Source organism: Pseudomonas sp. LAIL14HWK12:I10 (assembly GCF_900184205.1).
Classification (GTDB): Bacteria; Pseudomonadota; Gammaproteobacteria; order Pseudomonadales; family Pseudomonadaceae; genus Aquipseudomonas; species Aquipseudomonas kermanshahensis.
Map to the genome: position 1 here is coordinate 432618 of NZ_FXWU01000003.1, position 109565 is coordinate 542182.

118 protein-coding genes and 5 tRNA genes (2 of these 123 cut by a window edge) are annotated in these 109565 nt (G+C 61.8%); 64 read left to right on the forward strand and 59 right to left on the reverse strand.

Annotated elements, in window-relative coordinates; translation table 11 throughout:
• Positions 1 to 2050: the 5' portion of an AAA domain-containing protein gene (locus tag QOS90_RS09005; protein ID WP_218190601.1), read on the reverse strand. 653 nt of this gene lie to the left of the window's left edge; only the first 2050 of its 2703 coding nucleotides appear in the window; it begins with the start codon at positions 2048 to 2050; its stop codon lies off the left edge, out of view.
• Here QOS90_RS09005 and QOS90_RS09010 point away from each other — a divergent pair.
• A complete protein-coding gene (locus QOS90_RS09010) occupies positions 2042 to 2845 on the forward strand; it encodes a hypothetical protein (RefSeq protein WP_218190600.1) in 804 nt (267 codons plus the stop codon). The two genes, QOS90_RS09005 and QOS90_RS09010, sit on opposite strands and share 9 nt — an antisense overlap.
• A gap of 437 nt (positions 2846 to 3282) precedes the next feature.
• Here QOS90_RS09010 and QOS90_RS09015 read toward each other — a convergent pair whose 3' ends face one another.
• Complete coding sequence (locus QOS90_RS09015) at positions 3283 to 3969, reverse strand: hypothetical protein (RefSeq protein ID WP_371918136.1); 687 nt, start codon at positions 3967 to 3969, stop codon at positions 3283 to 3285.
• A gap of 175 nt (positions 3970 to 4144) precedes the next feature.
• Between QOS90_RS09015 and QOS90_RS09020 the strand changes: the two genes are divergently transcribed.
• The 4 genes from QOS90_RS09020 (at position 4145) to QOS90_RS09035 (ending at position 9055) form a co-directional block, all read left to right on the forward strand.
• Entirely contained in the window at positions 4145 to 4969 is an 825-nt protein-coding gene (locus QOS90_RS09020) for an AraC family transcriptional regulator (protein WP_085273110.1), read from the forward strand.
• A gap of 72 nt (positions 4970 to 5041) precedes the next feature.
• Entirely contained in the window at positions 5042 to 5416 is a 375-nt protein-coding gene (locus QOS90_RS09025) for a cupin domain-containing protein (protein WP_027596163.1), read from the forward strand.
• Positions 5417 to 5607: 191 nt separating this feature from the next.
• Complete coding sequence (locus QOS90_RS09030) at positions 5608 to 6771, forward strand: AAA family ATPase (protein WP_027596162.1); 1164 nt, start codon at positions 5608 to 5610, stop codon at positions 6769 to 6771.
• A 238-nt stretch (positions 6772 to 7009) separates the two neighbouring features.
• Complete coding sequence (locus QOS90_RS09035; protein ID WP_027596161.1) at positions 7010 to 9055, forward strand: TonB-dependent receptor domain-containing protein; 2046 nt, start codon at positions 7010 to 7012, stop codon at positions 9053 to 9055.
• Positions 9056 to 9127: 72 nt separating this feature from the next.
• On the opposite strand, the gene QOS90_RS09040 is transcribed toward QOS90_RS09035, so the two are convergent.
• Positions 9128 to 11293, reverse strand: coding sequence for a methyl-accepting chemotaxis protein (locus tag QOS90_RS09040; RefSeq protein ID WP_027596160.1), 2166 nt, complete (start codon positions 11291 to 11293; stop codon positions 9128 to 9130).
• Between the two features lie 1250 nt (positions 11294 to 12543).
• Here QOS90_RS09040 and QOS90_RS09045 point away from each other — a divergent pair.
• The 3 genes from QOS90_RS09045 to QOS90_RS09055 are packed head-to-tail and all read left to right on the forward strand — an operon-like array spanning position 12544 to position 13500.
• Positions 12544 to 12786, forward strand: coding sequence for a hypothetical protein (locus QOS90_RS09045; protein WP_027596158.1), 243 nt, complete (start codon positions 12544 to 12546; stop codon positions 12784 to 12786).
• Between the two features lie 14 nt (positions 12787 to 12800).
• Positions 12801 to 13070: a DUF3077 domain-containing protein gene (locus tag QOS90_RS09050; RefSeq protein ID WP_027596157.1), complete on the forward strand. Its 270-nt coding sequence runs from the start codon at positions 12801 to 12803 to the stop codon at positions 13068 to 13070.
• 46 nt (positions 13071 to 13116) lie between these two features.
• Positions 13117 to 13500: a hypothetical protein gene (locus tag QOS90_RS09055; RefSeq protein WP_143491065.1), complete on the forward strand. Its 384-nt coding sequence runs from the start codon at positions 13117 to 13119 to the stop codon at positions 13498 to 13500.
• A 415-nt stretch (positions 13501 to 13915) separates the two neighbouring features.
• Here QOS90_RS09055 and trbK read toward each other — a convergent pair whose 3' ends face one another.
• Both trbK and QOS90_RS09065 read right to left on the reverse strand, forming a co-directional pair.
• Complete coding sequence (trbK, locus tag QOS90_RS09060; protein WP_085273107.1) at positions 13916 to 14134, reverse strand: entry exclusion lipoprotein TrbK; 219 nt, start codon at positions 14132 to 14134, stop codon at positions 13916 to 13918.
• Positions 14135 to 14294: 160 nt separating this feature from the next.
• A complete protein-coding gene (locus tag QOS90_RS09065) occupies positions 14295 to 15326 on the reverse strand; it encodes a hypothetical protein (protein ID WP_085273106.1) in 1032 nt (343 codons plus the stop codon).
• Positions 15327 to 15543: 217 nt separating this feature from the next.
• Between QOS90_RS09065 and QOS90_RS09070 the strand changes: the two genes are divergently transcribed.
• Positions 15544 to 15672 carry a hypothetical protein gene (locus QOS90_RS09070; protein ID WP_256577386.1) on the forward strand — a complete coding sequence of 43 codons (129 nt, stop codon included), beginning with the start codon at positions 15544 to 15546 and terminating at the stop codon, positions 15670 to 15672.
• 201 nt (positions 15673 to 15873) lie between these two features.
• On the opposite strand, the gene QOS90_RS09075 is transcribed toward QOS90_RS09070, so the two are convergent.
• The 9 genes from QOS90_RS09075 to thrS form a co-directional block, all read right to left on the reverse strand.
• A tRNA-Pro gene (locus QOS90_RS09075) sits at positions 15874 to 15950 on the reverse strand.
• Between the two features lie 99 nt (positions 15951 to 16049).
• Entirely contained in the window at positions 16050 to 16406 is a 357-nt protein-coding gene (locus QOS90_RS09080) for a MerR family transcriptional regulator (protein ID WP_008100384.1), read from the reverse strand.
• Positions 16387 to 16689 carry an integration host factor subunit alpha gene (gene ihfA / locus QOS90_RS09085; protein ID WP_003250679.1) on the reverse strand — a complete coding sequence of 101 codons (303 nt, stop codon included), beginning with the start codon at positions 16687 to 16689 and terminating at the stop codon, positions 16387 to 16389. The genes QOS90_RS09080 and ihfA overlap by 20 nt, the downstream gene beginning before the upstream one ends.
• Before the next feature lie 4 nt (positions 16690 to 16693).
• Positions 16694 to 19075, reverse strand: a complete 2382-nt coding sequence (gene pheT / locus QOS90_RS09090; protein ID WP_085273105.1) for a phenylalanine--tRNA ligase subunit beta — start codon at positions 19073 to 19075, stop codon at positions 16694 to 16696.
• Positions 19076 to 19108: 33 nt separating this feature from the next.
• Entirely contained in the window at positions 19109 to 20125 is a 1017-nt protein-coding gene (gene pheS / locus QOS90_RS09095; RefSeq protein ID WP_027596148.1) for a phenylalanine--tRNA ligase subunit alpha, read from the reverse strand.
• Between the two features lie 109 nt (positions 20126 to 20234).
• Entirely contained in the window at positions 20235 to 20591 is a 357-nt protein-coding gene (rplT, locus tag QOS90_RS09100) for a 50S ribosomal protein L20 (RefSeq protein ID WP_003250671.1), read from the reverse strand.
• Between the two features lie 28 nt (positions 20592 to 20619).
• A complete protein-coding gene (rpmI, locus tag QOS90_RS09105; RefSeq protein WP_008100408.1) occupies positions 20620 to 20814 on the reverse strand; it encodes a 50S ribosomal protein L35 in 195 nt (64 codons plus the stop codon).
• Between the two features lie 60 nt (positions 20815 to 20874).
• Complete coding sequence (gene infC, locus QOS90_RS09110; protein ID WP_016487884.1) at positions 20875 to 21426, reverse strand: translation initiation factor IF-3; 552 nt, start codon at positions 21424 to 21426, stop codon at positions 20875 to 20877.
• The gene (thrS, locus tag QOS90_RS09115) at positions 21426 to 23348 is read right to left on the reverse strand and encodes a threonine--tRNA ligase (protein WP_027596147.1); all 1923 of its coding nucleotides are present in this window, start codon (positions 23346 to 23348) and stop codon (positions 21426 to 21428) included. Before thrS ends, infC begins: the two co-directional genes overlap by 1 nt.
• 334 nt (positions 23349 to 23682) lie before the next feature.
• On the opposite strand from thrS, the gene QOS90_RS09120 reads away from it, so the two are divergent.
• Together QOS90_RS09120 and QOS90_RS09125 are read left to right on the forward strand one after the other, a co-directional pair.
• Positions 23683 to 23985 carry a hypothetical protein gene (locus QOS90_RS09120; protein WP_027596146.1) on the forward strand — a complete coding sequence of 101 codons (303 nt, stop codon included), beginning with the start codon at positions 23683 to 23685 and terminating at the stop codon, positions 23983 to 23985.
• Between the two features lie 162 nt (positions 23986 to 24147).
• Positions 24148 to 24360 (forward strand): cold-shock protein, encoded by a 213-nt coding sequence (locus QOS90_RS09125; protein ID WP_027596145.1) that lies wholly within the window; start codon positions 24148 to 24150, stop codon positions 24358 to 24360.
• Between the two features lie 61 nt (positions 24361 to 24421).
• On the opposite strand, the gene QOS90_RS09130 is transcribed toward QOS90_RS09125, so the two are convergent.
• Positions 24422 to 24739: an I78 family peptidase inhibitor gene (locus tag QOS90_RS09130; RefSeq protein ID WP_085273104.1), complete on the reverse strand. Its 318-nt coding sequence runs from the start codon at positions 24737 to 24739 to the stop codon at positions 24422 to 24424.
• A 288-nt stretch (positions 24740 to 25027) separates the two neighbouring features.
• Between QOS90_RS09130 and QOS90_RS09135 the strand changes: the two genes are divergently transcribed.
• Positions 25028 to 25240 carry a hypothetical protein gene (locus QOS90_RS09135; RefSeq protein WP_027596143.1) on the forward strand — a complete coding sequence of 71 codons (213 nt, stop codon included), beginning with the start codon at positions 25028 to 25030 and terminating at the stop codon, positions 25238 to 25240.
• On the opposite strand, the gene QOS90_RS09140 is transcribed toward QOS90_RS09135, so the two are convergent.
• The 7 genes from QOS90_RS09140 to QOS90_RS09170 all read right to left on the reverse strand — a co-directional run bounded on the left by QOS90_RS09140 (position 25212) and on the right by QOS90_RS09170 (position 32235).
• Positions 25212 to 26219 carry a nucleoside hydrolase gene (locus QOS90_RS09140; protein ID WP_027596142.1) on the reverse strand — a complete coding sequence of 336 codons (1008 nt, stop codon included), beginning with the start codon at positions 26217 to 26219 and terminating at the stop codon, positions 25212 to 25214. The genes QOS90_RS09135 and QOS90_RS09140 overlap by 29 nt on opposite strands.
• Positions 26220 to 26371: 152 nt before the next feature.
• Complete coding sequence (gene rbsD / locus QOS90_RS09145; RefSeq protein ID WP_027596141.1) at positions 26372 to 26770, reverse strand: D-ribose pyranase; 399 nt, start codon at positions 26768 to 26770, stop codon at positions 26372 to 26374.
• Entirely contained in the window at positions 26767 to 27675 is a 909-nt protein-coding gene (gene rbsK, locus QOS90_RS09150) for a ribokinase (RefSeq protein WP_085273103.1), read from the reverse strand. The genes rbsD and rbsK overlap by 4 nt, the downstream gene beginning before the upstream one ends.
• A 9-nt stretch (positions 27676 to 27684) precedes the next feature.
• Positions 27685 to 28707 (reverse strand): LacI family DNA-binding transcriptional regulator, encoded by a 1023-nt coding sequence (locus tag QOS90_RS09155; protein ID WP_027596139.1) that lies wholly within the window; start codon positions 28705 to 28707, stop codon positions 27685 to 27687.
• A 4-nt stretch (positions 28708 to 28711) separates the two neighbouring features.
• A complete protein-coding gene (locus QOS90_RS09160; protein ID WP_085273102.1) occupies positions 28712 to 29707 on the reverse strand; it encodes an ABC transporter permease in 996 nt (331 codons plus the stop codon).
• Complete coding sequence (locus QOS90_RS09165; protein WP_085273101.1) at positions 29704 to 31257, reverse strand: sugar ABC transporter ATP-binding protein; 1554 nt, start codon at positions 31255 to 31257, stop codon at positions 29704 to 29706. Before QOS90_RS09165 ends, QOS90_RS09160 begins: the two co-directional genes overlap by 4 nt.
• A 21-nt stretch (positions 31258 to 31278) precedes the next feature.
• Positions 31279 to 32235: a sugar ABC transporter substrate-binding protein gene (locus QOS90_RS09170; protein WP_027596136.1), complete on the reverse strand. Its 957-nt coding sequence runs from the start codon at positions 32233 to 32235 to the stop codon at positions 31279 to 31281.
• A 345-nt stretch (positions 32236 to 32580) separates the two neighbouring features.
• Here QOS90_RS09170 and QOS90_RS09175 point away from each other — a divergent pair, with 345 nt between their 5' ends.
• The gene (locus QOS90_RS09175) at positions 32581 to 33669 is read left to right on the forward strand and encodes an asparaginase (RefSeq protein WP_027596135.1); all 1089 of its coding nucleotides are present in this window, start codon (positions 32581 to 32583) and stop codon (positions 33667 to 33669) included.
• Between the two features lie 57 nt (positions 33670 to 33726).
• On the opposite strand, the gene hpaR (QOS90_RS09180) is transcribed toward QOS90_RS09175, so the two are convergent.
• On the reverse strand, positions 33727 to 34149 hold the full coding sequence (gene hpaR, locus QOS90_RS09180; RefSeq protein WP_027596134.1) for a homoprotocatechuate degradation operon regulator HpaR: 423 nt from the start codon (positions 34147 to 34149) through the stop codon (positions 33727 to 33729).
• A gap of 175 nt (positions 34150 to 34324) precedes the next feature.
• Positions 34325 to 35230, reverse strand: a complete 906-nt coding sequence (hpaA, locus tag QOS90_RS09185; protein ID WP_027596133.1) for a 4-hydroxyphenylacetate catabolism regulatory protein HpaA — start codon at positions 35228 to 35230, stop codon at positions 34325 to 34327.
• Positions 35231 to 35402: 172 nt separating this feature from the next.
• Here hpaA and QOS90_RS09190 point away from each other — a divergent pair, with 172 nt between their 5' ends.
• The 8 genes from QOS90_RS09190 to hpaI all read left to right on the forward strand — a co-directional run bounded on the left by QOS90_RS09190 (position 35403) and on the right by hpaI (position 42785).
• On the forward strand, positions 35403 to 36062 hold the full coding sequence (locus QOS90_RS09190) for a fumarylacetoacetate hydrolase family protein (RefSeq protein WP_085273100.1): 660 nt from the start codon (positions 35403 to 35405) through the stop codon (positions 36060 to 36062).
• Between the two features lie 11 nt (positions 36063 to 36073).
• Positions 36074 to 36838 (forward strand): fumarylacetoacetate hydrolase family protein, encoded by a 765-nt coding sequence (locus QOS90_RS09195; protein WP_027596131.1) that lies wholly within the window; start codon positions 36074 to 36076, stop codon positions 36836 to 36838.
• Between the two features lie 5 nt (positions 36839 to 36843).
• The gene (gene hpaE, locus QOS90_RS09200) at positions 36844 to 38304 is read left to right on the forward strand and encodes a 5-carboxymethyl-2-hydroxymuconate semialdehyde dehydrogenase (protein ID WP_085273213.1); all 1461 of its coding nucleotides are present in this window, start codon (positions 36844 to 36846) and stop codon (positions 38302 to 38304) included.
• A gap of 93 nt (positions 38305 to 38397) precedes the next feature.
• The gene (gene hpaD, locus QOS90_RS09205; RefSeq protein WP_085273099.1) at positions 38398 to 39321 is read left to right on the forward strand and encodes a 3,4-dihydroxyphenylacetate 2,3-dioxygenase; all 924 of its coding nucleotides are present in this window, start codon (positions 38398 to 38400) and stop codon (positions 39319 to 39321) included.
• A gap of 59 nt (positions 39322 to 39380) precedes the next feature.
• Complete coding sequence (locus tag QOS90_RS09210; protein WP_085273098.1) at positions 39381 to 39791, forward strand: 5-carboxymethyl-2-hydroxymuconate Delta-isomerase; 411 nt, start codon at positions 39381 to 39383, stop codon at positions 39789 to 39791.
• Positions 39792 to 39842: 51 nt separating this feature from the next.
• On the forward strand, positions 39843 to 41150 hold the full coding sequence (locus QOS90_RS09215) for an MFS transporter (RefSeq protein ID WP_085273097.1): 1308 nt from the start codon (positions 39843 to 39845) through the stop codon (positions 41148 to 41150).
• A gap of 17 nt (positions 41151 to 41167) precedes the next feature.
• Positions 41168 to 41971, forward strand: a complete 804-nt coding sequence (hpaH, locus tag QOS90_RS09220; RefSeq protein ID WP_027596126.1) for a 2-oxo-hept-4-ene-1,7-dioate hydratase — start codon at positions 41168 to 41170, stop codon at positions 41969 to 41971.
• Between the two features lie 10 nt (positions 41972 to 41981).
• A complete protein-coding gene (gene hpaI, locus QOS90_RS09225; protein ID WP_027596125.1) occupies positions 41982 to 42785 on the forward strand; it encodes a 4-hydroxy-2-oxoheptanedioate aldolase in 804 nt (267 codons plus the stop codon).
• 107 nt (positions 42786 to 42892) lie between these two features.
• Here hpaI and QOS90_RS09230 read toward each other — a convergent pair whose 3' ends face one another.
• From QOS90_RS09230 to hpaR (QOS90_RS09240), 3 genes are all read right to left on the reverse strand, one after another.
• Entirely contained in the window at positions 42893 to 43831 is a 939-nt protein-coding gene (locus QOS90_RS09230; RefSeq protein WP_085273096.1) for a p-hydroxyphenylacetate 3-hydroxylase reductase component, read from the reverse strand.
• A gap of 75 nt (positions 43832 to 43906) precedes the next feature.
• Entirely contained in the window at positions 43907 to 45076 is a 1170-nt protein-coding gene (locus QOS90_RS09235; protein ID WP_027596123.1) for a p-hydroxyphenylacetate 3-hydroxylase oxygenase component, read from the reverse strand.
• A 203-nt stretch (positions 45077 to 45279) separates the two neighbouring features.
• Positions 45280 to 45702 carry a homoprotocatechuate degradation operon regulator HpaR gene (gene hpaR / locus QOS90_RS09240; RefSeq protein ID WP_085273095.1) on the reverse strand — a complete coding sequence of 141 codons (423 nt, stop codon included), beginning with the start codon at positions 45700 to 45702 and terminating at the stop codon, positions 45280 to 45282.
• A gap of 240 nt (positions 45703 to 45942) precedes the next feature.
• Here hpaR (QOS90_RS09240) and QOS90_RS09245 point away from each other — a divergent pair, with 240 nt between their 5' ends.
• Both QOS90_RS09245 and QOS90_RS09250 read left to right on the forward strand, forming a co-directional pair.
• Positions 45943 to 47241 carry an NAD(P)/FAD-dependent oxidoreductase gene (locus tag QOS90_RS09245; RefSeq protein ID WP_085273094.1) on the forward strand — a complete coding sequence of 433 codons (1299 nt, stop codon included), beginning with the start codon at positions 45943 to 45945 and terminating at the stop codon, positions 47239 to 47241.
• A 30-nt stretch (positions 47242 to 47271) separates the two neighbouring features.
• Positions 47272 to 47637: a cupin domain-containing protein gene (locus tag QOS90_RS09250; RefSeq protein ID WP_027596120.1), complete on the forward strand. Its 366-nt coding sequence runs from the start codon at positions 47272 to 47274 to the stop codon at positions 47635 to 47637.
• 143 nt (positions 47638 to 47780) lie between these two features.
• Here QOS90_RS09250 and feaR read toward each other — a convergent pair whose 3' ends face one another.
• The 3 genes from feaR to QOS90_RS09265 form a co-directional block, all read right to left on the reverse strand.
• Positions 47781 to 48722, reverse strand: coding sequence for a transcriptional regulator FeaR (feaR, locus tag QOS90_RS09255; RefSeq protein ID WP_027596119.1), 942 nt, complete (start codon positions 48720 to 48722; stop codon positions 47781 to 47783).
• A gap of 113 nt (positions 48723 to 48835) precedes the next feature.
• Complete coding sequence (locus QOS90_RS09260; protein WP_085273093.1) at positions 48836 to 49420, reverse strand: DUF3156 family protein; 585 nt, start codon at positions 49418 to 49420, stop codon at positions 48836 to 48838.
• Positions 49401 to 50897 carry an APC family permease gene (locus QOS90_RS09265; protein ID WP_085273092.1) on the reverse strand — a complete coding sequence of 499 codons (1497 nt, stop codon included), beginning with the start codon at positions 50895 to 50897 and terminating at the stop codon, positions 49401 to 49403. The genes QOS90_RS09260 and QOS90_RS09265 overlap by 20 nt, the downstream gene beginning before the upstream one ends.
• A 277-nt stretch (positions 50898 to 51174) precedes the next feature.
• Between QOS90_RS09265 and QOS90_RS09270 the strand changes: the two genes are divergently transcribed.
• The 5 genes from QOS90_RS09270 (at position 51175) to QOS90_RS09290 (ending at position 58012) form a co-directional block, all read left to right on the forward strand.
• Positions 51175 to 52662 (forward strand): aldehyde dehydrogenase family protein, encoded by a 1488-nt coding sequence (locus QOS90_RS09270; RefSeq protein ID WP_085273091.1) that lies wholly within the window; start codon positions 51175 to 51177, stop codon positions 52660 to 52662.
• A gap of 188 nt (positions 52663 to 52850) precedes the next feature.
• A complete protein-coding gene (locus QOS90_RS09275; protein WP_085273090.1) occupies positions 52851 to 54161 on the forward strand; it encodes an alginate export family protein in 1311 nt (436 codons plus the stop codon).
• Between the two features lie 908 nt (positions 54162 to 55069).
• Positions 55070 to 56209 (forward strand): ornithine cyclodeaminase family protein, encoded by a 1140-nt coding sequence (locus tag QOS90_RS09280; protein WP_027596114.1) that lies wholly within the window; start codon positions 55070 to 55072, stop codon positions 56207 to 56209.
• 29 nt (positions 56210 to 56238) lie between these two features.
• Positions 56239 to 56661 (forward strand): RidA family protein, encoded by a 423-nt coding sequence (locus QOS90_RS09285; RefSeq protein WP_027596113.1) that lies wholly within the window; start codon positions 56239 to 56241, stop codon positions 56659 to 56661.
• Positions 56662 to 56716: 55 nt separating this feature from the next.
• Positions 56717 to 58012 carry an NAD(P)/FAD-dependent oxidoreductase gene (locus QOS90_RS09290; RefSeq protein WP_085273212.1) on the forward strand — a complete coding sequence of 432 codons (1296 nt, stop codon included), beginning with the start codon at positions 56717 to 56719 and terminating at the stop codon, positions 58010 to 58012.
• A gap of 7 nt (positions 58013 to 58019) precedes the next feature.
• Here the strand turns inward: QOS90_RS09290 and QOS90_RS09295 are convergent, their stop codons facing one another.
• Positions 58020 to 60143 (reverse strand): TonB-dependent receptor family protein, encoded by a 2124-nt coding sequence (locus QOS90_RS09295; protein ID WP_085273089.1) that lies wholly within the window; start codon positions 60141 to 60143, stop codon positions 58020 to 58022.
• A gap of 219 nt (positions 60144 to 60362) precedes the next feature.
• Here QOS90_RS09295 and QOS90_RS09300 point away from each other — a divergent pair, with 219 nt between their 5' ends.
• Positions 60363 to 60605, forward strand: a complete 243-nt coding sequence (locus tag QOS90_RS09300; RefSeq protein ID WP_027596110.1) for a DUF1654 domain-containing protein — start codon at positions 60363 to 60365, stop codon at positions 60603 to 60605.
• Between the two features lie 6 nt (positions 60606 to 60611).
• The gene (locus tag QOS90_RS09305; RefSeq protein ID WP_085273088.1) at positions 60612 to 61304 is read left to right on the forward strand and encodes an endonuclease; all 693 of its coding nucleotides are present in this window, start codon (positions 60612 to 60614) and stop codon (positions 61302 to 61304) included.
• Positions 61305 to 61307: 3 nt separating this feature from the next.
• On the opposite strand, the gene QOS90_RS09310 is transcribed toward QOS90_RS09305, so the two are convergent.
• Both QOS90_RS09310 and QOS90_RS09315 read right to left on the reverse strand, forming a co-directional pair.
• Positions 61308 to 61733, reverse strand: coding sequence for a GTP pyrophosphokinase (locus tag QOS90_RS09310; RefSeq protein WP_027596108.1), 426 nt, complete (start codon positions 61731 to 61733; stop codon positions 61308 to 61310).
• Between the two features lie 177 nt (positions 61734 to 61910).
• Entirely contained in the window at positions 61911 to 62480 is a 570-nt protein-coding gene (locus tag QOS90_RS09315; protein WP_027596107.1) for an SPOR domain-containing protein, read from the reverse strand.
• Between the two features lie 341 nt (positions 62481 to 62821).
• Between QOS90_RS09315 and QOS90_RS09320 the strand changes: the two genes are divergently transcribed.
• From QOS90_RS09320 to QOS90_RS09340, 5 genes are read left to right on the forward strand one after another with little or no spacing between them, the layout of a single operon-like run.
• Positions 62822 to 63340 carry a TRAP transporter small permease gene (locus QOS90_RS09320; RefSeq protein WP_027596106.1) on the forward strand — a complete coding sequence of 173 codons (519 nt, stop codon included), beginning with the start codon at positions 62822 to 62824 and terminating at the stop codon, positions 63338 to 63340.
• Complete coding sequence (locus QOS90_RS09325) at positions 63340 to 64623, forward strand: TRAP transporter large permease subunit (RefSeq protein WP_027596105.1); 1284 nt, start codon at positions 63340 to 63342, stop codon at positions 64621 to 64623. The genes QOS90_RS09320 and QOS90_RS09325 overlap by 1 nt, the downstream gene beginning before the upstream one ends.
• Before the next feature lie 27 nt (positions 64624 to 64650).
• On the forward strand, positions 64651 to 65646 hold the full coding sequence (locus QOS90_RS09330; RefSeq protein ID WP_085273087.1) for a TRAP transporter substrate-binding protein: 996 nt from the start codon (positions 64651 to 64653) through the stop codon (positions 65644 to 65646).
• A gap of 50 nt (positions 65647 to 65696) precedes the next feature.
• Positions 65697 to 66500 (forward strand): carbon-nitrogen hydrolase family protein, encoded by an 804-nt coding sequence (locus QOS90_RS09335; protein WP_085273086.1) that lies wholly within the window; start codon positions 65697 to 65699, stop codon positions 66498 to 66500.
• 25 nt (positions 66501 to 66525) lie between these two features.
• The gene (locus QOS90_RS09340) at positions 66526 to 67326 is read left to right on the forward strand and encodes an HpcH/HpaI aldolase family protein (RefSeq protein ID WP_085273085.1); all 801 of its coding nucleotides are present in this window, start codon (positions 66526 to 66528) and stop codon (positions 67324 to 67326) included.
• A gap of 63 nt (positions 67327 to 67389) precedes the next feature.
• On the opposite strand, the gene QOS90_RS09345 is transcribed toward QOS90_RS09340, so the two are convergent.
• Positions 67390 to 68289 (reverse strand): LysR family transcriptional regulator, encoded by a 900-nt coding sequence (locus tag QOS90_RS09345; protein ID WP_027596101.1) that lies wholly within the window; start codon positions 68287 to 68289, stop codon positions 67390 to 67392.
• Between the two features lie 112 nt (positions 68290 to 68401).
• Between QOS90_RS09345 and QOS90_RS09350 the strand changes: the two genes are divergently transcribed.
• Genes QOS90_RS09350 through QOS90_RS09365 form a run of 4 tightly spaced genes read left to right on the forward strand, consistent with a single transcriptional unit; the run spans position 68402 to position 72091 of the window.
• Entirely contained in the window at positions 68402 to 69070 is a 669-nt protein-coding gene (locus QOS90_RS09350; RefSeq protein ID WP_085273084.1) for an RraA family protein, read from the forward strand.
• Positions 69071 to 69117: 47 nt separating this feature from the next.
• Positions 69118 to 70185, forward strand: a complete 1068-nt coding sequence (locus QOS90_RS09355) for a TRAP transporter substrate-binding protein (RefSeq protein ID WP_097151332.1) — start codon at positions 69118 to 69120, stop codon at positions 70183 to 70185.
• Positions 70186 to 70211: 26 nt separating this feature from the next.
• Complete coding sequence (locus tag QOS90_RS09360; RefSeq protein ID WP_085273083.1) at positions 70212 to 70817, forward strand: TRAP transporter small permease subunit; 606 nt, start codon at positions 70212 to 70214, stop codon at positions 70815 to 70817.
• Positions 70811 to 72091 carry a TRAP transporter large permease gene (locus QOS90_RS09365; RefSeq protein WP_027596097.1) on the forward strand — a complete coding sequence of 427 codons (1281 nt, stop codon included), beginning with the start codon at positions 70811 to 70813 and terminating at the stop codon, positions 72089 to 72091. The genes QOS90_RS09360 and QOS90_RS09365 overlap by 7 nt, the downstream gene beginning before the upstream one ends.
• A 46-nt stretch (positions 72092 to 72137) precedes the next feature.
• On the opposite strand, the gene QOS90_RS09370 is transcribed toward QOS90_RS09365, so the two are convergent.
• Positions 72138 to 72214, reverse strand: a tRNA-Val gene (locus tag QOS90_RS09370).
• 248 nt (positions 72215 to 72462) lie between these two features.
• Positions 72463 to 72539 (reverse strand) — tRNA-Val (locus QOS90_RS09375).
• 201 nt (positions 72540 to 72740) lie between these two features.
• Between QOS90_RS09375 and QOS90_RS09380 the strand changes: the two genes are divergently transcribed.
• Positions 72741 to 74024, forward strand: coding sequence for an NAD(P)/FAD-dependent oxidoreductase (locus QOS90_RS09380; protein WP_027592660.1), 1284 nt, complete (start codon positions 72741 to 72743; stop codon positions 74022 to 74024).
• A 62-nt stretch (positions 74025 to 74086) separates the two neighbouring features.
• On the opposite strand, the gene QOS90_RS09385 is transcribed toward QOS90_RS09380, so the two are convergent.
• Complete coding sequence (locus QOS90_RS09385; protein WP_085273082.1) at positions 74087 to 74830, reverse strand: peptidase C39 family protein; 744 nt, start codon at positions 74828 to 74830, stop codon at positions 74087 to 74089.
• A 166-nt stretch (positions 74831 to 74996) separates the two neighbouring features.
• Here QOS90_RS09385 and QOS90_RS09390 point away from each other — a divergent pair, with 166 nt between their 5' ends.
• A complete protein-coding gene (locus tag QOS90_RS09390) occupies positions 74997 to 75173 on the forward strand; it encodes a hypothetical protein (protein ID WP_177323871.1) in 177 nt (58 codons plus the stop codon).
• 128 nt (positions 75174 to 75301) lie between these two features.
• Here the strand turns inward: QOS90_RS09390 and QOS90_RS09395 are convergent, their stop codons facing one another.
• Both QOS90_RS09395 and QOS90_RS09400 read right to left on the reverse strand, forming a co-directional pair.
• On the reverse strand, positions 75302 to 76054 hold the full coding sequence (locus QOS90_RS09395) for a TerC family protein (protein WP_027592662.1): 753 nt from the start codon (positions 76052 to 76054) through the stop codon (positions 75302 to 75304).
• A gap of 28 nt (positions 76055 to 76082) precedes the next feature.
• Positions 76083 to 76322, reverse strand: a complete 240-nt coding sequence (locus tag QOS90_RS09400; RefSeq protein ID WP_085273081.1) for a hypothetical protein — start codon at positions 76320 to 76322, stop codon at positions 76083 to 76085.
• A gap of 133 nt (positions 76323 to 76455) precedes the next feature.
• On the opposite strand from QOS90_RS09400, the gene nhaR reads away from it, so the two are divergent.
• The 3 genes from nhaR to QOS90_RS09415 all read left to right on the forward strand — a co-directional run bounded on the left by nhaR (position 76456) and on the right by QOS90_RS09415 (position 79425).
• Positions 76456 to 77349: a transcriptional activator NhaR gene (gene nhaR / locus QOS90_RS09405; protein WP_085273080.1), complete on the forward strand. Its 894-nt coding sequence runs from the start codon at positions 76456 to 76458 to the stop codon at positions 77347 to 77349.
• Positions 77350 to 77431: 82 nt separating this feature from the next.
• On the forward strand, positions 77432 to 78643 hold the full coding sequence (gene sstT / locus QOS90_RS09410; RefSeq protein ID WP_027592665.1) for a serine/threonine transporter SstT: 1212 nt from the start codon (positions 77432 to 77434) through the stop codon (positions 78641 to 78643).
• Between the two features lie 134 nt (positions 78644 to 78777).
• Positions 78778 to 79425, forward strand: coding sequence for a YceH family protein (locus tag QOS90_RS09415; RefSeq protein ID WP_085273079.1), 648 nt, complete (start codon positions 78778 to 78780; stop codon positions 79423 to 79425).
• A 5-nt stretch (positions 79426 to 79430) separates the two neighbouring features.
• Here QOS90_RS09415 and QOS90_RS09420 read toward each other — a convergent pair whose 3' ends face one another.
• From QOS90_RS09420 to ahpC, 3 genes are all read right to left on the reverse strand, one after another.
• On the reverse strand, positions 79431 to 79619 hold the full coding sequence (locus tag QOS90_RS09420) for a hypothetical protein (protein ID WP_085273078.1): 189 nt from the start codon (positions 79617 to 79619) through the stop codon (positions 79431 to 79433).
• 59 nt (positions 79620 to 79678) lie between these two features.
• Positions 79679 to 81241 carry an alkyl hydroperoxide reductase subunit F gene (ahpF, locus tag QOS90_RS09425; RefSeq protein WP_085273077.1) on the reverse strand — a complete coding sequence of 521 codons (1563 nt, stop codon included), beginning with the start codon at positions 81239 to 81241 and terminating at the stop codon, positions 79679 to 79681.
• A 124-nt stretch (positions 81242 to 81365) separates the two neighbouring features.
• Positions 81366 to 81929: an alkyl hydroperoxide reductase subunit C gene (ahpC, locus tag QOS90_RS09430; protein ID WP_027592669.1), complete on the reverse strand. Its 564-nt coding sequence runs from the start codon at positions 81927 to 81929 to the stop codon at positions 81366 to 81368.
• A 34-nt stretch (positions 81930 to 81963) separates the two neighbouring features.
• Between ahpC and QOS90_RS09435 the strand changes: the two genes are divergently transcribed.
• Positions 81964 to 82176: a hypothetical protein gene (locus QOS90_RS09435; protein ID WP_157765542.1), complete on the forward strand. Its 213-nt coding sequence runs from the start codon at positions 81964 to 81966 to the stop codon at positions 82174 to 82176.
• A gap of 37 nt (positions 82177 to 82213) precedes the next feature.
• On the opposite strand, the gene gorA is transcribed toward QOS90_RS09435, so the two are convergent.
• From gorA to QOS90_RS09465, 6 genes are all read right to left on the reverse strand, one after another.
• A complete protein-coding gene (gene gorA / locus QOS90_RS09440) occupies positions 82214 to 83569 on the reverse strand; it encodes a glutathione-disulfide reductase (protein ID WP_027592670.1) in 1356 nt (451 codons plus the stop codon).
• Between the two features lie 97 nt (positions 83570 to 83666).
• A complete protein-coding gene (gene galU / locus QOS90_RS09445) occupies positions 83667 to 84506 on the reverse strand; it encodes a UTP--glucose-1-phosphate uridylyltransferase GalU (protein ID WP_027592671.1) in 840 nt (279 codons plus the stop codon).
• A gap of 47 nt (positions 84507 to 84553) precedes the next feature.
• Complete coding sequence (locus tag QOS90_RS09450; protein WP_027592672.1) at positions 84554 to 85915, reverse strand: UDP-glucose dehydrogenase family protein; 1362 nt, start codon at positions 85913 to 85915, stop codon at positions 84554 to 84556.
• Between the two features lie 101 nt (positions 85916 to 86016).
• Positions 86017 to 86931, reverse strand: coding sequence for a c-type cytochrome (locus QOS90_RS09455; RefSeq protein WP_085273076.1), 915 nt, complete (start codon positions 86929 to 86931; stop codon positions 86017 to 86019).
• A complete protein-coding gene (locus QOS90_RS09460) occupies positions 86928 to 87578 on the reverse strand; it encodes a c-type cytochrome (protein ID WP_085273075.1) in 651 nt (216 codons plus the stop codon). The genes QOS90_RS09455 and QOS90_RS09460 overlap by 4 nt, the downstream gene beginning before the upstream one ends.
• A gap of 145 nt (positions 87579 to 87723) precedes the next feature.
• A complete protein-coding gene (locus QOS90_RS09465; protein WP_027592675.1) occupies positions 87724 to 88083 on the reverse strand; it encodes a hypothetical protein in 360 nt (119 codons plus the stop codon).
• Between the two features lie 160 nt (positions 88084 to 88243).
• Here QOS90_RS09465 and QOS90_RS09470 point away from each other — a divergent pair, with 160 nt between their 5' ends.
• From QOS90_RS09470 to csrA, 8 genes are all read left to right on the forward strand, one after another.
• Positions 88244 to 88546 carry a DUF1883 domain-containing protein gene (locus QOS90_RS09470; RefSeq protein ID WP_027592676.1) on the forward strand — a complete coding sequence of 101 codons (303 nt, stop codon included), beginning with the start codon at positions 88244 to 88246 and terminating at the stop codon, positions 88544 to 88546.
• A gap of 7 nt (positions 88547 to 88553) precedes the next feature.
• A complete protein-coding gene (locus QOS90_RS09475; RefSeq protein WP_097151331.1) occupies positions 88554 to 88724 on the forward strand; it encodes a hypothetical protein in 171 nt (56 codons plus the stop codon).
• 51 nt (positions 88725 to 88775) lie between these two features.
• The gene (locus QOS90_RS09480) at positions 88776 to 89852 is read left to right on the forward strand and encodes an NAD(P)H-dependent flavin oxidoreductase (RefSeq protein ID WP_085273074.1); all 1077 of its coding nucleotides are present in this window, start codon (positions 88776 to 88778) and stop codon (positions 89850 to 89852) included.
• 106 nt (positions 89853 to 89958) lie between these two features.
• Entirely contained in the window at positions 89959 to 90717 is a 759-nt protein-coding gene (gene modA, locus QOS90_RS09485) for a molybdate ABC transporter substrate-binding protein (protein WP_085273073.1), read from the forward strand.
• Positions 90717 to 91397 (forward strand): molybdate ABC transporter permease subunit, encoded by a 681-nt coding sequence (gene modB, locus QOS90_RS09490; RefSeq protein ID WP_027592679.1) that lies wholly within the window; start codon positions 90717 to 90719, stop codon positions 91395 to 91397. The genes modA and modB overlap by 1 nt, the downstream gene beginning before the upstream one ends.
• Before the next feature lies 1 nt (position 91398).
• A complete protein-coding gene (gene modC, locus QOS90_RS09495) occupies positions 91399 to 92490 on the forward strand; it encodes a molybdenum ABC transporter ATP-binding protein (protein WP_085273072.1) in 1092 nt (363 codons plus the stop codon).
• 57 nt (positions 92491 to 92547) lie between these two features.
• Positions 92548 to 93570 (forward strand): DNA topoisomerase IB, encoded by a 1023-nt coding sequence (locus tag QOS90_RS09500; RefSeq protein WP_027592681.1) that lies wholly within the window; start codon positions 92548 to 92550, stop codon positions 93568 to 93570.
• A 253-nt stretch (positions 93571 to 93823) separates the two neighbouring features.
• Positions 93824 to 94021 carry a carbon storage regulator CsrA gene (gene csrA / locus QOS90_RS09505; protein ID WP_023381281.1) on the forward strand — a complete coding sequence of 66 codons (198 nt, stop codon included), beginning with the start codon at positions 93824 to 93826 and terminating at the stop codon, positions 94019 to 94021.
• A 46-nt stretch (positions 94022 to 94067) separates the two neighbouring features.
• Here the strand turns inward: csrA and QOS90_RS09510 are convergent, their stop codons facing one another.
• Genes QOS90_RS09510 through QOS90_RS09520 form a run of 3 tightly spaced genes read right to left on the reverse strand, consistent with a single transcriptional unit; the run spans position 94068 to position 97044 of the window.
• Positions 94068 to 94421 carry a response regulator gene (locus tag QOS90_RS09510; RefSeq protein WP_027592682.1) on the reverse strand — a complete coding sequence of 118 codons (354 nt, stop codon included), beginning with the start codon at positions 94419 to 94421 and terminating at the stop codon, positions 94068 to 94070.
• 11 nt (positions 94422 to 94432) lie between these two features.
• Positions 94433 to 95878 carry an ATPase domain-containing protein gene (locus QOS90_RS09515; RefSeq protein ID WP_085273071.1) on the reverse strand — a complete coding sequence of 482 codons (1446 nt, stop codon included), beginning with the start codon at positions 95876 to 95878 and terminating at the stop codon, positions 94433 to 94435.
• Between the two features lie 29 nt (positions 95879 to 95907).
• A complete protein-coding gene (locus QOS90_RS09520) occupies positions 95908 to 97044 on the reverse strand; it encodes a two-component system sensor histidine kinase NtrB (protein ID WP_085273070.1) in 1137 nt (378 codons plus the stop codon).
• 263 nt (positions 97045 to 97307) lie between these two features.
• Between QOS90_RS09520 and QOS90_RS09525 the strand changes: the two genes are divergently transcribed.
• Together QOS90_RS09525 and QOS90_RS09530 are read left to right on the forward strand one after the other, a co-directional pair.
• Positions 97308 to 97392: transfer RNA gene (locus tag QOS90_RS09525), tRNA-Leu, on the forward strand.
• A 104-nt stretch (positions 97393 to 97496) separates the two neighbouring features.
• Complete coding sequence (locus QOS90_RS09530; RefSeq protein WP_085273069.1) at positions 97497 to 97910, forward strand: DoxX family protein; 414 nt, start codon at positions 97497 to 97499, stop codon at positions 97908 to 97910.
• Position 97911: 1 nt separating this feature from the next.
• Here QOS90_RS09530 and QOS90_RS09535 read toward each other — a convergent pair whose 3' ends face one another.
• On the reverse strand, positions 97912 to 98109 hold the full coding sequence (locus QOS90_RS09535) for a hypothetical protein (protein ID WP_085273068.1): 198 nt from the start codon (positions 98107 to 98109) through the stop codon (positions 97912 to 97914).
• Between the two features lie 593 nt (positions 98110 to 98702).
• Here QOS90_RS09535 and QOS90_RS09540 point away from each other — a divergent pair.
• Positions 98703 to 98954 (forward strand): hypothetical protein, encoded by a 252-nt coding sequence (locus QOS90_RS09540; protein WP_085273067.1) that lies wholly within the window; start codon positions 98703 to 98705, stop codon positions 98952 to 98954.
• Positions 98955 to 98999: 45 nt separating this feature from the next.
• On the opposite strand, the gene QOS90_RS27580 is transcribed toward QOS90_RS09540, so the two are convergent.
• From QOS90_RS27580 to sohB, 4 genes are all read right to left on the reverse strand, one after another.
• A complete protein-coding gene (locus QOS90_RS27580; protein WP_369124820.1) occupies positions 99000 to 99179 on the reverse strand; it encodes a hypothetical protein in 180 nt (59 codons plus the stop codon).
• Between the two features lie 111 nt (positions 99180 to 99290).
• Entirely contained in the window at positions 99291 to 99515 is a 225-nt protein-coding gene (locus tag QOS90_RS09545; RefSeq protein WP_027592688.1) for a hypothetical protein, read from the reverse strand.
• Between the two features lie 447 nt (positions 99516 to 99962).
• Positions 99963 to 100036: transfer RNA gene (locus QOS90_RS09550), tRNA-Cys, on the reverse strand.
• A gap of 153 nt (positions 100037 to 100189) precedes the next feature.
• Positions 100190 to 101209, reverse strand: a complete 1020-nt coding sequence (sohB, locus tag QOS90_RS09555) for a protease SohB (protein ID WP_085273210.1) — start codon at positions 101207 to 101209, stop codon at positions 100190 to 100192.
• A 198-nt stretch (positions 101210 to 101407) separates the two neighbouring features.
• Here sohB and QOS90_RS09560 point away from each other — a divergent pair, with 198 nt between their 5' ends.
• The 4 genes from QOS90_RS09560 (at position 101408) to QOS90_RS09575 (ending at position 104540) form a co-directional block, all read left to right on the forward strand.
• Positions 101408 to 102121: a histidine phosphatase family protein gene (locus QOS90_RS09560; protein WP_085273066.1), complete on the forward strand. Its 714-nt coding sequence runs from the start codon at positions 101408 to 101410 to the stop codon at positions 102119 to 102121.
• Positions 102122 to 102175: 54 nt separating this feature from the next.
• Positions 102176 to 102493, forward strand: coding sequence for an SCP2 sterol-binding domain-containing protein (locus QOS90_RS09565; protein ID WP_085273065.1), 318 nt, complete (start codon positions 102176 to 102178; stop codon positions 102491 to 102493).
• 188 nt (positions 102494 to 102681) lie between these two features.
• Positions 102682 to 103749, forward strand: coding sequence for a phosphotransferase family protein (locus tag QOS90_RS09570; RefSeq protein ID WP_085273064.1), 1068 nt, complete (start codon positions 102682 to 102684; stop codon positions 103747 to 103749).
• Positions 103750 to 103772: 23 nt separating this feature from the next.
• Entirely contained in the window at positions 103773 to 104540 is a 768-nt protein-coding gene (locus QOS90_RS09575; RefSeq protein WP_027592693.1) for an SDR family oxidoreductase, read from the forward strand.
• Here the strand turns inward: QOS90_RS09575 and QOS90_RS09580 are convergent, their stop codons facing one another.
• Both QOS90_RS09580 and QOS90_RS09585 read right to left on the reverse strand, forming a co-directional pair.
• Positions 104541 to 105362, reverse strand: a complete 822-nt coding sequence (locus QOS90_RS09580) for a class I SAM-dependent methyltransferase (RefSeq protein WP_085273063.1) — start codon at positions 105360 to 105362, stop codon at positions 104541 to 104543.
• Between the two features lie 32 nt (positions 105363 to 105394).
• The gene (locus QOS90_RS09585; RefSeq protein ID WP_085273062.1) at positions 105395 to 105745 is read right to left on the reverse strand and encodes a hypothetical protein; all 351 of its coding nucleotides are present in this window, start codon (positions 105743 to 105745) and stop codon (positions 105395 to 105397) included.
• 113 nt (positions 105746 to 105858) lie between these two features.
• Here QOS90_RS09585 and QOS90_RS09590 point away from each other — a divergent pair, with 113 nt between their 5' ends.
• On the forward strand, positions 105859 to 106161 hold the full coding sequence (locus tag QOS90_RS09590; RefSeq protein ID WP_027592696.1) for an RcnB family protein: 303 nt from the start codon (positions 105859 to 105861) through the stop codon (positions 106159 to 106161).
• Between the two features lies 1 nt (position 106162).
• Here QOS90_RS09590 and QOS90_RS09595 read toward each other — a convergent pair whose 3' ends face one another.
• Complete coding sequence (locus QOS90_RS09595) at positions 106163 to 107323, reverse strand: GGDEF domain-containing protein (RefSeq protein ID WP_085273061.1); 1161 nt, start codon at positions 107321 to 107323, stop codon at positions 106163 to 106165.
• Between the two features lie 224 nt (positions 107324 to 107547).
• Between QOS90_RS09595 and QOS90_RS09600 the strand changes: the two genes are divergently transcribed.
• The 3 genes from QOS90_RS09600 to QOS90_RS09610 all read left to right on the forward strand — a co-directional run.
• Positions 107548 to 107736: a hypothetical protein gene (locus tag QOS90_RS09600; protein WP_085273060.1), complete on the forward strand. Its 189-nt coding sequence runs from the start codon at positions 107548 to 107550 to the stop codon at positions 107734 to 107736.
• 74 nt (positions 107737 to 107810) lie between these two features.
• Positions 107811 to 108197 (forward strand): glycine zipper domain-containing protein, encoded by a 387-nt coding sequence (locus tag QOS90_RS09605; protein WP_027592699.1) that lies wholly within the window; start codon positions 107811 to 107813, stop codon positions 108195 to 108197.
• Between the two features lie 140 nt (positions 108198 to 108337).
• Positions 108338 to 109565: the 5' portion of an SLC13 family permease gene (locus QOS90_RS09610; protein WP_027592700.1), read on the forward strand. The gene runs 602 nt beyond the window's last position; 1228 of the gene's 1830 nt are visible here — the first part of the coding sequence; the start codon lies at positions 108338 to 108340; the stop codon falls past the right edge of the window.

Genomic DNA, 109565 nt, shown 5'->3' on the forward strand with positions numbered 1-109565 from the left:
AACTGTCCTTGGCCCGCGAAACGGCGACGTTGAGCATGCTATCTCGGCGATCGATAAAACCACCATCGGCATGCTTGGAATACACCGCCGAGAAAATCACCACAGGCCGCTCCGCGCCCTGAAACGAATGCACCGTGCCGACGGTAATTTCGCCCGCCCCTTTACCGGCGTGAATACCCAGCGCGGTGCAGGCGTCGACGATGGCACTGGTTTGCGCACCGAATGGCGTGATCACACCAAGGATCTCAAACAGCGCCTTGCCCTCGTAACGCTGCCTCAACTCGGCTTCATTGGCCTGTATCCAGGCCGCGATCGTCTGCGCTTCAAGCAGGTTGTCACGGCTACCCTGGCTGTTTTGCTGGCATCTGCCATCGATATGCAGGTAGCCCAGGCCCGGCAAGCCCCCGTCTGGCTTCTGGCCACGCCGTGGCAGCAACTTGCCCTTGTAGCAGAGGGCATTGCAGAAGCTGATGATCGAGTCATAGCAGCGACGATGCTCGTACAGATACATGCCTCGTGCCAAATCGGGATCGTAGTGATAGCGGCTGGTCGCTTGGGCGATCGCCATGACGCTACCACTCGCCGCGCTGCGCCCGCCCTCACAAAAGGCCTCGTAGTCCTCATCGACCTGGCTGTGTGAAATCAGCCCGGCGTTCGTCAAGTTACCGATATCTACCTTGGCCGGGATCGACCAGATGGGCTCTATCTGCTGCGTGTCACCGATGACAAGCGCCTGCTTGGCGAGGGCGAACGATGGCGCAGCCACCTCTGGCAGCACCTGTCCGGCCTCGTCGACAATCAGCAGGTCGATGAAGTCGATCAGGTAATCGTCGATGTAGTCGCCATCATCGTAGCGCTTGCACGACAGCTCTTTGGGCAGGCGGAAAAACGTCGAGACCACGCAAGGCGTCAGCTTCATCCAGCGACGCCAGCTGTTGACGAGGGTTTTCCTGCCGGTTTTCGTGCGGCTTTTGACAATGGCAGGCAGGTCTTCGCCTACCTCCAACAGCCAACGCCCTTCCCAGTAGTGTGTGGTCAACCGAAAAATGTCGAAGCGCAACGTCGTATCGGCCCAACCGTCGCAGTCATCGAGCGTGGCTTCAGCTGCAGGCTTGCCAATCGACCCGGCCAGCGGGCCTATCACACCCTGCCAGTGCTGCAGCGAACGCTGTTGCGCCTCAAGCAGTTGCTGTGCAGTTTGTAACCGGGCAGTTAGCTGTTGATGCTGTGCACGCGCTTCATTCTCGGCCGCCACCAGACGGCTTTCGATTTCACTCAAGCTCAAGGCATTGTGCAGCGGGGTATCGGCGCTATCTAGCTGCAGCTTGGCCAGCCGAAGCCGCTTGGCCGCCACGGGGGGGATCCAGCTGAACAGGCTGTAAAACAGCGGCTCGTGGGCCTGGTAATGTCTGAAATTTTTCAGCCGTTTCTGTACGTTTTCCAATGGCTGCACATGGCCAGCCAGCGCCGCCTTTCGTGCTTGGATATCAGCCTGCGGGTCGTCGCCCAACGCTGCCTGGACAGCTTCCCGTGCCAAACTCAGGGCAATCCACGCCTGTTCGATAACAGCAAGTTGCTGCTGACGATCGACGATCTGCTGACGCAGCAGGTCCACCGCACCCTTCACGCTCATCTCTTGAACGCCTGGGAACGCCAACGCTGCGTGCTCCAGATAAGCCTGCTGCGCCCTCTCCAGGTACGCCTCTGATTCCAGTTCGGCGAAAAAGCTTTTGGTCTGGAAGACAGTGGCCATTTCCGCTTCGGCCGAGGCTCTCGGAAAATAAGCACCGAAACTATGAACGTCGGGCAGCCAACGTCCCGCGAAAGGCCCACTACCCTCGGCGAAGTCTTTGCCGAAAGCCGCGATGATATTAGTGACTGCCTGGTTGTTAGTGGAGCTGGCAACTACTACCGGTGGCTCGCCGCCCTCCACGGCAGCCTTGGCCCATAGCGATGCGACCACCGACAACACCAGCGTCGTCTTACCCGTACCGGGCGGGCCGTTCACAGCCAGTACCTCGCCCGCCTCGCCTGCCAGTAGATGAGCCAAGGCGTCACGCTGGGCCGGCGCCAGTGCGTATTCGTCACCCGCATGGCCAAGCCGTGCGGCAAACAGGCTATTGGCAGGCAGGCAGGCTTCGTCCAGGCTTGGGGCGCGCTGGGCGAAGCGCTCGAACAGCGCTACGGCGGGCTTGTGTTGGCGCAGGTAGTCGTACAGGTTGACGATGTTCTGGCTGAAGCCGTCGGCTTTGTCTTCTTTGAACAGCAGGCCGTGCTCAGCTCGACTCAGGCCGTCTGCCGTTGGGTCCCAGCCTTTGCCGACCTTGAGCAACATCTTCCAGCAAAAACGCATGAACAGGCGCCATTGCTCGTGGTGCTTCTGCGCATCCAGCACCTGCTCCCCTTCGGGAGGAGAAAAGGCAGGTACCTCCCTGGCGTTCAAGAACTCATCAAGCACCGACTGCGCGCCGATGCAGAACGTGCCCCTGTCGAGCGGTTCGAGAATATCGCGTGGCACGAAGGTCTGGCTGGTTGGATAAAGACGACCATCCCGCGCAACGAGCACAGTGCACATCACCGGCGTGACCGTGGCTGGTATACCCGAACGCGTCTTGCCGTGTTCCAGTTGCGCTTCGAATACCCAAGGCCGAAGGGTGACCTTAACTGTCGCAGTCGAGGCGGGCTCGTTGGTAAACAAGGGGTCTGCCAGTTCCACAGGCAGGCAGCCTTTGTTGACGTGCTCCAAAAGGATGGGGGTCAGTGTCTTGGATTTATCGGAAGTCAGTGCGCCATTGCCGTTTTCAGCGTCAGCGAGGGAGTTACGCCAGTAGGTGGCGAGTTTTAGGGCGTAGTCGTTCATCGTCCTGATCTGATGCGGACCGTCACTCACTGTAACGGTTGTAAACGAATGGATTGACGCAGGGGGAGCTGGGTGCAGCGGGGCGTCGTTATTTGGGGATGGTCGTCAGCTGTAGGGCCGCTGTCAATTACTGATTACCGATGCAGCCCTTGCCTTACGCCGCAGTGCCCGCGCCGCAACCAACGGGCGTCACTCAGCACCCGGCGGGATTCCATCCTTGTTCTTGTCCTTAAGCTTGGCCTTTTCCTCTTCCGTGGAATGCGCCGGTACTTGGCTTTGTTGCTTCTGGTCGTCTTCGCGCTCAGTCATCGTGCTGCCCTCTGGTTGATGTTCGTTAGGCACCCCTGCAGTTGGGCAGTTCAAATATAGGGGCGCAGCACCACAGCGGTGGAATACCCCTCCATGCCGATAAACGCATTACCTCATGGCCGCATCAAAGGCTCGATACCGATCCATTTCTTCACAGGTTGGTAGCAGAGTTTGATCGGGGGAATAGGCAGTTTCTGGCCTTGAACCTCTAGCGCGCCCAGGTGGATGGTCCACTTGGAATTGGCATCGAACTTGTCCGTCTGGAAAATCACATAAGCGGAGCCGTAGCGTTTGTTGTTGGTGATCTTGGGGATGTTGCGGTGTACTTCGTCGCTGTTGATGTCGTAGGGCGATGGGCGCGCGGCGGTTGGGTAAACGAGCGGATAGTCGTAGGTTTTGTCGATGCCTAGGTACACCTCGGGCCGCGCCTGCAGGCGTGAGCCATCTTCGAAGGTGATAGAGGCCTGGCGGCTGTCGTAGAGGATCGGGATCGGCGGCTCGCCGCGGGTGGAGCTGGACGACGGACGCTGGCGGTTTTTGTTGTAAGCGATCAGTTGCACATAGAATTCACGCCGCGCGTACTTCTCGCCGGGGTACTCGACGTGCAGGACTTGCTCGATTGGCCGGTCGCTCCAGTGGGCGGCGTGGTCGTAGAGGTAGGTTTCCAGGTAGAGGGTAGTCTCCCCCTGCGGGCCTGGCACTTTGAATTGGAATTCGGATTGGCAAAGGTCTGCGTAGGCGGGGCGCTCGCGCTTCCAGGGGACGCAGGCGGCGAGTGTGGCCGCTGCCAGCAATAGCATAAGCGATTGGGTGCATTTCACGTGGGACATACCCCTCCTTGGTTCGCGTTTTCTGTACGCTAGGACCCCCGATCTGGCTTAGGGGTTCAGGCCTCTGACCTGAGTGCAGCTTTAATTAGTAGGCAACCGTTTTCAAGTCACAGTCACGCAGGGAACCCGGCAGGAAAGCCCCTCCATGGAACGTAAAACAGCCCACGCAGCCACCTCGGACTGGGTCATACGCAGCGCTCAACCCGGCAGCGTAGAGCGGATCGAAGCATGGTTCGGTAGCCATGGCTACGATCCGCATCGTCACGACACCTATTCGATCGGCCGCACCCTCGCAGGCGTGCAGAGCTTTCACTACAAGGGGGCACTGTGCCACGGCGTACCCGGCAATACGCTGGTCCTGCACCCTGACGAAGTACATGACGGCATGGCCGGCACGGATGCGGGCTTTCGCTACCGCATGGCCTACATCGACCCGGCGTTGATCCAAAACGTGCTCAGCGGTGAGCCGTTACCCTTCATTGCTGGCGGGCTGTCCAGCGACCCGCGCCTGTACCGCGCCAGTGAAGCCTTCGTGCAGGCACTGGACCACCCCCTGGAAACACTGGAAGAGCAGGACGCCGTCTATGACCTGGCCATGGCCTTGCGTGCAGTCGGCGGCAAGCCACGCGGTCGCAAACGCCTGGACTACCGCTCGGCCGAGCGCGCCCGGGCATTCATCATGGAGCACCTGCACCTGGGCATCACCCTGGAAATGCTCGAACAGGCCAGCGGGCGCGAGCAATGGAGCTTGTCACGGGACTTCCGCGCCCTTTACGGCACCAGCCCCTATCGCTTTGTCACGCTGCGGCGCCTGGACACTGTTCGGCGGCTGATGCTGGATGGCTTCACGCTGGTTGATGCAGCCCTGGCTGCGGGCTTTCACGATCAAAGCCACATGACCCGGCACTTCACCCGCAGCTATGGCGTGTCGCCGTTGCGCTGGCTGGAACGGCTGCGGCCTACGCGCTGACTTGCAGGATCGTACAAGCGTCGCGAGCTTTGGGTTCGATAGGCTGACTACCTCAACTACAGAGGATCCGTCATGTCCGACACCAACTTGCAACCTGTAAACCTGGCCCAAAAGGCTTCGCTGATCGATCGACAGTGGAGCCCGAGAGTGGTCGCCGAAATGAACGACTACCAGTTCAAGGTCGTGCGAATCGAGGGTGAATTCATCTGGCATTCGCACCCTGAGACCGACGAAGCGTTTCTTGTGCTTGAAGGCACGTTGCGCATCGACCTGCCCGAGGGCTGCGTCTATGTGAACCCGGGCGAACTGTATGTGGTGCCACGTGGGGTGGAGCACAGGACAGCGGCCCAGGGCGAAGCGAAACTGATGATGATCGAGCCACGCGGCGTGCTGAATACCGGCCATGAAGGGGGTGAGCGCACAGCCTTGAACGACGTGTGGATCTGAGTCGGCGCTGCTTCAGGGCGGCATAACGGCAGAATAACAGGCCCAACGCCGCCCCCTGTAGGAGCGGCCTTGTGCAGCGAAAGGGCCGCATAGCGGCCCCAGCGTTTCAAGAAAAGGCCCACGTTGAGCGGTAGTAAGGCCGCTCCAGTTCCGCCACAATCGGCCACTCAGTTCAAGCTGGGACGCCCCGCATGCTCACCACCCTCGCCATCGGCAACTACCGCTCGATCAACCACCTTGTGTTGCCATTAGGCCAACTCAACTTGGTGACCGGTGCCAACGGCAGCGGCAAATCCAACCTGTACAAAGCCCTGCGCCTGCTCGCCGAAACCGCTCAGGGCGGCGTGATCGAAGCGCTCGCTCGCGAAGGCGGGCTGGATTCGACCTGGTGGGCGGGGCCTGAGATGAGCGCACGCATGAAGCGCGGTGAAGTGCCCATCCAAGGCCAGCACCCGAGCGACGCCAAACGCCTGCGGCTCGGCTTCGCCACCGAAGATTTCGGCTTTGCCATCTCACTCGGCCTGCCGATTCCCCTGCCCTATCCCAGCGCATTCATGCTCGACCCCGAGATCAAAACCGAAGCCATCTGGGCCGCCGGCGCGTACCGGCCATCGTCCTTGCTGGTTGAACGTAAAAACGCGATGGTTCGTGCCCGGGAGGGAAACAGTTGGACGGTACTCGATCAACATGCCGACAGCTGTGAGAGCTTTTTCAACATCGTTGGCAGGCCACGCCAAGCACCTGAGATCGGGGAGCTGCGGGCGTTCATCAACAGCTGGCGGTTCTACGATCACTTCCGCATCGACCGCGACGCGCCTTGCCGTCAACCACAGCTCGGGACTCGCTCGCCGGTTCTGCATCACGATGGGCGCAACCTTGCCTCGGCATTGCAGACCATCATCGAGATTGGTGAGGTTGAGGACCTCGTAGCGGCACTGGATGACGCGTTTCCTGGGAGTCGCCTGGCGATTGATGCACCGCCGGGTGGGCTGTTCAGCGTACAGCTCTATCAGCATGGGCTTTTGCGCCCGCTGGGGGGTGCTGAATTGTCGGATGGGACCCTGCGTTATCTGCTGTTGATGGCAGCACTGCTGACGCCACGGCCGCCGTCATTGATGGTGCTGAACGAGCCGGAAACCAGCTTGCATGCTGACCTGCTTCCTGCGCTAGCGCGGTTGATCATTCGCGCTTCGCGTCGTAGCCAAGTTTGGGTTGTGTCTCACAGCGCCCCGTTGATAGAGGCGCTGTCGGCCTGTGATGGCTGCAATGTGCTGGAGCTGGAGAAGATCCAGGGGCAAACGCAGCTGCGCGGTGTTGGGCTGTTAGATGAGCCGCTGTGGCGCTGGGTGGATTGATCGCGACCTGAATGCTCTTTCGGGACTGTCAGATTCTTGGTGTGCGGGCCGGTAACGGCCTGCCGTCAGGTAGCCGTGGCTGCAAGCCTGGAATGCCCCTTCGCTGGGTCAATTTTTTGTAAATTTTCAGTAAATTATTTTTAACATTTTCTTTTAAACAATTCTCATTTGCGTTAGTGTCCTGCCCCGATTGCATTCTGCCCCTGGAATCCAACCGCTCGACAAGGACTGTTTCACGATGCCATGCCCACCTTTTTCCCGTGCCCTGCTCACCGTCGCGCTGCTCACCGCGACTGCCGTCCAGGCCGAGGAAGCCCATGAGCTTGAACCGCTCCCCGCCACAGAACTGGAAGCTTCGTTCGTCACCGCCACGGGCGGCGGCACTGATGTGCGCGACGCGCCGGCCAGTGTCAGCGTCATTACCCGGGAAGAAATCGAGCGACAGCCGGTCTACGACCTGAACACCCTGCTACGCCGCATACCCGGCGTCACCGGGGGCTACGGCCCGGTGGGCGAGCAGTCGAAAATCAAGCTGCGCGGCCTCGACGACAAATACACCTTGATCCTGGTGGACGGTAAACGCGTCGGCAGTTCAGCCGACACGAATTACCGCCGTGATCTGGGTCGCCAGGACATCAACTGGATCTCGCCGAACATGATTGAGCGGATCGAGATCGTGCGCGGGCCGATGTCATCGTTGTATGGGTCAGACGCCATGGGCGGCGTGATCAATATCATCACCCGCAAAGTGTCCCGTGAGTGGAGCGGCTCGCTCAACGTCAACACCACGATCCCGGAAGACTCCGACCGCGGTCAGACCAACCAGACCAGCGTTAACCTTTCTGGCCCTGTCACCGACTCCCTGGGGCTGCGCCTGGGCGCCAACCTGACTCGGCGCGCTGCCGACGAAGCCGCGCCACGCCTCGACGCACTGGGTGACTTCGTTTACAACGACGGCGCCGGCGGCGCCAAAGACCACAGCGTCAACGCGTTGCTTAATTGGCAGTTCAACGAAAACCATGAGTTGTCCTTCGAAGCGATCCAAGGCGTCGAGCGTTCGTGGTCGTCGAAGAAAACCTACGGCGACTGGGGTGACACGGTAGGTGAAGCCTTCGGTGCCGGACGCCTCACCCGTGATAGCTTCGTAGTCTCCCACCACGGCGACTGGGGCTTTGGCACCTCGCGTATCGACGCTTACCTGAACAAGTTCAACAACGACCTCAGCGAGGGCAAGGCTAACTCGGAAGAAAAAATCGTCGAGGGTAGCCTTAACATCCCGTTTGACCTATTGGTAAACCAGCGCCTCACCGTTGGCGGCCAGTGGAAGCGTGAGCAACTGACCAACACCGACACGCTGGGCACCGTACCCGTTGATTACCAAGGGGCAGCGGTGGGCGGCGCGGACCTTGAGGGCGACTACTCTGCGCTGTTCGTCGAGGACGAGCTGTTTCTGCTCGATAACCTATCGCTGACGTTGGGGAACCGCTTCGACCACAGCGACGAATACGGCAACCATAACAGCCCACGTGCTTACCTGGTCTATCACCCTCACCCTGACTGGACGGTGCGCGGTGGCGTGTCACGAGGTTTCCGTGCCCCCAGCCTGAAAGAAGGCAGTGCTGGCGCGGCGACCAACTCGGGCGGTCGCGGTTGTACATCGCTACGCCCGCTGGGTTACGTCACCGGCAGTTGCTGGATGGCCGGCAACCCGAACCTACGCCCAGAAATCAGCACCAACAAGGAGATTGGTGTCTCCTTCGACCGCGACGGTTGGGAGGCCAGCCTCACTTACTTCCACACCGACTTCGAGGACAAAATCGAGTACGCGCCGCTGGGGTATTTCCAGGGCCGTTGGTGGACCATGCTTGAAAATGCTGAGGAAGCCCGCACCCGCGGCTGGGAAGGCAGCACCAAAGTGCCGTTGTGGGAAAATGCCAGCTGGCGCACCAACGCTACCTACATGCTCGAAAGCCGCAACCTGTCGACCGGTGAAGACCTGATCAGCTCGCCGAAACTGTCGTTGTTCAGCGCTATCGACTGGCAGATCACCGAACGGATCGGCACAGAATTGTCAGCTCAGCACGTGGGCAAGCAACGCGGCCTGGGCACCGACTTCGTCAAGTCGTACACCACGTACGATCTGACCGCCAACTGGTCAGCCACCCGCTGGCTGACCCTGAACGTCGGCGTGCAGAACCTGCTGGATGAAGATCCACGTGATGACTCGACCAGCTTTTACGTACCCGGTCGGGCGTACTTTGCCGGGGTAACTACCTACTTCTAATTGGCAGCGTACAACCCAGAATTCGCACTTTTACGCGAATTCTGGGTGAGTTGAGTGAGGCGCCGTCGGCGCTCAAGCGGCAGCGACCCGTTCGCCATCACCGCTGACCTCGAACTGCCCCACCAGCTTCTGCAGCTTGCCGGCATCCACCTTCACCTTCTGCGCGCTGTTTTGCAGCACCACTGCGGTTTGGCGCATCTCGCTGGAGGAGTGGTTAACCTGCTCGATGGTCTTGCCGTACTCGATGCTGCGGCGGTTGAGCTGCTGGATGATGGCGAACATGCCCTCCACCGCCTGATGAAGTTGCACGTTCTCCGACGATGCATCCTCGGCCAGGCGCAAACTATCATCGACGTTCTGCACGCCCTCCTCCATAAAACTCACCGCTAGCTGCGTTTCGTTCTGCAGGCCTTCAACCATGTGCCGGATATCGTCGGCCGCCCGCGCGGTGCGGGCCGCCAGGCTGCGCACTTCATCGGCCACCACCGCGAACCCACGGCCATGCTCGCCCGCCCGTGCCGCCTCAATGGCGGCATTCAGCGCCAGTAAGTTGGTCTGGTTGGTGATGTCGCTGATCAGCCCGGTGATATTGCCAATCTGCGCCATGCGGCTGTCGAGCAGCTGCACACTCGAGGCCGAGCGGGCCACCACATCGCGAATCGATTGGGTGCCTGCCTGCACAGCCAGGTACTGCTCGCGGGCGCGGCTGACCACCTCGTCCATGGCCTGCTTCATCTGTTCGGCGCTGACCGACGCCTGCTGCAGCTCACCGAGTTGCTCCTCCATGATGATCATCATCTGGTGCACCGCATCGGCCACCTCGACAGAGCTCACGCTCGCTTCCTGGCTGCGCCCGAGCATCATCTGGTTGGTGCTGCCAACCGTGCGGCTGGCCTTGACCACCTGCCCCACCACGGCATCCAGGCGGTCGATGAAACTGTTGATCCAGCGCGCCATGTCGCCACTCTCGTCATTGGCCAGGGCGCCCGTGTCCAGGCGCTGGCGCAGGTTGCCCTCACCCTCGGCGATGGTACGCAGCACACCGCTCATGCCGTTCAACCTGGCCGCCAGGCGCCTGGGCCCGAGCACGCCGAACAGCAGCGTAGCGCCGAGCATGCTGAGGGCCTGGATGGCGTCGTTCACCCCCTGTGGCAATCCGGCGTAATGCTGCACCAGGTAATTACAGCCGAACAGCCCAACCATGGTCGCCACGTAGGGTTTCATTAACCGGTAGCTCAGCGAACGGCGGCGGTAGACCTCCTCCAAGTCTGCCTCGCACATCATGCCCCAGCGGTCGGGCGACCCTGGTAACTGGAAGGTCACGCCCTTGCCGACCACCGGCACATGGCGGTAGTCCGAATAACCCGGGTACGTCACGAACAGGTTGGCGCCACGCCGTATGGTTTCCCGCACGCCGGGGTGCAGTTCACGCGTCGCGGGGTCGGTGAAGCGCAGCTCCAACTCGGTATGGCGCTGCACCTGCACAGTGCTCCAGGGCGTACGCACGCCGCTCTTGAGGTTTTCACCATGGGTAAACGTCCCGTCTTCGAAGCGCGAACGGGACAAGGCGGTGCCTGGCTGCACGGTCGGGTCGAAGCGTGACTGCACCATGAACAGGTAATTGTCGCCCGACTCGGCATAGATATGCCCGGCCTCGCGTTGGATCAGGTCGCCCAGCACATCATTGGGGACCCGGCCACACAGGCAGCCCAAGACTTTGCCCGCGTGCCTGATCGGCTGATAGAACATCAGCGTCACCTCATCGTGAAAACGCGACGAGGATGGGCCGATCTGCAAGGTCAATGGGTCGCTGTAAGGCCCGTGAAGAAACGGCGCCTTCAAACCATGGGCCAACGCCGCGAGCTGCTCGATCTGCATGCTGCCACGCTTTGGCCAAGTGGATACCCTGACGTTGCCCGTGCAGTCGATCACACTCAGTTCGGAAAAGTCTTCGGCCTGTGCCAGCTTGTCGAGTAATGCCGAAGGCTGCACATGAGCGAAGTCTGCTGCCAGGTATTCCGCCAACTCTGCCAGGTGATCCCATTGTTCGCGCGCCCAGTTGTGCAGCAACTGCACCCGCGTTTGGGCAATGGCTTCGAATGTCTGCTCGATTTCTCCATAGTTCGAACGATTGAGGCGGCACGCCCACCCCATGCTGAACTTGCCGGCTTTGCCGAACCAGGGCAGCCAGCCCCGCTCGCTCGATGACAACTGCATGGAACTACTTGAAAGCGACATTAAGTTCACCACATGCGACACGAATATCAAAATGCCAGCAACTTCCACGCCAACTGTAATCCAAGCGTATTGAGGGGTAGTAGCTGGCACTGGACGCTTACTGATGGTGCATAAAGGCTGTTATTTCAGGCCACTTTGCACCCTGAAGGGGCGCGGGGAGAATGAAGCGATCGTTGTGGAAGCAACTGTCTTGTGGTGCTTGTGCCGGCCTCATCGCTGGCAAGCCAGCTCCCACAGGTGCGGCGCTAGCCTTTGAGGCTACACAGTTCGGGTGGGAGCGGCCTTGTGCCGCGATGGGCCGCAAAGCGGCCCCACTACAGGCGATGAATAACTTAAGTGAACAGCATTACGCACTAGGCGGGCTCTAACGACCATTGAGGTGTACGTTAGGAAGGCTGGAATCTCGTGTTGCAGGCATGGCACAGCCAGGTACGACGCCACTCTTCGTACTGATCATATTGCACAACGTTGTGCCGCCAGTGCCGCACAAATCCAATCACACCGATGGTGATGAACGTCACACCAATGAAGAACCTGGTCCAGTCCACTTCCCAGGACAATTTGAGCCCATCGTAAAGGATGATGCCCCCCACCACTGTAAGCACCATCGGGCCACGCAGACGTTTAGCGCCTGGAGGTGCGACGCTAGCGCTCAAGTTAGTCTGCTGGCGCCCGGTCGTTTCAACAGTTACACGCGGCCCGAATCCTGAGTGCGCCTCATGAGTGGCTTGGAAATGAGAGGTTCCGGCGGCATGAATGACAGAAAGAAGCTGTACGTTTTGACCCTGACAGTGTGGGCAGGTGATGGCATTTTGACTTACCACAAATTCAGTCCTTTGAGATGGTAGAGGCGCGAATTTTAAACTAATTCTGAATATCCGTGCACTCACATGGCGTTACGTTTCCCTGTGCGGTGAGCGCGATACATGTAGTTACGCCTAACCGCTGAAAAATCAGATTTAGCCCCTTTCTTGTAGGGCATTTCCCAAAGATACTCGCGACGCCTATTTTTCGTTGCGCACGCAAAACGTGAGTCATAGTCTCGGCCTGTCGCTGCTAATCGGCGATACGGTTTTGACAGACCGTGGGTCACTGAGTGCATGTGCAATGCCAGTTATGGCAGCTGTGCGTGGGGCACCTTTGTGTGCGCCGGGACTCTCAGTACCCTCGGTCTGTCAACCCACACACAGCTGCCACCCTTCCGTTTGACAGCGGGTTTGCGGCAGCCCTTGAAGGTACTGAGAGGGTTTATGCTGAAGATAGTCCCCGATCCACCCCACAACTTCCACTCCCTGGAAGACACGCTAATGATGGCTGCGGACTACGCACTCTGTGCCGAAGCCGTTGCCCAGCAGGCGATGATGATGCAACCCAAGTCGCCCTCCTCCTTGTTGATCATGGCCTCAGTGCATGAACTCGAAGCCCTGCGCAGAATGCTTGAAGTGGCATTGGCACAGCTGCAAATGCCGACGGGTCCGACGAGCCAGCACTGAAGGGAGATCAAACCATGGCCACCGAAGAAACCAAATTCACTGTCGGTAAAACCACCTTCTACCAAGGTGAAAACCAGACCCACCCATTGTTCCGCATCGAACCCGGCATCCCCTGCCAAAGCGCCCGCGAACAAGCCTCGGAACTGATGGGCTATGCCCGCGACCTCTCCATCGACGGCCTCATGGAAGACAAACCCCAACTGCTCTGGGCCTCGCACTACCTCTGCGCCCTGGCCAAGGCCCTGCTCGACGATGCTGAACTTGGAATGATGGCCACCTCTTGATCACAACCCCCTCTAAAGGCCCAACGCCCCCTCTGTAGGAGCGGCCTTGCCGGGGCGCCGGACCGGTCGGAAAGGGCCGCAAAGCGGCCCCAGCGATCCAAGCACAATCGCAGACTTCCCCATTAATGCCGAAAGACGAAATCACATCGGTATCACCCTCGACGAGAGCACGAAGCGCCATCCAGGCCGATACCACCCCGTCGACGGCATCGAGTACGCCGAGATGGCTGAAGCGCTGCCAAAGCCACCGCGCCGCACTAACTTTGACCGTTATTACGAAGAAGAGTGGAACTGCGATCTCCACGCGTTTTTGGGTATCAACCTGCCTCATCGCGGAAAGCGCAAGCATGAAGGTCAATGCCAATATCGGATGTACCGCACACGCGATGGCCGCGAATCGGCCTATGACCGGGACGCGGTTGGCGAGTAGTGCCCGACCGCCCCGCTTGCAAAGGCCAGCTACAAGGCGTCGCTGATCAAGTGCAAAGCCGCCTGCCCCTCCGGCGCGGCCCGCCAGCGCCTCAACGCTTATCGTGCAGCTCTGGTGGCCAAGCGCTGAAGAACCCTATGATTCCCGGCATCATTACGTAGATCCAGTGCTTGCCAGGGTATACGCAGATACCGACAGCCCAGATAGCTAGCAACGCTCCGCCCGCTCGCCTCCTACGCTTAGGCGTGAACCACTCCAGAAACGCCTTATGCCTCTCCCGCAACCCCATTACCACGCTCCTTGTTTGGTAAGCGGCGAAGCTTACCACCACGAATTGCGGCGCTCCTCGCCAGCGCCATCCACGCTAACGAAAACGCCGCCTGATGAGGCGGCGCTGACTGACGAAGATCGGACGTTACCAGGTCTTCGGCTCTGACTTCTTGTACGAGCCACCGGTCATGCACTTCTCGACCAAGTCTTCGCGAGCCTTGTTGTCCGGAAGCGTTTTCAGGTAATCGGGCTGGCAGTGTTCTGCAGTGGGCTCGTAGGCGGCAGTGTCGGCGGTGTCTTCTTTGCAGCCGGCCAAGCCAATAGCGAGTGCGGCAACGAAGAGCGGAACAATGGCTAGTTTCATGAGGGTCCTTCCTGTGAAATGGCCGGGCGTTATAGCAAAGATCCACCTCTCCCGCAAAACGTGACGCAACTCTAGCCCAATCAGAATCGCGCCACCCCGGCGAGGGCGGCGCTCTCAGTCGAAATTGCCTTGCCGCAGATCACGCCCAAAAAATGGGGGATTAAGGGCTCAGGGTGAGGAAAAGCAGTTTCCCGCTCCGTTCGCCTTTGGTGCGAACAACTTGCAGGGTCACCAATTTGCCGTTGCTCAAGGCCTGAATGCCCTCGTTCTCGACAGTGTCAGCCTGAATCCCCATCGCTGATAGCTGTGAAACCAAGGCCTCAGGGGCAATGTATTCCGACTTGACGATCTTGCCGTGCCGGTCAAACAGGTTCACGCCGAAATAGTGGTACGGGGTTGCCTTCATGCGCGACGACCAATAGCCGCCCATGGTCATTGCATAGCCGTTATCTGTTACCGCGAAGCCTTGGTGCTTGGGTAGATTGAGCTGCTCGGAGTTTCGGTAGCCGGAGTACTGCGGCGCAAAATTCACGTCCCGAACGTGTTTGAAGCTGCTGTCGAGCACCGAGTACTGGCCGCGGCTCTGCCCAAGCGCATCTTCCGGCGTCTTGAACTTTTCGACATACCACTCGCCACCTTTGTGATAGAAACTTTGGGCAACGTTGCTTGCAACCGCCTCAAGCTTTTGCGTGGTGCCGAAACCGGATTGATCATCTACAAGACGATAGCGCGTGAGGGCGCTATCGGATCGCAGGAAGGCTACATCACCCCCCTCTTCCTGGGTCACCACAAGGCCCTCGGACACCGAGGCCTGAGGCTCGGGAATGATGTAGGTCGAGAGCAATTCACCAGAGTTCCACCGGTACTTCTCAATCACGGCGCGAGCAGGCCGGCCATTGGAGTACCGCAGAACGTACAGGAGGTCACGTTGCTCATCGATTTCAAAGCCTTGTGGGTACGTGAACCGAACACCAAGACGCTGAACCGTCTCCTGATAGCTTTGGGACTTGAAGTCCAGCGTTTTCAAGATTGAAAAGTTAGGCTCCGCATGGGTCGCCACCGACGCCTCGAACGCGCTCATGATTTGAGAACGGGCAGCGATTACCGCAGCCGAGCCTGCCTGAGCATGGCTAAACGAGCTGACGAAGATTGGGCTGATGAAGATGAGTGACAATCTCGAAAAAGTCGCCATGTTCTGGTTCTCCTTCATGAGTATCAAAAAGCGCCGCATCCCGCGCTGGAACCCTCAGCGATACGTAACACGCCACTGTGCCACACCCCCTGGCTGCTCCCGCAGCAGCCTCTGGATTGCCTTCCGTTGGGCAGCCAGCGCGTTTGGCAGTTCAGACAACCTTTCCTATCGACGATAACGCCTCCCCGGCGAGGGCGGCGCATGCGTGGAGAAAGCTATGATTGAAGCCACCGAGAAGCAGCTCGGCCTGCTCTGGCTCACCCTTGGCTTGTGCGCTGAATGCTCAAACCGACACAGCATCAGCCGCAACCACTTCCTCACAAGACCGGGCTACGAGCAACCTTGATGTGCTGGTGGCGACCGGCCTGAACAAGCGGGCGGAGAAGGATGGCCAGAAGATCGCGGGGCATACGACTGACGGTATGGCCAGGAACTACCAGAAGCTGGATAGTGGCGAATTCGCCGGATAGTTTTGCGCCCATTTTGCGCAGAGCCGCCCATAAAAAAATCCAGTCACCGCTAAGTGACTGGATTTTTTAGGGATTTTTGGTCGGGACGGAGTGATTCGAACACTCGACCCCTTGCACCCCATGCAAGTGCGCTACCGGGCTGCGCTACGCCCCGACTCTATTCTCGATACCGCTGAGAACGTTGAAGAATCTACCCTAACCTTTTGATAAATGAAAGCTTTTTCTCAAAAAAAATTCCATTCGTCGGAGCAAATCACTTCTTCAACACCACCAACACATCCTCCAACTCAACAATCATCTGCCGAATCAGTTGCTTGTACTGGCTTGACTCATCCTTCACCTCATCACTGGAGAGCCGCAACCGCGCCCCGCCAATGGTGAACCCCTGGTCATACAGCAGCGCTCGAATCTGGCGAATCATCAGCACGTCCTGGCGCTGGTAATACCGCCGATTCCCCCGCCGCTTCACGGGGTTCAACTGAGGGAACTCCTGCTCCCAATACCGCAGCACGTGCGGCTTTACCGCGCAAAGCTCGCTGACTTCACCAATGGTGAAGTAGCGTTTGCCCGGTATGGGGGGCAGTTCGTCGTTATGGCTTGGTTCCAGCATAGGCCTCAACCCGGGCCTTCAACTTCTGCCCTGGACGAAAGGTGACGACACGGCGAGCGGTGATCGGGATCTCTTCCCCTGTCTTGGGGTTGCGGCCCGGCCGCTGGCGTTTGTCGCGAAGGTCGAAGTTGCCGAAACCGGACAGCTTGACCTGCTCGTTCTCTTCAAGTGCGTGCCGAATTTCTTCGAAAAACAGCTCGACCAACTCCTTGGCCTCACGCTTGTTAAGCCCCAGCTCCTCGTACAGCCTTTCGGCCATCTCAGCTTTCGTCAGAGCACCCATGCCGTTATTTCCTTAACGTGGTGTTCAACCTTTGTTCGAGCGAGGTGAGGATATTTTGCAGGGTAACGTTCACCTCATCGTCGTTAAGAGTGCGCGATGGATGCTGCCAGGTCAAGCCGACGGCCAGGCTTTTTCTATCAGGATCAATGCCTTTACCTTGGTAGACATCAAACAGCCTGAGGTCTGTGAGCCATTCGCCTGCATTGTCACGAATTAATTCAAGCACCGCGTTAGAAGCTACATCACGTCCTGCAATCAACGCCAGGTCACGACGGGTTTCTGGGAACTTGGACAGTTCGCTGAACTTCGGCAGGCGGCCTTCGACCACGTCACCCAACACCAGCTCGAACAGGAACACCGGGCGATCCAGGCCCAGGGCTTTGGCAAGCTCAGGGTGAATGGCGCCGAGGTGGCCGACGGGCTTGCCGTCGCGCTCGATGAGGGCGGTTTGGCCTGGGTGCAGGGCGGGGTGTTTGCCGGCGCTGAAGGTGAAGTCGCTCAGCGCGCCGGAGTAACCCAGCAGGGCTTCCACGTCGGCTTTGACGTCGAAGAAGTCGATGCCGTCGCGGCCGTTGGCCCAGCCTTCTGGCAGGCGGCTGCCGGTGACGACGCCGGCGATCATCGGTTGCTGCTCGAGGTTACCGAGCTGGCCGACGAAGCGCAGGCCGCTTTCGAACAGGCGTACGCGGTCTTGCTGGCGGTTGAGGTTGTGCTGCAGCGCCTTGACCAGGCCCGGCCACAGGGACGCGCGCATGGCGGCCATGTCGCTGGAGATGGGGTTGGCCAGCAGCAGGGGCTCGACGCCAGGGGTGAACAGCTCGAACAACTTCGGGTCGATGAAGCTGTAGGTGATGGCTTCCTGGTAGCCGCGGGCGACCAGCAGGCGGCGCAGGTTCGGCAGGTCACCGCGGGTTTCCGGCTTGCCCTGGGGCGCGAGGCGCGCCTGTGGGTAGCGGACCGGCAGGTTGTTGTAGCCGTACAGGCGGGCCAGCTCTTCGATCAGGTCGACTTCCAGGCTGATGTCGAAGCGGTGGCTTGGGACGTTGACGGTCCACTGCCCTGCCCCGTTCGCCGTGGTGGTCAGTTCCAGGGCGTTGAGCAGTTGCTCGACCTGGGCGGCTTCCAGCTCCATGCCAAGCATCTGGGTGATGCGTTCGGCGCGCAGGGTTACCGGGGCGACGTTGGGCAGGTGCTGTTCGCTGACGGCTTCGACGATCGGGCCGGCTTCGCCGCCGACGATTTCCAGGATCAGCGCGGTGGCGCGTTCCATGGCTTCGCGGGCCAGCTGCGAGTCGACGCCGCGCTCGTAGCGGTGCGAGGCATCGGTGTGCAGGCCGTAGGAACGGGCCTTGCCAGCAACGGAGATCGGCTCGAAGAAGGCGCTTTCGAGGAACAGGTCGCGGGTTTTTTCGGTGTTGACGCCGCTGTGCTCGCCCCCCATGACGCCGGCAATGGCCAGGGCGCGGGTGTGGTCGGCGATGACCAGGGTATCGGCACGCAGGGCGACCTCCTGGCCGTCGAGCAGGACGAGTTTTTCGCCCTCTTCAGCCATGCGGACGCGGATGCCGCCGTTGATTTCGGCGAGGTCGAAGGCGTGCATCGGCTGGCCGAGTTCGAGCATCACGTAGTTGGTGATGTCGACGGCAGCGTCGATGCTGCGCACGTCACTGCGGCGCAGGCGTTCCACCATCCACAGCGGGGTCGGCTTGGACAGGTCGACGTTGCGGATGACGCGGCCCAGGTAGCGTGGGCAGGCAGCCGGGGCAGTCACTTCGACCGGGCGCACTTCGTCGTGGGCAGCCGGTACAGCCGGGACGACTGGGCGGGTGACCGGGACGTTGTACAGGGCGCTGACATCGCGGGCCAGGCCGGCCAGGGACAGGCAGTCGCCGCGGTTCGGGGTCAGGCCGATTTCGATGCTGGCGTCGTCCAGGCTCAGGTACTGGCGAATGTCTTCGCCAACCGGGGCGTCAGCCGCCAGTTCCAGCAGGCCGTCGTTTTCTTCGCTGATCTGCAGCTCGGCCGCCGAGCACAGCATGCCGAACGACTCGACGCCGCGCAGCTTGGCCTTCTTGATCTTGAAGTCACCTGGCAGTTCGGCACCGATCATGGCGAACGGGATCTTGATGCCCGGGCGCGCATTGGGGGCGCCGCAGACAACCTGGAAGGTTTCCTGGCCGTTGCTGACCTGGCAGACGCGCAGCTTGTCGGCGTCCGGGTGTTGCTCGGTGGCGAGGATTTCGCCCACGACGATGCCGCTGAACTGGCCGGCAGCGGGGGTCACGCTGTCGACTTCGAGGCCGGCCATGGACAGGCGGGCGACCAGTTCGTCACGGGAGACTTGCGGGTTTACCCAACCGCGCAGCCACTGTTCACTGAATTTCATGCTGTTCTCCTGAAAGTTGCGTCGGGCATTGACCTAGCGGAATTGCGCGAGGAAGCGCAGGTCGTTGTCGAAGAACAGACGCAAATCGTTGACGCCATAGCGCAGCATGGCCAGGCGCTCGGCGCCCATGCCGAAGGCGAAGCCCTGGAATTCTTCAGGGTCGATGCCGGACATGCGCAGCACGTTCGGGTGGACCATGCCGCAGCCCATGACTTCGAGCCAGCCGGTCTGCTTGCAGACGCGGCAGCCTTTGCCAGAACACATCACGCACTGGATATCGACTTCAGCGGACGGCTCGGTGAAGGGGAAGAACGACGGGCGGAAGCGCACAGCCAGTTCTTTTTCGAAGAAGACGCGCAGGAATTCTTCGATGGTGCCCTTGAGGTCGGCGAAGTTGATATCGCGATCGATCAGCAGGCCTTCGACCTGGTGGAACATCGGCGAGTGGGTGATATCCGAGTCGCACCGGTAGACGCGGCCCGGGCAGACAATGCGAATGGGCGGCTGGCTGGACTCCATGGTCCGCACCTGCACCGGCGAGGTGTGGGTGCGCAGCAGCATGTTGGCATTGAAATAGAAGGTGTCGTGCATCGCCCGTGCCGGGTGGTGGCCGGGGATGTTGAGCGCTTCGAAGTTGTGGTAGTCGTCTTCGACCTCTGGGCCTTCGGCAATGCCGTAGCCGATGTGGGTGAAGAACTGTTCGATGCGCTCGAGTGTACGGGTAATCGGGTGCAGGCCACCGGTGGTCTGGCCACGGCCTGGCAGGGTCACGTCAATGCATTCGGCAGCCAGGCGAGCGCTGAGCTCGGCTTCTTCATAGGCGGCCTTGCGTGCGTTGAGCACCTCGGTGACGCGTTCCTTGGCATCGTTGATCAGCGCGCCGACTTTCGGCCGCTCTTCGGCTGGCAGGTTGCCCAGGGTCTTCATCACCTGGGTCAGCTCGCCTTTCTTGCCGAGATATTGAACCCGGATCTGTTCCAGGGCATTGATGTCTTCAGCGCGCTCTACGGCCTCAAGGGCTTGGGAGACCAGCGCATCCAGGTTTTCCATGTACAGACTCCAGATACGAAAATAGGGGAAGAGCTTTGAAGGCTCTTCCCCTATCGATGACGTTCAATGCCCGGCGACGCTAGCGCCGCCGGGTGATTGTCGCGGGTACTTAAGCCAGAACGGCTTTAGCTTTCTCGACAATCGCAGCAAACGCCGCTTTTTCGTTCACTGCCAGATCGGCCAGAACCTTACGGTCGATTTCGATCGACGCCTTTTTCAGGCCAGCAATCAGACGGCTGTAAGACAGACCGTTGGTGCGGGCACCGGCGTTGATACGAGCGATCCACAGTGCGCGGAACTGACGCTTCTTCTGGCGACGGTCACGGTAGGCGTATTGACCGGCCTTGATGACAGCCTGCTTGGCTACGCGGAATACGCGCGAGCGTGCACCGTAGTAACCTTTAGCCAGTTTCAGAATTTTTTTGTGACGCTTACGAGCGATAACGCCGCGCTTTACACGAGCCATGAGTAACTTCCTCTATCTTTGACCAGAATTAACGAACGCGCAGCATGCGCGCGACTTTCGCGACGTCAGACGGGTGCAGCAAGCTGCTACCACGCAGTTGACGCTTACGCTTGGTCGACATTTTGGTCAGGATGTGGCTCTTGAAAGCGTGCTTGTGCTTGAAGCCCGAAGCTGTTTTCAGGAAACGCTTCGCAGCACCGCTCTTGGTTTTCATTTTTGGCATGTTGGAACTCCGCATTCGATAAAATTACACATAATCATCAGGCCTGCCGTGCCCGGGAGATTACTTCTTTTTCTTGGGGGCGATGACCATCATAAGCTGGCGTCCTTCCATCTTAGGATGCTGCTCAACGGTGCCGTATTCAAGCAGGTCATTTTCAACCCGCTTCAACAGCTCCATGCCCAGCTCCTGGTGGGCCATCTCACGACCACGGAATCTCAGAGAGATCTTGGCCTTGTCCCCATCGGTAAGGAAACGTACCAGGTTGCGTAGTTTTACCTGGTAATCCCCATCCTCCGTCCCTGGACGAAACTTGATTTCTTTGATCTGGATCTGCTTCTGGTTTTTCTTGGCTTCGTTAGCCTGCTTCTTCTTTTCGAAGAGGTGCTTGCCGTAGTCCATGACCTTGCAGACCGGCGGTACCGCGTCTGCAGAGATTTCCACCAGATCCAGCTTCGCTTCATCAGCGATACGCAGCGCTTCATCAATCGAGACGATGCCAACCTGCTCGCCGTCTGCGCCAATTAACCGAACCTCGCGGGCCGAGATATTCTCGTTGATCGGGGCCTTCGGTACAGCACGTTTATCGTTTCTCATTTCACGCTTAATAGTCATTACTCCGATTCTTGGCGACCACGCCGGGAAACCGCTTGTGTCAGGAGCTCAGCGAATTGCGCGACGGGCATGGAGCCCAGGTCTGCGCCTTCGCGAGTACGCACAGCGACGGTTTGCGTTTCGACTTCGCGGTCCCCTATAACCAAAAGGTACGGGACCTTGAGCAAAGTATGCTCGCGGATTTTAAAGCCGATCTTCTCATTTCTCAAGTCCGACTTGGCACGGAAACCGCTACCGTTCAGAGATTTCTCAACCTCAAGGGCGAAATCCGCCTGTTTGTCGGTGATATTCATGACCACTGCCTGGGTCGGCGCCAGCCATGCCGGGAACACACCCGCGTAATGCTCGATGAGCATGCCGATGAAGCGCTCGAACGAACCGAGGATGGCGCGGTGCAGCATTACCGGGCGCTTGCGGCTGTTGTCTTCGGCGATGTAGCTGGCGTCCAGACGCTCTGGCAGGTTCGGATCGTACTGCAGGGTACCACACTGCCAGTTACGGCCGAGACAGTCGCGCAGGGTAAATTCGATCTTCGGACCGTAGAACGCGCCCTCGCCCGGCTGGTATTCCCACTCCAGGCCAGACTCGTTCAGGGCATCGGCCAGGGCGCCTTCGGCGCGGTCCCACAGCTCTTCAGAGCCCACGCGCTTGGCTGGGCGGGTCGAGAGTTTCATGGCGATGTCGCTGAAACCGAAGTCCTTGTAGACGTCCAGGGTCAGCTTGATGAAGTCGGCGGCTTCTTTCTTCACCTGGTCTTCGGTGCAGAAGATGTGCGCGTCGTCCTGGGTGAAGCCACGTACACGCATGATGCCGTGCAGGGCGCCGGACGGCTCGTTACGGTGGCAAGCACCGAACTCGGCCAGGCGCATCGGCAGGTCGCGGTACGACTTCAGGCCCTGGTTGAACACCTGCACGTGGCACGGGCAATTCATCGGCTTGACCGCGTAGTCACGGTTTTCCGAGGACGTGGTGAACATGTTCTCGGCGTAGTTGGACCAGTGGCCGGAACGCTCCCACAGTATACGGTCAACAACCTGCGGGGTCTTGATCTCGAGGTAATTGTTGTCGCGCTGAACCTTGCGCATGTACTGCTCGAGCACCTGATAGACGGTCCAGCCGTCCGGGTGCCAGAACACCATGCCTGGGGCTTCTTCCTGCAGGTGAAAGAGGTCGAGCTGCTTGCCGATCTTGCGGTGGTCGCGTTTTTCGGCTTCTTCGATGCGCTGGATATAGGCGGCCAGCTGCTTCTTGTCGGCCCAGGCGGTGCCGTAGACGCGTTGCAGCTGCTCGTTCTTGGCATCGCCGCGCCAGTAGGCGCCGGACAACTTGGTCAGCTTGAATGCCTTGAGGAAGCGCGTGTTCGGCACGTGCGGGCCGCGGCACATGTCGACGTATTCTTCGTGGTAGTACAGGCCCATGGCCTGTTCATCCGGCATGTCTTCGACCAGGCGCAGCTTGTAATCTTCGCCACGGGCCTTGAACACGTCGATGACTTCGGCGCGCGGGGTCATCTTCTTGACGACGTCGTAATCCTTCTCGATCAGCTGCAGCATGCGCTTTTCGATGGCGGCCATGTCTTCTGGGGTGAAGGGGCGCTCATAGGCGATGTCGTAATAGAAGCCTTCGTCGATCACCGGGCCGATCACCATCTTGGCGGTCGGGTACAGCTGTTTCACCGCGTGGCCGATCAAGTGGGCGCACGAGTGACGGATGATCTCCAGTCCCTCTTCATCTTTAGGGGTGATGATCTGCAGGGTGGCGTCGTGGGTGATCAGGTCGCAGGCGTCGACCAGCTTGCCGTCGACCTTGCCGGCCAGGGTGGCCTTGGCCAGGCCGGCACCAATAGAGGCGGCGACGTCGGCTACGGATACGGCGTGATCAAACGAACGTTGACTGCCATCGGGAAGAGTAATAGTGGGCATGGCGCCTCCTCTCCTAGTGGTGACCCCTACCAAAGGTCACGTGGGTTGGGATGAGCCAGTACAAGATCCGCGCTGTCTTTCTCGAAAGAAAGCCTGCCTCACAGTGGCAGAAGCCTTTCGGCTTACCAGGGGCGAACCAGAGTGACTGGAAGGTAAAAAACAGGTGAGCTGCACGTTGTCAGCTACAAGCCGAGCATGCTAGCACGCGGGGTTGGGCACGATGCAGAAATATTTGGAAATTACACAACCGGGGTGAACTTACGCGGAAAAATTCCTATCAGACTTTGGGAAGCATCCTACTCTTGATGAGACCTAAACCAAGGAGTGTCTGGTTATGAGATTTCCGTCTCTTCTGGCCCTGAGCGTTGCTGGCGCCCTGCTGCTGCCGGTTGCGGCCAACGCGGGTTCGTTCCCGGCTGGCGCGAAGCAAAACTACATGTCCCAGTGCATCGAGGCCGCCACCGCCCAGGGCCTGGACGCCAAGGCGGCGCAGCAGCACTGCAGTTGTGGCGCAACGGCTATTGAAAAGAATTTCAGCGATGAGCAGATCAAGGACCTAGACAGCAAGGATGGCGTTGACGCCAAGCTGATGCAGAAAGCACAAACGGTTGTGCAGCAAGCATGCATGAAGGGCTGAAACCATAAAGCCGCGATTCGACACCCATTGTTTGCGCTGGATCAACATCTGGCGAACGTAAAAGGCGCTAGATGCGCAGAATTAGACTATGATGTTGCCGGTGCTTCGGAGCCTCGGCAACATCGCACCACTGAAAAAATCAAATGTCTGGAGATTCACCCCATGTCCAATCGCCAAAACGGCACCGTCAAATGGTTCAATGATGAAAAAGGCTACGGCTTCATCACCCCACAAAGCGGCGGCGACGACCTCTTCGTACACTTCAAGGCCATCGAATCTGACGGCTTCAAGAGCCTGAAAGAAGGCCAGGCTGTTTCCTTCGTGGCCGAAAAAGGCCAGAAAGGAATGCAGGCTGCACAGGTTCGTCCGGAGTAATTCGGACAGCTGTAAAAAAACCCGCCCAAGTGGCGGGTTTTTTTATGGGGTTCGCAACGGCTTAGCCGCAGTTGACGCGGGTTACCACACCTTGCTCATCCACATTCAGGTTAAGGCGCTCGGAGCGGTACTCCAGGGTCACCACGTCGTGTGGCTTGAGCATACGGGCCATCTGCGAGCCACTGGCCTTGCGGGCCTGCTCCAGCAGGTCTGGGCTGCCCGGCTTGCCGATGGCAAAATCGGCACCGCTGGCTTCGCAGCGACCGTCGTTGCCTGCCGGTGCGGCAGGCGCACTACCAGCAGAATTGCCACCTGTACTGCAACCAGCCAGCACAGCAGCCACCGCCAGGGTCGCCAGGTAAGCACGGGTACGGAACATGAATCCTCCTAAAATCGATCTGGGCACTGTCTGATCCGACAGCTGCGCGCATTGTTTGTTGCAAAACCGCCCAAGTCTGCCTGAACATGCCGGTGGAGGCGAAATGCAATCGTGACTGGATTTTGCACAATACGCTTGGTTTGCCGCGCAAAGCTTTTTATTCTTATGTCGCAGAGTCATTGACGCAAAGGCATGATTTACTGCAAGAAGTGGAGCGCGCCGTGCCTCCCTCGAACATCAGGATCCGGTGTTCGCCCCTTCGTCCCAGGCCCCCAGTGAGAGCCTTTCATGAGCAGCCACAGCATCGACGCCGATATCAAGGTCAAATGGGCGGAGGGCCAGAGCGCCTACAGCCCCAGCACGCCGGAGGAGTTGCTACTGATTGCCATCGACCTGCTGGTGCGCGACCGCGGCAGCGAAGCGGCGCGCAGCTTTATGGACCAAGCGTTCGAGCGCTTCGCCAGGCATTCCCCTATTGCAATCGAGCCAGGCGCGCGCTGAGCAGGTCGAAAAAGCCCTGAGCATCCCCCTCCTCTACCCACATGACGTTGGCGGGCTGTTTCAGCACGCCATACCAGTCGGCGATGGTCTGGCCAAAGGTCGGGCCCTCGCGGCTGTCGATGGCTATGTGAATGCGTCGCCCACTGAACAGCTCGGGTTTTAGCAGGTAGGCAATGACACTGGCGTCGTGCACCGGGCCGCCAGGCATGCCGTACAGGTCCATGTCGTGGGTGATGTAGGCATTGAGAATATCCACGACCCGCTTGCTGGCCTGGTTGTTGACCGCCGCGAGTTGCTTGAGGCGTGCTTCGCTGGTCAGCAGCTTGTGGGTGACGTCCAGCGGCAGGTAAGTCAGTTGTATGCCACTGGCCAGCACCACCTCGGCGGCATGCGGGTCGGCGTACAGGTTGAATTCGGCTGCCGGGGTGATGTTGCCGCCGTTGAAATGGGCGCCGCCCATGACCACGACTTCTTTGATGCCTTGGGCGATCTCCGGGCGCTGGATGAGTGCCAGGGCCAGGTTGGTCTGTGGGCCGAGCATGGCCAGGGTGATGCTGTGGGGTTGTGCGCTACCGAGGGTGTCGACCAGGTATTGCACAGCATTACCTTGGGCCAGCGGCTTTTGCGGCGCGTGGACTTGCACACCGGTCAGGCCTTCTTCGCCATGCACTTCGGCGGCGTAGATGGGCGTGCGCACCAGCGGGCGGCCGGCCCCGGCGTACACGGGGATGTCTTCACGGCCAGCCCATTCGCGGGCCAGGCGGGCGTTGCGCGAGGTTTTATCGAGGCGCACGTTGCCGGCCACGGTGGTGATGGCGCGGATGTTCAGCTCATCGGGCGAGGCCATGGCCAGGAACAGCGCGACCACGTCGTCGGCACCGGGGTCGGTGTCGATGATCAGGTCGCGCGGGGCGGCCTGGAGGGTGGTGGTGGTGGCTGCGGCCATGAGGGTGAGTCCTTGTAGCAGGGGTTTGAGCATGGGGCACTCCTGTTGCCTTGGTTAAAGGTTGCGGGGCCGCTTTGCGGCCCAATCGCCGGCAAGCCAGCTCCTACAGAGATTGTGAATACTTCGGCAAACTGCACAGGACCTGTGGGAGCCGGCTTGCCGGCGATCGAGGGCAGCGCCCTCGGCTAGAAGGTCACCCCGGATATCAGGGCAATGTTGCTGTACGGCTGGCACTCCCCCGTGCGCACCACGGCACGCGCACTGCGCGACAGCACTTTAAATTCCTCATGGCTCATCCACTCCCGCTTGCCCAGCTTACCGCGCAAGCGCTCAATCTCAACCAGCCCGGGCGGTACCACTTTCTGCATTTCCTCAGCCAGCACATGCCGCTCAACCTGCATCTCGCTCAACACCACCCGCAGCACACTGGCAAAGTCCGGTATGCCCGGCGTCAGCGCCAGGTCGATCAGCTCGACGCCAGGCGGCACCGGAAGCCCGGCATCGCCAATCACCAGAATGTCGCCATGCCCCAACCCGGCAATGGTCCGTGACAGGGCGATATTGAGCAGCGCCGTCTTCTTCATGGCTGCAGCTCCGAGAGGTAGGGAATCGACGGTTGCGCCCCCACGCGGGTGACCGACAATGCGGCGGCGCGCTGGCCTAAGGCGATTGCCTCGCCCTCCTCCAGGCCACGCACTAAAGCTGCGGCAAAACCACCCACGAAGGTGTCGCCAGCGGCCGTGGTGTCCACCGGCTGCACCACCGGCGCAGGGAAGTGCTGATGGCCCTGCGCGGTCACCAACAGGGCGCCTTGGGCGCCGAGGGTGATAATCACTTTGCCAGCACCCAGTTGCAGCAATCGCTCACCGGCGCGCAGGGCGCTGCCCTGGTCGGTGACAGTGATACCGGTCAGTGCTTCGGCCTCGCTTTCGTTTGGGGTCAGGTAGTCGATATGGCCAAACCAGGTTGAGGGCAGCGGGCCTGTAGCAGGCGCCGGATTGAGGATGACACGCTTGCCCAGTTCGTGCCCCCTGGCCAAGGCCCAGGCCACGGTTTCGGCCGGCACTTCCAACTGACAGATGATGACGTCGGCCGCCTGCAGCAACTTGTCGAAGCGCTGCACCGACTGCGGCGTTAGCAGGCCATTACCACCCGGGATGATGACGATGCAGTTCTGGCTGGCGGCGTCGACGGTGATCAACGCCACACCACTGGAAACCCCTTCGCACACGCTCACCGCCTGGCAATCAACGCCTTCGCGCTCCAGCGCCTTGCGCAGTTGCTGGCCATAGGCGTCATCGCCGACGTTGCCCACCATCGCCACACTGCCACCCAACCGTGCCACCGCCACCGCCTGGTTGGCGCCCTTGCCGCCGGGCGCCGTGAAAAACGCCTCGCCAGGCAAGGTTTCGCCCGCCCGTGGCAAACGCTGGGCGCGGGCGACCAAGTCCATGTTGAGGCTACCGACCACCACTACCTTGGCATGCATAAGCGCTCCTTAGCGGTAATCATTGAACAGGTCCGGGCGTGGCCCGGTGGACTCGCGCTGCACGATGCGCGGGGCAACGATGCGCTGCTCTGCCGAACCCTGCCGAGGCGTGGCGATGCGCGAGAGCAGCAACGCGGCGGCGTTTTCGCCCAGCTCGCGGATCGACTGGCCCACGGTGGTCAGCGGCGGGTAAACGTAACGGCTGAGCTCGATGTCATCGAAGCCAATTACCGATAGTTCACCCGGTACGTTGATGTTGCGCTCGGCGGCGGCGCGCAGCACGCCAAAGCCGATCATGTCGTTACCGGCGAAGATCGCCGTCGGCCGGTTGCCGTCCAGCAACTGTGCGGCCGCGCCGTGGCCGCCTGGGCTGGTGAAATCACAATGCAGCACGCGGCTGGGCTCCACCGCTACGCCAGCCTCTTGCAGGGCGCGACGGAAACCGGCCAGGCGCAGTTGGCTGACACCGGTTTCGGCCGGGCCGCCGATGTAGGCGATGTCGCGATGGCCAAGCTCCAGCAGGTGCCGGGTGGCCAGGTAAGCGCCGTGCTCATGGTCGATGCGCACCAGGTCGGCGTCAACGCCGTCCAGCTCGCGGTCGACGATGACCATGGGCGTGCGCACGCAGGCCAGGCTTTGCAACAGGTCGCTGTCTTCACCTACAGACGCTACCACCAGGCCATCGATGCGTTTTTCCAGCAGCACACGCAGGTAGCTGCGCTGCTTCTGCGGGTTGTCGTCGGAGTTGCACAGGATCACGCAGTAGCCGTTGCGCTCGCAGGCGTCTTCGATCCCTCGCGCCAGTTCGGCGAAGTACGGGTTGACGCTGTTGGGCACCAACAAACCGATGGTGGCGGTGCTGCGCGCCTTGAGCGAGCGCGCCACCGCGCTGGGTACATAGTCGAGCTCGACGATGGCGGCCTCGACCTTGAGCCGCACCTGTTCACTGACAGGGCGGGTCTTGTTCAACACATGGGACACGGTGGTGTAAGAAATACCCGCCAGTGCCGCGACGTCTTTAATGGTTGCCATGTTTTCAGTTCCGCCGGCCTGCACGCCGGCTACGGTAAGTGTCGAGCACCACGGCGATGACGATGACCGCCCCGGTGATGATGCGTTTTGTGGGTTCCGATGCGCCGATCTGCGCCAGCCCTGCGGCCAGCACTGAAATGATCAGCACGCCAAAGAAGGTACTGATGACCGAACCCCGGCCACCCATCAGGCTAGTGCCGCCGATCACCACGGCGGCAATCACCTGCAGCTCAAGGCCGGACCCGGCATTGGGGTCGGCGGCTTCGAGGCGCGAAATCTGGAACAGTGCGGCCAGGCCGGCGAGCAGGCCCATCAGGGCGAACACCAGCACTTTGTAGGGGCGCGGGTCGATGCCCGCCAGGCGCACGGCCTCTTCGTTGGTGCCGATGCCGATCAGGTAGCGGCCAAATACCGTGCGGGTCAGTACCAGTTGGGCGAGAACGATCACCAGCAAGGCGATTAGGAATGATGGCGAGATACCGAACGCGATCGGGTTGGAGAACCAGGCGTAGGCATCGCCAATATAGGCAGTGCGCGAGTCGGTGAACTGGTAGGCCAGGCCGCGCGCCATCTCCAGCACACCGAGCGAGACAATGAATGACGGGATGCGCCAGGCCACGGTAACGCCGCCGGTGATGCTACCGGCCAGGGCTGCCACGGCCATGCCGAGCAGCGCCGAGGGCAGCACACCCCAGCCCCAGCCGAGAATGGCCACGCTGACCGTCGAGGCCGCCAGCGCCAGCACCGAGCCGACCGACAAGTCGATGCCGCCGATGATCAGCACGAAGGTCATGCCGACCGCCAGCACCATCAGGTCGGGGATCTGGTTGGCCAGGGTGCTGAAGGTGGCATAGGACCAGAAGTGGCTACTGAGGAACGAGAACAGCACGATCATCGCCAGCAGCGCGCCGGCCAGGCCCAGGTAAGTGCCCAGGCCGAAGTACGTGCCACTGCGGCGCACGGGGGCGGCGTTTTGGCTGTCGAGGGGAGTGGTTTTCATGCATCCATCCTGGGTGCTGCGTCATGCAGCAGTGCGTCACGTGTTTGATAGCCGGCAAAGGCTGCGGCAAGCAGTTGGTCCTGGCTCCAATGGTCGCGCTCGAAGGTGTCGATCAGGCGCCCAGCCGAGAGCACGGCAATGCGGTCGCAGATCAGCATCAGTTCGCGCAGGTCGCTGGACACCACCACCAAGGCCTTGCCTTGGCGCGCCAGTTCGGCCAGCAAACCGTAGATGTCGAACTTGGCGCCAACGTCGATGCCTCGGGTTGGCTCATCGAACAACAGCACCTGGCAATCACGCTCCAGCCAACGGCCGATCACCACCTTCTGCTGGTTGCCACCGGACAGTTCGCCCACGGCCTGGTGCGGGCCGGCGCTGCGGATGCGCATGGCCTGGATCTGGCGTTCGGCCAGGGCCATTTCAGCCTCGCTGTCGAGCACACCGGCGCGCGATACCGCGCCAAGGTTGCCCAAGGCGATATTGGCGCTGATCGACTGGGTAAACAGCAGGCCTTCGCCTTTGCGGTCTTCAGTGATCAGGGCGATACCGGCTTTGACGGCGGCTTTGGGTGAGTCGATGGTCACTGCCTGTGGCGGCTGGCCCAGGGCGATGCTGCCACTGTCGGCGCGGTCGGCACCGTAGATCAGGCGCAGCAGCTCGGTGCGGCCGGCGCCGATCAGGCCAGAGATACCGAAGATCTCCCCTGCCCTGACCTCGAACGACACCTCACGCACCTTGTCGCCCCGGCTAAGCCGGTCGACCTTCAGCAACGGCGCGCCAATCTCGCGGCGGCCCAGGTCGATGTGTTCGCCCAGCTCACGGCCGACCATCAGGTTGACCAGCTCGGCGCTGCTGTAGCGCTGGATCGGCTCGTCGCACACCAGCTTGCCGTCACGCAGCACGACGATGCGCTGGGCCACGCGCTGCAGTTCTTCGAGGCGATGGGAGATATAAACGATGGCAACGCCGCGTTGGCGCAGGCGTTCGATCTGGGTGAACAGCAGCTCCACTTCACGCGCAGTGAGCATGGCGGTGGGTTCGTCGAAGATCAACACACGGCAATCGCCGATCAGGTTGCGTGCGATTTCGACCATCTGCTGATGGCCGATGCCCAGCTCGCCGACCAGGGTGTCCGGGGCGATGGCGTCCAGCCCGACCTGGGCCATGGCAGCGGTGGCCAGTTGGCGCAGGCGCTTGCGGCTGATCCAGCCGAAGCGGCTGGGCAGGTTGTCGAGGAACAGGTTTTCGGCCACGGTCAGGGTCGGCAGCAGGTTGAGTTCCTGCATGACCATGCGCACACCGAGGCGCTCGGCCTCGCTGCGGCTGCCGGGCGCGTAGGCCTGGCCGCGGTAGGTCATGTGCCCGGTGGTGGGCACCTCGAGGCCACTGATGAGCTTGGACAACGTGCTCTTGCCAGCACCGTTCTCGCCCGTCAGGGCCAGTACTTCACCGGCGCGCAGGCTCAGGCCGACGTCACCGAGCACCGGCTGGGCGTAGGTCTTGCCCAGCCCGCTGGCGGCGAGCACCACTTCATTGGCCGTTGCAGGCATGGCCCTCTCTCCTGGCGGGTATCAGGGCTGGGTGATGAGCGTGACGGGGGTCTGGATGACATTGTCGGCATCCACGCCCGGCTTCTCACCGTTGATCATCTTCAGCGCCGCCTGGATACCGAACACCGCCTGCTGGCTGGCGGCCTGATCAAGCGTGGCGAGTACGCGGCCGTCCTTGAGCATGGGTTTGATGGCATTGATGTTGTCGTAACCGACCACTTGCACCTGGCCGGCCTTGCCTGCGGCGCGCACGGCCGACACGGCGCCCAGGGCCATGCTGTCGTTACCGGCCAGCAGGGCCTTGAGCTCGGGGTATTCGTTGAGCATGGAGGCGGCAACGGCGTTGCCTTTGTCGATTTCCCAGTTGCCGGACTGCACCGAAACGATCTTCATCTGCGCGGCTTCCATCGCATCCTTGAAGCCGGCGGTGCGCTGCTGGGCGTTGGTGGTGGTCGGCACGCCTTCGATGATGCCGACTTGGTCACCGGCCTTGAGCTTCTGCTGCGCCAGGTAGTCTCCCACCAGGCGGGCGCCTTTGCGGTTGTCGGGGCCTACGAAGGGTACGCTGATGCCTTTGCTTTTGAGCAGTTCGGGGTCTAGGCGGTTGTCGATGTTGATCACCACCACGCCTTGGTCCATGGCTTTTTTAACGGCTGAAACCAGGGCTTTGGAGTCCGCTGGCGCAATTACCAGGGCTTTGGCCCCTGCGTTGACCATCTGCTCGACGATGCGGATCTGCTCGCCGGTGTCGGTTTCGTTCTTGATGCCGTTGGCGATCAGGTCGAAATCATTGGCGTGGCTTTTTTGATAATCCTTGGCGCCGTCTTCCATGGTGCGGAAGAATTCGTTGGCGAGGGACTTCATCACCAAGGCGACTTTGGGCTTTTCTTCGGCGTGTGCAGCACTGAGCGGCAAGGCCAGGGAAAGTGACGAGACGACAGCGAGGGCCAGCAGACGACCGGGGAACGGCAGTTTCATGGACGATGACTCCGAATCTTGTGTTTTTTATCGGATCGCAAACGTTTGCGTTGACTCACTATGGAAACAGGACCTGGTTTTGTCAAATCCGTTTGGCTCTTAAGGGCGAGTCACGCCTGGCGCAGATTATCCGGAATTTTTCCGAAAAACCGAACAGGTTTTCCTATGCTTGTTCGGGATTCCGAATGAATAGGGCCGCTGCGAGCCCCATCGCGGGCAAGCCCGCTCCCACAGGTGCAGGGTTGCGCAGGCAAATACGGGCTCTTGCCAGGAATGGTACGAAACATGCGTTGTTTCTTGTGCGATACAGCAATCGCCTCAATAGGAAGAGAGAGAACAATAACTATGAATGCTGCACTTAAATCCTTCGCCCCCAGCGCACTCGCGTTGCTGCTGATCCTGCCGACCGCCGTTTCCGCCAAAGAAGCCGAAACCCAACAGAAGCTGGCCAACGTGGTCATCCTCGCCACCGGCGGCACCATTGCCGGTGCGGGCGCCAGCGCGGCCAACAGCGCCACCTACCAAGCGGCCAAACTGGGCGTCGACAAGCTCATCGCCGGTGTGCCCGAGCTGGCCGACCTGGCCAACGTGCGCGGTGAACAGGTGATGCAGATCGCCTCCGAAAGCATCACCAACGAAGACCTGCTGAAACTGGGCAAGCGCGTCGCCGAATTGGCCGACAGCAACGACGTCGACGGCATCGTCATCACCCACGGCACCGACACCCTGGAAGAGACCGCCTTCTTCCTTAACCTGGTGGAGAAAACCGACAAGCCAATCGTGGTGGTCGGCTCGATGCGCCCTGGCACCGCCATGTCGGCAGACGGCATGCTCAACCTGTACAACGCCGTGGCCGTGGCCAGCGACAAGCAGTCGCGTGGCAAGGGCGTGCTGGTGACCATGAACGATGAGATCCAGTCTGGCCGCGATGTCAGCAAGTCGGTCAACATCAAGACCGAAGCGTTCAAGAGCGCCTGGGGCCCGATGGGCATGGTCGTTGAAGGCAAATCCTACTGGTTCCGCCTGCCGGCCAAGCGCCATACGGTCAATTCGGAATTCGACATCAAGCAGATCAGCAGCCTGCCGGCCGTGGACATCGCCTACGGCTATGGCAACGTGACCGACACCGCCTACAAGGCACTGGCGCAGAACGGCGCCAAGGCGATCATCCATGCCGGTACCGGCAATGGTTCGGTGTCGTCGCGGGTAGTACCGGCGCTGCAAGAGCTGCGCAAGAACGGCGTGCAGATCATCCGTTCGTCCCACGTCAACCAAGGCGGTTTCGTACTGCGTAACGCCGAGCAGCCGGACGACAAGAACGATTGGGTCGTGGCCCATGACCTGAACCCACAAAAAGCCCGCATCCTGGCCATGGTCGCAATGACCAAGACCCAGGACAGCAAAGAGCTGCAGCGGATTTTCTGGGAATACTGAGTGCTGTAATACCAAGGCCGGTGCACGGGTTGCACCGGCCCTCCCCCGCAGCCCGGCCTACGGCTCGATGCGTTTGAGCTCGTTCAACAACCCCATCAGTTGCGCCAACTTGTCTTCGCCGAACTGCGCCTGGATCTTGCGGTAGTTGGCCTCCATGCCCTCGCGCATCGACTCGAAACAGGCCTCGCCGCGTTCGGTGAGGCTCACCAACACGCGCCGCGCGTCCTGCGCCGCCTTCTGCCGGCGCACCAGGCCATCGCGCTCCAAACGGCTCAACACCCCGGTCATGCTCGGTTTGAGGATGCACGCCAGGTGGGCGAGCTGGTAGCTCTCCAACTCACCTTGCTGGCTAAGAATACGAATGACTCGCCACTGTTGCTCGGTCAGGTCGTGTTCGTTCAGCAACGGTCTGAAAAATGCCATTGCCGCTTCCCGGGCCTGCAGCAGGCTCAATGTCAGCGAGGGTTGCGTCTTGGTCATGTGGGCGCCTGTGATTGGGGTACGACTGGCAAGATTAGGGGCATAGGCAAAAAGGGACAAGGCGCCTGGAAAGTGCAAGCTCTTCCATGGAAAACCCATTCAAGGCCGCCCGCCAAGCTGCGACCATCCGGATCAAACAACAACGACGCGATCCGGGCGGTACGCCATGGCCCTCTCACAACAACTCCGCTTGCCGCTGGCGGTATTCGCCGGGCGTGAGCTTGGCGTAACGGTTGAAGAACCGGCTGAAATAGGCCGGGTCCTTGAAGCCCAGCTGGTAGCAGATTTCGTTTGCCGTGCTGCCGGAGAACAACAGCAGGCGCTTGGCTTCCTGCATCACGCGTTCAAGCACCAGGCGCTTGGACGGCAAGTCGGCGATGCGCCGGCACACATCGTTCAGCCGCGCCTCGGTCACGCCGATCTGCTGCGCATAGCGCGCCAGGGGCCAATGCTCAAGGTAATGCGCTTCGATCAGTGCGTTGAAGCGGTGGAAGATTTTCAGGTCTTCGTGCCTGGCCGGCGTGGCCTCGCGCGAGTTGGGGCACAGCCGCAGCAAGCTGATCATGATCAGCCGGGTCAGCGACTGCAGCGCCGCATCGCGCCCCGGATGGGGCGTGGCAACTTCGTCGCTGAGCGCTTCCAGCCAGCGTTCGAGCCTGCGCGCCTCGGCCTTGTACGCGGCCGGCACCTTGGCCAGGGCAACGCAGGCAGGCCGCACCTGCACCCCGGCCGGCAACAGGCTGGCGTCGGCTTCGATCAGTTGCCAGACCAGTTGCTGACGCACCGTCAGCACATGGCCGTCGCTGTCTGGCTCGGTGACGAAGGCATGCGCCACCGTCGGCGGCGTCAGGAAGAACATCGGCCCGGCCTCGATGTACTGCTGATCATCCAGGTACACCCGCACCGTACCGGACTTCACGTAATGCACCTGGAAAAACCGATCGTGCCGGTGCACGGGCATGTTGCGCCCGAAAAACCCGGCAAGGTTGCCCAGCCGGTCGTAGTGCACCTCGCTGTCGCTGTAGCGCTGGTCATAGACCTGGCCGATGTTGATGTTCGGAATGGGATGCCGATCACTCATGACTGCTTACCCGCAAAGCGCTTGCCCGTATTGACGATCACCCATGGTGCCCCGGCTGCTTGGCAGATGCCACTGGGTGAAGCCTTGACCTTCGTTAACATATTAACTATAACATTAACACATTAACAATCTCGGCAGGACGACCCTCGCCCTGCACCGCCTGGAGAAAAGCATGAGCCATGCCCTGCATGACGTTGCGACCGGCACCCTGTTCGGCGTTGCGCTGAACTACCAGGGTCTGCAGCAGCAGCACGAAGCGGCGTTTCACGAAGCGCCCTACAAACAACCGCCCGTCAAGCCGGTGCTGTTCGTCAAGACGCCCAACACCCGCAACCACCATGAAGGCAACGTGGTGTTTCCGGCCGGTGTCGAGCGCCTGCAACCGGGCCCTGCCCTGGGCGTGGTGATCGGCAAGGACGCCAGCCGGGTCAGCGCCGAAGACGCGCTGGGCTACGTGGCGGGCTACACCATCGTCAACGAAGTCAGCCTGCCTGAGACCAGCTACTACCGCCCTGCGGTCAAGGCCAAGTGCCGCGATGGCTTCTGCCCGGTCGGCCCCGCCCTGGTGCCGGCTGCACAGGTGGCCAACCCCGACGCCCTGGGCCTGCGCCTGCGGGTCAACGGTGAAGTGCGCCAGCAGAACACCACCGCCAACTGCGTGCGCACGGTTGCCCAGCTGATCGCCGAGATCAGCGAATTCATGACCCTGCATGCGGGCGACATCCTCATTACCGGCACCCCCGAGGGGCGCGTCAATGTGCAGCCAGGCGACCGCGTCGATGTCGAGATCGATGGCCTGGGCACGCTCACCAACCACATCGTCGCCGAATGAGGACTGCACCTGTGAAACACGCCCGTATCCAGTTCGACGGCCAGGTCCATAACGTCACCGTCGAAGACGACCACCTGCGCCTGGCCGACGGCCGCCTGGTGCATGAAGACCAGGTGACCTGGCTGCCACCGGCCACCGGCAGCATGTTCGCCCTGGGCCTGAACTACGCCGACCACGCTGCGGAACTCGCCTTCACGCCGCCCACCGAGCCGCTGGCGTTCATCAAGTCGCCGGGCACCTACACCGGCCACAAGCAGGTCACCTGGCGCCCGGACAACGTCGCCTACATGCACTACGAGTGCGAGCTGGTGGCGGTGATCGGCAAGCAGGCACGTAACGTCAAGCGCGAAGACGCCCTGCAGTACCTGGCCGGCTACACCGTGTGCAACGACTACGCCATCCGCGACTACCTGGAAAACTACTACCGCCCCAACCTGCGGGTGAAAAACCGCGACGCCACCACCCCGGTCGGCCCGTGGATCGTCGATGCGGCCGACGTGCCAGACCCGTCCAACCTGAAGCTGCGCACCTGGATCAACGGTGAGCTGAAACAGGAAGGCAGCACCTCGGACATGATTTTCGACATCCCTTACCTGATCGAATACTTCTCCAGCTTCATGACCCTGCAACCGGGCGACATGATCGCAACCGGCACCCCAGAAGGCCTGGCAGACGTAGTGCCAGGCGATGAAGTGGTGGTGGAAGTGGAAGGCGTCGGTCGCCTGGTCAACCGCATCGTCAGCGAAGCTGACTTCTTCAAGAACAACAAGGCATGAGCAGCATGATCAAGCACTGGATCAACGGCCGTGAGGTCGAGAGCAAAGACACCTTCGTCAACTACAACCCAGCCACCGGTGACGCGATTTGCGAAGTCGCCAGCGGCGGTGCCGAAGAGGTCGCGCAGGCGGTTGCGGCGGCCAAGGAAGCCTTCCCGAAATGGGCCAACACCCCAGCCAAGGAACGTGCCCGTCTGATGCGCAAGCTGGGCGAACTGATCGACCAGAACGTGCCGAAACTGGCCGAGCTGGAAACCCTCGATACCGGCCTGCCGATCCACCAGACCAAGAACGTGCTGATCCCGCGTGCCTCGCACAACTTCGACTTCTTCGCCGAAGTGTGCACCCGCATGGATGGCCACACCTACCCGGTCGACGACCAGATGCTCAACTACACCCTGTACCAGCCGGTGGGTGTGTGCGGCCTGGTAAGCCCCTGGAACGTGCCGTTCATGACGGCCACCTGGAAGACTGCGCCGTGCCTGGCCCTGGGCAACACCGCCGTCTTGAAAATGAGCGAATTGTCGCCGCTGACTGCCAACGAACTCGGCCGCCTGGCCGTTGAGGCCGGCATCCCCAACGGCGTGCTGAACGTGATCCAGGGCTACGGCGCCACCGCCGGCGATGCGCTGGTGCGTCACCCCGATGTGCGTGCGATTTCCTTTACCGGCGGCACCGCCACCGGCAAGAAGATCATGCAGACCGCCGGCCTTAAAAAATACTCGATGGAGCTGGGTGGCAAGTCGCCGGTGGTGATCTTCGAAGACGCCGACCTGGAACGCGCCCTGGATGCAGCGCTGTTCACCATCTTCTCGCTCAATGGCGAGCGCTGCACGGCCGGCAGCCGCATTTTCATCCAGGAAAGCGTTTACCCGCAGTTCGTCGCCGAGTTCGCCGCCCGCGCCAAGCGCCTGATCGTGGGTGACCCGACCAACCCGAAAACGCAAGTAGGCTCGATGATCACCCAGCAGCACTATGACAAAGTCACCGGGTACATCCGCATCGGCATCGAAGAAGGCGCACGCCTGGTTGCCGGCGGCCTGGAGCGCCCGGCCAATCTGCCGGCGCACTTGGCCAAGGGGCAGTTCATCCAGCCCACCGTGTTCGCCGACGTGAACAACAGCATGCGCATCGCCCAGGAAGAAATCTTCGGCCCAGTGGTGTGCCTGATCCCGTTCAAGGACGAGGCCGAAGCACTGCAACTGGCCAACGACACCGAATACGGCCTGGCCTCGTACATCTGGACCCAGGACATCGGCAAGGCGCACCGCCTGGCGCGTGGCATCGAAGCTGGCATGGTCTTCATCAACAGCCAGAACGTGCGCGACCTGCGCCAGCCGTTCGGCGGCGTGAAAGGCTCCGGCACCGGGCGTGAAGGTGGGCAATACAGCTTCGAAGTGTTCGCCGAGATCAAGAACGTGTGCATTTCCATGGGCAGCCACCACATCCCGCGCTGGGGTGTATAAACCGTCTCGATCAAGCGGGTAACCCTGTGGGGCGGGCTTGCCCGCTCCCACAGGCCTCGACACCCTAACAACATCCTCTTACCGGAGATTTCCATGGGCAAACTCGCTCTCGCTGCCAAGATTACCCATGTACCGTCCATGTACCTGTCCGAGCTGCCTGGCCCGCGTCAGGGCTTTCGGCAAGCCGCCATCGACGGGCACTACGAGATCAGCCGACGCTGCCGTGAGCTCGGGGTCGACACGATTGTCGTGTTCGACACCCACTGGTTGGTCAATGCCAACTACCACGTGCTCTGCGGCCCGCATTTCAAGGGCGTCTACACCAGCAACGAACTGCCGCACTTCATCAGCAACATGGAATACGAGTTCCCGGGCAACACTGCACTCGGCCAACTGCTGGCAGCCGAATGCAACCGCTTCAACGTCGAGACCATGGCCCACCACGCCACCACCCTGGGCCCTGAGTACGGCACCCTGGTGCCGATGCGCTACATGAACCAAGACCAGCACTTCAAGGTGGTTTCGGTCTCGGCGCTGTGCACCTCCCACTACCTGGCCGACAGCGCCCGCCTCGGCTGGGCCATGCGCAAGGCCGTGGAAGAGCACTACGACGGCACCGTGGCGTTCCTGGCCAGTGGCTCGCTGTCACACCGCTTTGCGCAGAACGGCCAGGCGCCGGATTTCGCCACCAAGGTGTGGAGCCCGTTCCTGGAAACCCTGGACCACCGCGTGGTGAAGATGTGGGAGAACGCTGAATGGGAAGAATTCTGCGGCATGCTCCCCGAATACGCCGCCAAGGGCCACGGTGAAGGGTTCATGCATGACACCGCGATGCTGCTCGGTGCCCTGGGCTGGTCGAAGTACGACGGCAAGGCCGACGTGGTAACGCCCTACTTCGGCTCGTCGGGCACCGGCCAGATCAACGCGATCTTCCCGGTCACCCCGCAGGAGGGTGCTGCCATCCCCGCCGCGCAGGCCGCCAACCCGGCCGCGGTGGTGTCCACCAGCCGCCTGTAGTTCCGCTGCCTGGCCGCTCTGCCGGGCGGCCAGGCGTTTCTGCCAAGAGGATGCCCTTCATGCCACACCTGGTTCTGCTCTACACCCCCGACCTGGAAACAGACGCCGACATCCCGGGCCTTTGCCGTGCCCTGGCCAACACCATGCTCGAACAGCGCGATGCCGCCGGCAAGGCCGTGTTCCCCACCGGCGGCACCCGCGTGTTGGCCTACCCCGCCGCGCACTGCGCAGTGGCGGATGGCAACGGCGACTATGGCTTTTTGTACGCCAACCTGCGGATGGCCAACGGCCGCTCCGCGGAGGTTCACAAAACAGTCGGCGACAGCCTGTTGCAGGTGCTCAAGCAGCACCTGGACGCGCTGCTCCAGCAGCGCCCCATCGGCATCACCCTGCAGATCGACGAGAGCAACGCGCAGGTCTACGACGCCAAGCACAGCACCCTGCACCCGCTGTTCAACAAACCGGCCTGAGCCAACGGCCGACACCTTTCACCGTCTCATCACACAACAAGTACAACAAATATGAGCACACTCGAGCACGCCTCGCGCAGCACGGCGCAAGCCACACTCCTCGACAGTACACACCGGACCGTCACCTGGCGGCTGATGCCGTTACTGTTGGTGTGTTACCTGTTCGCCCACCTGGACCGCATCAACATCGGCTTCGCCAAGATGCAGATGAGCCAGGACCTGCACCTGTCCGACACGGTCTACGGGCTGGGCGCCGGGCTGTTTTTCATCGCCTATGCGTTGTTTGGCGTACCCAGCAACCTGATGCTCGACCGCGTCGGCCCGCGCCGCTGGATCGCCAACCTGATGGTGGTGTGGGGCACACTGTCGACCTGCATGCTGCTGATCGAGAGCAGCAGCGCGTTCTACCTGCTGCGGTTTGCCCTGGGCGCGGCGGAAGCCGGGTTTTTCCCAGGCATTCTGGTGTACCTCAACCGCTGGTACCCCGCGGGCCGCCGTGCCCAGGTCACGGCATTGTTCGCCATTGCCGTGCCGCTGGCAGGCGTGGTCGGCGGGCCGCTGTCGGGCAGCATTCTGGCGTTCATGCATGACGCTGCGGGCCTGCGTGGCTGGCAGTGGATGTTCCTGATCGAAGGCGCCCCGGTGATCCTGCTCGGCCTGGTGGTACTGGCGGTCCTGCCCGAGCGTTTCGAGCAGGTGGCCTGGCTCGACGCGCAGCAAAAAGCCGCCCTGCGCGCCCAGTTCGGCCAGGAAGAACAGCGCAAGCCGGTCACCTCGTTCGCCGGCATCCTCGCCAGCCCTGCCGTGTGGCTACTGGTGGCGGTGTACTGCGCAGTCATGCTGGCGGTGAACACGCTGGCGTTCTGGATGCCCAGCCTGATCCACACCGCCGGCATCGGCAGCGACGCCAGTGTCGGCCTGCTCAGCGCCGTGCCGTACCTGGCCGGCTGCGTGTTCATGCTGGCCTGCGGACGCTCGTCCGACCGCCACCGCGAGCGCCGTTGGCACCTGTCCATCCCCCTGCTGATGGCCGCGGCCGGTATCGCGATCGCTGCCCTCGCGCCCAACCAGGCACTGCCCGTATTGGCCGGCCTGGTGCTGGCAGGCATGGGGGCAAGCGCCGCCCTGCCGATGTTCTGGCAACTGCCTACGGCGTTTCTCAATGACCGCACCCAGGCTGCCGGCATCGCTCTGATCAGCTCGCTGGGCAGCATCGCCTCGTTCGCCACGCCCTATTTCATCGGCTGGGTCCGCGACACCACGCAAAGCGCCAGCCTCGCGCTGTATGTGCTGGCTGCGTTCATCACCCTCGGCGGCCTGCTGGTGCTGCGTACCCGCGCCGCCATCGTCAACCCTTGAACCTTGAGACTTCAACCATGCTCGATAACGCATTCATCCAACAGGCCGCCGAGCGGCTCGACCAGGCCGAGCGCTCGCGCGAACAGGTGCGCCAGTTCTCGCTCGACCAGCCTGCCATCACTATCGAAGATGCCTACGCCATCCAGCGTGCCTGGGTGGCCAAGAAGCTCGCCGCCGGGCGCAAGCTGGTCGGCCACAAGATCGGCCTGACCTCACGCGCCATGCAGGTCTCGTCGAACATTACCGAGCCTGACTACGGCGCGCTGCTGGACGACATGCTGTTCGATGAAGGCAGCGACATTCCGTTTGAGCGTTTCATCGTGCCGCGCGTCGAGGTCGAGCTGGCCTTCATTCTCGGCAAGCCGCTCAAGGGCCCGAATGTGACGGTGTTCGACGTGCTGGACGCCACCGAGTGGGTCATCCCGGCGCTGGAAATCATCGACGCGCGCATTCAACAGGTCGACCCGCAGACCCAGGCCACGCGCAAAGTGTTCGACACCATTTCCGACAACGCCGCCAACGCCGGCGTTGTCATGGGCGGGCGCGCAGTACGCCCCACCGAGATCGACCTGCGCAAGGTGCCGGCCGTGCTTTACCGCAACGGTGTGATCGAAGAGTCCGGGGTCAGCGCCGCGGTGCTCAACCACCCGGCCAAGGGTGTCGCGTGGCTGGCCAACAAGCTGGCCGCGTACGACGTCACCCTGCAGCCGGGCCAGATCATCCTCGGTGGCTCCTTCACTCGCCCAGTAGCCGCACGGCCTGGCGACACCTTCCACGTCGACTATGACCTGCTCGGCTCGATTGCCTGCCGTTTCGTTTGAGGACTTGCCCATGGACATGCCCGTCAACCGCTTCAAACAACGCCTGCGCAGTGGCGAGCCGCAGATCGGCCTGTGGCTCGGCCTGGCCGATGCATACTGCGCGGAGCTGGCGGCCAATGCCGGCTTCGACTGGTTGCTGATTGACGGCGAGCACGCGCCGAACGACCTGCGCGGCATGCTCGCGCAGTTGCAGGCGGTGGCGCCCTACCCGAGCCAGGCGGTAATTCGCCCGGTCATTGGCGACACGGCGTTGATCAAGCAAGTGCTGGATATCGGCGCGCAGACCCTGCTGGTACCCATGGTGGAAACCGCCGCGCAAGCACGCCAGCTGGTGCAGGCCATGCAGTACCCGCCCAAAGGTATACGCGGCGTGGGCAGCGCTCTGGCGCGGGCGTCGCGCTGGAACAGCATCCCGGGTTACCTCGACCAAGCCGACGCGCAGATGTGCTTGCTGGTGCAGATCGAGAACAAACAAGGGCTGGCCAACCTGGATGAGATCGTTGCGGTCGAGGGCGTCGATGGCGTGTTCATCGGCCCGGCCGACCTGAGCGCCGCCATGGGCCACCGCGGCAACCCTGGGCACCCTGAGGTGCAGGCAGCCATCGAGGACGCGATCGTGCGCATCGGCAAGGCAGGCAAAGCGGCGGGTATTCTCAGTGCGGACGAGACGCTGGCGCGGCGCTACATCGCCTTGGGCGCGGCGTTTGTGGCGGTGGGGGTGGATACCACGGTGCTGATGCGTGGGCTGCAGGATCTGGCGGGGAAGTTCAAAGGTACGTCGGCGTCGGTGAGTGACGGGGGCGGGGTTTACTGAACAGCAATGGGGCTGCTTTGCAGCCCTTTCGCGAGCAAGCTCGCGCCTACAGGGACCGCGTGATCCCTGGGGCGATGGGCCGCAAAGCGGCCCCGGTTATCAAAGGCTCACATCTTAATGATCGCCTTCAACACCGTCTTGAAGGTATCCAGCTGCTCTTCACTGAACTGCCCAAACACCTTGTCCTGCTGCTCCCTGGCAATGGTCCACAGCGCCTCGGTCTCATCCACACCTTTCACCGAAAGCCGCACCCGCCCCTCATCGTCAGCAATCAGGCCCTTGCGCTTGAGGTTGGCAACCGCTTCCTCGATCTCACGCGCAGGCATCGCCACTTCGCGCTGCAGGTCGTTGAGGCTGAGCCCGGCATCGTTCTCCAGCACCATCAACATGCGCGCCTCACTGGTACGCAACCCGGTGCTCAGTTGACGTGGCTGGTAATCACCCTGGTAGGCACGCAACGCCTGGGTCATCAGGTAGTACAGGTTGTGCTGCAGGCGGCCCTGGAAGTGGCTGCTCGGCGCCTGGCCCTCTGCACGCTGGGTCATGCGTGTGTGGGGCAGCACCATCGAATAGGCGCCTTGGTGGTACAGCAACGGCGAGCGGCCGAAGTCATCGAACGCCACCACCTTGCCCACCAGAATCCAGTGGTCGCCGCCGTCCAATTGCTGAAACTTCTCACACTGGAAGCGCGCCGAGCAGTCAGCCAACAGCGGTGCGCCACCCGCCCCTTGCTGGTAATCGATGCCTGCGAACCGATCGTCCTTGGGCCGCGCGAAGTTGTTGGACAGCTCGATCTGGTCCGCCGCCAGAATGTTCACGGCAAAGTGCGACGCTTCTTCGAATACTTCATGGCTGGTGGAGCGTTTGTCGATGCTCCACAAGATCAACGCAGGCTCCAGCGAGACCGAGTTGAAGCTGTTGGCGGTGACGCCGACCTTGCGCCCGCTGGCGCCAGCGGCGGTGACTACGGTAACGCCGGTGGCGAAGTTGCCCAGCGCGCGGCGGAAGGCTCGGCTATCGAAGGCCGTGGTGTTTTCAGTGGACATGCAAGACTCCCGAACAGGCCAGCGGCCTGCCCTGTTTGTTGTTGTGGTTGTAAGGGGAATTGACCCGCGCGCGGGTCAGACCATCGCCGGATCAGGCTCCAGGCCCATCAGCTCGCGGCCGAGGATCTGCGCGCAAACGTCATAGTCGGTGTAGGCGTGGGCACCGGTCAGGTGCGCATCACGGAACAGCCGCTGCATCTCGTTGCTTTCAAACCAGGCGCCGCCGCCGGACGCTTCCATCAGCCGGTCTACCGCCTGGATACACATCTTCACGGCATAACCCTGGTTGGTCCGCCAGAACGCCAGTGTGGCGCGTGTGGGGTATTCGTGGCGCTCGCTGTACTCGGCGATTTCATCCCAGCTTTTTTCCAGCAGGGCACGGGCGGCGGCCACTTGATGGGTGGACTCGGCCAGGCGCATCAGCGCAGGGGTTGCAGCCCCCACTGCGGCGCCGGTGTAGGCACGTACGCGGTTGCGGGTTTTCTCGCGGAACACCTCCAGCATGCGCTCGGCGACACCGAGGCTGACGGTGGAAAAACCACTGGCGAAATACGGGCGGTACGGGGCGAAGAAGATCTTGCTGTCTGGGTACAGACCAAAGCCTGCCGACTTGCCTTCCATCATGTCCTTGGCCTTCTGGATGCGGTGCTCCGGCACGAAGGCGTCACGCACGATCAAGGTCTTGCTGCCGCTGCCGCGCATGCCCACGGCATACCAGTCATCACGGATTTCGTAGTCGCTGCGCGGCAGAACGGCAAAGCAGTAGTCCTGCGTACCTTCGGCATTCTTGCGGCGGAACCCCATGATCGCCCACTCGGCATGGTCACAGCCGGAACTCCAGCCCATTTCGCCACTGAAGGTCACGCCGCCTTCGACTTCCTCGGTACGGCCAAAGGGCGCGATGCTGCTGCTGGCCGTGGCATCCGGGTTGGTTTGCCAGACCTCCTGCTGCAGCGTGGGCGAGAACATCGCCATCTGATGGCTGTGGGTGCACAGCAGGCTCATGGCCCACGCGGTGCTGGCGCAGGCGCCTGCCAGCAAGGCGATGCACTGGGCAAACTGCGGCAGCGAGATCTCCATGCCGCCATAGTGTTTAGGCAAAAAGGCACGGTGCATGCCGATGCTCTTGAGCAGCGCGATATTCTCTGCCGGGACACTGCGATCTTGCTCTGCACGCACCGCATTCGCAGCAATTGTCGGCAGGATCGACTTGAGGTCTTCCAGCAGGGGATTTGGCTTTTTCATGAACGGTCTCTTTATTATTGGAGAGTCAGCTGCGGCTGCGCACGCCCTGTGGCGCAGGCGTTACGGTGCTATGGCACAGCCGGCAAGTCGGTAAAGACGCGTTCAGTATGTGAGGTGCGAGTGCGCCTCGAAATGCACGTTACGGCGGGAAAATTGCACTTTCCATGGTGTTGATCAGCCGAGGTGCGGTGGGCTCTGGCGGGTCACGGTTTGATCTTTTTCATTTCGTTGAGCAGCTGCATCAGTTGCTGCAGTTTGTCTTCGCCGAACTGGCTGAGGATCCGTTCATAGTTGCGGGCCATTTCCTCGCTCATGGCCATGAACGCCTGCTGCCCCTTGTCGGTCAGGCTGATGAACACCCGGCGCTGGTCTTCTGGCGACTTGCGCCGGGCGACGACCCCATCGCGCTCGAGCCGCTTGAGCACACCGCTCATGCTGGGCTTGAGGATGCAGGCAAGCTCGGCAAGCTGATGGCTTTCCAGCTCGCCTTGCTGGTGCAGGATACGAATCACCCGCCACTGCTGTTCAGTCAGGTCATGGGCATTCAATGCCGGCCGAAAAAACGCCATCGTGGCTTCGCGAGCCTGCAGCAGGGTAAGGGTCAGAGAGGGTCTTGGTGTGGTCATGCGTGCCCGAGCATCATGGAAAGTGGCGAGCAGGCCAGTATGCCAGCACGGGCTCATTAATACATTAACCAATCAGCCGCTGGCAGCCCTGTGCAACCGCTGCCAGTGGCACTTGCAGGCTGGTTACACTCGCTGGCAGGCAAGGACAAGACACCTGCCGATGGTCAGGCGCTCAATGGCCTCTTGTGCCAGAGCGCTTGCCAAACGGCCCTATCACACTTCTATTCAGCAGGCGGCGTCATGATCACCCTCGAGAGCCCGACCTATTACTCCGCGACCAAAAAGTACAACCTGAACTTCCCCACGCTGGAACGTGACATCGACGCCGATGTCGTGGTCATCGGGGGCGGCTTTTCCGGCATCAACACCGCGCTGGAGCTGGCGGAAAAAGGCGTGACCAACATCGTCGTGCTCGAAGCGCGCTACCTGGGTTACGGCGGCACCGGGCGCAACGGCGGGCAGATCATGGCGGGCATCGGCCATGACCTTGAGAAGATCCGGCGCAGTGTCGGCGACAAGGGCCTGCAGGAGATCTTCGCGATCAGCGAACTGGGCGCCGGCATCATCAAGGCACGCATCGCCCGCTACGACATCGACGCCGACTTCTGCCACGGCTATGGCTACATGGGCTTCAACAGCCGCCAGGAAAAGACCCTGCGCGCCTGGGAAAAGCAATTCAAGGCCATCAACCCACATGACGAAATCCGTTTTCTGGGCGGCTCGGAAGTGCGGCAGATCATCGGCAGCGACGCCTACAGCAGCGCCCTGCTGCACATGGGCGGTGGCCACGTGCATTCGCTCAACCTGCTGCTCGGCGAAGCCCAGGCCCTGGTCGGCCACGGTGCACGCATTTTCGAGCACAGCCCGGCGCTGGAAGTGACCTACGGTGAGCGCATCAAAGTGCGTACCGGGCGCGGCTCGGTGCGCGCCAGCAAGCTGCTGTGGGCCTGCGACAGCTTCCTCAACAAGCTGGAGCCCGAACTGCACAGCCGCACCATCAACACCTACGCCTTCCAGATGATGACCGAGCCGCTGCCGGAGGCGCTGATCGACCGCATCAGCCCGATCCGCGGTGCCTACAGCGATATCCGCCCGGTGATCGACTACTACCGGGTCACCCGCGATAACCGCCTGCTGTTCGGCGCTGCCACGTCCTGCATCGAGCATATCCCGCTGGACCTCAAGGCGTGGAACCGTGCACTGATGCTGAAGATCTTCCCGTACCTCAAGGACGTGCGCATTGACCTGGCCTGGGGCGGCCCGATGGCCACCAGCGCCAACCTGTTCCCGCAGATCGGCACGCTGAGCAACCGCCCCAATGCGTTCTATGTGCAGGGCTATTCAGGCTTTGGCGTCACGCCTAGCCACATCATTTGCAAGATCCTCGCCGAAGGCATGCACGAAGGGTCCGCACGCTATGGCCTGCTCAGCTCGGTCAAGCATGCGCGAATCCTCGGCAAGGACCATTTCCGCCCGCTGCTGCTCACCGCCGGCAAGGCCGCGCACCAGCTGTCGGGCTATTTCAACGGCCGCCGTTAAACCTTTCCCTCTCATCACTGGAGCACTGCCATGACCCTCACCGCCGCCAAACAAGGCGTCCAACTGTCCGAACTCGACCCGTGGGGCAGCGTTGCTGACTTGGGCTCGGAGATTCTCGAAGGCGACGTCAACGCCTTCGGCAAGATGACCCACGGCGCGCCGACTGACCCAGTCAGCAGCGCCTACTTCGGCACCACGCGTGGCAAGTTCCGCATGGTCTACCCGTTCGACGAGCAGGCGGTGATCGTCACCGGCGAAATCCAGCTGACCGATGAATCCACGGGGCAAGTCACCCGCTTCAAGGCCGGTGATGCCTGGTTCGTCAGCAAAGGTACGCCGGTGCTGTGGGAGGTGCTGAGCGAATCGTTCGTCAAGCATTACCTGGCAGTGGCCTGAGGTTTGCCCCCGGATTGACACGACCTGGGTAGGAGCAGCCTTGTGCTGCGAAGAGGCCGGTGAAAACACAGTGAACTTACACTGCTTTCACCGGCCTCTTCGCAGCACAAGGCTGCTCCTACCTGGGTCGCGGTAAGCGCGTGTCAGGCCATGGCCTGGGCGCGGAAGTCCTTGGGCGATTGCTCGAACTGCTTTTTGAACGAGCGGCTGAAATGCGCCGAGTCGGTAAAGCCCCACTTGTAGGCGATCGAGGTGATCGACTCGCGCTTGAAGAACGGGTTGGCCAGGTCGTCCGCGCTGCGCTTCAGGCGCGCACGCTGAATGTAGCGGCAGACGCTGTCACCCTCCTCCTCGAACAGGCGGTACAAATGCCGAACCGAAATGTTCAGCCGGCCGGCCAGGTTGGCCGGTGTCAGCCCGGGCTGTGACAGGGACTCGTCAATCACCTGCTGCACATAGCTGCGCAGGTTGGCACCACTGAGCGGGCCAAGGGTGTGCGGCGAGTCGCCATTGCGCTCGAAACCGGGCTCCAGCAATGCAATGAATGCCGTCTGCAACGCATCGCCTTGCGCACCATCGCCACTGGCATGGTCGTCCTTGCACAGTTGGTCCATCAAAACATGCAGCATGCGCCCGCAGGCATTGGATGAGGAAATCTTGCCGAACATCGCACCGCTGCCTTGCACATGCTTGCGCACCTGCTCGCGGGAAAGGGCCAGCGAAACATGCTCGATCAGCCCGCTGGGGGTGATCTCGCAACGCCCGACAGAGTCCATCAGCAGCAACTCGCCCGGCGCCAGGCTGACCTGCATGCCGCCCTGCGCCACCGTCGAGTAGCCCATGCGCTGGCTGACCAGAAAGCAATGCTGGTCGTCGTCGAGGGTCGGGTTTTCGCCCAGGCGGCGGATGTTGCCGGCATTGGTGCGCAGATTGGCCAGTGGTAACCCCGCACGGGAAAACGTCGACACTTCGCCGATGAACAACGCCGGGTTGGAGGCCAGCTCGGTCTCGAAACGGCCGCAGATCTGCTGCATGTCCGTGGTCCAGCGTTCCAGACCCTGACGGTTGGGTTGTTGAGTGTGCATGGGTGCCCTCGACGCAGAATTTGTTGTTATGCAGCCATTGTTAACATGTTATCAATGGCCGCACAACTGTGATCTCTCGTCTGAAGCTTGAGCAAGGCACGTGCCAAAAAGGCTTAGAGACGCGGCAGCGATTGCCCGAATAGGCCGAGGCAGGCCATCAGGTGCGCGCGTTGCGGCGGGCTGATCTGAATGTAGCGACGAAACGCTGGCATGCGGTTGACCACTTCGCTGCCGCCCATGTGTTCCAAGGTCAGCCACCAGTGGCCATCGCGGCATTCCAGGGTCAGGCGCTTGAAATCCAGCGGCATCAGGGCGGCGGTCAGTTGCGCATTGTTCAGCAGTTGCTCACGTACTTGGGCGAAACGCGCCTTGTCGCCGCTGCGGTACACGCACGCCAGGCCGGTACGACGGATTGCACCCGCATGACGCATTTCAAGCATTACCCCGCCCCCTTGCAGGGCAGGCAGGCACAGGCGGAATTCGCAGGTGACCACATGCATCAGCAAGTGCGCCTCGACACACTCACGTACCTCAGCACGCCAGCCCAGCGCCGGGTTGTCGATCACCCCGCGGGCGGGTTCCAGCAACTGCATGTGCACCTGCCCCAGGTTACGCGACAGCAGCCCCAGCGTGGCCCCGGGCCGGTAGCCGGCCGGGGCACGCGGCGCCAGCAGGCGATCACGCAAACGTCTGATCATGGTGCAGGTGCTCCACTGCATGGCCCGGCTCTGCCGCATATTCTTTTTCCAGCACATCCTCGACCCGCGCCGGCTTGAATGGGTTGACCTTCTGCACGCACAGCGTCCAGAACAGCGCATAGGTGGCGGTGCCGGCCAGCATGATGGCGAACGGCACATAGATGTCGGCCGGGTTCATGCCTGGTGGGGTGATGAACGCCATGCCAATGACGATACCGCCACTGGAAATGATCTGCGGCAGCGGGAACAGTGGCGAGCGGTAGGCCCGTGGCAGGTCGGGCCGGCGGATGCGCAGGATCACCACCGACAGCGTCACCAGCAGGTATGCCGTGCTCCAGGCACACACTGCCGCCAGCACCAGGTGCAGGATGTTGTCCGGGTTGCCGCCCAGGTACCAGGCGTGCAGGCAAGGGATCAGGGCAACCACGAGAATGCACAGCAAGGGCGTCTTGAACCGCGGGTGCAGGTAGGCGAAAGCCTTGGGCAGCGCGCCGTCCACCGCCATGCCGTACAGGATGCGAGGCACCCCGGCCATCAAGGTGTTGATGGTGGCGGCGCCGGCAAACAAAAAGCCGATACCCAGCCACACCGGGCCGATATCGCCCATCACCTGTTCAGCGAAACGCGGGATGGCCATGGGCGTGTCGAGCAAGTGCACGCCGCTGGCGGCATCGAGCACGACGTTTTCCACCTGGCGCTTCATGGCTGCGCCATAGATGAACATGCAGCTGGCCACACCAAACAGGCCCAGCGCCATGGCCCGCGGCAACACCCAGGCCGAACGGCGCAGCTCCGGCGCCAGCGGCGTGACGAACTCACAGCCGACGAACATGAACATGGCCATGCCGATCAGCGAGAGGATGGTCATCAGGTCGGTGCCGACCAGCGACGCCCCGAACGGCCCTTCCAGCTCGACCGCCGGTGCGGCGATCAGGCCCAGCACGCCGAACACCATCAGCGTGGTCCACATGCCGAAGGTCAGGATCACTTCGGCCCGGCTGAACGCACTGACCCCGAAGGCATTGAGCACGGCGAACGCCAACACGAAGCAGACACCCAGCAGCCACGAACCGCCCGCCGACTCAGCCAGGGTGTTGAGGTGCTCGAAGTTCACCAGCGCCATGACCCCCGACAGGATGGTTTCGGCAGTACCGGCGAACACGTGCACGATCAGGTAGGCCGACAACGTGCCGGTGATGGCGAAGAAGCGGCCCATGCCGCAGTTGATGTAGTCGTAGACCGACCCTGTGGTTGGCAAGATCGAGGCCGCTTCGGCAAAGGTGGTCGACTGCGCCAGCATCATCAATGCCGCGATGACCATGGCCAAGGCGAAGGCACTGCCACCAATGCCAAACCCCATGGTCGCGGTCAGGATCACCGGGCTGGCCATGATCAGCCCGACGGTGCTGGCCAGCGCCGTAGGAAAACCGACACTGCCCCGGTTGAGATGCTCGGTGAGCTTATTGTTGAGTGACATCGTTATGCCCCGGCTTGTTTTTGTGGCGTTGAACGCGGCAAGTGAACCTGCACGCACGGCTGTTGTTTGCCTCCCTGCGTCATCACTGTGCGCCGCAGCCGGCGGGGCGTCTTGCCCATGGCTGCCGTGGCCCTTGTTGCTGCCTGCCAGCACCTGCATGCCTGGCAGGCAGCGTCATGCCGCCGTCAGGGAGATGCAAGATCAGCACCGGGCCCGTTCACTATGCTCGACGCTTTGGCGGCCGGTCAGGCCGCGTTCCTCTGCCTCAGGAGCCAGCATGAGCGACATTACCCTTCTTCCCGCGGTCACGGCATTCTTGGCCCGCCAACATGGCGTGTTCATTCACGGCCACTCCATCGCCAGCCAATCCGCCTCGACCCTTGCCGTGGTCAACCCGGCCAATGGCGAAACCCTCGCGCGCATCGCCGATGCCAACCAGGCCGACATTGACCATGCCGTGAGCTCGGCGCGCCAAGGCTTCAGCACCTGGTCGCGCACCAGCCCGGCCGCCCGCGCCGGCGTGCTGTTCAAGCTGGCCGACCTGCTGGAAGCCAACCGCGAAGAATTGGCCCAGCTAGAGACCTTGCAGTCGGGCAAGCTGATCGGCATCGCGCGCGCGTTCGAGGTAGAGCAGGCCGCGCATTTCTTGCGCTACTACGCAGGCTGGGCCACCAAGATCACCGGCCAAACCATCACCCCGTCCCTGCCCTCGTTCGCCGGTGAGCGCTACAGCGCCTTCACCCTGCGCGAACCGATCGGCGTGGTGGTGGGCATCGTGCCGTGGAACTTCGCCACCATGATCGCCATCTGGAAGCTGGCCTCGGCGCTGACCACCGGCTGCAGCATCATTCTCAAACCCAGCGAGTTCACGCCCCTGACGCTGCTGCGCATCGCCGAACTGGCCAGCGAGGCCGGCCTGCCACCGGGCGCCCTCAACGTACTGACCGGCGGCGGCCTGGTGGGCAAGGCGCTGGTCGAGCACCCCGGTACCGACAAGGTCTCGTTCACCGGCTCCGTGCCCACCGGCATCGCCGTCGGCCAGGCCGCCATGGGTGCCAAGCTGACCCGTGCGACACTGGAACTGGGCGGCAAGAACTCGGTAGCGTTCCTGCCCGATGTAGCGCTCGACAAAGCCGTCGACGGCATCATTGAAGCTGGCTTTCTGCATTCCGGGCAGATCTGCGCCGCCGGTGAGCGCTTCTTCGTCCACCGCTCGCGCATCGACCCACTGCTTGACGCACTGTGCCAGCGCCTGGGCCAGCTGAAGGTCGGCTCGCCGCTGGATGAATCGACCCAGTTCGGCCCGGTAGCCAACAAGCCACACCAGCAGAAGCTGGCCGAATTGTTCGCCACCGCACGCGCCGAAGGCAGCCAGATCATTCATGGTGGGCACATTGGCGATGGCCCAGGCTGCTTTGTCGAGCCGACGGTGATTCTCGCCAAGGGCGCCAGCGACACCCTGCTCAACCAGGAAACCTTTGGCCCGGTGGCGACCTTCTTGCCGTACGACGACGAAGACGAACTGTTGCACCTGATGAACGCAACGCCCTACGGCCTCAGCGCCAGCCTGTGGACCAACGACCTGGGCAAAGCCATGCGGATGGTCCCGCAAATCCAGGCCGGTACACTGTGGGTCAACATGCACACCCTGCTCGACCCCGCCGTGCCTTTCGGCGGTATCAAGGCGTCCGGCATTGGCCGCGAGTTCGGCTCGGCGTTCATCGATGACTTCACCGAGCTCAAGTCGGTGATGATCCGTTACTGAAGTGCCCTGCTGCATGCACCTGGCCAAGGCGGGCAAGCGCCTTGGCAGCCACGAACAAGACCCCACCCAGCCATCCACGCACTAATAGGCCGTCGCAGCCAACCGCGACGGCGCCTCGCCACCACGAGGCTGCCCCCGAACAACAAAGGCCGCCTTGCGAGGTGCCGAGAACAATCGAGGGAAGTGCAATGTTCAAACCGCAACGGCTGTCCATCCTGGCCCTGGCCACGCTGCTGGCCAGCCAGGCCGCGCCGGCCTACGAACTCTACGCCGACGAAGACAGCCACGTGAACGCCGACATGCTCGCGGTGTGGGGCATGTTCAACAGCCGCAAGAATTATGACGGCACGGCCGGTGGCTCGACCTGGCGCGAGGGCTTCATCAAGTATGGCCTGAGCGGTGACCAGGGCCTGGCAGGCAACGGCAGCCTCTATGGCGCCTTGAACTGGGTGAGCTCCGCCACCTGGGGCGATGGCGATGCCGCCGGCAACACCGATGGCTCCGAGCGAACCACCAAGATCGAGGACGCCTACCTGGGCTGGCGTTCAGGCGACCTGCTGCCCTGGCTGGGCAAGGATGGCGTAGACCTTTCTGGGGGGCGGCAGGTGGTCCGCCTGGGCAGCGGCTTCCTGATCAACGACGACGGCCCGAACCTGGGCAACGGCGTGGCCGACGGCCACCTGGACCGCGGCGGCGCCTACTACTTGGCGGCGCGTCACGCCTTCGACCGCACTGCAGTACTGCGCCTGGGCGGGCAGGATGGCCTGCATGGCAGCCTGCTGTGGCTGAAGTCCGATAACCGCGCGCAGGCCGAAACCGAACTGGCCGCCGGCACCCTGGACTACACCCATGCTCTGGGCACCTTGGGGCTGACCTGGGTGCACGGTATCGACGTCACCGACCAATGGGCCAGCGCGTTTCAGAAAGCGCGTGAGGGCATGGACGTCTACAGCCTGCGTGGCGAAGGCAACGCAGGCATCGACAATGCCAGTTTCGCCTTCGAATACGCGTGGCAAGACAAGCAAGGCGGCCCGGAAAAAGCCTGGTACCTGCAGGCCGGCTATACCTTCGCCGACCTGCCTTGGGCACCCCAGTTGACCTACCGCTACACCCGCTACTCGGCAGGCTGGGACGCGCTGTTCAGTGGCCTGTCCAGTGGCTATGGCACCTGGTTCCAGGGTGAGGTTGCCGCCAACTACGCCGGGTCCTTCAACAGCAACACCGGCATCCACCACGTCGGCGTGAAGGCGACCCCGCTGGAAAACCTCACGGTCGGTGCGCTGTATTTCGACTTCGACACGGTGCGTACCCGCGACAGCCTCAACCTCGATGCCCGGGAGCTCGACCTTTACCTGGAATGGGCGGTCAACGACCACCTGATCATTAGCCCGCTGATGGGCCTGTATCAGCCCCGCAAGGACGAGCGCAACGGCGGCAATCAGGTGGGCGGCAACGGCACCAACGTCTACAGCCAGCTGACAGTCGCGGTGCCGTTCTAGATCAGCACATGAGCCACTGTAGGAGCAGCCTTGTGCTGCGAAGAGGCCAATGAAAACACAGTAGATCTCCGCTGCCTTCACCGGCCTCTTCGCAGCGCAAGGCTGCTCCTACACGAAGCTCAGCCGTGGCACGGCAGGTCAAGTCGCCTGGCACGCTGACGGTCGCGGTGCCGTTCTAGATCAGTACATGAACCACTGTAGGAGCAGCACAAGGCTGCTCCTACACGAAGCTCAGCCGTGGCACGGCAGGTCAAATTGCCTGGCACGCTGACGGTCGCGGTGCCGTTCTAGATCAGTACATGAACCACTGTAGGAGCAGCCTTGTGCTGCGAAGAGGCCAGTGAAAACACAGTAGATCTCCGCTGCCTTTGCCGGCCTCTTCGCAGCGCAAGGCTGCTCCTACACGAAGCTCAGCCGTGGCACGGCAGGTCAAATTGCCTGGCACGCTGACGGTCGCGGTGCCGTTCTAGATCAGCACATGAGCCACTGTAGGAGCAGCCTTGTGCTGCGAAGAGGCCGGTGAAAACACAGTAGATCTCCGCTGCCTTCGCCGGCCTCTTCGCAGCACAAGGCTGCTCCTACACAAAGCTCAGCCGTGGCACGGCAGGTCAAGTCGCCTGGCACGCTGACAGTCGCGGTGCCGTTCTAGATCAGTACATGAACCACTGTAGGAGCAGCCTTGTGCTGCGAAGAGGCCAGTGAAAACACAGTAGATCTCCGCTGCCTTCACCGGCTTCTTCGCAGCACAAGGCTGCTCCTACACGAAGCGCAGCCGTGGCACGGCAGGTCAAGTCGCCTGGCACGCTGACGCAAGACGGCCTGCCGCTCGTTAGCGAAACTGACACCACGAATGACAGCCCCCGCCCACAAGAACAAAACCTGACAACGGCCGCCTTGCGAGACCCGCCATGACCCTCGATACCCGCATTGACTTCATCTACCTGTCCGAACAGGACATGATCCGCGCCGGCGTGACCGACATGCCCGCCTGTGTCGATACCATGGAAGAAATGTTCGACCTGCTCTACCAGGGCGACTACCGCATGGCCGGCCCGAACAACGACTCCCACGGCGCGATGATCACCTTCCCCGAGCAATCGCCGTTTCCGCACATGCCAAAGCCGACCGCAGACCGTCGCATGATGGCCATGCCAGCGTACCTGGGCGGCAACTTCCGCACCGCGGGCGCCAAATGGTACGGCTCCAACATCGCCAACCGCGAAAAGGGCCTGCCACGCTCGATCCTGATGTTCACCCTCAACGACGCCGACACCGGCGCCCCACTGGCACACATGTCGGCCAACCTGCTGTCGGCGTACCGTACCGGCGCCATCCCCGGGGTTGGTGCGCGCCACCTGGCCCGCAAGGACGCCAAGGTCATCGGCCTGGCCGGGCCGGGCGTGATGGGCAAGACCACGGTTGCCGCGTTCATGGCGGTGTGCCCGCTGATCGACACGATCAAGATCAAGGGCCGAGGCCAGAAGAACCTGGATGACTTCGTTGCCTGGGTCCAGGCGACCTTCCCGCAAATCACCCACATCCAGGTCGTGCAGACCCTGGAAGAAGTGGTACGTGACGCCGACCTGGTCAGCTACTGCAGCTCGGGCGAAGTCGGCGACCCCAGCACTTACCCGCTGGTGCGGCGCGAGTGGGTCAAGCCCGGTGCGTTCTTGGCCATGCCTGCCCCGTGCAGCATCGATGACGGCATGGAGCGTGCGGACGTGCGCAAGGTGGTGGACAACACAGGGCTGTACCAAGCCTGGTTCGAAGAACTGCCCAAGCCTGCGCACAACCATGTGCCGCTGGTAGGCGTGCGCTTCATGGACATGATCGCCGAAGGCAAGCTGGACGCCGCGCAGGTCGAGGACATCGGCAAGATCATCAGGGGTGATGCGCCAGGCCGTCTGAACGACGACGAAATCATCCTCATGTCGGTGGGTGGCATGCCTGTGGAAGACGTTGCCTGGGGCACCGTCGTGTACCGCAACGCGCTCGAGAAAGGCATCGGCGTGAAGCTCAATCTCTGGGAAAAACCTGTCCTTAGCTGACTCCTCAACCACTCAAAAAAGGCTCCCCCATGACGCAGATCACCAAACTGAAAACCGGCTCGAAATTCGAAGACCTGGCCAGCTATTCACGCCTGGTGGCGGTGGACAACTGGATCCACGTCTCCAACACCGCCGGGCGCAACCCGCAGACCCAGGTCATCCCTGAAGACGTGATCGAACAGACCCACCAGGTATTCGCCAACATCGAAACCGCACTGGCGGCAGTCGATTCAGGGCTGGGCGATGTGATCAGCTCGCGTGTGTTCATCCAGGACCCGGCCGACGTGCCAACGGTCATGGAAGTGATCGGCGAAAAATTCCGAGGCATCGACCCGGCCACCACCGTCACCTGCCCGCCCCTGGGCTCGACCGTCTACAAAGTCGAGCTGGAAGTGACGGCGTACCGGGGGGCTTCGCGCGCGCAGGTCACGCTGATCCGCCTGGGCGAGTAATGCGCCGCCAGCCTTGAACCGCAACATTCCGTTCACACTGCCGCCGAGTGAAGCCATGTCCCCCGTCATCGACCCTGTGCACACCTCTACCACCCACCCTCAGGCCACGAGCGTGGTGATCATCGGGGGAGGCATCATCGGCCTGACCGCGGCCCTTACCCTGGCCGAACGCAACATCCCCGTGGTGCTGCTGGAGAAGGGGCGCCTTGCGGGTGAGCAGTCGTCGCGCAACCTGGGCTGGGTGCGCAAGACCAACCGCCATGCGCACGATATTCCATTGGCCCTGGCCGCCGACCAACTGTGGGCGAAAATGCCGGAACGGGTCGGCAGCGATGTCGGCTACCGGCAAGCAGGCATCATGTTCATCGGCCGCAACGACACGCAGATGGGCATGCACGAAAGCTGGCTCAAGAGCGTCGAGCACCTTGGCCTGGACTCTCGGCTGCTCAGCAACAAGGAGATTGCCAACAAGGTGCCCGGCGGCCGTGCCGACTGGGCCGGGGGCATCTATACCGCCTCGGACGCGCGCGCCGAGCCGACCCTGGCCGCCAGCGCCATCGCCCGTGCAGCGATCGCCAAAGGCGCGGTGCTCGTGGAAAACTGCGCGGTGCGCACGCTGGTCACCGCCGCTGGCAGGGTCAGCGGCGTTGTCACCGAGCAAGGCGAGATTCGCTGCGACCAGGTATTGCTGGCCGGCGGCTTGTGGTCTCGCAAGTTTCTCGGCAACCTCAATATCGACCTGCCCACCCTGCCGCTGACCTGTTCTGTACTGCGCACCCACCCGCTGGACGGCCCGACCGACATTGCGGTGGGCGCACCGGACTTTTCCTTCCGCAAACACAAGGATGGCGGCTACATCATTACCCAGCGCGGGGCGCTCGATGCGTTCCTGACCCTGGACCACCTGCTGCTGGGCAGGCGTTACCTGCCGCAACTGCGGGCACAGCGTGACTTTTTGCGCATCAGCTTCGGCAAGTACTTCTTCAAGGACCTGGCCCTGGCCCGGCGCTGGGGTCCGTCGCAGGTGACGCCCTTCGAGCGCGTCAGGGTTCAGGACCCGCAGGCCAACACGGCATTGAACGATGAAGCCTTGCGTAACCTGAAGGCAGCCTGGCCAGTGTTCGAGCAGGCCCGGATCGCCTCAGCCTGGGCAGGCACGATTGACGTCACCCCTGACTCAAACCCCGTGATCGGCCCGGTGCCGGCCATTCCCGGCCTGACCTTGGCGACCGGATTTTCCGGGCATGGCTTCGGCACCTCGCCGGCAGCGGGCCAATTGGCGGCAGACCTGGTTTCGCAGTCCCCCACGTTGATCGACCCGAGCCCCTATCGGTTCGAGCGGTTTGCATAGCCGTGCTTCAGCGGAACTGATACTCCAACCCGGCGCCCGCGTACCACGAACGCCCCGGCGCGGCTTCGTAGTAGCGTGCGTTGCCGTCACCCACGATCACCGACCCCACATACTGCCGATCAAACAGGTTGTCCAAGCGGATCAGCTGGTGGAACGTCCACGGCCCAGCGTGCTGTTCGAAGCGCGTCCGCCAGTTGAAGACGGTATAGGCCGGCGCCGGTTTTGCGGTATTGCTGTCCTCCACATACACCTTGCTGCGGTACTGCCCTTCAACCCCCATGCTGACAAACGTCGCTGGCTTCCACACGAGCTCGCCGAACAGGTTGTCGAGCGGCACGCCCGGCAGGCGGTTGCCATCCTCGATGATCTGCGTGCCTTGGGCAAAGTCTTCGGCGTAGCGGGCATCGGTGCGGGTGTACACTACGGTCGTCTGCCACTGATCGCTGAGGTCACTTTGCAGGCTCGCCTCAAACCCGCGGCGCAAGGTCTTCCCGGCGTTTCGGTAACTGGTACGGCCGTCGGTGGCGCTGGCCACCACGATTTCGTCATCCGTATGGATTTCGTAAACCGCGGCGTTGAGCCGGGTACGTTCGCCGAGCCGGTATTTGACGCCCACTTCATACTGGGTGCTGGAGGCTGGCTTGAGCCCGAAGTTAAAGCGTTCAACCTGGCCAGGGGCGTACGCCATTTCAGCCTGGGTCGGGGTCTCGAAACCCTTGCCGACACTCACATAACCACGCACATCCGGCGTAAACGCATACATCACCGACAGCGATGGCGTGTTCTGCTGGTACGTCTTCTTGCCACTGGAATCGCCATTGGCCAGGTAGTGGTCATCGACGCGCATTTGCATCGAGCTGTGGCGCAGGCCAAGGTCAGTGGTCCAGTTGCCGAGTTCCCAATGCGCCTGGATGTATGGGTCCAGGCTGGTGGCGGTGTCTTGCTCGTCACGCCGCAGCTCACCTTTGACGCCCAGCGTGTCGCCGCTGAAATTCTGGTAGCCGCGGCGGTCGTCCTTGCTCTGGTCATAGTCGGCGCCAACCGTGACCGTGAGGTTACCGGGGGCGGCTACAACCGGCTGTATCCAGCGCAAGGTGCCGCCGTGAAACGCACGGTCGAAGTCCACTACCCCACCGCCACGCTGGCTGTTGGAGGCCACTGTCTTCGGAATGGACAGGTACTGCACGACGCTACGCTGCCCCGCGTAGAGGTTGAACTGCAACGTGGCATCGCCGAAATAGCGCTCGTAGTTCATGCCCAACTGCTGATGGTCGATGCTCTTGCGGGTGTTGTAGATATCCGCCACCGCCGCGGTGGAACGAGGGTCATGTTTATAGGCGTCCCAGGTTTGCCCCAGCGGGTCTTGCGTGTTGTTCTGTTCGAGGCTGCTGTAGATCAGCGCCAGGCGCGAGTCAGCGTCGGGCCTTACGTGCACCTTGGCGAAGGTCTGGTCGCGGCGGGCGGCGCTGTGGTCACGGTAACCGTCGGTGTCCATGCGCGATGCATCGAGCACGAAGCCGGCGGTTTCGTTGCCGCCCTCGGCCGACAGGTGATTCTTGTTGAAACCGTCGCTGCCAAAAGTGGTTTCGGCCCCTACCCTTGCAGGCCCCTGCCCGTCCCGGCTGAACATCTGGATAACGCCGCCGGCGTTGCTCCCGTACAGGGTCGCTGCGGGGCCGCGCAACACTTCGATGCGATCGGCCACATCCAGATTGAGCGAGGCGGCCTGCCCCTGGCCGTCTGGCGTACTGGCCGGGATACCATCGCTCAGCAGCTTGAGGCCGCGAATACCAAAGGCCGAACGTGCGCCGTAACCCCGCGATGACACTTGCAGGTCTTGCGCATAGTTCTGCCGGTTTTGCACCACCAGGCCGGGCACCTTGGTCAGCACTTCTGAAAGATTGACGCCCAACTGGCCGTCGGTCCCGTGGGAAAGGTCCACGGTATCGATCGAAAAAGGCAGGTCGAAACTGCCGGTTGGCGCGTAGGCGCCAGTGACCACCACCGGGTCGGTGATCAGCACATCGACTGCCTCGGTGCTGGCATGGATCGACGGGCTGATGCTGCCGGTCAGCAACAGGGTCAGGCCTGTGCGCAAGGGGGCAGGTCGATGCAAACGGAATGGGTACATGTGAAGCTTCCTGAAGCTTGGGCCTGACCGATTTCGCGTCATGCCCAAGGCGTCACTGCTGTGTCCAGGCACAGAGCGCGCGAATGATAGCGGAGAGGTGATGGCACAGATGGTACCAATCCTTCACCTCGGCCACACACACTTTTGCCTCACAGGCAGTTGCGAATTTACTTACGGTGAAATACTGTACGCACATACAGCAAAAACAAGGAAATGCCTGTGGCCAGCACCTCCTCAGCAACACCGAGCAGCTATGAACAACTGGGCGTACGTATCCAGAAGATCATCAACAGCCCCACCGCCCAACGCAGCCGTGCAGCGCTGATCTTCCGCCTGGAACAAGAGTCCCCGGATGACTGGGAGACCCTGCTCGAAGAAATCGCCGAGAACGACAACGTCACCCTCGCCCATCGCGACGATGGCGGCGTGCAGATTTTTTGGACCGTGCCCAAGGAAGACTGACTGCGCATGAGAGTTTCGCTTTTCGCTGCAGCCTGCCTGCTGTTGTCCACCCCGTTCGCCCATGCCGATGCCCCACGCACGTTCCAGGAGGCCAAGAAGGTCGCCTGGAAGCTGTACGCGCCACAATCGACGGAGTTTTATTGCGGCTGCAAGTACAAAGGCAACAAGGTTAACCTGGCCTCTTGCGGCTATACACCGCGCAAGAACGCCCAACGGGCTTCGCGCATCGAATGGGAGCACATCGTGCCGGCCTGGCAGATCGGCCACCAGCGCCAGTGTTGGCAGGACGGTGGGCGCAAACAGTGCTCGCAGCACGATGAGGTGTACAAACGCGCCGAGGCCGACCTGCACAACCTGGTGCCCAGCATCGGTGAGGTCAATGGCGACCGCAGCAACTTCAGTTTCGGTTGGCTGCCTGAGCAGCAGGGCCAGTACGGCAGTTGCCTGACCCAAGTCGACTTCAAGGCCAAGAAGGTCATGCCACGCCCTTCGATCCGCGGCATGATCGCACGCACGTACTTCTACATGAGCAAGCAGTACAACCTGCGCTTGTCGAAGCAGGACCGACAGCTGTTCGAAGCGTGGAACAAAACGTACCCGCCGCAGGTATGGGAGCTGCAGCGCAACCAGCAGGTGGCCTGCGTGATGGGGCGGGGTAATGCGTTTGTTGGGCCGGTGAACCTCAAGGCCTGCGGCTGAGGCTCAAGCCAGTGTCTGCAGGTAGGCGCTGGCCTCCCGGTAACGGGCCAGCCGCGCCAGGTCGGCGGGGCCAGGAACTGGGATGCGCGAGAGGTCGCTGTTATCGGCCAGGTCGGCCAGTTTGACGGTGCGCGCCAAGGGGTCACCACCAAGGCGCTGGACGAAGTCTTGGTAAGACTCGCCATCACGTCGGCTCAGCGCCAGCAGCGCGGCAAGAATTTTCAGTGCAAAGCCTTCACGCGCCAAGTCGGACAGGGTCATCGGGGTGTCTTCGATTACATCATGAAGCACCGCGACGATCCGCTGCTCGGGCGTGGAAACCCGCATCATCACGCGTAGCGGGTGCAGGATATAGGCCGCCCCACCCTTGTCATATTGCCCTTCATGCGCCCTGGCAGCCACGGCAATGGCCCGCTCCAGTGTAGACATGAGGCCCTCCCCGTTCAGCTCTCCCAGTGCAAGCATAGCCCGCACGGGCACATACGCCCAGCCTTTGTAGGCGCAGCCTTGTGCTGCGAAGAGGGCGGTGCAGACGCCCTGGGTTCAGGTGGCTGCACCGGCCGCTTCGCAGCACAAGGCTGCGCCTACACGGTGTGGGTTGCGGGGTTAGCGCTGGGCGCCATGCTGGATGACCACCGAATCGGTGCCCAGCTTGGCCATCACCTCGGCCTTGCGCGCCTCGGCTTCTTCCTTGGTCGGGAATGGCCCCATCAACACCACCGGCTTGCCGTTGCGGTATTCGACCGAAGACGGGATGCCCTTCTCGATCAGGCGCGCCGTCATGTCGCTCAAAGCGCCCATGTTCGCCCCCTGCACCACTTCGACATCCCAGCCTTCCGGGGCCGGCTCACCGGCCAGCGCCTCGGCGCGGCGCTGCAGGTCGGCACCACCGCACAGCTCGCGGATGCGCAGGTTGTTGCCGCTGTCGTCGACGATGATCTCGTATTGGCCATCACGCTTGATCGCCACGTAGCTACGGTAGGCTTCGTACTGCCCGGCGTCGTCCTTGCCGCGGACTTGGCCGCAAATGGTGCCATGGGTGTCGATCCGCACGTTGCCGAACTTGGCAGTCTTGGGGTTGTGCAGGTGCTCGGCCACCTGTTTGTGCACGCCTTCGACTTCGTTCTCACAGCCCGCCAGGGCGAGCACTGCCATTACCACAGCCAGTTTGCGCACGCGTGTACCTCCAGATTCGAAGGGGCGGATTCTAGCATGCCGCCCCCGGGCAAGGACCGCGACCATACGTTACACCCTGCTACCGCGATGTGCCGACCACCGCCCCCTGCGCAGCCACGGCCCGGGCACTGATCGCCATTTCTTATCCCCCTGATAAAAAACTTGAGGCAGCCGAAACCGGGCGTTTCAGACAACATTCCAGGCAGTCGTACGACGACGTATGTCCAATAATAAAAAGGTGACCCCATGCCCCGCTTACACCTAAAGGTGGATGTTGCTGTCCGCGCTCTCGCACCAAGCGCTTTCGGCGCTCCCTGGGCAGCTCTGCTCCAGGAGGCGCCATGAAAACACTGATCGATAGTTACTTTCTGGTTCTGAAAACGCTGGTGATCGCCTGCCTTGTGGCCATCACCTGCCTGATTTTCACCAATGTCGTGCTGCGCTATGGCTTCAACTCGGGCCTGTTCTTCAGCGAAGAGATCTCCCGCCTGGCATTCGTCTGGCTGGTGTTTGCCGGCGCCCAATTGATGCTTCATGAAAACGGCCACATCGGTGTCGACATCGTCACCCGCCGGGTTTCGCCTGGTGTGGCCAGGTGCCTGTTGGCACTGACGCAACTACTCATGCTCTACGTGACCTGGCTGTTCCTTGACGGCAGCTGGAAGCAGACCGTGATCAACCTGCATGTCGGCGCCCCCTCCACCGGCATTTCCATGGCCTTGTTCCATGGGGCGGGCCTGGTCTTTTGCATCCTTAGCGGGTTGCTGATCTTCACCCAACTGGTCAGAAACCTGATGGGCACCCTTCCCGCGCACACCCCGGCCGAGCCCTCGGCAGCCGAACACGGAGCAGTCGAATAATGGCCCTGTCAGTCTTCGTCGGCGTGCTGATGGCCGCCATCTTGATCGGCGCCCCCATCGCCTACGCCCTGATCCTCTGCGGCGTGGCCCTGATGTGGCTGCTGGGCCTGTTCGATGGCCAGATCATCGCGCAAAACATCATCAATTCGGCAGGCAGCTTCCCCCTGTTGGCCATTCCGTTGTTCATCATCGCTGGCGAGGTCATGAACAGCGGTGGCCTGTCCAAGCGCATCATCAAGCTGGCCATCACACTGGTCGGCCACCTGCGCGGCGGGCTCGGCTACGTCACCATCTTCGCCGGCGTGCTGCTGTCCAGCCTGTCGGGTTCGGCACTGGCCGACGCCGCCTCGTTAACCGCCCTGTTGCTACCGATGATGGTCCTCGCCGGCTACAACCGCGACCGCTCCGGCGGCCTGATCGCCTCGGTATCGGTGCTTGGCTCAATCATCCCGCCCAGTATCGGGTTCGTCGTGCTGGGCGTCGCGTCCGGCCTGTCGATCACCAAGCTGTTCCTGGCCGGCATCGCCCCCGGGCTGATGATCGCCGCCGCCCTGGTCGTGGCATGGTGGCTGATGTCGCGGCGCAACACCGACGTCGAACTGAGCCCGAAGGCCAGCGGCAAAGAGCGCCTCAAGGCTTTGGTCGACAGCTTCTGGGCATTGATGCTGCCGGTGATCATCGTGGTCGGCCTGCGCTTTGGCGTGGTCACCCCCACCGAGGCCGGCGCGGTGGCCAGCGTCTATGCACTGCTGGTGTCGTCGTGCATCTACCGCGAACTGAGCCTCAAGTCGCTCAATGACCTGCTGCTGCGCGCCGGCAAGACCACCGCCGCCGTGATGTTCCTGGTCGCCGCCGCCTCGATACCGGCCTGGATGATCACCATCGCCGATATCCCCGGGCAGATCATCGACCTGATCCAGCCGGTGATGGACAACCCGCGCCTGCTGATCGTGGTGCTGATGCTGTTGATCCTGGTGATCTCGATGGTCATGGACCTGACCCCGACCGTGCTGCTGCTCGCCCCCATCCTGGTCCCGGTGGTGACCGCGGCGAACATCGACCCGATCTACTTCGGCGTGCTGTTCATGATCAATTGCTCGATCGGCCTGATCACCCCGCCCGTGGGCACGGTGCTCAACGTGGTCTGTGGCATCGGCAGGATGCGCTACGAAGCGCTGCTCAAGGGCACGTTCCCGTTCCTGATCGCCGAAGTCATCGTGCTGTTCCTGCTGGTCATCTTCCCCGAACTGGTCACCGTCCCTGCCCAGTGGTTTGGCCACTGATCCCCACAACAATAAAAGGTACACAGCATGAAGAAGCTCGCCGTCATCGCCGCCCTGTTGCTTTCCAGCAGCCTGAGCATGGCCGCCGACTACAACGCGCGCGTGATCAAATTCGCCGCCACCAGCCCCAAGGGCACGCCACCGGCCATCGGCATGGAGCTGTTCGCCAAGAAAGTGCAAGAACGCAGCGATGGCAAGATCAAGGTGCGCACCTTCCCCAATGGCGTGCTGGGTGGCGACGTGCAGGTGCTGTCGTCGCTGCAAGGTGGCGTGGTGGAAATGATGACCTGGAACGCCGGGCTGATGATCAACCACGTCACCGACTTCGGCATTCTCGATTTCCCGTTCCTGTACACCGACACCGCCAAGGTGGATGCCATGCTCGATGGCGAAGTGGGCAAGATGCTCACCGATCAGCTGCCGGAGAAAAACCTGGTAGGCCTGGCGTTCTGGGAGCTGGGCGTGCGCAACCTGACCAACAACGTGCGCCCGGTGCAAAACCTTGAAGACATCGCGGGCCTGAAGATCCGCGCCCAGCAATCGCCCCTGTTCCTCGACGTGTGGGCGGCGCTGGGCGCCAACCCCACCCCGCTGCCCTTCACCGAGGTGCACACGGCGCTGGAAACCGGCACGGTGGATGGCCAGGAAAACCCGGCGGCGTTGATCCTCGCCTCGCGCTTCAACGAGGTGCAGAAGTACCTGAGCCTGACCCGGCACAACTACAACCCGCAGATCGTGCTGATCAGCAAAACCTTCTGGGACACCCTCAACCGCGACGAGCAGCAACTGCTTACCGAGGTCGCCCAGGAAGTGCGCCTGGAGCAGCGCCGGATCTCCCGCGAGGCCGACATCAAGGCCATCGCCGACCTGCGCAGCGATGGCATGCAGGTCAACGACCTGCCGGCCGAAGAGCTCGCACGCATCCAGGCCAAGATCCGCCCTGTGGTCGACAAGTACGCCGCCCAGATCAACCCCGAATTGGTCAGCAAGGTCTACCAGGCCATGGGCTACCAGGCGCAGTGACGCTACCCGCGCCGCCCCCGCGGCGCCCTCTATTGCCAATAAGGAACAGCATGAAAATCTCCGTCGCCCAGATTCACCCGGTGGCCGGCAACCCGGCGCGCACCCTTGAAAAAGTCGCCGAACTGGCACGCCAGACCGCCGCCGAAGGTTCACGCCTGATCGCCTTCGCAGAATGCCTGATCACCGGTGGCGCCTTCGACAGCCGCGAAGACCTCGAACGCGGCGCCATCACTCTCGACGCCCTGGCGCCATTGCTGCAGGTATCGGCACAGAGCGGCATCCTGATCGTGGTCGGGTTCTACGAGCGGCATGAGGCCTCGGTCTACAACACCGCCGCGCTGATCGGCCCGCAAGGCATCATCGGCCTGCACCGCAAGCGCCATCTGCCATTCATGATCGGCGACCGCTTCACCGACCGCCCCAGCGAGTGGACACCGCCGGTATTCGACACCGAGATCGGCCGTATCGGCTTGGCCATCTGCTATGAAATCCGCTTCCCCGAGGTAGTGCGCACGCTGGCGCTCGAAGGCGCCGACATTGTCGTGCTGCCCGCCGCCTGGCCCGAGCAGGCGCGCATGCTGCCGGACATTTTCAGCACCGTCCGCGCGGCAGAGAACATGGTGTATTTCGTCGCCCCCAACCGCAACGACATGGATGAAGGCATGCAGTTCATCGGCACCAGCCACATCATCGAACCTTCCGGCAAGACCTTGGTACGCGCAGGGCTCGAAGACGGTGTGTACAGCGTCGAGATCGACCTGGCCAAGGCCCGCAACAAATCGCTGATCCGCGACCCTGGCGTGTTCGAAGTGCACCCGTTCCGCGACCGGCTGCCCGAAACCTACCGCATCTGATACCCGCCAAAGGCAGAGCTCAAGCATGAACCCAAACACCCCACACACATCGCTTAAGGCCCGCATGGCACGCGGCACCACCTTTGGCATGAACATCTACAGCACAGCCTGCATGGCCATCGAAGTGGCCGGCAACTGGGGGCTGGACTTTGTCTTCATCGACGCCGAGCACACTGCGCTGGGTGTCGACAGCCACATGGAAAAACTCCTGCTGGCCGCCAACAGCGCGGCCATCCCCGGCCTGGTGCGGGTGCGTGGCACACTGGAGTGGGACATTCGCAAAGCGCTGGAAATGGGCGCGGCGGGCGTGATCGTGCCGCAGGTGCACACAGCGGCGCAGATGCGCCAGATCATCCGCTACAGCAAGTTCCCCCCGTTGGGGCGCCGCGGCGGTGACAGCTCGGTACGCTCGGCAGGCTACGCCGGGCCTGGCTTCGACTGGGCCACGTATACCCAGGCAGAGAACACCCGCAGCGTGATCGTGCCGATGGCCGAGAGCTACGAGTTCTTTGACAACATCGATGAAATACTCGATGTGGAGGGGATCGACGCCGTGCATTTCGGCCCTGCCGACTACTCCCTGTCGCGACAATTGCCGGTCGACTATCGCCTGGGCAACCCGGAAGTGCTGCAACGTTTGCAGTTGCTGATCGAGAAATGCCACGCCCGCTCGATCCAGGTGATGGTGCCGTGCTTCCCCGCAGACCAGGCCACGGCGCAACGCTTGATCGAAATGGGCAGCGACATGCTGTTGATGGGCAGTGACCTGTCCTGGCTGAACCAGGCCGGGCAACAGATAGCGGCCGTGAAACACGCATTGGCTTAAATGCCGGCCGGCCAGGGTGCATGTGCCCGGCCGGCCCTATTGCTGCCTTATAAAAGCGACTAACTAATCAACCAAGAAATTCTGTTTGACCAAGGTCGCGCGAATAATCGACACCAAGGTGTCGAGTTGCATATCCGGGCGTTCGGTCAAATACGACAGGCAGAACTTGGCTGGCGGAATCGGCGGATCGCACGGCAAAGTCTTCAGCATATCCACGGCCAACATGTCGCGAATCAATGGCACCGGCAAAATACCAATGGCATGCCCCGCCGAGACCATCTTGGCAATAAAGGCCAGCGAATTGCTTGAATGAAAGGCATGGCTGACCGAGCCACTTTCTTTCAGCCAGCGGTCCACCACTGAATACAGTGTCGAGGGCGCACTGTGGGTCACGATCGAATATTGCCGGGCATGCTCCGCCAAAAAAGGCCCCTGGGCCACGTCCAGGTGCCGCGCGGCCACCCACTGGAAGGTCATCCAGCCGAGAAACACATCGGTCACATCCTCACGCGTGGCCGGGTTGGTCAACAGCGCGATGTCGAGTTCATGATCGTTCAGCTTGCGGTTGAGCACGGCGCCGACGTCGATGGAAATCTCCAGGGTGATCTCCGGGAAGTGCGCCTTTATATCGCTGATCACCGCGGTCAGCCCAACCATGGCCGAGCACTCGTCCGCGCCCAGGCGCAAACGCCGGTGCTTTTTTTGCTGCGCAGCAAATTGCTCGAGTTGCGTGCTGTTGTTAAGCACCAGTTCGGCATGGCGCAAGGCGGTATGGCCGTCTGCGGTGAGGCTCATGCGCTGCTTGCTGCGGTCGAACAACTTGACGCTGAGCAGCGATTCCATTTCCTTGATCCGCGCCGACACCGCAGGTTGGGTCAGGTGAAGATGGCGGGAGGCCGCGTGAACACCCCCAAGGCGGGCGGTCCAGTAGAACGCCTCGATCTGCATCAGCGTAATACGCATGATAAAAACTGCTCCGGTAACTGCTTACGGATTTTTATTATCGACCGTTCGGCGTGCTTGTTAGGATGACCGAAACCCTTCGAAAAAGCATCCGGCATAACAAGAACTTCCTATGTATATTATCGAAGCACTGCCCGCCCCGATCAGCGCCACCGAACTTAAAGTACTGATCAACGCCGAACCGGCAACGATCGGCCACTTCATTACTCACGGTATTGCCAACCCCCACATCAAGGCCCACTTTCAGAATGTGCGGGCCGTCGGTACTGCGGTCACCGTGAGGATGCCCGGCAACGATGGCGGAATTTTGCACTACGCCATGGGCTGCGTGCGCCCAGGCGACTTTCTGGTGGTAGACCGCTGCGGCGAGCGCATAACCGCCGCACTGGGCGGCGCCATGGCGTATGCCGCCAAGCAGGCTGGCGTGGCCGGGATCATCGTCGATGGCTATGTCACCGACCTGGGCGAAATCCGCGAGCATGGCGTGCCTGTGTGGTCCCGCGGCGCCAGCGCGATCACCACCCGCGTGATCGGCCAGGAGGGCGAGTTCTGCACGGCCATCCAATGTGGCGGGGTGATTGTCCACCCCGGCGATGCGGTGGTGGCCGACGAAAACGGCATGGTGTTTCTGCGCCCGGGCCAGGTCATCGAACTGGCTCAGCGTGCCATCGACTTCCAGCACAACGAAAAGCACACACTGGCGCGGTTGGCCAAGGGTGAGAAGTTCCCTGATATCGTCGGCTCGCGGCCGACCATCGAGGCTGCGTCCCGCCCACGCTGACTCAACATCGCCTGAAGTAGCTCCCGAACAAGAACAAGAGGACTACCGTGAAGTTCAGCTCCCTGCTCATCCCCCTGGCGCTCGGCGCGCTGCTCAGTAACTTGCCTGCGTTTGCGGACACGCCTGCGCCGCAACAAGCGCCGCCTGTGATCCGCTTCAACGTGGTCGGCGGTGGCAGCCACAACTACACGTTCCGCGCGGTTGAACAGCCGTTCTGGAACCAGACGTTGCCAGCGCAATCGCAAGGCAAGGTCACCGCGCAGTTGCTGGGGTTGTCGGAGAGTGGCCTGAAGGGCCCGGAGATCATTCGCCTGATGCGTTTTGGCGCAGTCGATATCGGCATGGGCGTGTTCGCCTTCGTGGCCGGCGACGATGCCACCTTCGAGGGCGTGGACCTGCCCGGCCTGGCCGATACCATCGACACCGCCCACACCATCGCCGACGCCTACAAGCCGGTGCTGGAACAACGCATGGCCGAGCGCCACGGCATCAAGCTGCTGGCCACCGTGCCGTATACCGCGCAGGTGTTCTTCTGCCGCGACGCCGTGCACGCGCTGGCCGACCTGCAGGGCCGTAAAATCCGCACACGCGGGCGCAACATGGCCGAACTGGTCAAGGCCATCGGTGCCGCGCCGGTTACCCTGCCCTTTGCCGAAGTGGTGACCGCCATGCAGACCGGCGTCATCGACTGCGCCATCACCGGTATTGGCTCTGGCAATGCCGCCAAGTGGTACGACGTTGCAGGCTACCTCTACAACCTGCCCGTCGATTGGTCGATCGGCTTTTATGGCATCGGCCTGAAGCGCTGGCAGCAACTGCCGCCCGAGGTGCAGCAATTGCTGCAGGCGCAATCGCAGGTGCTGGAGGATGCCTTGTGGCGCGAGACCGCCAATGAAAACCGCTATGCCGAAGCCTGCAATGTCGGCAGCCCTGATTGCCAGATTCACCACCCCGCGCACATGACCGCCTCGGCCCCGACCGCCAGCGAAAAACAGGCGCTGCGCCAGGCTGCGCTGCACATCGCCAATGACTGGGGCAAACGCTGCGGCGGCCCTTGCGTGGCGCGCTGGAATGCCACCGTGGGCGATGCCATCGGCATGCGCCTCGCCCCATGAGCTACCTTGCCCCGGAGACTACTGACATGCACACCGCCCGCTCAGGCATGGGTGTCATCAACACCATTGCCAAAGCCAGCACCTGGGTCGGCGGCTTCGCTCTGCTCGCCTGTGCGTTGCTGATCAGCATCGACTTGATCTTGCGCAAGGCCCTGGGTGTTTCCCTGGGCGGCGCCGATGAAATGGCCGGGTACGTGCTGGCGATTACCAGCGCCTGGGCGTTTCCGGTCACCTTGCTGAAACGCGCGCACATACGCGTGGACATTCTCTATACGCGCCTAGGCCTACGGCCCAGGGTGGCACTCGACCTGTTCGCCCTCACCTGCATGGCGCTGCTGGTCAGCACCTTGGCCTACCACGCAGGGAACGTGCTGTGGGACTCCATCGAATACCGCTCGGTATCGAACACGCCCTTGCAGGTACCACAATGGATACCCCAGTCGCTGTGGTTCGCCGGCTACCTGTTCTTTGCCCTGACCCTGGCGAGCCTGGCGATCACCTGCCTGGGCCACTTGCTGAAGGGCCGCTGGCACGCTATCAGCACACTGATCGGTATCAACTCGGTGGAAGAGGACATCCAGGCAGAACGTTACCCAGACAGCACCCCGGGCAAGGAGCGCACGCCATGCTGAGCCTTACCCTGTTCATGCTGCTGGCGCTATTGGCGTTGAGCGTTGCCGCCGCCGTCAGTGTCGGCCTGCTGGGAATGTCGCTGTCGCAGCTGTTCTCGACGCTGCCGTTGAGTAGCGCCATGGGCGAGATCGCCTGGAATACCAGCAGCGAATTCCTGCTGGTGGCGATCCCTTTGTACATCCTGATGGGTGAGCTGCTGGTGTGTTCAGGCGTCGCCGGGCGCATGTACCAGGCCGTCGAGAAGTGGCTGTCGTGGTTGCCGGGTGGCCTGATGAATTCGAACATCGGCGCCAGCGCACTGTTCGCCACCACCAGTGGCTCCAGCGTGGCAACCGCCGCTACCATTTCGACCCTGGCCATCCCCGAGCAGGAACGCAAAGGCTACAACGCGCCGCTGTTTCTCGGCTCGATTGCTGCCGGCGGCACGCTGGGCATCCTGATTCCGCCCTCGATCAACATGATCCTGTTTGCCTTGATCGCCAACGTGTCAGTGCCCAAGCTGTACCTGGCCGCGACGCTTCCCAGCATCATCCTGAGCATGCTGTTTATTGCACTGATCGTGGTGGCCTGCCTGATTCGCCCCCAGTTGGGCGGCCGCAAAGAGACTACCCGCTGGGCCGAGCGCCTGGCCTGCCTGCCTGACCTGCTGCCGCCGCTGGCCATCTTCGCCCTGGTGATTGGTTCGATCTACAGCGGTTTCGCCACGGCCAGCGAATCCGCCGCGCTGGGGGTGCTGAGTGCCTTTGGCCTGGGCCTGTGGCGCCGGGCATTCACCTGGCAAAGCCTGGGCCAGGCGTTCGAGGCTACCCTGCGCACCACCGGCATGATTATTTTCATCACCCTGTCGGCGTTCTTTCTCAACTTTGTGCTGGCGTCCATCGGACTGACCACCACACTGGTCAATTTTGTCACCGACCTGAACCTATCGCCGATGGCCACACTGCTGGCGATCATCCTCTTCTACATCGTACTGGGCTGTTTCATGGACACACTGGCCATGCTGATCACCACCGCGCCACTGATCGTGCCGATTGTCGTCGCCTTGGGCTTCGATCCGCTGTGGTTTGGGGTGGTGTTGATCGTGTTGTGCGAGATGGGCCAGATTACGCCGCCGTTCGGCATGAACCTGTTTGTGGTGCAGAGCATTCGTGGGCGGGGCAACTTCATGGACGTGGTGTACGGCGCGCTGCCGTTCTGCCTGGCGTTGCTGGTGCTGATCGCGCTGTTGATCGCTTTCCCGCAACTGGCACTGTGGTTGCCGGCGGCTTTCTAGCAGGCAATAAAAAAGGGCGATCTGTGTAGATCGCCCTTTTTCGATTTGGTAGGCACAATTGGACTCGAACCAACGACCCCCACCATGTCAAGGTGGTGCTCTAACCAACTGAGCTATGTGCCTGTCGTGTGGTGCGCATATTAGACATCGAATGCGTACCTGTAAAGCGTTTTTTTCAGAAAAATCAAAAACTTTCAGCTTTGCTGCGCTACCGGGTTTTGTAGGAGCAGCCTTGTGCTGCGAAAGGGCCCGAGTGGTCACCGCAGATCAATGTCAGCGGGATTGGCCTCTTCGCAGCACAAGGCTGCTCCTACAGTAAAACGCGTGCGCAATAAAAAAGGGTGACCCTTGCGGATCACCCCTTTTCGATTTGGTAGGCACAATTGGACTCGAACCAACGACCCCCACCATGTCAAGGTGGTGCTCTAACCAACTGAGCTATGTGCCTGTCGTGTGGTGCGCATTCTACGCAATCCAAAAACCCTGTCAACACTTTTTTTCGCGCTAACTCACTGAATCTTAACCTCTTTATAGAAAGGCTTCGGCGACAGCCGGGTAAAGGATTTTTAACGGACGACTAGCGGGTGTTTATTATTATTGATAGCATCGCTACATTCGTTAAAAATATAAAACACGAGGTTCCTCGAGCATGGCCAACACCCCCTACCCCCAGTCCTACTACGCCGCCTCGGCTAACCCGGTGCCGCCACGTCCGGCGCTGCAGGGTGAGGTGGAAACCGATGTGTGCATCATCGGCGCCGGCTACACCGGCCTGTCCAGCGCCCTGTTCCTGCTGGAAAACGGCTTCAAGGTCAGCATCGTCGAAGCGGCCAAGGTCGGCTTCGGCGCATCCGGCCGCAACGGTGGCCAGATCGTCAACAGCTATAGCCGTGACATCGACGTGATCGAACGCACCGTCGGCCCCAAGCAGGCACAACTGCTTGGCCAGATGGCGTTCGAAGGTGGCCGCATCATTCGTGAGCGCGTCGCCAAGTACAACATCCAGTGCGACCTTAAAGACGGTGGCGTATTCGCTGCCCTCACCTCCAAGCAGATGGGCCACCTGGAGTCGCAAAAGCGCCTGTGGGAACGATTCGGCCACAATCAACTGGAGCTGATGGACCAGAAGCGCATCCGTGAAGTCGTCGCCTGCGACAGCTACATCGGCGGCATGCTGGACATGAGCGGTGGCCACATCCACCCGCTGAACCTGGCCCTGGGCGAAGCTGCCGCGGTCGAATCGCTGGGCGGCATCATTTATGAGCAGACCCCGGCCGTTCGCATCGAGCGTGGCGCCAACCCGGTCGTTCATACGCCACAGGGTAAAGTGCGCGCCAAGTTCATCATCGTCGCCGGTAACGCCTACCTGGGCAACCTGGTGCCAGAGCTGGCCTCCAAGTCCATGCCGTGCGGTACTCAGGTGATCACCACCGAGCCCTTGGACGCAGACCTGGCACGTACCCTGCTGCCGCAGGACTACTGTGTCGAAGACTGCAACTACCTGCTCGATTACTACCGCCTGACCAGCGACAAGCGCCTGATCTTCGGCGGTGGCGTGGTCTACGGCGCACGCGACCCAGCAAACATCGAGGCGATCATCCGTCCGAAGATGCTCAAGGCCTTCCCGCAGCTGCAGAACGTGAAGATCGACTACGCCTGGACCGGCAACTTCCTGCTGACCCTGTCGCGCTTGCCTCAGGTCGGCCGCATTGGCGACAACATCTATTACTCCCAGGGCTGCTCGGGCCACGGTGTGACCTACACGCACCTGGCAGGCAAGGTGCTGGCCGAGGCGCTGCGTGGTCAAGCCGAACGTTTCGACGCGTTCGCCGGCCTGCCGCACTACCCGTTCCCGGGTGGCCAGATGCTGCGTGTACCGTTCAGCGCCATTGGTGCCTGGTACTACAGCCTGCGCGACCGCCTGGGCTTCTGAGCCTTCTGTAACATCGCACCGGCCGCGTTGCGGGTAAGCCCGCGAAGCGACCGATGCGCGGCTTACCGCCCCAGGCTGTTCACCGCCTGTTTGGCGGCGACTTCCTGCCCTGCGCGGGCCAGCTCGTCGGCAGCCTGCAACCAGCGTTGCCGGTCAACCTGGGCGGGCAGTTGCCGCGGCGGTTGCAGCAGCACCGCCCAACTCCCCTGCTTGGCCCAGGCCGAGGCAAAGTCATCAAAGGCCATCAGTTGCCGACGGTGCATGCCTGAGCGCAACAGTACGCGTTGCTTGTAGCGGTCATAACCGATCAGCACGGCGTAGCGTGGCTCGCTCCACCAGGCCGAACCCTCCTCGTAACACAGCAACACCGGGTTGCCCGCCGCCACTTGTGTGAGCAAGGCGTCCAGTTGTTTGTCCAGCGCATACACCACCATGCCGTAGTCCCGTGCGACACGGGGGATACTGGTATCCAGCGTTTCGGCGCCTTGAGGCAAGTTCAAAGGTTTATCCAGCAGCCCGGGGGTGATCGGCGCGCCCTGTTGTGAAAGCAGCGCCGCCAGGGCCATGGCCCCGCTGTGGTTGGCGTTACCCCGGTAGAACGGCACGCTGCTGATTTCGACCCGCTGCGGCAGGCCTTTGAGGCTAGCGGGCGGTGCGCTGGCGCAACCGGCCAGGCTGACTGCCACCAGGCCAGCCAGCAGCAACCGGCGTGGGGCTGAAGCCAGCGATTTGAAGGAAACTTGCTCCATGGGCACTCGCTTGTTCCTATGCCAGGCAGGCAGCGCCCGGCTCTGGGCACCGATCATAGGGCCCACAGGTGCGCGGGTATAGTCCGACACCGGCTTGTAGCGAATCGGCCTCAGCAATAGACCTAAGGTCAATGGAACGTCACAAGGGGCAGGCTAGACTAATGAAGTGTCTGTAAGGCGAGCCCTGGCTGACAGCGCGCTGGCCCGAGAGAAGGAGGCACACATGAGCCTGACCCTGGCAATCCTCATGCTGGTAGGTATGTGGCTGAGCGTCGCAGCCGCCATGCTGTGGGGTGTACTGCGTATCGTACGGCGTCATTCCCATCATCACCTGCCACCGCAGGGTGTGGCCGAACCTCAGGCTGTGCGCGGGGCGCGGCGGCAGGTAGAGGCGCATTAAACGCACGTATTTGATGTATACCTGTGGGAGCGGGCTTGACCCGCGAATGGGGCCACGCGGTGGTTGGCACCGGCTTCGCCGGTGTTCGCGGGGCAAGCCCGCTCCCACATGGCCCCGCTTTTTCTAGATCAACCCTCAGCCGCTTCGCGCTTCATCCGCGCCCGGCGGGCCATGATGTTGAGGATCTCGATCAAGGTCGAGAACGCCATCGCCGCATACACATACCCTTTCGGCACGTGAGCGCCCATGCCTTCGGCAATCAGGGTCATGCCGATCATGATCAGGAAGCCCAGGGCCAGCATCACCACGGTCGGGTTGTCATTGATGAACTTGGCCAGCGGGTCGGCCGCCACCAACATCACGATCACAGCAGCGATCACGGCAATGATCATGATCGGCAGGTGTTCGGTCATGCCCACGGCGGTGATGATGCTGTCGATCGAGAAGACGATATCCAGCAACAGGATCTGGCCAATGGCCGCGGCGAAGCCCAAGGTGATGGTGGAACCGGCCTTGGATTCTTCCTTGGCGCCGTGCGGGTCGACGTTTTCGTGAATTTCCTTGGTCGCCTTCCACAGCAGGAACAGGCCACCGGCGATCAGGATCATGTCCTTCCACGAGAAGCTATGGCCGAACACATCGACCACCGGCTCGGTCAGCTGGACGATCCAGGCCACGGTGCTGAGCAGCGCCAGGCGCATGACCAAGGCCATGCTGATACCAATGCGCCGCGCCTTGGAGCGGTACTCCAGGGGCAGTTTGTTGGTGAGGATGGAGATGAAGATCAGGTTGTCGATACCCAGCACGATCTCCATGGCCACCAGCGTGGCGAGGGCGACCCAGGCGGTCGGGCTTGCGGCGAGTTCCAGCAAATATTCCATTTAATCAATCCTGCATCGGGTCTTGGGGTCAGATGTCCTGGGTCTTTTCTTGCTTTTCAACGTCTTTTAGCGGCTGGCCTTCGCTGCCGATGGCATCGCTCAGGGCCTGCTGCGCCGCTTCGTTGGTTTTGTCGATGGCCTGCTTAGCCGACTGGGCCGCCTGGTCGAGCATCTGCTGGGCGGATTTTTCGGCCTGATCGCAGCCGGCCAGGGTGAACAGGGCCAGGGCCAACACCAAAGGCGTGCCAATGGATTTAAGCTGCAACATGGGTTCCTCGCTTGTCGATATTCCGGCGGCGCACGCAGCGCCTGATGGAGTCGCATTCTAAAGAGGCCAATACATCAGGAAAATTCGTATTTTCAGCGGTTATACTTCGGTTTTTACGAATCGAGAAAAACCGATGCTCAACTACCGCCAGTTGCACTACTTCTGGGCCGTGGCCAAGACCGGCAGCATTGCGCGGGCCAGTGAGCAATTGAACCTGACCCCCCAGACCATCAGCGGGCAGATCAGCCTGTTCGAGCAGACCTATGGCCTGGAGCTGTTTCAACGGGTCGGGCGGCAACTGGAGTTGACCGAGACCGGCCGCCAGACGCTGGTATATGCCGAGCAGATGTTCCAGATCGGCGGCGAGCTTGAAGCGCTACTGCGTGCCGGCCCACAGGAACAGATCCTGTTCCGTGTGGGCGTGGCCGACGTGGTCCCCAAATCCATCGTCTATCGCCTGCTGGCGCCGACCATGGAGCTGGACGAGGTGCTGCGCATCAACTGCCGCGAAGACAAGCTCGAGCGGCTGCTGGCAGACTTGGCGATCCAGCGCCTGGACCTGGTCATCTCCGACAGCCCGATGCCCAGCCACCTGGACATCAAGGGCTACAGCCAGAAGCTGGGCGAGTGCGGCCTGAGTTTCTTCGCCACACAGGCCTTGGCACAACGCCATGCCGGCCCCTTCCCGGCCTGCCTGCAAGATGCGCCGCTGTTGATTCCAGGCCAGGAAACCGTGGTGCGCAGCCGGTTGCTGCGTTGGCTGGGCGAGCAACAGGTGCAGCCGCGCATCGTTGGCGAGTTCGACGACAGCGCCTTGATGCAGGCATTCGGGCAATCGGGCAGCGGCATTTTCGTCGCGCCCAGCGTCATCGCCGAGGAGGTGTGCCGCCAGTATGGTGTGCAGTTGATCGGGCAGACCGAGGCGGTGCATGAGTCGTTCTACGCCATCTCGGTGGAGCGCAAGGTCAAGCACCCGGGCATCGTGGCCATTACCGAGGGGGCACGGCGGGAGCTGTTTCACTGGTAATTTTTCCCAGTTCATTGCCGGCAAGCCCTACAGCGGTCTGTGGTAAAGTCCCGCCCTTTCAAAAACCGAGACTGCGCTGCACATGACCCCTGTCTTCCGCCTCCTCAACCGCACCAGCCTGGTGACGCAGATCGTCATCGGCCTGCTCGCGGGCATCGCCCTGGCACTGCTGGCGCCCGACGTCGCCCGCAACCTGGCCTTCCTCGGCAAGGTGTTCGTCAGCGCCCTCAAAGCCGTGGCGCCGATCCTGGTGTTCATCCTGGTCATGGCCTCGATCGCCAACCACCGCCATGGCCAGGAAACCCACATCCGCCCGATCCTGTGGCTGTACCTGCTGGGTACCTTTGCCGCAGCCGTGGTGGCCGTGGTCGCCAGCATGCTGTTCCCGTCGCACCTGGCACTGAGCGCCGGCGACGCCGCCCTGAGTGCACCGGGCGGCATCACGGAAGTGCTGCAGAACCTGCTGCTGAGCGCCGTCGACAACCCGGTCAATGCCTTGCTCAACGCTAACTTCATCGGCGTGCTGACCTGGGCGATCGGCCTGGGCGTGGCCCTGCGCCATGCCGGCGAAACCACCCGCACTGTGGTCGAGGACCTGTCCAACGGCGTGACCCTGATCGTGCGCGTGGTCATCCGCTTCGCCCCGCTGGGCATCTTCGGCCTGGTCAGCGCGACCCTGGCCCAGTCAGGCTTGAACGCCCTGCTCGGCTACTTGCACCTGCTGGCCGTGCTGATTGGCTGCATGCTGTTCGTAGCCCTGGTGATGAACCCGCTGATCGTGTTCTGGAAGATTCGCCGCAACCCGTACCCACTGACGTTGTTGTGCCTGCGTGAAAGCGGTATCACGGCGTTCTTCACCCGCAGCTCGGCCGCCAACATTCCGGTCAACCTCGCGCTGTCGGAGCGCCTTGGCCTGCATGAAGACACCTATTCGGTGTCGATCCCCCTGGGCGCGACCATCAACATGGCCGGCGCCGCGATCACCATCACCGTGCTGACCCTGGCGGCCGTGCACACCCTGGGTATCCCGGTCGACTTGCCGACTGCGGTGTTGCTGAGTGTGGTGGCAGCGGTCTGCGCGTGCGGCGCTTCGGGCGTGGCGGGTGGTTCGCTGTTGTTGATTCCGCTGGCTTGCAGCCTGTTTGGCATCCCCAGCGAGATCGCCATGCAGGTGGTTGCCGTGGGCTTCATCATCGGCGTACTGCAGGATTCGGCCGAGACTGCGCTGAATTCTTCGACCGACGTGCTGTTCACGGCAGCGGCGTGCCAGGCTGAAGAGCGGCGCGGGGCTTAAGCGTGTTGGGGCCGCTTTGCGGCCCTTTCGACCAGCCCGGAGCCCCGGCAAGGCCGTTCAACAAGCGCTGCCAATTGCCTAATGCAGCGGCTTTACCTACGCTAGTGGCCTTTTCCTCGCAATGAGACTGGGCCATGTCAGAACACGAAACCGCAGGTGAAGGCCGTTTCAACAGCACCGAGATCCGCATTCTCGGCTCGCTGATCGAAAAACAGGCCACCAGCCCGGAAAGCTACCCACTGACTCTCAATGCCCTGGTCCTGGCCTGTAACCAGAAGACCAGCCGCGAGCCGGTGATGAACCTCACCCAAGGCCAGGTCGGCCAGGCCTTGCGCGCACTCGAAGGCCAGGGCATGACACGCTTGCAGATGGGCAGCCGCGCCGACCGCTGGGAGCAACGCGTGGACAAGGCCCTGGAGCTGGTGCCGGCGCAGCTGGTGCTGATGGGCCTGATGTTCCTGCGCGGCCCGCAAACCCTCAACGAGCTGCTCAGCCGCAGCAACCGCCTGCACGACTTCGACGACACTGAACAAATCCAGCACCAGCTGGAGCGCCTGATTTCACGGGATTTGGCTTTGCACCTGCCGCGCCAGGCAGGCCAACGCGAAGACCGCTATACCCATGCGCTGGGTGACCCGGCAGAAATCGAGGCGATTTTGGCCGCGCGCCAGCAGGAAGGGGGCGCCCGCAGCAGTGGCGGCAGTGTTTCGGAGGAGCGCATGGAGGCCTTGGAAGCCCGGATTGCAGCGCTGGAGGCGCGCCTGGCCGAGCTCGAAGGCTAAGCCCTTCAGCGCTCGGGGTCGGGGAAGTTGCGGCAGCTTTTGCGCTCGGCCAGTTCTTTATCGCTGGGGCGCTGGTCGACGAACACAGTGCGGCCGTCGGCGTAAATTTCCAGATAGCCCCAGTGCAGGTCCTGCTCCTTTTGCCCGGGCTTGGGTGGCACTAGCCACCAGGGTTCGCGGCTGATCAGGGTCATGGGTGAGATTCCTGAGGGTGTCTGGGGTAATCATAGACACCCTCAGGCTTGTGCTTGACTTACGCCGGCGCCGAGGTGCGGATCAGGTGATCGAAGGCTGCCAGCGAAGCCTTGGCGCCCTCGCCTACTGCGATGACGATCTGCTTGTACGGCACCGTGGTCACATCCCCCGCGGCAAACACGCCTGGGATGTTGGTCGCGCCCTTGGCATCGACAATGATCTCGCCACGCGGCGACAGCTCGACCGTACCTTTCAGCCAGTCAGTGTTCGGCAGCAGACCGATCTGTACGAAGATGCCCTCCAGCGCCAGGTCATGCAGCTCATCGGTGGTGCGATCCTTGTAGCGCAAACCGGACACTTTCTCACCATTGCCCAGCACTTCGGTGGTCAGCGCGCTGGTGATCACCTTCACGTTCGGCAAGCTGTGCAGCTTGCGTTGCAACACGGCGTCAGCACGCAGTTGGCTGTCGAACTCGATCAGCGTCACCTGGGCGACAATGCCGGCCAGGTCGATGGCCGCTTCCACGCCAGAGTTGCCGCCGCCGATCACCGCCACACGCTTGCCCTTGAACAGCGGGCCGTCACAGTGCGGGCAGTAGGCCACGCCGCGACCGCGGTATTCCTGTTCACCCGGCACGTTCATTTCGCGCCAGCGGGCACCGGTGGCCAGGATCATGGTCTTGGCCTTGAGCGAGGCACCACCGGCCAGGCGTACTTCGTGCAGGCCGCCGTCGGTGGCAGGGATCAACGCCTCGCCGCGCTGCAGGTTCATGATGTCGACGTCGTACTGCTTGACGTGTTCCTCCAGCGCGGTGGCCAGCTTCGGCCCTTCGGTTTCCTGCACTGAAACGAAGTTTTCGATGGCCAGGGTGTCGAGCACCTGCCCACCAAAGCGCTCGGCGGCAACACCGGTGCGGATGCCTTTACGCGCGGCATAGATCGCCGCCGCGGCGCCGGCTGGGCCACCACCGACCACCAATACGTCGAATGCGTCCTTGGCATTGATCTTCTCGGCCTGGCGGGTGCCGGCACTGGTGTCGATCTTGCCCAGAATCTCTTCCAGGCCCATGCGGCCCTGGCCAAACACTTCGCCGTTCAGGTAAACGCTCGGCACCGCCATGATCTTGCGCGCTTCGACTTCGTCCTGGAACAGCGCGCCATCGATGGCCACATGGCGCACGTTGGGGTTGAGCACCGCCATCAGGTTCAGCGCCTGGACCACGTCCGGGCAGTTCTGGCACGACAGCGAGAAGTAGGTTTCGAAGGTGAATTCGCCTTCCAGCCCTTGGATCTGCTCGATCACGTCGGCGCTGGCCTTGGACGGGTGGCCGCCGACTTGCAGCAGCGCCAGCACCAGGGAGGTGAATTCGTGGCCCATGGGGATGCCGGCGAAACGCAGGCTGATGTCAGCCCCCGGGCGGTTGAGCGAGAACGAAGGACGACGGGCGTCGCTTCCGTCCGCGCGCAGGGTAATCAGGTTCGACAGGCCGGCGATTTCCACCAGCAGGTCGTGCAATTCGCGGGACTTCGCGCCGTCGTCGAGGGAGGCAACGATCTCGATCGGCTGGGTGACCCGCTCCAGGTAGGTTTTCAGTTGCGATTTAAGCGTGGCGTCCAACATACGGGCGATTCCTTTTTCAATCTTCAGATACAAAAACGCCCAGGCAGCAGCGCCCGGGCGTTTGGCGGGGCGGTAGGTACTTCAGCTTTGGCGGCTGCTTACCGCCCGCGACTGGCGCACGACCTTAGATCTTGCCAACCAGGTCCAGCGACGGTGCCAGGGTGGCTTCGCCTTCTTTCCACTTGGCCGGGCAGACTTCGCCTGGGTGGGCGGCAACGTACTGGGCAGCCTTGACCTTGCGCAGCAGCTCGCTGGCGTCACGGCCTACACCACCGTCGTTGAGTTCGACGATCTTGATCTGGCCTTCTGGGTTGATCACGAAGGTACCGCGATCGGCCAGGCCGGCTTCTTCGATCAGTACGTCGAAGTTGCGCGAGATGATGTGGGTCGGGTCACCGATCAGCGGGTATTCGATCTTGCCGATGGTGTCCGAAGTGTCGTGCCAGGCTTTGTGGGTGAAGTGGGTGTCGGTGGACACGCCGTAGATCTCGACGCCCAGCTTCTGGAACTCGGCGTAGTTGTCAGCGAGGTCACCCAGTTCGGTTGGGCAGACGAAGGTGAAGTCAGCCGGGTAGAAGAACACGACAGACCACTTGCCTTTCAGGTCGGCTTCGCTGACCTGGACGAACTCGCCTTTGTGGTAGGCAGTGGCGTTGAACGGTTTGACTTGGCTGTTGATGATAGGCATGAGAGACGCTCCTTCATGGGGTTGGAATCAGTTGATGGAGAGAATCCTAACCGTTCATCCCAATGAAGGCTCATTGGCAAAGCTGATGCTGCTGATTGGTTTTGGCTATAACCAAGGTTTATTAATAGAAGAGATTGCGCTGAACAACGCAGCTGCTGCTGATGTAGTAGAACCCTGTGGGAGCGGGTTTACCCGCGAACACCGGCAAAGCCGGTGCCATACACCGCGTTGTATTCTTCGCGGGTAAACCCGCTCCCACAGGGTGGTGTCGTCACACGCAATTATCAGCGGGTAACGGTACGCATGGTCACGAACTCTTCGGCCGCCGTCGGGTGCACACCGATGGTCTCGTCGAACTGCTGCTTGGTCGCCCCGGCCTTCAGCGCAATCCCCAGGCCCTGGACGATCTCACCGGCATCCGGCCCAACCATGTGGCAACCCAGGACCTTGTCGGTCTCGGCATCGACCACCAGCTTCATCAGGGTCTTTTCCTGGATGTCGGTAAGGGTCAGCTTCATGGCCCGGAAACGGCTCTCGAAAATCTGCACCTTATGCCCGGCTTCCAGCGCCTGCTCTTCGGTCAGGCCGACGGTACCGATCGGCGGCTGGCTGAACACTGCGGTGGGGATGTTCTGGTAGTCCACCGGGCGGTACTGCTCGGGCTTGAACAACCGCCGTGCAACGGCCATGCCCTCGGCCAGGGCCACGGGGGTAAGCTGCACCCGGCCGATCACATCGCCGATGGCGAGGATCGATGGCGCAGTGGTCTGGTACTGGTCGTCAACGCGAATGTAGCCGCGGGCATCCAGCTCGACGCCGGTGTTTTCCAGGCCCAGGTTGTCCAGCATCGGCCGGCGACCGGTGGCGTAGAACACGCAGTCGGCAACCAGCTCGCGGCCGTCCTTGAGGGTGGCCTTGAGGCTGCCGTCATCCAGCTTGTCGATACGCTGGATGTCCGCGTTGAACTGCAGATCGAGGCCGCGTTTTTCCAGCTCTTCTTTCAGGTGCGTGCGCACCGAGCCGTCGAAGCCACGCAGGAACAGGTCGCCGCGGTACAGCAAAGTGGTGTCGGCACCCAGGCCCTGGAAGATGCCGGCAAATTCGACGGCAATGTAGCCACCGCCCACCACCAGCACACGGCGTGGCAGTGCCTTGAGGTAGAACGCCTCGTTGGAGGTGATGGCCAGTTCCTTGCCTGGGATGTCTGGCACCTGCGGCCAGCCACCGGTTGCGATGAGGATGTGCTCGGCCGTGTAGCGCTGGCCGTCGACGTCCACTTCGTTGGCGCCGGTGAGCCGTGCATGGCCTTGCAACAAGGTCACCCCGCTGTTGACCAGCAGGTTGCGGTAGATGCCGTTGAGGCGCTCGATTTCCCGGTTCTTGTTGGCAATCAAGGTGCCCCAGTCGAAATGCCCTTCTTCCAGGGTCCAGCCGAAGCCTGCGGCTTGTTCCAGCTCGTCAGCGACGTGCGCGCCATACACCAGCAGCTTTTTCGGCACGCAGCCGACGTTGACGCAGGTACCGCCCAGGTAGCGGCTCTCGGCCACTGCCACTTTCGCGCCAAAGCCCGCGGCAAATCGCGCAGCGCGCACACCGCCGGACCCGGCACCAATCACGAACAGATCAAAATCGTAGGCCATTTATTCAGTCTCCTAGGCTGGCGCCCAGCATACCGCCGTTGGCCGCCGCAAACAAAAAAGCCACCCCGAAGGGTGGCTCTCAGACCTGCCAGGCTTATCAGTAAGCCTTGCCCGTCTTGTAGTAGTTCTCGAAGCAGAAGTTGGTCGCGTCGATGTAGCCTTCAGCGCCACCGCAGTCGAAACGCTTGCCCTTGAACTTGTAGGCGATCACGCAGCCATCTTTGGCCTGCTGCAGCAGGGCGTCGGTGATCTGGATTTCACCGCCTTTGCCCGGCTTGGTGTTGGCGATGATATCGAAGATATCCGGGGTCAGGATGTAGCGGCCAATGATCGCCAGGTTCGATGGCGCGTCTTCAGGGGCCGGTTTTTCGACCATGTCGGTGACGCGGAAGATGTCGTCGCGGATCATCTCGCCGGCGATCACACCGTACTTGTTGGTTTCCTGCGGGTCGACTTCCTGGATGGCAACGATCGAGCAGCGGTACTGCTTGTACAGTTTGACCATCTGGGTCAGTACACCGTCACCTTCCGGGTTGACGCACAGGTCGTCGGCCAGGACGACGGCGAACGGTTCGTCGCCGATCAGCGGGCGGCCGGTGAGGATCGCGTGGCCCAGGCCCTTCATTTCGGTCTGACGGGTGTAGGAGAAAGAGCACTCGTTGAGCAGACGACGGATGCCGACCAGGTATTTTTCCTTGTCGGTGCCCTTGATCTGGTTTTCCAGCTCGTAGCTGATGTCGAAGTGGTCTTCCAAGGCACGCTTGCCACGGCCAGTCACGATGGAGATCTCGTTCAGCCCGGCATCCAGCGCTTCTTCAACGCCATACTGGATCAGCGGCTTGTTGACCACCGGCAGCATTTCCTTGGGCATGGCTTTGGTAGCGGGCAGGAAGCGGGTGCCGTAGCCGGCGGCCGGGAACAAGCATTTTTTGATCATATACGTCCTTAACGAAGGCTAGGCCTGTGGAATTCGGCGCAGTCTAATCAGGCGGCAGTCACCTTACAATGCCCCACCTGAGGCCGACCGATGCCATGATAGAGATAACCCAGTGTAGATAGTTCCTGAGCATCGTAAATATTGCGACCATCGAATACCACTGGCATGCGCATAAGCCCCCGCACCCGCACGAAATCCGGCTGCCTGAACTGCTTCCATTCGGTCACCAGTACCAAGGCGTCCGCACCTTCGACGCAGGCGTAAGGGTCTTCGCTCAGGCGCAGTTGGCCAGTGGCCAAGGCGTGGGGGTAGCGCCCTGCCATGCCGCCCAGCGCCACCGGGTCGCAGGCCTGTACCCGCGCACCGGCCGCCAGCAAGGCGTCGATCAGTACCAGGCTGGGCGCCTCGCGCAGGTCGTCGGTACCGGGTTTGAAGGCCAACCCCCACAGCGCCACGCTACGCCCACGCATGAAGCCGCCAAAATGCTGGTGCAGCGCCTTGAACAGCAAGGTTTTCTGCGCTTCGTTACGGGCTTGCACCGCCTGCAGGATACCCGCCGGGTAGCCAAGCTGCTCGGCGGTGCGGATCAGCGCCCGGACATCCTTGGGGAAGCACGAGCCGCCATAGCCACACCCGGCATAAATGAAATGGCTGCCGATGCGCCGGTCGCTGCCAATGCCTCGTCGCACCTGCTCGATATCCACGTCCAGCTGCGCGCAAAGCCCGGCCAGTTCGTTGATGAAGGAGATCTTGGTGGCCAGAAAGGCATTGGCGGCGTATTTGCTGAATTCGGCGGCACGCGGCGCCATCAACAGGATGCGTTCACGGTTACGCACAAACGGCGCATACAGCCGCTGTAGGCACTGGCTGGCGGCTGCGCTGTCGGTGCCGATGATGATGCGGTCCGGGCGCATGAAGTCTTCGAGGGCGCTACCCTCCTTGAGAAACTCAGGGTTGCTCGCCACCTCGACAACGAAGCCTGCGCCACGCTCGCGCAGGCCAAGCGCAATGTGCCGGGCTACGCGTTCTGCGGTGCCTACGGGAACTGTCGACTTGTTCACCACCAGGCACGGGTGGGTCAGGTGTCGCCCCAGGCTGTCGGCCACGGCCAGCACATGCTGCAGGTCGGCCGAGCCGTCTTCCTGGCTCGGTGTGCCCACTGCGATGAACACCACCTCGGCGGCGGCCAGGGCTTGCTGCCAGTCATCGCTGAAGGCCAGCCGGGCCGCCTGCATGGCGCTGTGCAACAGCGCCTGCAGGCCTGGCTCGTGGATCGGGCAGTGGCCTTGGCGCAGTTGCATCAGGCGCTGCGGGTCGCGTTCCAGGCAGACCACGCGATTGCCCATTTCGGCAAAACAGGCCGCCGTCACCAAACCAACATACCCCGCCCCGATCACACAGAGTTCCATGGCCGCGCTCCTTCAGGATGATGGCGGCCATTGCAACCCGGCAGTGGTTGCAGGGCGGTGACGGGTAGATGACAAAAACGGTTGCTGCCTGTGCTGGCCTATCAGCTACCGGTTCCTTGCCCGATCAGCACCCCCTCGACCTTCTGCCCATACAGGTTCACCCCGTCATTGGCATGAAACTTAAGCCGCGTCTTCTCGATAGAGCCCTCCACCAACCGCGGATCCTGCGGCCGCTCATGGCGGTTGATCCATGCCGCCACATCCCAGGCCTGTTCATCGCTCAGGCTGCCAGGCTTGCCCAGCGGCATGTTGTATTTAATGAAGGACGCCGCCGTATTGATACGGTGCATCCCAGCCCCCCAGTTGTAGGAATCCTTGCCCCACAACGGCGGCATCACATACTCGCCGGCCACCTGCTGCCCTTCGCCATTGTCGCCGTGGCAAATCGCACACTGGTCACGGTAGACCTGCTGGCCACGCTTGAAGTCGTAGCCACCCTGGGGTTGCGGTACGTCAGGGTAGCCACGCCCGGCGATCTCCACGCCTGTCGGCGCCTTGGTCGACAACCAGTAGGCATACACCGACAACGCCGTCATCTGCGGGCTGTCAGCCGCCGGCGGTTTGCCATTCATGCTGAACTGGAAACACCCCTGAATACGCTCGGCATAGGTGTTGACCTTGTCGTTTTTCTTGCGATACGCCGGGTACATCGGATACGCACCCCACATCGGCGCAGAGTGGGCCAGGCGCCCCTGATCAAGGTGGCAGTTGCTGCAGTTCATGCCGTTGCCGACGGCTTCCGGCATCAGTCGCCGGGTATCGACAAACAGCGCATGGCCCTGGCGGACCATCTTGCCAAAGGCATTGTCCGGCAACTCGCTCTCGGCAGGCGGCACGAACTGGGGCGCGGCCTGCACGCCCGGCACTTTCAACTGCGACTGGTCTTCCATGGCGATCGGGCCTGCCTGGGCACTGCCCATGGCCAACAGCAGCACGGCTGGAATCATCGGCTTCATGGCGTGACCTCCGGGTGGGCGGGACGGGCGAAGAACGCGGCAATCGCCTTGACCTCGTCATCGGTCATGGCCTTGGCCACGCCGACCATCAGTTGGTTGGGGTCATTGCTGCGGCTGCCGTCGCGCCAGGCATTCAGTTGGGCTACCAGGTAAGCCGCAGGCTGGCCTGCAAGCGGTGGGAAATGCTCACCCACACCGCTGCCGCCTGGGCCATGGCATTGCACACACCCCGGAATCTGCCGCCCCCAGTCGCCATACAGTGCCAGGCGCGTGGTGGGGTCATCGGCTATCTGCTGGCGGCGCAGATCGGCTACTGGCTCAGCCGGGAGGCTGGCCAAGTAGGCACTGACGGCTTTGATTTCGTCGTCGCTCAGGGCCTTGGCAAGCGGTTCCATGACCGGCTGCTTGCGCGTGCCATTGCGCCAATCCTGCAATTGCTTGCTGAGGTAACCGGCCGGCAGGCCGGCCAAGCGAGGGAACCCGGCAGCGGCAATGCCCTTGCCGTCTGGGCCATGGCAACCTATACAGGCCATGGCGGCGGGGTTCGCCCCGCCCTGGGTGTAGATCTTCTGGCCATCGGCGGCATGCGCCGTGGGCCAGGCCAGGATCAGCAGGCTGCCGATCACGACTCGACTCAACGGGGTCATCACGAATCTCCATTTCTTTTGTTATAAGCTTAGGCTTAAAAAACATAAGCAAATGGATACTAGACCCGTAGGGCAAGTCGCAACAACGCCAACACCTACCAGGTGACAGCTATTGGCCGTTTAACCGCGCATCCGTTGCGCCAGATCAATGGCCAGAAATGCATTGCGTCGCTGCGGTGCGCACATCACCCAGGCGCAACGGGAAGTTGTTCAACCGTTCATGCAATTTGATGCTGCTGCCGCTGCCACGCGAGTCGATATCGACCAGTGCCGCCGGCCCAGCCCCGGCCGTGAGCTTTTGCGGGACGATCAGGCGCAAGCCATCACCGCGTTGCTCCTCGACCAACGGATCACGGGTATCGGCCAGCTTCTGCTTGACGCAATCGGCGTATTCACGCGGTGTCTTGCCAGACATCACATCCAGCGTTTCATGCGACTGCTCAAGCTCCGAAACGCTGACACAGCCCCCAAGCCCCAGGAACAACGCCGCCACCATCCACTTCATTTGCAGCACCTCTGCCATCAAGAATCCAGTTCGACCACAGCCAGGCCTGTTTGCTCCCTGCTTTGGCAGAATTATCTACGCCTGGCCATCGCGCGCGGCAGCTTAGCGTGACATCGTGGTATCTTTCGCCTTTGCAGATCCAAACCTTGCGGAGCATCACATGAAATTCGTACACCAGCGCGAGCACCTCAACGAGGACGATATCGTCGTCATCGAGTGCTCCCAGCGCTGCAACATCCGCCTGATGAACGACGCCAACTTCCGCAGCTTCAAAAATGGCGGTCGACACACCTACCATGGTGGTGCCTTCGACAAGTTCCCGGCCAAGATCACCGTTCCGAGTACCGGTTTCTGGAACATCACCCTCGATACCGTGACCACGCGCCCGATCTCGGTAACGCGCAAGCCGACCTTGACCCACAAGATCAAGATCATCCGTCGCTCGTCGTCGAAACTCAGATAAGACCGCCATGACCCAGACCATCAAGTACGTCATCAAATACAAAATCGACGGCGAGCGCCGTTGGGATTTCGCACTCATGACCGATGCCTCCCAGGAGCAGGCGCTGCAAGCGCTGCGCAAGATCCACGGCGAAGACGCCGAAAAGATCAGCGACATCCAGGTCAGCAAGGCCCTGTAAACGCCCCGCAGGTACTGCCGCACCGATCACGCCGCCCGCAAGGAGACCCGCATGAGCCCTTGGCCCGACCGCCGTATTCTCGATCTGCTGGGCATTGAAGTGCCTATTCTGCAGGCCCCGATGGCAGGTGCGACGGGCTCGGCCATGGCCATTGCCGTGGGCGCTGCGGGCGGCCTTGGCGCACTGCCCTGCGCCATGTTGAGCAGTGACCAGGTACGTGATGAGATCGAAGCGTTCCGCGCCGGCTGCCCTGGGCGGCCGCTGAACCTGAACTTCTTCTGCCACCAACCACCACCGCCCGACGCGATCCGCGAGGCGCGCTGGAAGCAGGTACTCAAGCCTTACTACAGCGAGGTGGGTGCCGATTTCGACGCCCCTACGCCGGTCTCCAACCGCGCCCCGTTCGATGAGCAAAGCTGCCAGCTGGTCGAGCAGTTGCGCCCTGAAGTGGTTAGCTTTCACTTCGGCCTGCCCGAGCACCACCTGCTGCAACGGGTCAAGGCCAGTGGCGCCAAGGTGCTGTCCAGTGCTACCACGGTGGCAGAAGCACTGTGGCTGGAGCGCAACGGCTGTGACGCGATCATTGCCATGGGCTATGAAGCGGGCGGCCATCGCGGCATGTTCCTCAGCGAAGACATCACCAGCCAGATTGGCACCTTCGCCCTGGTGCCACAGATCGTCGACGCGGTCACGGTGCCGGTGATTGCAGCCGGGGGCATCGCCGACCACCGTGGCCTGGTCGCGGCCCTTGCGTTGGGCGCATCGGCCGTGCAGATCGGCACGGCCTACCTGTTCTGCCCCGAGGCCAAGGTGTCTGCGGCCCACCGCCGCGCGCTGGACACCGCGCCCGCCAGCGACACGGCCCTGACCAACCTGTTCACCGGCCGCCCAGCGCGGGGCATCAACAACCGCATCATGCGTGAGCTGGGGCCGATGAGCGACCTGGCACCGCGCTTCCCGCTGGCAGGTGGCGCGCTGATGCCACTGCGTGCAATCACCGACCCGCAAGGCAACAGCGACTTCAGCAACCTGTGGTCGGGCCAGGCGCTGCGCTTAGGCAGGCACATGCCGGCAGCTGAGCTGACCCAGGAAATTGCCAGCAAGGCACTGCAAACGCTATCGCGCTGAGCAGCACTTGCAGGCCATTACCGCCGTCGTCGTCCAGCCCCCTTCCCGGCCAATAGCCTATCGCTATATAGTTCACGCTATAACGATAACCCAAGGAGCTGTCTTCATGCGTATCCGCCCATTCCACCTGGCCGCCACTGCACTGGCCAGCCTGATCTGCCTGAACACTGCCTGGGCCGACGAAGTCCAGGTCGCGGTCGCAGCGAACTTCACAGCCCCTATCCAGGCCATAGCCAAAGACTTTGAAAAGGACACCGGCCACACGCTGGTCGCCGCCTATGGTGCTACCGGGCAGTTCTACGCCCAGATCAAGAATGGCGCGCCGTTCGAAGTGTTCCTCGCCGCCGACGACAGCACCCCGGCCAAGCTCGAGCAGGAAAAGGAAATCGTCCCAGGCTCGCGTTTCACCTACGCCATCGGCACCCTGGCCCTGTGGTCGGCGAAAGAAGGTTACGTGGATGCCAAGGGGGACGTGCTGAAGCAGAACACGTACAAGCACCTGTCCATCGCCAACCCTAAAGCCGCCCCCTACGGCCTGGCCGCGACCCAGGTGCTCGACAAGCTGAAACTGACCGAGGCCACCAAGGGCAAGATCGTCGAAGGGCAGAACATCACCCAGGCCTTCCAGTTCGTGTCCACCGGCAATGCCGAGCTGGGCTTCGTCGCGCTGTCGCAAATCTACAAGAACGGCAAAGTCACCAGCGGCTCGGCCTGGATCGTGCCATCCAACCTGCACGACCCGATCCGCCAGGACGCCGTGATCCTTAACAAAGGCAAGGACAGTGCCGCTGCCAAGGCGCTGGTCGAGTACCTGAAAGGCCCGAAAGCCGCCGCGGTAATCAAATCCTACGGTTATGAGCTCTGATGCCACTAGACGCCAGTGACCTGGGTGCCATCTGGCTGACCATCAAACTGGCCAGCCTGACCACCTTGATCCTGCTGATCGTCGGCACGCCCATCGCCTGGTGGCTGGCGCGCACGCGCTCTTGGCTGCGCGGGCCGGTGGGCGCGGTGGTGGCCCTGCCGCTGGTGCTGCCACCGACGGTCATCGGCTTTTACCTGCTGATCGCACTCGGGCCCCATGGCTGGCTTGGCCAGGCCACCCAGGCATTGGGCCTGGGCAGCGTGGTATTCAGCTTCAGCGGGTTAGTGATCGGCTCGGTGATTTACTCCATGCCCTTTGTGGTGCAGCCCTTGCAAAACGCCTTTGGCGCGATCGGCCAACGGCCGCTGGAAGTCGCTGCCACCCTGCGCGCCAGCCCATGGGACACCTTCGTCCATGTGGTGCTGCCGCTGGCCCGCCCCGGGTTCATCACCGCCAGCATTCTGGGCTTTGCCCATACCGTGGGCGAGTTTGGCGTGGTGCTGATGATTGGTGGCAACATCCCCGACAAAACCCGCGTGGTCTCGGTGCAGATCTTCGATCACGTCGAGGCCATGGAATATGCGCAAGCCCACTGGCTGGCCGGTGCCATGCTGGTGTTCTCGTTCCTGGTGCTGCTCCTGCTGTACGCGGGGCGCCGCGGCAAAGCTGGCTGGAGCTGAAATGACTGCATCGATTGTGGCGCGCCTGAAGCTGGCACGCGACGACTTTACCCTGGATGTCGACCTGCAACTGCCAGGGCGCGGGATCAGCGCGCTGTTCGGCCATTCCGGGTCTGGCAAAACCTCCTGCCTGCGCTGCCTGGCAGGGCTGGAGCGCGCCGCCAGCGCCTACATCGAAGTAAACGGCGAGGTCTGGGAAGACAGCAGCCGCGGCTATTTTCAAGCGCCTCACCTGCGCCCGGTGGGCTATGTATTCCAGGAAGCCAGCCTGTTCCCGCACTTGTCGGTGCGCGGCAACCTGGAGTTTGGCTGGCGCCGGGTCGCGCCCAGCGAGCGCAAGGTCAGCCTTGAGCAGGCCTGCCAGTTGCTGGGCATCGGCCACCTGCTCGCACGTCGGCCCGCCACGTTGTCCGGCGGTGAGGCGCAGCGGGTCGGTATCGCCCGCGCGCTGCTGAGCAGCCCACGGCTGTTGTTGATGGACGAGCCGTTGGCTGCCCTCGATGGACCGCGCAAGCGCGAAATCCTGCCATACCTGGAGCGCCTGCATGACGAGCTGGATATCCCGCTGGTGTATGTCAGCCATGCCCAGGACGAAGTAGCGCGCCTTGCCGACCACCTGGTGTTGCTGGAGCAAGGCCAGGCCGTGGCCAGCGGCCCGATAGGCGAAACGCTTGCACGCCTGGACCTGTCGCTGGCCCAGGGCGAAGATGCCGGGGTGGTGTTCGAAGGCTTGGTAGTCGGGCATGACCCCTATTACGACCTGCTCGACCTGCGCCTGCCCGGCAGCGGCGCGCCGATACTGCGCATCGCCCACCCCGCTCACGTCATGGGCAGCACCCTGCGGGTAAAGGTGCAGGCGCGCGACGTGAGCCTGGCCCTGACGGCGGACAGCGCCTCCAGCATTCTCAACCGGCTACCGGTGCAGGTGCGCGAAACCCGCCCGGCAGACAACCCGGCCCATGTGCTGGTGAGCCTGGATGCCGGGGGCAATGCCCTGCTGGCGCGCATCACCCGCTTCTCGGCAGACCAGCTTGGCCTACACCCAGGCCAGGCCCTGATCGCCCAGATCAAATCGGTGGCTTTATTGGGCTGAGCAACCCTGACGCGGCCGTTGTCCATTGATCAGAGACCTGATCGAGGCCTGCCGCCAATGCTCGACTGCCCCCTGCCCCGCACCCTGCATTACGTTGACGACAGCCAACCGGGCCTGAGCCGACGGCGCTGGCGCGACCGCTTCATCTACCTGGACACCGAGGGGCAGCGGGTTCGCGACGCCGACACCCTCGCACGCATTGCCGCACTGGTGATCCCTCCGGCCTATAGCGATGTGTGGATCTGCGCTGACCCGCAAGGCCATCTGCAAGCCACCGGCCGCGACGCCCGTGGCCGCAAGCAGTACCGCTACCATGAGCAATGGCGCGAACTGCGCGACCAGCACAAATACGGGCGCATGTTGGCATTTGCCCAGGCACTGCCGAAATTGCGCTCGCAACTGGAGACCCACCTGGCCAGACCGGGCCTGGACCGGGAAAAGGTGATGGCACTGGTCGTCAGCCTGCTGGACCACACCCTGATCCGCATCGGCAACCAGCGTTACCTGCGTGACAACCAGTCATACGGGTTGACCACGCTGCGCAACCGTCACGTCAAGGTGCAAGGCGGCACCATCCGCTTCCAGTTCCGTGGCAAGCGCGGCGTCGAGCACGATGTCACCTTGCACGACAGGCGCCTGGCCAACCTACTCAAGCGCTGCATGGAGCTGCCGGGCCAAGCGCTGTTCCAGTACCTCGACGAAGAGGGGCAACGCCACAGCATCGGTTCCAGCGATATCAACCAGTTCTTGCAGGCGCTTACTGGCGCTGACTTTACCGCCAAAGACTACCGCACCTGGGCTGGCAGCAGCCTTGCGCTGAACCTGCTAAGGCCGCTGGCCTGGGAGCCGGAAACCGAAGCGAAACGCCAGGTCGCTGCCATCGTCAAGCAGGTCGCCACGCGCCTGGGCAATACCCCGGCGGTATGCCGGCGCTGCTACATCCACCCAGCCGTGCTGGAACACTTTGCCCTCGGCCGCCTGGCCAGCTTGCCCCGCAAACGTAATCGCAAAGGCCTGGATCCAGAAGAAGTGGCGCTGTTGTTATTTCTACAGGCGCTGGAGGAACAGGACGATCATTGACACTGTCTATTTAGGCCATGATGCAGAGAAATTTCCCATCCGGGCTGAACCCCCCTATTCTTGCCACCGAGCACCTTCGCCGGGACACCGCTTGCGGCAGTTACCGGCGCCTGCACCTGAAGATACGCAACAGAATTTGTCTGTCGGGGAATTCCTATCCGCCGAAAGCGTCTTTAATGAGAAGGAAGAGGGACTGGCTCCCACCGCCGCGGCAATTAGCCCGACGGATTTCAACATTACCAAGGAGAACTACATGCTGATACTCACCCGTAAGGTTGGCGAAAGCATCGTCATCAACGATGACATCAAAGTCACCATTCTGGGCGTCAAAGGGATGCAGGTGAGGATTGGCATCGATGCACCGAAAGATGTTCAGGTGCACCGCGAAGAGATCTTCAAGCGTATCCAGGCTGGCAACCCAGCCCCGGAAAAACACGACGACTCGCACTGAGCAGCACTGCCTCAAGCCGCACGGACGCGCTTGATCGACCTGCGCCTCAGGTGCCCAGCAGTTCGCGCACCTTGGCGATCATCCTGTCCATATCGAAGGGCTTGTCGAACACCGCGGCGAACAGCTCCGGGCATCCTTGGCTGGCCTGCGCGCCGCTCATGAGGATGACCGGCAAGTCGCTTAGCTGCAGCTCATCGCGCATCCTGCGTGCCAGCTCTTCACCATTGAGCAATGGCATCATGTAGTCGGTGATCACCAGCTCGACGCGTTTTTCCTTCAGTGCTTCCAGCGCCTTCAGGCCATTGCTCGCCTTTTCCACCAGATAACCTTCATCCTCCAGGGCAAAGCCGAGGATGTCGGCGATCAGGTATTCGTCATCGACGATCAGAATGGTGTTCATCAGCCGCCCCGTCACCCGCTGCCTTGCTGCACCGGCGTCCCCGAGAGCACGCCGCTGGCGCCCTCGAAGGCCTTGCGCAAGGTAATGCCCTGCGGGCCGAGCAACAGCTCGTGCAGCGCGGGGTCATGGTGGCTGTCACGCACCTTGAGAATCGACAGCATGCGCCGCAGTTGGGAATCCAGTTCGACGAAACGCATCAGCATCAAGTTGTCGACGATGCTCGACAGGTCCGGTGCCGGGGCCATGATTTCCGACCCGAACATGTCACGCATCTCCCAGGTCAGCAGCACACTGACGTCTCGCGCCCGCAACTCGCCGGTCAAGGCGCGGAAAAACGCGTTGAGCCGAGTCGGGTCAATTGCCAAACGGCTGAAGGCGCCCAGGCTGTCGATCACCACACGCTTGCTGCCTTGGGCCTCTACACGCGCCAGTAAGCGCGCACCAACCTGGTCCAGCAAACCCTCCGTGGTGGGCTGCCAGCACAGCTGCAGCGCACCTTCGCGTTCCAGTGCGGCAAAATCGTAGCCCAGCGATGCCGCCTTGAGGCGCAGGCGTTCGGGCGTTTCGTAGAAGCCAAAATGCACACCAGGGGCTTCTTTCGTGCACGCGCTAAGGAAGGCCAGGCCCAGGGACGTCTTGCCGATACCGGAGGGCCCCATGATCAGGCTGACGGAGCCTGTGGCCAGCCCGCCGTCGAGCATTTCATTCAGGCTCGGAATACCCGAAGAAACACGGCTCAGGCTAGCGTTGCCCAGGTGGCTGGGGTGGCTGAACAGCGATTCAAGACGTGGAAAAACATGCATGCCCGCTTCATCGATCAAGCATTCATGGCGCCCCGACAGGGCTGCGCTACCACGCGTCTTGCGCAGTTGAATATGGCGCACGGCACGGCTGCCCACCAGTTGCTCACCCAGCTCGATCACGCCATCGACCATGGTGTGCTCCGGGCTGCCCTCGTCCAGCCGGGCGCTGGTCAACAACAGCAGGGTGCAGCCGGCAAAGGCCGCGTGGCCTTGCAGTTCCGAGACGAATTTCTTGGTGTCCAGGGTCGTTTCGGCGCGCACGCGGGCATTGAGCACCCCATCGACGATCAGCAGGCTGGCCTGCTGCCGGTTGATTTCCTGGCGCAGTAGCTTGACCACGGCATCGAGCCCTTCCTGCTCCAGGGTATCGAAGGCACTGACAAATTGAATCTGGTCGCCCACCAGAGTCGGATCAAAAAACGCCAGCGTCCCAAGGTATTGGAACAGCCGCTCGTGCGATTCACTGAGCAACGTCGCCACCAATACTCTGCCGCCACCCTGTACGTGGCCACATGCCAACTGATTGGCGAGGATGGTTTTGCCCGCGCCAGGCGGGCCTTGAATGATGTAGGACGCGCCCGCGACCAGCCCGCCCTTGAGCAGGGCATCGAGCCCTTCGATCCCCGTCACCAGCCGCTTGAGTGCTTGTGCCATGGTGTGTACCTGTAGAATTGGTGATCCGCTTATGGGTCACACGCGGGCAAATAAAGACGCATGCACGTGCCTTGGCCAGGCACGCTGTCGACGCTGATGGCGCCATTGCTCTGCTTGGCAAAACCGTAAACCTGGCTCAGGCCAAGGCCGGTGCCCTTGCCGAAGGCCTTGGTGGTGAAAAAAGGCTCGAAGATACGTGGCAGTACCTCGGGAGCAATCCCGCTGCCGCTGTCCTGCACCTCGAAGCACACATAACGGCCCCGCAACCCTTCAACGTCCCCGGCCAGTTCAACAACATCGACCGCCAGGCCGATGCTGCCTTTACCCTCAATGGCGTCACGGGCGTTGAACAGCAAATTGAGCAGCACCATCTGCAACTGCCCCGCATCCACTTCGATGGCTGGCAGACTCGCGGGCAAATGGTGTTGCAGGTCGATTTCACTTGTCAGCGAATGCTCGAGCAAGCCACGCGTGGCAGCGATCAACTCCAGGGGCGCGATGCGCGTGACATCCAGCTTACGGTGGCGGGCAAAGCTGAGCAGTTGTTGGGTCAGCTCGGTGCCCCGCTCGCCGGCTTCGAGGATGTGATGCAACATGCGCTGGATGCGCTCCGGGTCGTGAGAGGTCAGGGCCAGCCGGGCGGAACTCAGGATGATCGTGAGCATGTTGTTGAAATCATGCGCCAGCCCGCCGGTCAGCTGGCCGAGCGCTTCTAACTTCTGCGCCTGGAACAGCTGCGCACGCACAGCGTCGAGCTGCAGTGCCGATTCGCGCCGGTCGGTAATGTCGCGGGTAACCTTGGCCAGGCCAATGATCTGCCCAAGGTCATCGCGAATCACATCCAGCGCGGCCAGCGCCCAGAATTGCGAGCCGTCCTTGCGCACGCGCCACCCCTCATCCTGCGCCACGCCTTGCTCGAGCGCCTGGCGCAGCAAGCGCTCGGGGCGCCCTTGCGCGCAATCCTGGGGGGTGAAGAACAATGAGAAATGTTGGCCGATCACTTCATCGGCCCGGTAGCCCTTGATGCGTTCGGCGCCAGCGTTCCACGACACCACATGCCCCGTCGGGTCGAGCATGTAGATGGCGTAGTCCACCACCGACTGAACCAGCTGTTCGTAGCGGTGCGCGGGCATGACAGGGTGTTCGAGACAGTCAGCTGAAACCATGCAAACTCCACAGGCACAGCGGGGAGGAATTGGGCGTGATCAGGAGTGTCCTCTGCAGCCGCCCTTGTGGCAACTGATTGTCAGCGTTCTCGGTCGACGAGTACAGGCATTGCGGCCACGGGTGAGGGCTGTCTTCCCTTGATCATAGGTGCTGCGGTTGACTCAACTATAACAATGGGTTATAAAGCGCGCTTGAATGCAACGCGCTTTCTACTTAGATACCTCTGCTTAGAAGCCCGTCGGTCGTCAAGGCCCATTCAAGTGCGAGTGTGGTGGAATTGGTATACACAGCAGACTTAAAATCTGCCGGCGTGAGCCTTGCGGGTTCGAGTCCCGCCACTCGCACCAAATTCCTTCGAAAAGGCGCCCTGGTGGCGCCTTTTTGCTGCCCAGCGGAAATCCCCGGTGCAACTGCTAGAGTGGAGCTTGTCCCCGTCCACTGGTATGCCGCCATGCGCTACTCCCTGTTCGATGGTCAACGCGACTTCATCATCCTGGTTGCCCGCATTCTGCTGATGATTCTGTTTGTTGTGTCCGGGTGGGCCAAGTTGACCGGCTTTGAAGGCACGGTCAGCTACATGACCTCCCTCGGCGCCCCCGCCCCTACGATCGCCGCGGCCGTTGCGGTGATCATGGAGTTTTTCGTCGGCATCGTGCTGATTCTGGGGTTCTACACGCGCCCGCTGGCCTTCCTGTTTGCACTGTTCGTGCTGGGCACCGCATTGATCGGCCACCCGTTCTGGAACATGGTCGACCCCGAGCGCAGCGCCAACATGACCCAGTTCCTGAAAAACCTGAGCATCATTGGCGGCTTGCTGTTGCTGGCCGTAAGTGGCCCCGGCCGCTTCTCGCTGGACCGTCGCTGACTCACGCGTCTTCGCAGTCGTCGAACCAGGCTGGGTGATCACGCTCCTCATCATCGAGGTCATCCAGCGTTTCCTCATCCTCCTCGACAGGGTCTTCCGCGCCTTGGGCGTCTGCCTCGGGGTCGATGCCGTCGTAAAGGAATTCGTGGTCGAGCAGGTGGTCATGCTCGGGCTCGTGCAGATCGTCTTCGTCGCGCATGCGGGGCGGGCTCCTGGAATGGCGGGAGGCTTGTATAGGCTGAACAGGGGGCGAGGTCAATGGGTTGCGGCTTAATGCTGAGTTAACGGAGCGGGCGCAATCTGCAGGCTCTCCCTTCAAACGTTATTTGCCCGCCTTTTCATGGCGGGCTTTTTTTTGGGTGGTGATTTTTGATAGTGGGCCGAAGGGCCTGGCTTGAGATTTTTAGCGCCTTTGAGATCGAGCGCCGCGCGGGCGGCGCTCGATCTTATAAGCGCAGAAAAGCCAACGCCTTACACTTCGCAGCCCAAATACCCCCCCAGAATTGAACCCTACCCACACCAAACGACAGCCTCATGACCCCCGCTTCACGTATTACCGACAATAGGGGCGGCACACTGACCTTGCTCCGTACGTTCTTTTAGCCCGCCCCTTGTAGGCGGGCTTTTCTTTTCTATTGCATCGCCCGACCGGCTGACCAACGAGCGCAACCTTCAAAACGCACTAAGCTCCACTATCCAATACTTGGGTATTCGGCTTTTCCACACATTGCCCATCGTCGCTCTGGCGATCCACACCGACGTGCCGATTTTCGGCGCAAAGAGGGTGCTCCAATGGCGACAATCGAGACAAAAACGTTCGCTCGCGGGTTGCTCAAAGTAGAGAACTGCTGGCAGGCCTACATCCTGTCACGCCAATCCACCCAGGGGCTTGCCGGCCACGAACTCACGGCCGCGCAAGAAGCGTGCGACCGCGACTACATTCGGTTTCAGAACCAAAGCCAGCAGTTTTACGCCGAAGTGCGCAAGCGGGTAGGCGACGCTGAAAAGCTGGAAGCGGACTTGGCACGCTACCCACCTCAATAACGCTTCTTCAGCCGTCATTGGGGTCGCTGTGCGACCCCATTCGCCTTACCTGACGACTTTGGAGCTGGGCCACCTCGCCGATGGCAGCTTGGGGCCAACACGATCGGATGCACCAATGCCAGACGCCACTTCCTGGATGGCTCCGCCTTTTGAAAGGAATGCTTTGATCTGCTCGTCTAGCCGCAGGTGGGCTTTGTGCGTGGGGGACTGATGGGAGGCATTCATGACTGAACCTCGATAGAGGAGTCACTGAAATGCAGCAACTCGTTTGTCACTATACGCTGCATCGGCCACAGAATGGGCGAAATCCCCTGTCCTTGCCACCGGTGCCTGCCGTTACAGGGCCTCCACTCGCCGGTCACCGGCCGGCGGCGCCGCTTTCAAGATGTGGGTAAAGCTCCCGGTCAGGCCGAACCGAAGCTCTTTGGGCATCAAGAATGTGAAGTGGATGAGCCATGACCCATCGCCGAGCAACAACGTCTCGCTTCTGTACCGAATGACTTCCGCTTCGCTAATGCCGATCGCCACAGCGACTTCCTGATTGCTTGGCTTGCGATCCATTGAGGTGACTCCCTCCGACATTGCGCCGGGAAGCCATCAATACTCCTCCAGGGTCGCAAGCGCTACTTATAAATTTGTACCCTGACATACCGCTTCATGCTGCTGTAGCCCGTTCAGTATGAAACGCCATCAAAAGGCAATGAGGTAAGCAGCAACGCCCTTAGCTAAACGCCAGGGTTTCCACAGGGAAAGGTGGTCGAACAATCGGCTGGAATGGCCTGCGACACCTGCAACAGCGAGGTAGATGAACCACTTTCGCAGCGCTCTGGAGAGTTTCTTTTTTGTGAATCGCAACAGTCGGTACACCTTGAAAAAATAACCCTGTCGCTAAAAACGGAAAAGCCCAAGACCATGCTGAGCTTAGGCGTCATGCCTCAAGGGGCTTCTGTATTTTCCGCCCCACAAAGAAAAACCCCGCAGACGTTAATCTGCGGGGCTTTCGAATAATGGAGGCCGAGGTCGGAATCGAACCGGCGTAGACGGATTTGCAATCCGGAGCATAACCACTTTGCTACTCGGCCTCAAAGTCGGATCTAGCTGCTTGCGCTTTGCTATCTCCTTGAAACACTGAACCTTTTTCAAAGTTCGCTGCGTTTCGATGGGCGCCATTATGTCTTCAATCATCGAACCTTGCAACCCCCTGAACGTAAAAAAATTTCAAGGGGTTCAAGGTGTTAGCGCAAGCGGCCGAGTTTGCTCCAAAGCCCCACCACGGTGTTCTCCACGGTGCCGCTGGCAGCCATGCCGATACGCTCCTGTAGGCTCTTGCGTTCGGCGTAGTGCAGGTGGAACAGGTTGGCGTTGCGGGCGCGGTCACTGAGGTACTCGTCGCTGGTCTGCAGCTCGTCAACCAGCTTGCGGTTGAGAGCCGCCACGCCCAGCCAGACTTCGCCGGTGGCCACTTCGTCGATGTGCAACTGCGGGCGATAGCGCGAGACAAAGTCCTTGAACAGCTGGTGGGTGATGTCCAGGTCTTCCTGGAACTTCTCCCTGCCCTTCTCGGTGTTTTCGCCGAACACGGTGAGGGTGCGCTTGTATTCGCCCGCTGTGAGCACTTCGAAATCGATGTCATGCTTCTTCAACAGGCGATTGACGTTGGGCAGTTGCGCCACCACACCAATCGAACCCAGCACGGCAAATGGCGCGCTGACGATCTTCTCGCCAATGCAGGCCATCATGTAGCCGCCGCTGGCCGCCACCTTGTCGATGCACACGGTCAACGGGATGCCCGCCTGGCGAATACGCGCCAGCTGCGAAGCCGCTAGGCCGTAGCTGTGTACCAGGCCGCCGCCACTCTCCAGGCGCAGCACCACTTCGTCCTGCGGGGTGGCGAGGGTCAGCAGCGCGGTGATTTCGTTGCGCAGGCTCTCGGTGGCCGAGGCCTTGATGTCGCCATCGAAATCGAGCACGAAGACCCGGCCCTTTTCTTCGGCCTTGCCTTTTTTCTGCTGTTTTTCCGCCTTGGCCTGCTGCTTGCGCAGGGCCTTCAGCTGGGCCTTGTCGAGCAGGCCCGACTCCAAGCGCTCACGCAGCTCTTTATAGAACTCGTTGAGGCGGGTGACCTGCAATTGCCCGCCCGGTTTACGCCGCCCTTTACCGCGCAAACCGGCGATGGCCGACAGCACGACCAGGATGGCAATCACCAGGGTGGCGGTTTTGGCGAGAAAGCTTGCGTATTCGGCAAGAAACTCCACGTTGACTCCTTCATAGACCAGCGCCAGTTCGGCGCGTAACTGCTGCAAGCATACCGGTGCGCCTGAGGCGCTGCCAGCCGGTGTAAACGCTGGCAACACAGTTCAAACAACCTTTTCAAACGCTTGTATGTTTTTTCGTTGACAGCCTGTGTGGCACATCCTAACCTCGCAGCAACCTCCAACAGGCCGGATACCTCCGTGGGCAACCTCTACCTGATCCGACATGGCCAAGCCTCCTTCGGTGCCGAGGACTACGACGTCCTCTCGACCATCGGTGTGCGTCAGAGCCAAGCCCTGGGTGAACACCTGGCCCTGCTCAGCGTGCAGTTAGATCGTTGCGTGGCCGGCGACCTGCGCCGCCAGCAGGATACCGCACGCCTGGCCCTGGAGGCCTTGCACGCCAGAGGCTGCCCGGTTCCGGCTGTTGAGACCGATGCGGCATTCAATGAGTTCGATGCCGATGGCGTGATCCGCGCACTGCTGCCCGGCCTGCTGGCGCAAGAACCCGATGCCCTGCACATCCTGCGCAATGGCGCGCAGCACCGCAGCGAATTCCAGCGCCTGTTCGCGCTGATGGTGCAGCGCTGGCACGCGGGCGATCATCCTGCCGACGATGGCCTGGAGACCTGGCAGGCCTTCACCGCGCGCGTCCAGCGTGGCCTGCAACGTGTGCTCGAAGGCGCGGGCAGTGGCGACAACATCGCCATCTTCACCTCCGGCGGCACCATTGCGGCCCTGCTCCATCTGGTTACCGGCATTACCCCCAGCCAAGCCTTCGCGCTGAACTGGCAGATCATCAACACGTCGCTCAGCCAACTGAAGTTTCGGGGCCGCGACGTGGCACTGGCCTCCTTCAACAGCCAAGCCCACGTGCAGCTGTTGAGGGCGCCGGAGCTTGTCACCTACCGATGAGCCCGGCTTGTTGTGTCCCTGCGGACGCGAATATAACTTAATAAGGATTACGCCATGAGCGATGTAGCTAAAGCCGTCGAAGCGATGAAAGCAAAGTTCAATCCAGCCGCTGCCGCAGGCCTGGACCTGGTGTTCGGCTTCGACATCACCGACGAAGACAAAAAGTACGCCCTGATCATCAAGGACGGTACGTGTGACATCCAAGAAGGCGAAAACCCAGACGCCAACTGCACCCTGGTGCTGGACAGCGAGACCCTCAAGGGTATCGTCAGTGGCGAGACCGACGGCATGCAGGCCTTCATGGGTGGCAAGCTGCGCGTCGAAGGCGACATGATGCTGTCGATGAAACTCAGCGAGCTGTTCCCGTCCTGAGTGATGGGCACGCCGATTGATCAAAAAACCGAAGCCTGACCGGCTTCGGTTTTTTTTTGCCCGATCACATCAAGGCGATTGATCCATCAGCAACACCCTCACCTATATGACGGCTGGCACGCTTGTTCCAACGCCGGCAGGCCATTAGATTAGCCAATAGTTGTTGCGAACGAAAATAAGGAAAACGCATGACGCTCACCGATCAGTCCACCCAGGTCCGCCCCGGCGAAGAACTCGACGCGGCCGTCATCGACCCTTATCTCAAGGCCCATATTCCCGGCCTCGAAGGCTCGCCGAGCATCAGCCAGTTCCCCGGCGGGGCCTCCAACCTCACCTACCTGGTCACCTACCCCGGCCGAGAGTTTGTGCTGCGCCGCCCGCCATTCGGGCAGAAGGCCAAGTCGGCCCACGACATGGGCCGTGAATTTCGCATCCTTAATCAGCTCAACAGTGGCTTCCCTTACTGCCCCAAGGCGTACGTGCACTGCACCGACGAGACCCTGATCGGCGGCGAGTTCTATGTGATGGAGCGGGTCAACGGCATCATCCTGCGCTCGGACATCCCGGCTGAACTCAAGCTCGACGCAGCCAGTACCGAAGCCCTGTGCAAAAGCTTCATCGACCGCCTGGTCGAGCTGCATCAGGTCGACTACCAAGCCTGCGGCCTGGCCGACCTGGGCAAGCCGGAAGGCTATGTGCAACGCCAGATCGAGGGGTGGACCAGCCGCTACGCTAAAGCCATCACCGAGGATGCCCCGCGCTGGAAGCACGTGATTGCCTGGCTGCACGACAAGATGCCCGCCGACCACCCACGCCCCGGCATCGTCCACAACGACTACCGCTTCGATAACGTGATACTCGATGCCGACAACCCGATGCGCATCATCGGTGTGCTGGATTGGGAGATGGCCACCCTCGGTGACCCACTGATGGACCTGGGCAACAGCCTGGCCTACTGGATCGAGGCAGCAGACCCGGCGCCCGTGCAACTGATGCGCCGCCAACCCAGTAACGCGCCCGGCATGCTCACCCGCCGACAGTTCGTCGACTACTACGCCGAGCGCGCCGGCATTCGCCTCGACAACTTCGATTACTACTATTGCTATGGCCTGTTCCGCCTCGCCGGCATCGTCCAGCAGATCTACTACCGCTACTACCACGGCCAAACCCAGGACAAACGCTTCGCCCAGTTCATCCACATGAACCGGCTGCTGGAGCAGATGGCCTTGCAGGTGACCCGCACCTCCACGCTCTGACGACAGATAACAAGGAAAACAGCATGTCCAAGACCCACTTGTTCGACCTTGACGGCAAGATCGCCTTCGTTTCCGGCGCCAGCCGCGGCATCGGCGAGGCCATTGCCCATCTGCTGGCGCAGCAGGGCGCCCATGTCATTGTCTCCAGCCGCAAACTGGACGGCTGCCAGCACGTTGCCGACGCGATCATCGCCGCCGGGGGCAAGGCCACCGCAGTGGCCTGCCATATCGGCGAAATGGAGCAGATCCAGCAGGTGTTCGCGGGGATACGCGAACAGTTCGGGCGCCTGGATATCCTGGTCAACAACGCGGCCACCAACCCGCAGTTCGGCAACGTGCTGGACACCGACCTGCTCGCCTTCCAGAAGACCGTCGACGTCAATATCCGCGGCTACTTTTTCATGTCGGTGGAAGCCGGCAAGCTGATGCGCGAACACGGCGGCGGCAGCATCATCAACGTGGCGTCGATCAACGGTGTTTCGCCTGGGCACTTCCAAGGCATCTATTCGGTGACCAAGGCTGCGGTGATCAACATGACCAAGGTCTTCGCCAAGGAATGCGCGCCATTCGGCATCCGCTGCAACGCCCTGCTACCCGGCCTGACCGATACCAAGTTCGCCTCGGCACTGGTGAAGAACGAGGCCATCCTCAACGCCGCCCTGCAGCAAATCCCGCTCAAGCGCGTGGCCGACCCCAAGGAAATGGCCGGCGCGGTGCTGTACCTGGCCAGCGACGCCTCCAGCTACACCACCGGCACCGCACTCAACGTCGACGGTGGTTACCTGTCCTGATCAGGCCTTGATCGCCTGCAAGGTGTAGCTCAAGGGCAGGCGTGCTGGCTGGTGGCGCAAACGCCACTCGCCGTCAGCGCCCTTGTCCATCTGCCCAGGCAGCGCTTCCCAAGGGATGCTCGGGTGCTCGACCAGGCCGGTCAGCTGCAGCCCGTGCGCCAGCAAGGCACTGATAACCTCGCCCAGGCCGTGGTTCCACTCATGGGTCTCGGTATGGACGAGGCGCTGGTCGGTTTCGACGTATGTCTGGTCGGTGTGCCACACCGTCGGGGTTTCGTGCTCGAAGTACGGATACTCGATCAACAGGCGGTCCTGATGGTCTTCGTTGACGGCCATCAGCATCGGGTGGCCATCGCGCAGGAACAGCCGCCCACCCGGCTTCAACAAGGCCGCCACAGCGCGCGCCCACGGCTCGATGCGGGGCAGCCAGCAGAGCGCGCCGATGCCGGTGTAGACCAGATCGAACGTGCCCGCTGGCAGCACTTGGTCGGCGGCGTAGACATCTGACTCCACATACGCGATTGGCGCTGCGCAGCGTTCGGCCAACGCCCGCGCCTGCGCCAGCGAAGCCGCGGAAAAATCCAGACCACAGACCTGTGCGCCAAGGCGCGCGAGCGACAGGGTATCGGTGCCGATGTGGCACTGCAGGTGAACGGCGTTGAGCCCGTGGATATCGCCCAGCAGCGGCAAGTCGAAACGAACGGTCTCGGAAAGATGCGCGGGGCGTTCGACCAGCAGCTCGACCTCATAATCGTTCGAGGCAGCATGCAAGGGTGCGCGCTCGTCCCAGCTGATGCGGTTGAGTTGCAGCGATCGGTCCATGGTTGACGTCCTTGTCTGCTTGTACTGTTTAACTACAGGCACGTCGCCGCAGCAGCACGCCGCTGCAGCGCCACGCCGTCATTTTTTTGCGCGTAGTAATCGACCCGCGCCCCACCCGCCTGCGGATAAACGTCCACGAACGCCTCGGCCTCGCGGGTATACACGGTGAAACCACCCGGTTTGCGCGGCTCCAGGTAGCCACTGGCATCGTCCCCGAACACCGCCTCTTCCTGCCAGCTGAACTGAATGCATTGTGCAACCAGTTCTGGCGCCTTGTGCGAATCGAGCTGCGCGGTCGGCTTGCCGCCACGTGCCGTTTCCATGGTCGCGGAAGCGCAACCGACCAGCATCAGTACTGCGGCCATCGGCAGAATCGCTCGCATGTTCAATCCTCAGGGCAAAAAAGAAGGGGACTCTAGCATTGGCGTCACCGCGAGTGAATTGTCGGGCGCATGCTGCTGTCGCAGTAGGAACATGCCGTCACAAGGAAACCGCGATGAAAAAGCATCACCTGATACCCGCCTTGCTGCTCGCCGCCCTGCCCTGCCTGCCGTTGGCCGCTTCTGCCGCCCCGTCCGCCGAAGAAAGCATTACGGGGCCAGAAACCCACAACCGTGAACTCAAGGTGGGTGACAAGGCCCCCGACCAATACAAGCGCGATGATCAGACGGTAAAAGACTGGAAGGCCAAAGGCCTGCCCACCCCAGAAAAGGAAAGCCATTGGGTACGCATGGGCGAGCACTACGTGCTGGTGCAGATCACCAATGGGGTAGTGCTGGCGATCCACCCGGCCAGCTGAATCAACTGACCTGCACCAAGGCCGCCATGTGCACGGTGTTGCGCCCGGCGGCCTTGGCCTGATAAAGCGCTGCATCCGCCTGCGCCAGCAGGCTTGAGGTGCTGTCCCTGGGCGCTGGCACACCGCACCACAGCCCGACACTGAAACGCAGCTCGATCTCATCACCGGCAAAACGCGCGGGGCTGTTGGCAATCGCTTCCCGCAAGCCCTGCAGCGCGGCCATCGCCCCGCTTCTGTCGGTACCTGGCAACAGCAGCAGGAATTCCTCCCCGCCATAGCGCCCAAGGCTGTCCCCCTGGCGCAAACGCTGCTGCAACTGACGCACGCAATGGCACAACACCTCGTCACCCGCCAAGTGCCCATACAGGTCGTTGATCCGCTTGAAATGATCGATATCGATCATGGCCACGGCCAGGCTGCTCTGCGCCTCGCGGGCGCGGTCGAGCTCGACGCCGAAGCGTTCGAGGATCGCCCGGCGGTTGTAGGTGCCGGTCAACACATCGCGCAAGGCCAGGTGCTGCAAGCGCGATTCGCTACGCTCCTTGGCCATCAACACCAGACCGATTGAATACATCATTACCGTGACTGTGCCGATCGCCACCGAAATGCTCTGTTTGAGGTTGCTGGTGTCATAGCGCATTTCCACCGCCGTGCCATTGGCCACCGCCACAGCCCGCATGCCCAACCCGACCAGGCTGATCAGCGCACCGATCTGCAGCAGCAGGTGCGCCCTGCCTGGCCGCTCGACGTACCGCCTGGCCCAGTAAAGGATCATCGAGCATTGCAGCATCAGCACCAGCGTCGCCAGCAACATGCGTGGTTCGAGGGTGTCGAGCAGCAGCATCAGCCCCACCAGCATGCACGCCGGGATAATGAAGATCAGCCGCCACGGGATCACTTGCTCACGCACCCGGAACAAGCTGGCCGAATAAAACGCCAGGGCCAGTGACAGCAAGCTGTTGCCCAGGCCATAGCTGAGCCACAGCGGCGCTTGCGCGTAAACGGTGTAGCAGACATACGCCAAGGCATGCACCAGCAGCCCGCAGCCGGTTAGCAGCAGGTTGTCGCGGCGGTTGCTGCGGCCGACCAGCAGCAGGCAGAAAGCCAGAATGGTCGCTACCAGGGCGACCGCGGCGAACAGCGTGGGGGTGTGGGCGATCATCGTGATTCACCGTGTGGCAGTTTGCCGTCTTGGCTGCGGCTTACCGTGCAGTCTAGGTGCCGACGGCCGGCTCGGCCATGACCGAGCGAGACAGAACAGCAGCCGGGAAGCACGCCATTCATCGCTGGCAGGACAATTTTTTGCCCGCCCAGGAAACCAAATGGATCGATCCCAGTCTGAGGAAGTGTCCCGTAAACCTTTGCGGATCAAGGACCTATATCGTGATGACCCGCCTTGCAAGCTTTTCGCTGATTGCCGCCATCCTGCTGACTGCTGGCTGCCACAGCCATCGCTACCATGACGACGACGATGGCTGGCGTGATCGCGACCGTGGCCATGGCCACCATCATCGGCATGACCGTGACGATGACGACGACGACCGTCAATACCGCGGTGACCGCTACTACCGCTGAAGCGTCTTTGCAACCCTGACCCGCCGCCCGCTGCGCGGCACCTTAACCTGATGATTCCTTTTGAGGTTCGTACCATGCGTCTGACTCTGCCTTCCCTTGCCCTCGGCCTGCTGCTGTGCCAGGGCGCTTTCGCCGGTGACGGTACCGCCGCCATTGGCGGTGGCCTGGGTGGTGTACTGGGTAACGTTGTCGGCCAACAGATCGGCGGCAGCACAGGCGCTGCCATCGGCGCCGGTGTCGGCGGCGCTGCCGGCAGTGCAGTAGGCGCTCGCAAGGGCAACCGCACCGAGGCTGCCATCGGCGGTGGCCTGGGTTCTGCGGGCGGTTCGCTGCTCGGTGGCAAAGTCGGCGGTTCTGCCGGTTCCACCATTGGTGCCGGCCTGGGTGGCGCGGCCGGTGGTGCCATCGGTAACCACATGGGCGACAACAACGGCAAGAAGCACCACCGTCACCGTCACTGATCCAGGTGACAAACAGGGGCCGCATAGCGGCCCCTTTTGCGTCTTAAACCCTGCAACACATCAACACACCCTTCATCCCAAGCTGGCACACTGGCTGCTAATGTCTACCGTGCCCCTGTGTGAAGGAACACCCCCTCCCCATGAACCACGAGCTGCTCTGGGTCCTCGGCCTGCTGGCCATCGTCGTCGTCCTCTTCATCATCAACCGCCCGCGCATGGACGTGGTCGCCCTCATGGTGATCCTCGCCCTGCCGTTATCGGGCATCCTCACGGTGGAGCAGGCACTGGCCGGTTTCAGCGACCCCAACGTGGTACTGATCGCTGCCCTGTTCGTGATCGGCGAAGGCCTGGTACGCACCGGCATTGCCTACCGCATCGGCGAATGGATGAGCGAACGCGCCGGCAACAGTGAGGCGCGCTTGCTGATACTGCTGATGGTGGCGGTGGCGGGCCTGGGGTCGGTGATGAGTTCTACGGGAGTGGTGGCGATCTTCATCCCGGTGGTGCTGAGCATCGCCGCACGCCTCAAGCTCTCACCCAGCCGCCTGATGATGCCGCTGAGCTTTGCTGGCCTGATCAGCGGTATGCTCAGCCTGGTGGCCACGCCGCCCAACGTGGTGGTGCACAGCGAACTGGTGCGCCATGGCGAACAGGGCTTCAATTTCTTCAGCTTTACCCCGTTCGGCCTGGTGGTGCTGGTGCTGGGCATCGGCTACATGCTGCTCACCCGCCACTGGCTCAACGGCGAAGTGCGCAAGGACGGCCGGGTGGAAACCCGCCGCACGTTGCTCGACCTGGTACTGGATTACAAGCTCAGCGGCCGCGAGCGGCGCCTGCGCATCCGCCCGCACTCACCGCTGATTGGCCACACCCTGGGCGAGCTGGAGCTGCGTACAAAGCATGGCGCCAACGTGATCGGCATCGAGCGCCAGCACAAATTCACCACACGGGTGATCACCGCCGACTCCAATACCGTGCTGCACCAGGGCGACGTGCTGCTGCTCGACTTGTTCGCCAACCGCGACGACCTGCGCAGCCTGTGCCAGACCATGCAACTGGAGCCCCTGCATTTCAAGGCGGCCTACTTCATCGATCAGTCGCAGGAACTGGGCATGGCCGAAGTGTCACTGCCACCCGGCTCGCAGCTGATCGGCAAGAGCGTCCTCGAGCTGGCGTTCCGTACCCGCTTCGACCTTAACGTGGTCGGCTTGCGCCGCGATCAGGTGGCCATCGAAGAGCAACTGGTGGAAGAAAAGCTGCGCCTGGGCGATACCCTGCTGGTGGTCGGCCCCTGGAAAGCCGTGCGTCAACTGCAGAGCAAACCGCACGACTTTCTAGTGCTGAGCTTGCCCGCCGAGATCGACCAGG

Excerpts from the sequence above, each read along its gene's own strand:
- modA (WP_085273073.1), top strand. The coding sequence starts at position 89,959 with ATGCGTATCCGCCCATTCCACCTGGCCGCCACTGCACTGGCCAGCCTG.
- QOS90_RS09530 (WP_085273069.1), top strand. The coding sequence starts at position 97,497 with ATGCGCTACTCCCTGTTCGATGGTCAACGCGACTTCATCATCCTGGTT.
- QOS90_RS09250 (WP_027596120.1), top strand. The coding sequence starts at position 47,272 with ATGACCCTCACCGCCGCCAAACAAGGCGTCCAACTGTCCGAACTCGAC.
- QOS90_RS09340 (WP_085273085.1), top strand. The coding sequence starts at position 66,526 with ATGAACCCAAACACCCCACACACATCGCTTAAGGCCCGCATGGCACGC.
- QOS90_RS09435 (WP_157765542.1), top strand. The coding sequence starts at position 81,964 with ATGGAGAGAATCCTAACCGTTCATCCCAATGAAGGCTCATTGGCAAAG.
- rbsD (WP_027596141.1), bottom strand. The coding sequence starts at position 26,770 with ATGAAGAAGACGGCGCTGCTCAATATCGCCCTGTCACGGACCATTGCC.
- rbsK (WP_085273103.1), bottom strand. The coding sequence starts at position 27,675 with ATGCATGCCAAGGTAGTGGTGGTCGGTAGCCTCAACATGGACTTGGTC.
- QOS90_RS09400 (WP_085273081.1), bottom strand. The coding sequence starts at position 76,322 with ATGTTGCAGCTTAAATCCATTGGCACGCCTTTGGTGTTGGCCCTGGCC.
- hpaE (WP_085273213.1), top strand. The coding sequence starts at position 36,844 with ATGATCAAGCACTGGATCAACGGCCGTGAGGTCGAGAGCAAAGACACC.
- QOS90_RS09590 (WP_027592696.1), top strand. The coding sequence starts at position 105,859 with ATGAAAAAGCATCACCTGATACCCGCCTTGCTGCTCGCCGCCCTGCCC.
- QOS90_RS09235 (WP_027596123.1), bottom strand. The coding sequence starts at position 45,076 with ATGAAAAAGCCAAATCCCCTGCTGGAAGACCTCAAGTCGATCCTGCCG.
- QOS90_RS09295 (WP_085273089.1), bottom strand. The coding sequence starts at position 60,143 with ATGTACCCATTCCGTTTGCATCGACCTGCCCCCTTGCGCACAGGCCTG.
- gorA (WP_027592670.1), bottom strand. The coding sequence starts at position 83,569 with ATGGCCTACGATTTTGATCTGTTCGTGATTGGTGCCGGGTCCGGCGGT.
- trbK (WP_085273107.1), bottom strand. The coding sequence starts at position 14,134 with ATGAAACTAGCCATTGTTCCGCTCTTCGTTGCCGCACTCGCTATTGGC.
- QOS90_RS09155 (WP_027596139.1), bottom strand. The coding sequence starts at position 28,707 with ATGGCAACCATTAAAGACGTCGCGGCACTGGCGGGTATTTCTTACACC.
- QOS90_RS09330 (WP_085273087.1), top strand. The coding sequence starts at position 64,651 with ATGAAGAAGCTCGCCGTCATCGCCGCCCTGTTGCTTTCCAGCAGCCTG.
- QOS90_RS09305 (WP_085273088.1), top strand. The coding sequence starts at position 60,612 with ATGAGAGTTTCGCTTTTCGCTGCAGCCTGCCTGCTGTTGTCCACCCCG.
- QOS90_RS09065 (WP_085273106.1), bottom strand. The coding sequence starts at position 15,326 with ATGGCGACTTTTTCGAGATTGTCACTCATCTTCATCAGCCCAATCTTC.
- QOS90_RS09465 (WP_027592675.1), bottom strand. The coding sequence starts at position 88,083 with ATGAAGTGGATGGTGGCGGCGTTGTTCCTGGGGCTTGGGGGCTGTGTC.
- QOS90_RS09210 (WP_085273098.1), top strand. The coding sequence starts at position 39,381 with ATGCCACACCTGGTTCTGCTCTACACCCCCGACCTGGAAACAGACGCC.
- QOS90_RS09135 (WP_027596143.1), top strand. The coding sequence starts at position 25,028 with ATGAGCAGCCACAGCATCGACGCCGATATCAAGGTCAAATGGGCGGAG.
- hpaI (WP_027596125.1), top strand. The coding sequence starts at position 41,982 with ATGGACATGCCCGTCAACCGCTTCAAACAACGCCTGCGCAGTGGCGAG.
- QOS90_RS09260 (WP_085273093.1), bottom strand. The coding sequence starts at position 49,420 with ATGATCAGACGTTTGCGTGATCGCCTGCTGGCGCCGCGTGCCCCGGCC.
- QOS90_RS09580 (WP_085273063.1), bottom strand. The coding sequence starts at position 105,362 with ATGGACCGATCGCTGCAACTCAACCGCATCAGCTGGGACGAGCGCGCA.
- QOS90_RS09500 (WP_027592681.1), top strand. The coding sequence starts at position 92,548 with ATGCTCGACTGCCCCCTGCCCCGCACCCTGCATTACGTTGACGACAGC.
- QOS90_RS09570 (WP_085273064.1), top strand. The coding sequence starts at position 102,682 with ATGACGCTCACCGATCAGTCCACCCAGGTCCGCCCCGGCGAAGAACTC.
- QOS90_RS09080 (WP_008100384.1), bottom strand. The coding sequence starts at position 16,406 with ATGCTGGAACCAAGCCATAACGACGAACTGCCCCCCATACCGGGCAAA.
- QOS90_RS09310 (WP_027596108.1), bottom strand. The coding sequence starts at position 61,733 with ATGTCTACACTGGAGCGGGCCATTGCCGTGGCTGCCAGGGCGCATGAA.
- QOS90_RS09545 (WP_027592688.1), bottom strand. The coding sequence starts at position 99,515 with ATGGATCGCAAGCCAAGCAATCAGGAAGTCGCTGTGGCGATCGGCATT.
- QOS90_RS09270 (WP_085273091.1), top strand. The coding sequence starts at position 51,175 with ATGAGCGACATTACCCTTCTTCCCGCGGTCACGGCATTCTTGGCCCGC.
- QOS90_RS09595 (WP_085273061.1), bottom strand. The coding sequence starts at position 107,323 with ATGATCGCCCACACCCCCACGCTGTTCGCCGCGGTCGCCCTGGTAGCG.
- QOS90_RS09275 (WP_085273090.1), top strand. The coding sequence starts at position 52,851 with ATGTTCAAACCGCAACGGCTGTCCATCCTGGCCCTGGCCACGCTGCTG.
- QOS90_RS09565 (WP_085273065.1), top strand. The coding sequence starts at position 102,176 with ATGAGCGATGTAGCTAAAGCCGTCGAAGCGATGAAAGCAAAGTTCAAT.
- QOS90_RS09230 (WP_085273096.1), bottom strand. The coding sequence starts at position 43,831 with ATGTCCACTGAAAACACCACGGCCTTCGATAGCCGAGCCTTCCGCCGC.
- QOS90_RS09520 (WP_085273070.1), bottom strand. The coding sequence starts at position 97,044 with ATGGTTTCAGCTGACTGTCTCGAACACCCTGTCATGCCCGCGCACCGC.
- QOS90_RS09605 (WP_027592699.1), top strand. The coding sequence starts at position 107,811 with ATGCGTCTGACTCTGCCTTCCCTTGCCCTCGGCCTGCTGCTGTGCCAG.
- QOS90_RS09285 (WP_027596113.1), top strand. The coding sequence starts at position 56,239 with ATGACGCAGATCACCAAACTGAAAACCGGCTCGAAATTCGAAGACCTG.
- QOS90_RS09415 (WP_085273079.1), top strand. The coding sequence starts at position 78,778 with ATGTCAGAACACGAAACCGCAGGTGAAGGCCGTTTCAACAGCACCGAG.
- QOS90_RS09535 (WP_085273068.1), bottom strand. The coding sequence starts at position 98,109 with ATGCGCGACGAAGACGATCTGCACGAGCCCGAGCATGACCACCTGCTC.
- QOS90_RS09015 (WP_371918136.1), bottom strand. The coding sequence starts at position 3,969 with ATGCTATTGCTGGCAGCGGCCACACTCGCCGCCTGCGTCCCCTGGAAG.
- QOS90_RS09045 (WP_027596158.1), top strand. The coding sequence starts at position 12,544 with ATGCTGAAGATAGTCCCCGATCCACCCCACAACTTCCACTCCCTGGAA.
- feaR (WP_027596119.1), bottom strand. The coding sequence starts at position 48,722 with ATGCACACTCAACAACCCAACCGTCAGGGTCTGGAACGCTGGACCACG.
- pheS (WP_027596148.1), bottom strand. The coding sequence starts at position 20,125 with ATGGAAAACCTGGATGCGCTGGTCTCCCAAGCCCTTGAGGCCGTAGAG.
- ahpC (WP_027592669.1), bottom strand. The coding sequence starts at position 81,929 with ATGCCTATCATCAACAGCCAAGTCAAACCGTTCAACGCCACTGCCTAC.
- QOS90_RS09030 (WP_027596162.1), top strand. The coding sequence starts at position 5,608 with ATGCTCACCACCCTCGCCATCGGCAACTACCGCTCGATCAACCACCTT.
- modC (WP_085273072.1), top strand. The coding sequence starts at position 91,399 with ATGACTGCATCGATTGTGGCGCGCCTGAAGCTGGCACGCGACGACTTT.
- QOS90_RS09360 (WP_085273083.1), top strand. The coding sequence starts at position 70,212 with ATGCACACCGCCCGCTCAGGCATGGGTGTCATCAACACCATTGCCAAA.
- QOS90_RS09265 (WP_085273092.1), bottom strand. The coding sequence starts at position 50,897 with ATGTCACTCAACAATAAGCTCACCGAGCATCTCAACCGGGGCAGTGTC.
- QOS90_RS09455 (WP_085273076.1), bottom strand. The coding sequence starts at position 86,931 with ATGAAGCCGATGATTCCAGCCGTGCTGCTGTTGGCCATGGGCAGTGCC.
- infC (WP_016487884.1), bottom strand. The coding sequence starts at position 21,426 with ATGACTATTAAGCGTGAAATGAGAAACGATAAACGTGCTGTACCGAAG.
- QOS90_RS09175 (WP_027596135.1), top strand. The coding sequence starts at position 32,581 with ATGAATGCTGCACTTAAATCCTTCGCCCCCAGCGCACTCGCGTTGCTG.
- QOS90_RS09140 (WP_027596142.1), bottom strand. The coding sequence starts at position 26,219 with ATGCTCAAACCCCTGCTACAAGGACTCACCCTCATGGCCGCAGCCACC.
- QOS90_RS09320 (WP_027596106.1), top strand. The coding sequence starts at position 62,822 with ATGAAAACACTGATCGATAGTTACTTTCTGGTTCTGAAAACGCTGGTG.
- QOS90_RS09335 (WP_085273086.1), top strand. The coding sequence starts at position 65,697 with ATGAAAATCTCCGTCGCCCAGATTCACCCGGTGGCCGGCAACCCGGCG.
- QOS90_RS09190 (WP_085273100.1), top strand. The coding sequence starts at position 35,403 with ATGAGCCATGCCCTGCATGACGTTGCGACCGGCACCCTGTTCGGCGTT.
- QOS90_RS09390 (WP_177323871.1), top strand. The coding sequence starts at position 74,997 with ATGAGCCTGACCCTGGCAATCCTCATGCTGGTAGGTATGTGGCTGAGC.
- QOS90_RS09510 (WP_027592682.1), bottom strand. The coding sequence starts at position 94,421 with ATGAACACCATTCTGATCGTCGATGACGAATACCTGATCGCCGACATC.
- nhaR (WP_085273080.1), top strand. The coding sequence starts at position 76,456 with ATGCTCAACTACCGCCAGTTGCACTACTTCTGGGCCGTGGCCAAGACC.
- QOS90_RS09600 (WP_085273060.1), top strand. The coding sequence starts at position 107,548 with ATGACCCGCCTTGCAAGCTTTTCGCTGATTGCCGCCATCCTGCTGACT.
- QOS90_RS09290 (WP_085273212.1), top strand. The coding sequence starts at position 56,717 with ATGTCCCCCGTCATCGACCCTGTGCACACCTCTACCACCCACCCTCAG.
- QOS90_RS27580 (WP_369124820.1), bottom strand. The coding sequence starts at position 99,179 with ATGAATGCCTCCCATCAGTCCCCCACGCACAAAGCCCACCTGCGGCTA.
- QOS90_RS09575 (WP_027592693.1), top strand. The coding sequence starts at position 103,773 with ATGTCCAAGACCCACTTGTTCGACCTTGACGGCAAGATCGCCTTCGTT.
- thrS (WP_027596147.1), bottom strand. The coding sequence starts at position 23,348 with ATGCCCACTATTACTCTTCCCGATGGCAGTCAACGTTCGTTTGATCAC.
- QOS90_RS09515 (WP_085273071.1), bottom strand. The coding sequence starts at position 95,878 with ATGGCACAAGCACTCAAGCGGCTGGTGACGGGGATCGAAGGGCTCGAT.
- QOS90_RS09050 (WP_027596157.1), top strand. The coding sequence starts at position 12,801 with ATGGCCACCGAAGAAACCAAATTCACTGTCGGTAAAACCACCTTCTAC.
- QOS90_RS09475 (WP_097151331.1), top strand. The coding sequence starts at position 88,554 with ATGACCCAGACCATCAAGTACGTCATCAAATACAAAATCGACGGCGAG.
- QOS90_RS09170 (WP_027596136.1), bottom strand. The coding sequence starts at position 32,235 with ATGAAACTGCCGTTCCCCGGTCGTCTGCTGGCCCTCGCTGTCGTCTCG.
- QOS90_RS09325 (WP_027596105.1), top strand. The coding sequence starts at position 63,340 with ATGGCCCTGTCAGTCTTCGTCGGCGTGCTGATGGCCGCCATCTTGATC.
- QOS90_RS09460 (WP_085273075.1), bottom strand. The coding sequence starts at position 87,578 with ATGACCCCGTTGAGTCGAGTCGTGATCGGCAGCCTGCTGATCCTGGCC.
- QOS90_RS09350 (WP_085273084.1), top strand. The coding sequence starts at position 68,402 with ATGTATATTATCGAAGCACTGCCCGCCCCGATCAGCGCCACCGAACTT.
- QOS90_RS09385 (WP_085273082.1), bottom strand. The coding sequence starts at position 74,830 with ATGATCGGTGCCCAGAGCCGGGCGCTGCCTGCCTGGCATAGGAACAAG.
- pheT (WP_085273105.1), bottom strand. The coding sequence starts at position 19,075 with ATGAAATTCAGTGAACAGTGGCTGCGCGGTTGGGTAAACCCGCAAGTC.
- QOS90_RS09540 (WP_085273067.1), top strand. The coding sequence starts at position 98,703 with ATGGCGACAATCGAGACAAAAACGTTCGCTCGCGGGTTGCTCAAAGTA.
- hpaD (WP_085273099.1), top strand. The coding sequence starts at position 38,398 with ATGGGCAAACTCGCTCTCGCTGCCAAGATTACCCATGTACCGTCCATG.
- QOS90_RS09165 (WP_085273101.1), bottom strand. The coding sequence starts at position 31,257 with ATGCCTGCAACGGCCAATGAAGTGGTGCTCGCCGCCAGCGGGCTGGGC.
- QOS90_RS09420 (WP_085273078.1), bottom strand. The coding sequence starts at position 79,619 with ATGACCCTGATCAGCCGCGAACCCTGGTGGCTAGTGCCACCCAAGCCC.
- QOS90_RS09010 (WP_218190600.1), top strand. The coding sequence starts at position 2,042 with ATGAGCCAAGGCGTCACGCTGGGCCGGCGCCAGTGCGTATTCGTCACC.
- QOS90_RS09380 (WP_027592660.1), top strand. The coding sequence starts at position 72,741 with ATGGCCAACACCCCCTACCCCCAGTCCTACTACGCCGCCTCGGCTAAC.
- QOS90_RS09160 (WP_085273102.1), bottom strand. The coding sequence starts at position 29,707 with ATGAAAACCACTCCCCTCGACAGCCAAAACGCCGCCCCCGTGCGCCGC.
- ihfA (WP_003250679.1), bottom strand. The coding sequence starts at position 16,689 with ATGGGTGCTCTGACGAAAGCTGAGATGGCCGAAAGGCTGTACGAGGAG.
- hpaH (WP_027596126.1), top strand. The coding sequence starts at position 41,168 with ATGCTCGATAACGCATTCATCCAACAGGCCGCCGAGCGGCTCGACCAG.
- modB (WP_027592679.1), top strand. The coding sequence starts at position 90,717 with ATGCCACTAGACGCCAGTGACCTGGGTGCCATCTGGCTGACCATCAAA.
- QOS90_RS09125 (WP_027596145.1), top strand. The coding sequence starts at position 24,148 with ATGTCCAATCGCCAAAACGGCACCGTCAAATGGTTCAATGATGAAAAA.
- QOS90_RS09450 (WP_027592672.1), bottom strand. The coding sequence starts at position 85,915 with ATGGAACTCTGTGTGATCGGGGCGGGGTATGTTGGTTTGGTGACGGCG.
- rplT (WP_003250671.1), bottom strand. The coding sequence starts at position 20,591 with ATGGCTCGTGTAAAGCGCGGCGTTATCGCTCGTAAGCGTCACAAAAAA.
- csrA (WP_023381281.1), top strand. The coding sequence starts at position 93,824 with ATGCTGATACTCACCCGTAAGGTTGGCGAAAGCATCGTCATCAACGAT.
- QOS90_RS09585 (WP_085273062.1), bottom strand. The coding sequence starts at position 105,745 with ATGCGAGCGATTCTGCCGATGGCCGCAGTACTGATGCTGGTCGGTTGC.
- QOS90_RS09280 (WP_027596114.1), top strand. The coding sequence starts at position 55,070 with ATGACCCTCGATACCCGCATTGACTTCATCTACCTGTCCGAACAGGAC.
- sstT (WP_027592665.1), top strand. The coding sequence starts at position 77,432 with ATGACCCCTGTCTTCCGCCTCCTCAACCGCACCAGCCTGGTGACGCAG.
- QOS90_RS09025 (WP_027596163.1), top strand. The coding sequence starts at position 5,042 with ATGTCCGACACCAACTTGCAACCTGTAAACCTGGCCCAAAAGGCTTCG.
- QOS90_RS09365 (WP_027596097.1), top strand. The coding sequence starts at position 70,811 with ATGCTGAGCCTTACCCTGTTCATGCTGCTGGCGCTATTGGCGTTGAGC.
- QOS90_RS09130 (WP_085273104.1), bottom strand. The coding sequence starts at position 24,739 with ATGTTCCGTACCCGTGCTTACCTGGCGACCCTGGCGGTGGCTGCTGTG.
- QOS90_RS09120 (WP_027596146.1), top strand. The coding sequence starts at position 23,683 with ATGAGATTTCCGTCTCTTCTGGCCCTGAGCGTTGCTGGCGCCCTGCTG.
- galU (WP_027592671.1), bottom strand. The coding sequence starts at position 84,506 with ATGATCAAAAAATGCTTGTTCCCGGCCGCCGGCTACGGCACCCGCTTC.
- QOS90_RS09020 (WP_085273110.1), top strand. The coding sequence starts at position 4,145 with ATGGAACGTAAAACAGCCCACGCAGCCACCTCGGACTGGGTCATACGC.
- ahpF (WP_085273077.1), bottom strand. The coding sequence starts at position 81,241 with ATGTTGGACGCCACGCTTAAATCGCAACTGAAAACCTACCTGGAGCGG.
- hpaA (WP_027596133.1), bottom strand. The coding sequence starts at position 35,230 with ATGAGTGATCGGCATCCCATTCCGAACATCAACATCGGCCAGGTCTAT.
- QOS90_RS09040 (WP_027596160.1), bottom strand. The coding sequence starts at position 11,293 with ATGTCGCTTTCAAGTAGTTCCATGCAGTTGTCATCGAGCGAGCGGGGC.
- hpaR (WP_085273095.1), bottom strand. The coding sequence starts at position 45,702 with ATGACCACACCAAGACCCTCTCTGACCCTTACCCTGCTGCAGGCTCGC.
- hpaR (WP_027596134.1), bottom strand. The coding sequence starts at position 34,149 with ATGACCAAGACGCAACCCTCGCTGACATTGAGCCTGCTGCAGGCCCGG.
- QOS90_RS09345 (WP_027596101.1), bottom strand. The coding sequence starts at position 68,289 with ATGCGTATTACGCTGATGCAGATCGAGGCGTTCTACTGGACCGCCCGC.
- rpmI (WP_008100408.1), bottom strand. The coding sequence starts at position 20,814 with ATGCCAAAAATGAAAACCAAGAGCGGTGCTGCGAAGCGTTTCCTGAAA.
- QOS90_RS09070 (WP_256577386.1), top strand. The coding sequence starts at position 15,544 with ATGATTGAAGCCACCGAGAAGCAGCTCGGCCTGCTCTGGCTCACCCTT.
- QOS90_RS09035 (WP_027596161.1), top strand. The coding sequence starts at position 7,010 with ATGCCATGCCCACCTTTTTCCCGTGCCCTGCTCACCGTCGCGCTGCTC.
- QOS90_RS09245 (WP_085273094.1), top strand. The coding sequence starts at position 45,943 with ATGATCACCCTCGAGAGCCCGACCTATTACTCCGCGACCAAAAAGTAC.
- QOS90_RS09470 (WP_027592676.1), top strand. The coding sequence starts at position 88,244 with ATGAAATTCGTACACCAGCGCGAGCACCTCAACGAGGACGATATCGTC.
- QOS90_RS09215 (WP_085273097.1), top strand. The coding sequence starts at position 39,843 with ATGAGCACACTCGAGCACGCCTCGCGCAGCACGGCGCAAGCCACACTC.
- QOS90_RS09480 (WP_085273074.1), top strand. The coding sequence starts at position 88,776 with ATGAGCCCTTGGCCCGACCGCCGTATTCTCGATCTGCTGGGCATTGAA.
- QOS90_RS09395 (WP_027592662.1), bottom strand. The coding sequence starts at position 76,054 with ATGGAATATTTGCTGGAACTCGCCGCAAGCCCGACCGCCTGGGTCGCC.